General features: G+C 40.3%; 118 protein-coding genes, 2 tRNA genes, 1 other RNA gene, 3 pseudogenes and 1 riboswitch (2 of these 125 cut by a window edge). Of the genes and pseudogenes, 98 read left to right on the top strand and 26 right to left on the bottom strand.

What is annotated here, in order from left to right; all coding sequences use genetic code 11:
• The 3 genes in view from EHW89_RS08455 to EHW89_RS08445 are tightly spaced (at most 11 nt apart) and all read right to left on the bottom strand, a layout consistent with a single transcriptional unit that may run on beyond the window.
• Positions 1–182, bottom strand: the 5' end (the start) of a protein-coding gene (locus EHW89_RS08455; RefSeq protein ID WP_126467825.1) for a class C sortase. The gene continues 664 nt to the left of window position 1, outside the view; only the first 182 of its 846 coding nucleotides appear in the window; the start codon lies at positions 180–182; the stop codon falls past the left edge of the window.
• Positions 179–1,033, bottom strand: coding sequence for a class C sortase (locus EHW89_RS08450; RefSeq protein ID WP_037617789.1), 855 nt, complete (start codon positions 1,031–1,033; stop codon positions 179–181). Before EHW89_RS08450 ends, EHW89_RS08455 begins: the two co-directional genes overlap by 4 nt.
• An 11-nt stretch (positions 1,034–1,044) precedes the next feature.
• On the bottom strand, positions 1,045–1,863 hold the full coding sequence (locus EHW89_RS08445; RefSeq protein ID WP_037617787.1) for a class C sortase: 819 nt from the start codon (positions 1,861–1,863) through the stop codon (positions 1,045–1,047).
• Positions 1,864–2,051: 188 nt separating this feature from the next.
• Between EHW89_RS08445 and EHW89_RS08440 the strand changes: the two genes are divergently transcribed.
• From EHW89_RS08440 to EHW89_RS08270, 35 genes are all read left to right on the top strand, one after another.
• Positions 2,052–2,489, top strand: a complete 438-nt coding sequence (locus tag EHW89_RS08440) for a CoA-binding protein (RefSeq protein WP_037617785.1) — start codon at positions 2,052–2,054, stop codon at positions 2,487–2,489.
• The gene (locus tag EHW89_RS08435; RefSeq protein ID WP_037617783.1) at positions 2,489–2,998 is read left to right on the top strand and encodes a kinase; all 510 of its coding nucleotides are present in this window, start codon (positions 2,489–2,491) and stop codon (positions 2,996–2,998) included. The genes EHW89_RS08440 and EHW89_RS08435 overlap by 1 nt, the downstream gene beginning before the upstream one ends.
• 184 nt (positions 2,999–3,182) lie before the next feature.
• Positions 3,183–3,491: a 30S ribosomal protein S10 gene (gene rpsJ, locus EHW89_RS08430; RefSeq protein ID WP_002894478.1), complete on the top strand. Its 309-nt coding sequence runs from the start codon at positions 3,183–3,185 to the stop codon at positions 3,489–3,491.
• A gap of 206 nt (positions 3,492–3,697) precedes the next feature.
• Positions 3,698–4,324 carry a 50S ribosomal protein L3 gene (rplC, locus tag EHW89_RS08425; protein ID WP_003026558.1) on the top strand — a complete coding sequence of 209 codons (627 nt, stop codon included), beginning with the start codon at positions 3,698–3,700 and terminating at the stop codon, positions 4,322–4,324.
• Positions 4,325–4,348: 24 nt separating this feature from the next.
• On the top strand, positions 4,349–4,972 hold the full coding sequence (rplD, locus tag EHW89_RS08420; RefSeq protein ID WP_037598474.1) for a 50S ribosomal protein L4: 624 nt from the start codon (positions 4,349–4,351) through the stop codon (positions 4,970–4,972).
• A complete protein-coding gene (locus tag EHW89_RS08415; RefSeq protein WP_126407967.1) occupies positions 4,972–5,268 on the top strand; it encodes a 50S ribosomal protein L23 in 297 nt (98 codons plus the stop codon). Before rplD ends, EHW89_RS08415 begins: the two co-directional genes overlap by 1 nt.
• Positions 5,269–5,285: 17 nt before the next feature.
• Positions 5,286–6,119 carry a 50S ribosomal protein L2 gene (gene rplB / locus EHW89_RS08410; RefSeq protein WP_003031126.1) on the top strand — a complete coding sequence of 278 codons (834 nt, stop codon included), beginning with the start codon at positions 5,286–5,288 and terminating at the stop codon, positions 6,117–6,119.
• 86 nt (positions 6,120–6,205) lie between these two features.
• Positions 6,206–6,484 carry a 30S ribosomal protein S19 gene (gene rpsS, locus EHW89_RS08405; protein ID WP_000533765.1) on the top strand — a complete coding sequence of 93 codons (279 nt, stop codon included), beginning with the start codon at positions 6,206–6,208 and terminating at the stop codon, positions 6,482–6,484.
• A gap of 14 nt (positions 6,485–6,498) precedes the next feature.
• Positions 6,499–6,843, top strand: coding sequence for a 50S ribosomal protein L22 (rplV, locus tag EHW89_RS08400; RefSeq protein WP_003026550.1), 345 nt, complete (start codon positions 6,499–6,501; stop codon positions 6,841–6,843).
• Between the two features lie 12 nt (positions 6,844–6,855).
• The gene (gene rpsC / locus EHW89_RS08395) at positions 6,856–7,509 is read left to right on the top strand and encodes a 30S ribosomal protein S3 (RefSeq protein WP_003029478.1); all 654 of its coding nucleotides are present in this window, start codon (positions 6,856–6,858) and stop codon (positions 7,507–7,509) included.
• 3 nt (positions 7,510–7,512) lie between these two features.
• Positions 7,513–7,926 (top strand): 50S ribosomal protein L16, encoded by a 414-nt coding sequence (gene rplP / locus EHW89_RS08390; RefSeq protein ID WP_003029477.1) that lies wholly within the window; start codon positions 7,513–7,515, stop codon positions 7,924–7,926.
• 9 nt (positions 7,927–7,935) lie between these two features.
• The gene (gene rpmC, locus EHW89_RS08385; protein WP_003029476.1) at positions 7,936–8,142 is read left to right on the top strand and encodes a 50S ribosomal protein L29; all 207 of its coding nucleotides are present in this window, start codon (positions 7,936–7,938) and stop codon (positions 8,140–8,142) included.
• A 27-nt stretch (positions 8,143–8,169) separates the two neighbouring features.
• Entirely contained in the window at positions 8,170–8,430 is a 261-nt protein-coding gene (gene rpsQ, locus EHW89_RS08380; RefSeq protein ID WP_003026542.1) for a 30S ribosomal protein S17, read from the top strand.
• 25 nt (positions 8,431–8,455) lie between these two features.
• Positions 8,456–8,824: a 50S ribosomal protein L14 gene (gene rplN / locus EHW89_RS08375; protein ID WP_003026541.1), complete on the top strand. Its 369-nt coding sequence runs from the start codon at positions 8,456–8,458 to the stop codon at positions 8,822–8,824.
• Between the two features lie 75 nt (positions 8,825–8,899).
• On the top strand, positions 8,900–9,205 hold the full coding sequence (rplX, locus tag EHW89_RS08370; RefSeq protein WP_003026539.1) for a 50S ribosomal protein L24: 306 nt from the start codon (positions 8,900–8,902) through the stop codon (positions 9,203–9,205).
• A 23-nt stretch (positions 9,206–9,228) separates the two neighbouring features.
• A complete protein-coding gene (gene rplE / locus EHW89_RS08365) occupies positions 9,229–9,771 on the top strand; it encodes a 50S ribosomal protein L5 (protein ID WP_003026536.1) in 543 nt (180 codons plus the stop codon).
• Positions 9,772–9,788: 17 nt separating this feature from the next.
• On the top strand, positions 9,789–9,974 hold the full coding sequence (locus EHW89_RS08360; protein WP_001085699.1) for a type Z 30S ribosomal protein S14: 186 nt from the start codon (positions 9,789–9,791) through the stop codon (positions 9,972–9,974).
• A 185-nt stretch (positions 9,975–10,159) separates the two neighbouring features.
• Positions 10,160–10,558, top strand: coding sequence for a 30S ribosomal protein S8 (gene rpsH / locus EHW89_RS08355; RefSeq protein WP_003026535.1), 399 nt, complete (start codon positions 10,160–10,162; stop codon positions 10,556–10,558).
• Between the two features lie 242 nt (positions 10,559–10,800).
• On the top strand, positions 10,801–11,337 hold the full coding sequence (gene rplF / locus EHW89_RS08350) for a 50S ribosomal protein L6 (protein WP_126467823.1): 537 nt from the start codon (positions 10,801–10,803) through the stop codon (positions 11,335–11,337).
• Between the two features lie 81 nt (positions 11,338–11,418).
• Positions 11,419–11,775, top strand: coding sequence for a 50S ribosomal protein L18 (gene rplR / locus EHW89_RS08345; RefSeq protein WP_003026531.1), 357 nt, complete (start codon positions 11,419–11,421; stop codon positions 11,773–11,775).
• Between the two features lie 18 nt (positions 11,776–11,793).
• Positions 11,794–12,288: a 30S ribosomal protein S5 gene (gene rpsE / locus EHW89_RS08340; RefSeq protein ID WP_003029472.1), complete on the top strand. Its 495-nt coding sequence runs from the start codon at positions 11,794–11,796 to the stop codon at positions 12,286–12,288.
• 14 nt (positions 12,289–12,302) lie between these two features.
• Entirely contained in the window at positions 12,303–12,485 is a 183-nt protein-coding gene (gene rpmD / locus EHW89_RS08335; RefSeq protein WP_003029471.1) for a 50S ribosomal protein L30, read from the top strand.
• A 160-nt stretch (positions 12,486–12,645) separates the two neighbouring features.
• Positions 12,646–13,086 (top strand): 50S ribosomal protein L15, encoded by a 441-nt coding sequence (gene rplO, locus EHW89_RS08330; protein ID WP_003026525.1) that lies wholly within the window; start codon positions 12,646–12,648, stop codon positions 13,084–13,086.
• 12 nt (positions 13,087–13,098) lie between these two features.
• Positions 13,099–14,406, top strand: a complete 1,308-nt coding sequence (gene secY / locus EHW89_RS08325) for a preprotein translocase subunit SecY (RefSeq protein ID WP_003031167.1) — start codon at positions 13,099–13,101, stop codon at positions 14,404–14,406.
• Positions 14,407–14,647: 241 nt separating this feature from the next.
• The gene (locus EHW89_RS08320; RefSeq protein WP_003031144.1) at positions 14,648–15,286 is read left to right on the top strand and encodes an adenylate kinase; all 639 of its coding nucleotides are present in this window, start codon (positions 14,648–14,650) and stop codon (positions 15,284–15,286) included.
• Positions 15,287–15,401: 115 nt separating this feature from the next.
• Positions 15,402–15,620 (top strand): translation initiation factor IF-1, encoded by a 219-nt coding sequence (gene infA, locus EHW89_RS08315; RefSeq protein ID WP_001029883.1) that lies wholly within the window; start codon positions 15,402–15,404, stop codon positions 15,618–15,620.
• A 24-nt stretch (positions 15,621–15,644) separates the two neighbouring features.
• A complete protein-coding gene (gene rpmJ / locus EHW89_RS08310) occupies positions 15,645–15,761 on the top strand; it encodes a 50S ribosomal protein L36 (protein WP_001808836.1) in 117 nt (38 codons plus the stop codon).
• A gap of 15 nt (positions 15,762–15,776) precedes the next feature.
• Entirely contained in the window at positions 15,777–16,142 is a 366-nt protein-coding gene (rpsM, locus tag EHW89_RS08305; protein ID WP_002262317.1) for a 30S ribosomal protein S13, read from the top strand.
• Between the two features lie 19 nt (positions 16,143–16,161).
• Entirely contained in the window at positions 16,162–16,545 is a 384-nt protein-coding gene (gene rpsK / locus EHW89_RS08300; protein ID WP_001118385.1) for a 30S ribosomal protein S11, read from the top strand.
• Between the two features lie 44 nt (positions 16,546–16,589).
• A complete protein-coding gene (locus EHW89_RS08295) occupies positions 16,590–17,528 on the top strand; it encodes a DNA-directed RNA polymerase subunit alpha (protein ID WP_003026514.1) in 939 nt (312 codons plus the stop codon).
• An 11-nt stretch (positions 17,529–17,539) separates the two neighbouring features.
• On the top strand, positions 17,540–17,926 hold the full coding sequence (gene rplQ, locus EHW89_RS08290) for a 50S ribosomal protein L17 (protein ID WP_003026513.1): 387 nt from the start codon (positions 17,540–17,542) through the stop codon (positions 17,924–17,926).
• Positions 17,927–18,352: 426 nt separating this feature from the next.
• Entirely contained in the window at positions 18,353–18,826 is a 474-nt protein-coding gene (locus EHW89_RS08285) for a sigma-70 RNA polymerase sigma factor region 4 domain-containing protein (protein WP_021002168.1), read from the top strand.
• Positions 18,827–19,058: 232 nt separating this feature from the next.
• The gene (rpsB, locus tag EHW89_RS08280; RefSeq protein WP_003026510.1) at positions 19,059–19,841 is read left to right on the top strand and encodes a 30S ribosomal protein S2; all 783 of its coding nucleotides are present in this window, start codon (positions 19,059–19,061) and stop codon (positions 19,839–19,841) included.
• 82 nt (positions 19,842–19,923) lie between these two features.
• Positions 19,924–20,967 (top strand): translation elongation factor Ts, encoded by a 1,044-nt coding sequence (gene tsf, locus EHW89_RS08275; protein WP_003026508.1) that lies wholly within the window; start codon positions 19,924–19,926, stop codon positions 20,965–20,967.
• A 372-nt stretch (positions 20,968–21,339) separates the two neighbouring features.
• Positions 21,340–27,825: a Cna B-type domain-containing protein gene (locus tag EHW89_RS08270; protein WP_126467821.1), complete on the top strand. Its 6,486-nt coding sequence runs from the start codon at positions 21,340–21,342 to the stop codon at positions 27,823–27,825.
• 245 nt (positions 27,826–28,070) lie between these two features.
• Here EHW89_RS08270 and EHW89_RS08265 read toward each other — a convergent pair whose 3' ends face one another.
• Positions 28,071–28,421, bottom strand: coding sequence for a hypothetical protein (locus EHW89_RS08265; RefSeq protein ID WP_106383868.1), 351 nt, complete (start codon positions 28,419–28,421; stop codon positions 28,071–28,073).
• 259 nt (positions 28,422–28,680) lie between these two features.
• Here EHW89_RS08265 and EHW89_RS08260 point away from each other — a divergent pair, with 259 nt between their 5' ends.
• Genes EHW89_RS08260 through EHW89_RS08250 form a run of 3 tightly spaced genes read left to right on the top strand, consistent with a single transcriptional unit; the run spans position 28,681 to position 32,058 of the window.
• The gene (locus tag EHW89_RS08260) at positions 28,681–29,142 is read left to right on the top strand and encodes a CtsR family transcriptional regulator (protein ID WP_049533054.1); all 462 of its coding nucleotides are present in this window, start codon (positions 28,681–28,683) and stop codon (positions 29,140–29,142) included.
• Between the two features lie 3 nt (positions 29,143–29,145).
• Positions 29,146–31,575, top strand: coding sequence for an ATP-dependent Clp protease ATP-binding subunit (locus EHW89_RS08255; RefSeq protein ID WP_126467819.1), 2,430 nt, complete (start codon positions 29,146–29,148; stop codon positions 31,573–31,575).
• A 42-nt stretch (positions 31,576–31,617) separates the two neighbouring features.
• Positions 31,618–32,058, top strand: coding sequence for a GNAT family N-acetyltransferase (locus tag EHW89_RS08250; RefSeq protein ID WP_126467817.1), 441 nt, complete (start codon positions 31,618–31,620; stop codon positions 32,056–32,058).
• A 70-nt stretch (positions 32,059–32,128) separates the two neighbouring features.
• Here EHW89_RS08250 and dusB read toward each other — a convergent pair whose 3' ends face one another.
• The 4 genes from dusB to EHW89_RS08230 all read right to left on the bottom strand — a co-directional run bounded on the left by dusB (position 32,129) and on the right by EHW89_RS08230 (position 36,287).
• Positions 32,129–33,100: a tRNA dihydrouridine synthase DusB gene (gene dusB / locus EHW89_RS08245; protein ID WP_162614551.1), complete on the bottom strand. Its 972-nt coding sequence runs from the start codon at positions 33,098–33,100 to the stop codon at positions 32,129–32,131.
• Positions 33,087–33,959, bottom strand: a complete 873-nt coding sequence (gene hslO, locus EHW89_RS08240; RefSeq protein ID WP_319592679.1) for an Hsp33 family molecular chaperone HslO — start codon at positions 33,957–33,959, stop codon at positions 33,087–33,089. Before hslO ends, dusB begins: the two co-directional genes overlap by 14 nt.
• A gap of 220 nt (positions 33,960–34,179) precedes the next feature.
• Positions 34,180–35,451, bottom strand: a complete 1,272-nt coding sequence (locus tag EHW89_RS08235; protein ID WP_126467815.1) for a toxic anion resistance protein — start codon at positions 35,449–35,451, stop codon at positions 34,180–34,182.
• A gap of 17 nt (positions 35,452–35,468) precedes the next feature.
• Complete coding sequence (locus EHW89_RS08230) at positions 35,469–36,287, bottom strand: coiled-coil domain-containing protein (protein WP_126467813.1); 819 nt, start codon at positions 36,285–36,287, stop codon at positions 35,469–35,471.
• 242 nt (positions 36,288–36,529) lie between these two features.
• On the opposite strand from EHW89_RS08230, the gene EHW89_RS08225 reads away from it, so the two are divergent.
• The 5 genes and pseudogenes from EHW89_RS08225 (at position 36,530) to EHW89_RS08205 (ending at position 40,225) form a co-directional block, all read left to right on the top strand.
• Positions 36,530–37,570 (top strand): zinc-dependent alcohol dehydrogenase family protein, encoded by a 1,041-nt coding sequence (locus EHW89_RS08225; protein ID WP_126467811.1) that lies wholly within the window; start codon positions 36,530–36,532, stop codon positions 37,568–37,570.
• 15 nt (positions 37,571–37,585) lie between these two features.
• Complete coding sequence (nmlR, locus tag EHW89_RS08220) at positions 37,586–37,978, top strand: stress response transcriptional regulator NmlR (RefSeq protein ID WP_126467809.1); 393 nt, start codon at positions 37,586–37,588, stop codon at positions 37,976–37,978.
• Positions 37,978–38,295, top strand: a complete 318-nt coding sequence (locus EHW89_RS08215) for a carboxymuconolactone decarboxylase family protein (protein ID WP_003036518.1) — start codon at positions 37,978–37,980, stop codon at positions 38,293–38,295. The genes nmlR and EHW89_RS08215 overlap by 1 nt, the downstream gene beginning before the upstream one ends.
• A gap of 204 nt (positions 38,296–38,499) precedes the next feature.
• Positions 38,500–39,545: pseudogene (locus tag EHW89_RS08210) on the top strand (zinc-binding dehydrogenase).
• A 122-nt stretch (positions 39,546–39,667) separates the two neighbouring features.
• Positions 39,668–40,225, top strand: coding sequence for a GNAT family N-acetyltransferase (locus EHW89_RS08205; protein WP_024052334.1), 558 nt, complete (start codon positions 39,668–39,670; stop codon positions 40,223–40,225).
• Between the two features lie 94 nt (positions 40,226–40,319).
• Here the strand turns inward: EHW89_RS08205 and gshAB are convergent, their stop codons facing one another.
• Entirely contained in the window at positions 40,320–42,572 is a 2,253-nt protein-coding gene (gene gshAB / locus EHW89_RS08200) for a bifunctional glutamate--cysteine ligase GshA/glutathione synthetase GshB (protein ID WP_126467807.1), read from the bottom strand.
• A 289-nt stretch (positions 42,573–42,861) separates the two neighbouring features.
• On the opposite strand from gshAB, the gene EHW89_RS08195 reads away from it, so the two are divergent.
• The 15 genes and pseudogenes from EHW89_RS08195 to rsmA all read left to right on the top strand — a co-directional run bounded on the left by EHW89_RS08195 (position 42,862) and on the right by rsmA (position 55,946).
• Complete coding sequence (locus EHW89_RS08195; RefSeq protein WP_003026488.1) at positions 42,862–44,154, top strand: adenylosuccinate synthase; 1,293 nt, start codon at positions 42,862–42,864, stop codon at positions 44,152–44,154.
• A gap of 254 nt (positions 44,155–44,408) precedes the next feature.
• A pseudogene (locus EHW89_RS08185) lies at positions 44,409–45,309 on the top strand (restriction endonuclease).
• Between the two features lie 11 nt (positions 45,310–45,320).
• A complete protein-coding gene (gene tadA / locus EHW89_RS08180) occupies positions 45,321–45,788 on the top strand; it encodes a tRNA adenosine(34) deaminase TadA (RefSeq protein WP_126467803.1) in 468 nt (155 codons plus the stop codon).
• Between the two features lie 147 nt (positions 45,789–45,935).
• An RNA gene (gene ffs / locus EHW89_RS08175) (signal recognition particle sRNA small type) lies at positions 45,936–46,034 on the top strand.
• A 335-nt stretch (positions 46,035–46,369) separates the two neighbouring features.
• Entirely contained in the window at positions 46,370–47,719 is a 1,350-nt protein-coding gene (locus EHW89_RS08170; RefSeq protein ID WP_003026484.1) for a glucose-6-phosphate isomerase, read from the top strand.
• Between the two features lie 152 nt (positions 47,720–47,871).
• Positions 47,872–49,383 carry a glycerol kinase GlpK gene (glpK, locus tag EHW89_RS08165; RefSeq protein ID WP_126467801.1) on the top strand — a complete coding sequence of 504 codons (1,512 nt, stop codon included), beginning with the start codon at positions 47,872–47,874 and terminating at the stop codon, positions 49,381–49,383.
• A 253-nt stretch (positions 49,384–49,636) separates the two neighbouring features.
• A complete protein-coding gene (gene rnpA / locus EHW89_RS08160) occupies positions 49,637–49,996 on the top strand; it encodes a ribonuclease P protein component (RefSeq protein ID WP_003026482.1) in 360 nt (119 codons plus the stop codon).
• The gene (locus EHW89_RS08155; RefSeq protein WP_119055669.1) at positions 49,980–50,795 is read left to right on the top strand and encodes a YidC/Oxa1 family membrane protein insertase; all 816 of its coding nucleotides are present in this window, start codon (positions 49,980–49,982) and stop codon (positions 50,793–50,795) included. The genes rnpA and EHW89_RS08155 overlap by 17 nt, the downstream gene beginning before the upstream one ends.
• Before the next feature lie 12 nt (positions 50,796–50,807).
• On the top strand, positions 50,808–51,845 hold the full coding sequence (gene jag, locus EHW89_RS08150) for an RNA-binding cell elongation regulator Jag/EloR (protein ID WP_003026480.1): 1,038 nt from the start codon (positions 50,808–50,810) through the stop codon (positions 51,843–51,845).
• A gap of 92 nt (positions 51,846–51,937) precedes the next feature.
• Complete coding sequence (locus tag EHW89_RS08145) at positions 51,938–52,579, top strand: hypothetical protein (protein WP_049517043.1); 642 nt, start codon at positions 51,938–51,940, stop codon at positions 52,577–52,579.
• A 146-nt stretch (positions 52,580–52,725) separates the two neighbouring features.
• On the top strand, positions 52,726–52,860 hold the full coding sequence (gene rpmH / locus EHW89_RS08140) for a 50S ribosomal protein L34 (protein WP_003026476.1): 135 nt from the start codon (positions 52,726–52,728) through the stop codon (positions 52,858–52,860).
• A gap of 128 nt (positions 52,861–52,988) precedes the next feature.
• Positions 52,989–53,768 (top strand): TatD family hydrolase, encoded by a 780-nt coding sequence (locus EHW89_RS08135; RefSeq protein ID WP_022526008.1) that lies wholly within the window; start codon positions 52,989–52,991, stop codon positions 53,766–53,768.
• The gene (rnmV, locus tag EHW89_RS08130; RefSeq protein ID WP_126467799.1) at positions 53,768–54,346 is read left to right on the top strand and encodes a ribonuclease M5; all 579 of its coding nucleotides are present in this window, start codon (positions 53,768–53,770) and stop codon (positions 54,344–54,346) included. The genes EHW89_RS08135 and rnmV overlap by 1 nt, the downstream gene beginning before the upstream one ends.
• A complete protein-coding gene (locus EHW89_RS08125; protein WP_126467797.1) occupies positions 54,336–55,052 on the top strand; it encodes a dimethyladenosine transferase in 717 nt (238 codons plus the stop codon). Before rnmV ends, EHW89_RS08125 begins: the two co-directional genes overlap by 11 nt.
• Before the next feature lie 18 nt (positions 55,053–55,070).
• Positions 55,071–55,946, top strand: coding sequence for a 16S rRNA (adenine(1518)-N(6)/adenine(1519)-N(6))-dimethyltransferase RsmA (gene rsmA, locus EHW89_RS08120; protein ID WP_126467795.1), 876 nt, complete (start codon positions 55,071–55,073; stop codon positions 55,944–55,946).
• Between the two features lie 59 nt (positions 55,947–56,005).
• Here the strand turns inward: rsmA and EHW89_RS08115 are convergent.
• Positions 56,006–56,094 (bottom strand) — tRNA-Ser (locus EHW89_RS08115).
• Positions 56,095–56,219: 125 nt separating this feature from the next.
• Positions 56,220–56,302: transfer RNA gene (locus tag EHW89_RS08110), tRNA-Leu, on the bottom strand.
• Positions 56,303–56,415: 113 nt separating this feature from the next.
• Between EHW89_RS08110 and rsgA the strand changes: the two genes are divergently transcribed.
• From rsgA to gap, 11 genes are all read left to right on the top strand, one after another.
• The gene (gene rsgA, locus EHW89_RS08105; protein ID WP_126467793.1) at positions 56,416–57,294 is read left to right on the top strand and encodes a ribosome small subunit-dependent GTPase A; all 879 of its coding nucleotides are present in this window, start codon (positions 56,416–56,418) and stop codon (positions 57,292–57,294) included.
• A gap of 12 nt (positions 57,295–57,306) precedes the next feature.
• Complete coding sequence (gene rpe / locus EHW89_RS08100; RefSeq protein WP_003026463.1) at positions 57,307–57,966, top strand: ribulose-phosphate 3-epimerase; 660 nt, start codon at positions 57,307–57,309, stop codon at positions 57,964–57,966.
• Positions 57,959–58,591 carry a thiamine diphosphokinase gene (locus EHW89_RS08095; RefSeq protein WP_126467790.1) on the top strand — a complete coding sequence of 211 codons (633 nt, stop codon included), beginning with the start codon at positions 57,959–57,961 and terminating at the stop codon, positions 58,589–58,591. The genes rpe and EHW89_RS08095 overlap by 8 nt, the downstream gene beginning before the upstream one ends.
• Before the next feature lies 1 nt (position 58,592).
• A complete protein-coding gene (locus tag EHW89_RS08090) occupies positions 58,593–59,849 on the top strand; it encodes a DNA recombination protein RmuC (RefSeq protein WP_126467788.1) in 1,257 nt (418 codons plus the stop codon).
• Positions 59,839–60,783: a 3'-5' exoribonuclease YhaM family protein gene (locus EHW89_RS08085; RefSeq protein ID WP_126467786.1), complete on the top strand. Its 945-nt coding sequence runs from the start codon at positions 59,839–59,841 to the stop codon at positions 60,781–60,783. The genes EHW89_RS08090 and EHW89_RS08085 overlap by 11 nt, the downstream gene beginning before the upstream one ends.
• A 91-nt stretch (positions 60,784–60,874) precedes the next feature.
• Positions 60,875–61,693, top strand: coding sequence for a pur operon repressor (purR, locus tag EHW89_RS08080; protein ID WP_003026455.1), 819 nt, complete (start codon positions 60,875–60,877; stop codon positions 61,691–61,693).
• Between the two features lie 13 nt (positions 61,694–61,706).
• A complete protein-coding gene (locus EHW89_RS08075; RefSeq protein ID WP_126467784.1) occupies positions 61,707–62,285 on the top strand; it encodes a hypothetical protein in 579 nt (192 codons plus the stop codon).
• Positions 62,286–62,486: 201 nt separating this feature from the next.
• Complete coding sequence (gene rpsL, locus EHW89_RS08065; protein WP_003026451.1) at positions 62,487–62,900, top strand: 30S ribosomal protein S12; 414 nt, start codon at positions 62,487–62,489, stop codon at positions 62,898–62,900.
• A 19-nt stretch (positions 62,901–62,919) separates the two neighbouring features.
• A complete protein-coding gene (rpsG, locus tag EHW89_RS08060) occupies positions 62,920–63,390 on the top strand; it encodes a 30S ribosomal protein S7 (RefSeq protein ID WP_003026449.1) in 471 nt (156 codons plus the stop codon).
• Between the two features lie 159 nt (positions 63,391–63,549).
• On the top strand, positions 63,550–65,631 hold the full coding sequence (gene fusA, locus EHW89_RS08055; RefSeq protein WP_126467782.1) for an elongation factor G: 2,082 nt from the start codon (positions 63,550–63,552) through the stop codon (positions 65,629–65,631).
• Between the two features lie 514 nt (positions 65,632–66,145).
• Positions 66,146–67,153, top strand: coding sequence for a type I glyceraldehyde-3-phosphate dehydrogenase (gap, locus tag EHW89_RS08050; RefSeq protein WP_003026445.1), 1,008 nt, complete (start codon positions 66,146–66,148; stop codon positions 67,151–67,153).
• A gap of 222 nt (positions 67,154–67,375) precedes the next feature.
• Here the strand turns inward: gap and rnjA are convergent, their stop codons facing one another.
• Together rnjA and EHW89_RS08040 are read right to left on the bottom strand one after the other, a co-directional pair.
• Positions 67,376–69,058 (bottom strand): ribonuclease J1, encoded by a 1,683-nt coding sequence (gene rnjA / locus EHW89_RS08045; RefSeq protein WP_126467780.1) that lies wholly within the window; start codon positions 69,056–69,058, stop codon positions 67,376–67,378.
• A gap of 3 nt (positions 69,059–69,061) precedes the next feature.
• On the bottom strand, positions 69,062–69,292 hold the full coding sequence (locus tag EHW89_RS08040; RefSeq protein ID WP_106384694.1) for a DNA-directed RNA polymerase subunit epsilon: 231 nt from the start codon (positions 69,290–69,292) through the stop codon (positions 69,062–69,064).
• A gap of 277 nt (positions 69,293–69,569) precedes the next feature.
• Here EHW89_RS08040 and tsaB point away from each other — a divergent pair, with 277 nt between their 5' ends.
• From tsaB to EHW89_RS08015, 5 genes are read left to right on the top strand one after another with little or no spacing between them, the layout of a single operon-like run.
• Positions 69,570–70,253, top strand: coding sequence for a tRNA (adenosine(37)-N6)-threonylcarbamoyltransferase complex dimerization subunit type 1 TsaB (gene tsaB, locus EHW89_RS08035; protein WP_049506824.1), 684 nt, complete (start codon positions 69,570–69,572; stop codon positions 70,251–70,253).
• Positions 70,250–70,690, top strand: coding sequence for a ribosomal protein S18-alanine N-acetyltransferase (gene rimI, locus EHW89_RS08030; protein ID WP_003026437.1), 441 nt, complete (start codon positions 70,250–70,252; stop codon positions 70,688–70,690). The genes tsaB and rimI overlap by 4 nt, the downstream gene beginning before the upstream one ends.
• The gene (gene tsaD, locus EHW89_RS08025; RefSeq protein ID WP_117645105.1) at positions 70,683–71,696 is read left to right on the top strand and encodes a tRNA (adenosine(37)-N6)-threonylcarbamoyltransferase complex transferase subunit TsaD; all 1,014 of its coding nucleotides are present in this window, start codon (positions 70,683–70,685) and stop codon (positions 71,694–71,696) included. Before rimI ends, tsaD begins: the two co-directional genes overlap by 8 nt.
• A 2-nt stretch (positions 71,697–71,698) precedes the next feature.
• Positions 71,699–72,394, top strand: coding sequence for an AzlC family ABC transporter permease (locus EHW89_RS08020; protein ID WP_126467778.1), 696 nt, complete (start codon positions 71,699–71,701; stop codon positions 72,392–72,394).
• Complete coding sequence (locus tag EHW89_RS08015; RefSeq protein ID WP_126467776.1) at positions 72,384–72,707, top strand: AzlD domain-containing protein; 324 nt, start codon at positions 72,384–72,386, stop codon at positions 72,705–72,707. Before EHW89_RS08020 ends, EHW89_RS08015 begins: the two co-directional genes overlap by 11 nt.
• 556 nt (positions 72,708–73,263) lie before the next feature.
• On the opposite strand, the gene galU is transcribed toward EHW89_RS08015, so the two are convergent.
• Together galU and EHW89_RS08005 are read right to left on the bottom strand one after the other, a co-directional pair.
• The gene (gene galU, locus EHW89_RS08010) at positions 73,264–74,163 is read right to left on the bottom strand and encodes a UTP--glucose-1-phosphate uridylyltransferase GalU (protein ID WP_126467774.1); all 900 of its coding nucleotides are present in this window, start codon (positions 74,161–74,163) and stop codon (positions 73,264–73,266) included.
• A gap of 27 nt (positions 74,164–74,190) precedes the next feature.
• Entirely contained in the window at positions 74,191–75,207 is a 1,017-nt protein-coding gene (locus EHW89_RS08005; RefSeq protein ID WP_106384686.1) for an NAD(P)H-dependent glycerol-3-phosphate dehydrogenase, read from the bottom strand.
• A gap of 239 nt (positions 75,208–75,446) precedes the next feature.
• Here EHW89_RS08005 and EHW89_RS07995 point away from each other — a divergent pair, with 239 nt between their 5' ends.
• Positions 75,447–76,136, top strand: coding sequence for a gamma-glutamyl-gamma-aminobutyrate hydrolase family protein (locus EHW89_RS07995; protein ID WP_126467770.1), 690 nt, complete (start codon positions 75,447–75,449; stop codon positions 76,134–76,136).
• A gap of 322 nt (positions 76,137–76,458) precedes the next feature.
• Here EHW89_RS07995 and EHW89_RS07990 read toward each other — a convergent pair.
• From EHW89_RS07990 to rnhC, 4 genes and pseudogenes are all read right to left on the bottom strand, one after another.
• Positions 76,459–76,875: pseudogene (locus EHW89_RS07990) on the bottom strand (transposase); the annotation flags it as partial.
• A gap of 51 nt (positions 76,876–76,926) precedes the next feature.
• Positions 76,927–79,281 (bottom strand): SF1B family DNA helicase RecD2, encoded by a 2,355-nt coding sequence (gene recD2 / locus EHW89_RS07985; protein ID WP_126468099.1) that lies wholly within the window; start codon positions 79,279–79,281, stop codon positions 76,927–76,929.
• A 383-nt stretch (positions 79,282–79,664) separates the two neighbouring features.
• Complete coding sequence (gene lepB, locus EHW89_RS07975) at positions 79,665–80,279, bottom strand: signal peptidase I (RefSeq protein WP_021002137.1); 615 nt, start codon at positions 80,277–80,279, stop codon at positions 79,665–79,667.
• A gap of 3 nt (positions 80,280–80,282) precedes the next feature.
• Entirely contained in the window at positions 80,283–81,173 is an 891-nt protein-coding gene (rnhC, locus tag EHW89_RS07970; protein WP_126467768.1) for a ribonuclease HIII, read from the bottom strand.
• A gap of 85 nt (positions 81,174–81,258) precedes the next feature.
• Here rnhC and EHW89_RS07965 point away from each other — a divergent pair, with 85 nt between their 5' ends.
• From EHW89_RS07965 to trxA, 5 genes are all read left to right on the top strand, one after another.
• Positions 81,259–81,564, top strand: a complete 306-nt coding sequence (locus EHW89_RS07965; protein ID WP_126467766.1) for a hypothetical protein — start codon at positions 81,259–81,261, stop codon at positions 81,562–81,564.
• Entirely contained in the window at positions 81,561–82,109 is a 549-nt protein-coding gene (locus EHW89_RS07960; protein WP_126467763.1) for a CvpA family protein, read from the top strand. The genes EHW89_RS07965 and EHW89_RS07960 overlap by 4 nt, the downstream gene beginning before the upstream one ends.
• 60 nt (positions 82,110–82,169) lie before the next feature.
• Positions 82,170–84,500: an endonuclease MutS2 gene (locus EHW89_RS07955; RefSeq protein WP_126467762.1), complete on the top strand. Its 2,331-nt coding sequence runs from the start codon at positions 82,170–82,172 to the stop codon at positions 84,498–84,500.
• A gap of 62 nt (positions 84,501–84,562) precedes the next feature.
• On the top strand, positions 84,563–85,981 hold the full coding sequence (locus tag EHW89_RS07950) for a C69 family dipeptidase (RefSeq protein WP_003026411.1): 1,419 nt from the start codon (positions 84,563–84,565) through the stop codon (positions 85,979–85,981).
• A gap of 207 nt (positions 85,982–86,188) precedes the next feature.
• On the top strand, positions 86,189–86,503 hold the full coding sequence (gene trxA / locus EHW89_RS07945; RefSeq protein ID WP_049516905.1) for a thioredoxin: 315 nt from the start codon (positions 86,189–86,191) through the stop codon (positions 86,501–86,503).
• Positions 86,504–87,233: 730 nt separating this feature from the next.
• Here trxA and sstT read toward each other — a convergent pair.
• Entirely contained in the window at positions 87,234–88,448 is a 1,215-nt protein-coding gene (gene sstT / locus EHW89_RS07940) for a serine/threonine transporter SstT (RefSeq protein ID WP_126468097.1), read from the bottom strand.
• Positions 88,449–88,605: 157 nt separating this feature from the next.
• Between sstT and EHW89_RS07935 the strand changes: the two genes are divergently transcribed.
• Together EHW89_RS07935 and EHW89_RS07930 are read left to right on the top strand one after the other, a co-directional pair.
• Positions 88,606–89,463, top strand: a complete 858-nt coding sequence (locus tag EHW89_RS07935) for a mechanosensitive ion channel family protein (RefSeq protein WP_126467760.1) — start codon at positions 88,606–88,608, stop codon at positions 89,461–89,463.
• A 17-nt stretch (positions 89,464–89,480) separates the two neighbouring features.
• A complete protein-coding gene (locus EHW89_RS07930; protein ID WP_126467758.1) occupies positions 89,481–90,068 on the top strand; it encodes a DUF4352 domain-containing protein in 588 nt (195 codons plus the stop codon).
• An 87-nt stretch (positions 90,069–90,155) separates the two neighbouring features.
• Here the strand turns inward: EHW89_RS07930 and gdhA are convergent, their stop codons facing one another.
• On the bottom strand, positions 90,156–91,502 hold the full coding sequence (gene gdhA / locus EHW89_RS07925) for an NADP-specific glutamate dehydrogenase (RefSeq protein WP_126467756.1): 1,347 nt from the start codon (positions 91,500–91,502) through the stop codon (positions 90,156–90,158).
• 339 nt (positions 91,503–91,841) lie between these two features.
• Here gdhA and EHW89_RS07920 point away from each other — a divergent pair, with 339 nt between their 5' ends.
• From EHW89_RS07920 to EHW89_RS07910, 3 genes are all read left to right on the top strand, one after another.
• Positions 91,842–92,777 carry a dihydroorotate oxidase gene (locus tag EHW89_RS07920; protein WP_126467754.1) on the top strand — a complete coding sequence of 312 codons (936 nt, stop codon included), beginning with the start codon at positions 91,842–91,844 and terminating at the stop codon, positions 92,775–92,777.
• A 116-nt stretch (positions 92,778–92,893) separates the two neighbouring features.
• Positions 92,894–93,829 (top strand): peptide-methionine (R)-S-oxide reductase MsrB, encoded by a 936-nt coding sequence (msrB, locus tag EHW89_RS07915; RefSeq protein WP_126467752.1) that lies wholly within the window; start codon positions 92,894–92,896, stop codon positions 93,827–93,829.
• 227 nt (positions 93,830–94,056) lie between these two features.
• Positions 94,057–94,159, top strand: a riboswitch (purine riboswitch).
• A gap of 123 nt (positions 94,160–94,282) precedes the next feature.
• Positions 94,283–95,548 carry a TRZ/ATZ family protein gene (locus EHW89_RS07910; protein WP_126467750.1) on the top strand — a complete coding sequence of 422 codons (1,266 nt, stop codon included), beginning with the start codon at positions 94,283–94,285 and terminating at the stop codon, positions 95,546–95,548.
• A gap of 186 nt (positions 95,549–95,734) precedes the next feature.
• Here the strand turns inward: EHW89_RS07910 and EHW89_RS07905 are convergent, their stop codons facing one another.
• A complete protein-coding gene (locus EHW89_RS07905; RefSeq protein WP_126467748.1) occupies positions 95,735–96,913 on the bottom strand; it encodes an ROK family transcriptional regulator in 1,179 nt (392 codons plus the stop codon).
• Positions 96,914–97,085: 172 nt separating this feature from the next.
• Between EHW89_RS07905 and EHW89_RS07900 the strand changes: the two genes are divergently transcribed.
• The 6 genes from EHW89_RS07900 to EHW89_RS07875 all read left to right on the top strand — a co-directional run bounded on the left by EHW89_RS07900 (position 97,086) and on the right by EHW89_RS07875 (position 103,609).
• Positions 97,086–98,351, top strand: coding sequence for a PTS sugar transporter subunit IIC (locus EHW89_RS07900; RefSeq protein ID WP_126467746.1), 1,266 nt, complete (start codon positions 97,086–97,088; stop codon positions 98,349–98,351).
• A 12-nt stretch (positions 98,352–98,363) separates the two neighbouring features.
• Positions 98,364–99,260, top strand: coding sequence for a DUF7916 family protein (locus EHW89_RS07895; RefSeq protein ID WP_126467744.1), 897 nt, complete (start codon positions 98,364–98,366; stop codon positions 99,258–99,260).
• Between the two features lie 34 nt (positions 99,261–99,294).
• Entirely contained in the window at positions 99,295–99,615 is a 321-nt protein-coding gene (locus tag EHW89_RS07890; protein WP_117644738.1) for a PTS sugar transporter subunit IIB, read from the top strand.
• Between the two features lie 9 nt (positions 99,616–99,624).
• Positions 99,625–99,948 (top strand): PTS lactose/cellobiose transporter subunit IIA, encoded by a 324-nt coding sequence (locus tag EHW89_RS07885; protein ID WP_126467742.1) that lies wholly within the window; start codon positions 99,625–99,627, stop codon positions 99,946–99,948.
• Positions 99,949–100,267: 319 nt separating this feature from the next.
• The gene (locus tag EHW89_RS07880; RefSeq protein ID WP_126467740.1) at positions 100,268–102,190 is read left to right on the top strand and encodes a beta-glucoside-specific PTS transporter subunit IIABC; all 1,923 of its coding nucleotides are present in this window, start codon (positions 100,268–100,270) and stop codon (positions 102,188–102,190) included.
• Positions 102,191–102,349: 159 nt separating this feature from the next.
• The gene (locus EHW89_RS07875; RefSeq protein ID WP_126467738.1) at positions 102,350–103,609 is read left to right on the top strand and encodes a CapA family protein; all 1,260 of its coding nucleotides are present in this window, start codon (positions 102,350–102,352) and stop codon (positions 103,607–103,609) included.
• A gap of 95 nt (positions 103,610–103,704) precedes the next feature.
• On the opposite strand, the gene EHW89_RS07870 is transcribed toward EHW89_RS07875, so the two are convergent.
• The 3 genes from EHW89_RS07870 to EHW89_RS07860 form a co-directional block, all read right to left on the bottom strand.
• Complete coding sequence (locus EHW89_RS07870; RefSeq protein WP_022526481.1) at positions 103,705–104,541, bottom strand: C39 family peptidase; 837 nt, start codon at positions 104,539–104,541, stop codon at positions 103,705–103,707.
• Positions 104,542–104,633: 92 nt separating this feature from the next.
• Positions 104,634–105,179 (bottom strand): HXXEE domain-containing protein, encoded by a 546-nt coding sequence (locus EHW89_RS07865; protein ID WP_126467736.1) that lies wholly within the window; start codon positions 105,177–105,179, stop codon positions 104,634–104,636.
• A gap of 14 nt (positions 105,180–105,193) precedes the next feature.
• On the bottom strand, positions 105,194–106,063 hold the full coding sequence (locus tag EHW89_RS07860; RefSeq protein ID WP_126467733.1) for an AraC family transcriptional regulator: 870 nt from the start codon (positions 106,061–106,063) through the stop codon (positions 105,194–105,196).
• Positions 106,064–106,174: 111 nt separating this feature from the next.
• Here EHW89_RS07860 and EHW89_RS07855 point away from each other — a divergent pair, with 111 nt between their 5' ends.
• Both EHW89_RS07855 and EHW89_RS07850 read left to right on the top strand, forming a co-directional pair.
• Positions 106,175–107,614 carry a glycoside hydrolase family 1 protein gene (locus EHW89_RS07855; RefSeq protein WP_126467732.1) on the top strand — a complete coding sequence of 480 codons (1,440 nt, stop codon included), beginning with the start codon at positions 106,175–106,177 and terminating at the stop codon, positions 107,612–107,614.
• Complete coding sequence (locus EHW89_RS07850; RefSeq protein WP_117644744.1) at positions 107,604–107,990, top strand: VOC family protein; 387 nt, start codon at positions 107,604–107,606, stop codon at positions 107,988–107,990. Before EHW89_RS07855 ends, EHW89_RS07850 begins: the two co-directional genes overlap by 11 nt.
• Positions 107,991–108,487: 497 nt before the next feature.
• On the opposite strand, the gene EHW89_RS07845 is transcribed toward EHW89_RS07850, so the two are convergent.
• The gene (locus EHW89_RS07845) at positions 108,488–109,633 is read right to left on the bottom strand and encodes a cobalamin-independent methionine synthase II family protein (RefSeq protein WP_126467730.1); all 1,146 of its coding nucleotides are present in this window, start codon (positions 109,631–109,633) and stop codon (positions 108,488–108,490) included.
• Between the two features lie 355 nt (positions 109,634–109,988).
• On the opposite strand from EHW89_RS07845, the gene EHW89_RS07840 reads away from it, so the two are divergent.
• The 5 genes from EHW89_RS07840 to ldcB form a co-directional block, all read left to right on the top strand.
• Positions 109,989–110,837: a Cof-type HAD-IIB family hydrolase gene (locus EHW89_RS07840; protein WP_126467728.1), complete on the top strand. Its 849-nt coding sequence runs from the start codon at positions 109,989–109,991 to the stop codon at positions 110,835–110,837.
• Positions 110,819–111,451, top strand: coding sequence for an SGNH/GDSL hydrolase family protein (locus EHW89_RS07835; protein WP_126467726.1), 633 nt, complete (start codon positions 110,819–110,821; stop codon positions 111,449–111,451). Before EHW89_RS07840 ends, EHW89_RS07835 begins: the two co-directional genes overlap by 19 nt.
• Positions 111,452–111,598: 147 nt before the next feature.
• Positions 111,599–112,471, top strand: coding sequence for a helix-turn-helix domain-containing protein (locus EHW89_RS07830; RefSeq protein ID WP_126467724.1), 873 nt, complete (start codon positions 111,599–111,601; stop codon positions 112,469–112,471).
• Between the two features lie 403 nt (positions 112,472–112,874).
• Positions 112,875–113,414 carry an SH3 domain-containing protein gene (locus EHW89_RS07825; protein ID WP_126467722.1) on the top strand — a complete coding sequence of 180 codons (540 nt, stop codon included), beginning with the start codon at positions 112,875–112,877 and terminating at the stop codon, positions 113,412–113,414.
• 258 nt (positions 113,415–113,672) lie between these two features.
• A protein-coding gene (gene ldcB, locus EHW89_RS07820) for an LD-carboxypeptidase LdcB/DacB (protein ID WP_126467720.1) crosses the window boundary here: on the top strand, positions 113,673–115,076 show its 5' portion. Its footprint extends 2,196 nt past the window's final position; 1,404 of the gene's 3,600 nt are visible here — the first part of the coding sequence; its start codon is at positions 113,673–113,675; its stop codon lies off the right edge, out of view.

Genomic DNA, 115,076 nt, shown 5'->3' with positions numbered 1-115,076 from the left:
ACGGTGGTTTGTTCCACAGCTGCTCGTTGTTTTTGGAATGTTTTTTCGCTAGTCTGCTGATAGGTGCGCTGAGCATTGGATTGCCAAATGTCTTCTTTAATCATGGATAAAAAAGGAAAGAGGAAGAGCGCAATTCCAATTAACAGGAGACTCAGCCCAAGTAATTGTTTTTTCTTTTTCATGAAAGTGATGTTTCTTTTCCTTTCTTTCTTAACATTTTAAAGAGTAGATAGCCTAAGAGTAGGAGGATGAGTCCGGCAGCAAGAAGGATAAAGCATTTATATTGGGCAAAAAAGTCGATCTTTGTTTTTTTCTTCTTTTCAGCTTCGCGGAAAGGAATGCGCTTGCCTTGAACGAGTAGGCGATGAGAATTAATCATATAAGGCGTGCAAGTCAAAAGAGTGGCACGATCCTCGCCTTCTTTAACCAGTATTGGTTTGAAATCAGTGGGCTCAACAGTTAAAATCTTATCTACCTGATAAGCCAAGGTTTCCTTGATATTGGTGATGTAAAAGACATCTCCGACCTTTACCTTATCCAAGTCGGTGAAAAGTCTGGCTGTGGGAAGTCCTCTGTGGGCGGTGATGACCGTATGGGTGCTAACTCCACCGACGGGTAGGCTGGTTCCTTCTAAGTGTCCTGCCCCGTTTTGCAAGACATTCTCAGATGACCCTGCCCGAATGGGAATTTTTTGATTGATAGAAGGAATCGTGACATAGCCAATTTTTTCTTGCAGTTGCAACATGCGAGCATATTCGGCTACGCCTTCCTCTTTTTTTCTACTTGAGAAAGGGTCTCCTATTTTTTCTGGGGACAAGGTGCTGTTATAGGCTTTGGCGAGTTCAATACGATTTTCAACATCTTGGTCAGCTAATTTACCTTTCTCGTCATCAAATTGCTTTGTCTCTTGCATAGTCACATATTGGTAATAAATCTGACTGACAAAGGGATAACAGATCATCAAACAACCCAGAATGGTAAGTATTTTATAGGTTAGTTGTAGCCATTTTTTGTTTTTCTTTTTTTTTGTCATGATAGATCTTTCTATGCTTTTTTCGATTTCCACTTATTCCAAGCCAAAATAATGAAAATGAGAAATAGAATTGCGAAAACGACTAGATAAAGCGGTGGAATAGAAATATGACTAATCGGATTTTTTACTTTTTCTTCACTTGGTTTGTAAGGGATCCGGTGGCCCCGCACAAGTAAACGGTGCGAATTGATCATATAAGGAGTACAAGTCAGCAAAGTCACGTAGTCTTTGTCAGGTACAATATTTAGAGAGTCAAACTGGGTCGGCTCGATCACCGTTATGGAATCAACCTCGTAGGCAAGTGTTTCAGCGATATTTTGAATGAAAAATTTATCGCCCACCTTCATTTTATCCAAGTCGGTAAAAAGGCGATTGTTGGGCAAACCCGTGTGGGCAGTTAGAACAGTGTGAGTGTTCTGACCGCCAATCGGCAAACTGGTTCCTTCAAGGTGTCCCACCCCTTTTTGTAAAACTTCTTCGCTTGAACCGGCATAAATTGGCAGGTCAACATCAATTTTAGGAATGGAGATTCTACCTATTTTTTCATGAACAGTCAGCATTCGAGCATATTCTGCCTGCCCCTTAGCGTTTTCTTCTTTGGTATAGGGATCTGTTATTGCCAAATTTTGCAAAGAGCGGTTGTAAGCAGTAGCTAGTTTTATTCGTTCCGCCACGTCTTCAGAAGTTAATTTTTGTGCAGATGAGTCAAAGTCCTTAACCTCTTGTTTGGTTTGGTAATTGTAATAAATTTGGCTAATAACAGGGTAGCTGATAATGAGGATACCGGCTATAATCGTTAAGTTTGTTAATAAATTAAAAAATTTTTTCATCATATTCCTTTGTTGTTAGCAATTATTTTTGTCGCTGGTAAGACTATTATATTTTTATCTATCTAATCATTATATCATAATTGGCAGCTATATTTGCTGATTCGTTCCTAAAAAAATCCTAGCCCCAATTTCTGCCTCCTTTTTCAAAAAATGCTATACTGGTCATAAGGAAATAAGTGAGGTATTTTATGTACGAATTTCAAAATCCTAGTGATTACATGATTCAGACCTATTTGGAGACGAGCAAAGTGATTGCAGTTGTCGGACTTTCTGACCGCGAGGAAACGACTAGCAATCGTATTTCAAAGATCATGCAGGGACTGGGTTATCAGATCATTCCGGTCAATCCTAAGTTAGCGGGTCAAAAGATTTTGGGCGAGACGGCTTATGCGCGTTTGCAGGATATTCCTATTTCCGTGGATATTGTCAATGTCTTTCGGCGAAGCGAATTTTTGCCGGATGTGGCGCGTGATTTTATTGAGACGGATGCCAATATTTTTTGGGCGCAGCTGGGACTTCAAAGTCAAGAAGCGGAAGAAATTTTGCGGGCGGCAGGTCGCAATCATATCGTCATGAACCGTTGTATCAAGCGCGAGTACAATCGTTTGGTGAAGGAGATTGACTAATGGCGCAACTAGTCATCATTCGGGGTAATTCCGGCTCTGGGAAAACCAGCCTAGCTAAAAAATTACAAAATCATTTTGGTCGTGGGACGCTTGTGATTTCACAAGACCTTGTCCGGCGTGAGATGCTCAAGGAAAAGGTGGAACCAGATAACTTATCTATTTTTCTAACAGAAACGATTGCTCATTATGGTCATGAGCATGATTTGCTGGTAATTGTTGAAGGTTTTTATGAAACGGATATTTATGGTGACATGCTGGAGCGCTTGCGGCAGCTTTTTGATAACAAGGTTTTCGCTTATTACTACGATTTGACTTTTAAAGAAACAGTTCGTCGACATGCGACACGTTCAAAAGTAGCTGAATTTAGTCCTGCTGATATGAAGTGTTGGTGGCTTGACAAAGACGTTCTCGGTTGGCAAGAGGAAATCCTTTTTACAGGTGATGTGACTGAGAACTATTTTGTCTCAGACTCTTTTTCTTTAAATTACCAATTTTTTAAGAAAAATTAAAAAATCTTCCCAAATCCCTTGCAATGTTGCCGCGCGTGTGGTATCATACTATGGTGCTGTGTAAAACAGTCTTTAGCTTTGATGCAAGAGGTTGCGACACGCTCGGTTGCATTGCCACGCAACCACCTGTCGGTTTTCTTGTGGAGCTAGCCTATTATCTTAAATAGACGAAAAGGAGAAAAAGATGGCAAACAAAAAAATCCGTATCCGTTTGAAAGCGTACGAACACCGTACACTTGATACAGCGGCTGCAAAAATCGTAGAAACTGCTACTCGTACAGGTGCAGAAGTTGCAGGACCAATCCCACTTCCAACTGAGCGTAGCCTCTACACAATCATTCGTGCGACTCACAAATACAAAGATTCTCGCGAACAATTTGAAATGCGTACACACAAACGTTTGATTGATATCATCAACCCAACTCAAAAAACAGTTGATGCTTTGATGAAGTTGGATCTTCCAAGTGGTGTGAACGTGGAAATCAAACTTTAATCAGATGCAAGATAAAAGTATTCGGATTTAACTGAATACGGGCTAAGAACTCTGCAAAAAAGATAAACTTCCTAGTGTTCGTCGAACACTGCGTCAGTTTCCTATTTTTGCCAGACTCTCTTAACGCCCTTAATATCTTAATCTTGAGCATAAAAAACGCTCGTTAAAAACTTTTTGAAAAAATATAGAAAAGGAAACATTTTCTCATGACAAAAGGAATCTTAGGGAAAAAAGTGGGAATGACTCAAATCTTCACTGAAGCTGGCGAATTGATCCCTGTAACTGTTGTTGAAGCAACACCAAACGTGGTTCTTCAAGTAAAAACAGTTGAAACAGATGGTTATAACGCTGTTCAAGTCGGTTTTGACGATCTTCGTGATGTATTGAGCAACAAACCTGCTAAAGGACATGTAGCGAAAGCTAACACGGCTCCTAAGCGCTTCATTCGTGAATTCAAAAACATTGAAGGCTTAGAGGTCGGTGCAGAAATCACAGTGGATACATTCGAAGCTGGCGATGTTGTTGATGTAACAGGAACTTCAAAAGGTAAAGGTTTCCAAGGTGTTATCAAACGCCACGGTCAATCACGTGGTCCAATGGCTCACGGTTCTCGTTATCACCGTCGTCCTGGTTCTATGGGACCAGTTGCGCCTAACCGTGTTTTCAAAAACAAACACTTGGCAGGACGCATGGGTGGCAACCGTGTAACGATTCAAAATCTTGAAATCGCACAAGTTGTTCCAGAGAAAAACGTTATCCTCATCAAAGGTAACGTGCCTGGTGCTAAGAAATCTCTTATCACTATCAAGTCAGCAGTTAAAGCTGGTAAATAATAAAGAAAGGGGAAATCAGTCACAATGGCAAACGTAAAATTATTTGACCAAACTGGTAAAGAAGCTGGTGAAGTAGTTCTTAACGATGCAGTATTTGGTATTGAGCCAAATGAATCAGTTGTCTTTGACGTTGTTATCAGTCAACGTGCAAGCCTTCGTCAAGGAACTCACGCTGTTAAAAACCGCTCTGCAGTATCAGGTGGCGGACGCAAACCATGGCGTCAAAAAGGAACTGGACGTGCGCGTCAAGGTTCTATCCGCTCTCCACAATGGCGTGGTGGTGGTACCGTATTTGGTCCAACTCCTCGTTCATACGCCTACAAACTTCCACAAAAAGTTCGTAGATTGGCACTTAAATCAGTTTATTCTGAAAAAGTTGCTGAGGACAAATTCGTAGCTGTAGACAGCCTTTCATTTACAGCTCCAAAGACTGCTGAGTTTGCGAAAGTACTTGCTGCACTTAGCATTGATTCAAAAGTACTTGTAATTCTTGAAGAAGGAAACGAATTTGCTGCACTTTCAGCACGTAACCTTCCAAATGTGAAAGTTGCAACAGCAACAACTGCAAGTGTTCTTGATATCGTAAATAGCGACAAACTTCTTGTTACTAAAGAAGCTATCTCTACAATCGAGGAGGTTCTTGCATAATGAATTTGTATGACGTAATCAAAAAGCCTATCATCACAGAAAGCACAATGGCTCTTCTTGAAGAAGGCAAATACGTATTTGAAGTGGACACTCGCGCTCATAAACTTTTGATCAAACAAGCGGTTGAAGCTGCTTTTGACGGAGTGAAGGTTGCAAATGTGAACACAATCAATGTAAAACCAAAATCAAAACGTGTAGGGCGTTATACTGGTTTTACAAATAAAACTAAAAAAGCTATCATCACTCTTACAGCTGATTCTAAAGCAATCGAGTTGTTCGGTGCTGAAGCAGAATAATCTAAGGAGGAAATATCGTGGGAATCAGAGTTTATAAACCAACTACAAATGGTCGCCGTAATATGACTTCTTTGGATTTCGCTGAAATCACAACGAGCACTCCAGAAAAAACTTTGCTTGTTTCTTTGAACAACAAAGCTGGTCGTAACAACAACGGTCGTATCACTGTTCGTCACCAAGGTGGTGGACACAAACGCCATTACCGTTTGATTGACTTCAAACGTAACAAAGACGGTGTTGAAGCAGTTGTTAAAACAATTGAATACGATCCAAATCGTTCAGCAAACATCGCTCTTGTACATTACACTGACGGTGTGAAAGCTTATATCATCGCTCCTAAAGGTCTTGAAGTCGGTCAACGCCTCGTTTCTGGACCAGAAGCGGATATTAAAGTCGGAAATGCTCTTCCACTTGCTAATATCCCGGTTGGTACATTGATTCATAATATTGAATTGAAACCAGGACATGGTGGTGAATTAGTACGTGCTGCTGGAGCTTCTGCTCAAGTGCTCGGTCAAGAAGGCAAATATGTTCTTGTTCGTTTGCAATCAGGCGAAGTTCGCATGATTCTTGGAACTTGCCGTGCAACTGTCGGTGTTGTTGGAAATGAACAACATGGATTGGTTAACCTTGGTAAGGCTGGACGTAGCCGTTGGAAAGGCATCCGCCCAACAGTCCGCGGTTCTGTAATGAACCCGAACGATCACCCACACGGTGGTGGTGAAGGTAAAGCACCAGTTGGTCGTAAAGCACCATCTACTCCATGGGGCAAACCTGCTCTTGGACTTAAAACTCGTAACAAGAAAGCGAAATCCGACAAACTTATCGTTCGTCGTCGCAACGAGAAATAATCTAAAACAATCTATCCGCCAACTCGGTAGCGCTGATTGTCAGTGCAAGCCGTTGTGGTACATATTTTAAAGGAGAAAACATAAAAATGGGACGCAGTCTTAAAAAAGGACCTTTCGTCGATGAGCATTTGATGAAAAAAGTTGAAGCTCAAGCCAACGACGAAAAGAAAAAAGTCATCAAAACTTGGTCACGTCGTTCAACGATTTTCCCAAGTTTCATCGGATATACAATTGCAGTTTATGATGGACGTAAACATGTTCCTGTTTACATCCAAGAAGACATGGTAGGGCACAAGCTTGGTGAATTTGCACCAACTCGTACTTACAAAGGTCACGCTGCTGACGACAAGAAAACACGTAGATAAGAGAGGAGAAAAACATGGCAGAAATTACTTCAGCTAAAGCAATGGCTCGTACTGTGCGCGTTTCACCTCGTAAATCTCGTCTAGTTCTTGACAATATCCGCGGGAAAGACGTCGCTGACGCAATCGCAATCTTGAAATTCACACCAAACAAAGCTGCTGGCATTATCGAAAAAGTGTTGAACTCAGCAATCGCTAATGCAGAAAACAACTTTGGTTTGGAAAAAGCAAACTTGGTAGTATCTGAAGCTTACGCAAACGAAGGACCAACAATGAAACGTTTCCGTCCACGTGCAAAAGGTTCAGCTTCACCAATCAACAAACGCACTAGCCACATCACAGTGGTCGTTGCAGAAAAATAAGGAGGTAAAATCGTGGGTCAAAAAGTACATCCAATAGGTATGCGTGTCGGTATCATCCGTGACTGGGATGCCAAATGGTATGCTGAAAAAGAATACGCGGATTACCTTCATGAAGATCTTGCAATCCGTAAATTCGTTCAAAAAGAATTAGCTGACGCAGCTGTTTCAACTATTGAAATCGAACGCGCAGTAAATAAAGTAAACGTTTCTCTTCACACTGCTAAACCAGGTATGGTTATCGGTAAAGGTGGAGCAAACGTTGATGCACTTCGTGCAAAGCTTAACAAATTGACTAGTAAACAAGTCCACATCAACATCATTGAAATCAAATCACCAGATTTGGATGCTCATCTTGTTGGTGAAGGAATTGCTCGCCAATTAGAACAACGTGTTGCTTTCCGTCGTGCTCAAAAACAAGCAATCCAACGTACCATGCGTGCGGGAGCTAAAGGAATTAAAACTCAAGTATCTGGCCGCTTGAATGGTGCTGATATCGCTCGTAGTGAAGGGTATTCTGAAGGAACTGTTCCGCTTCATACGCTTCGTGCAGATATTGATTACGCTTGGGAAGAAGCAGATACTACTTACGGTAAACTTGGTGTTAAAGTCTGGATTTACCGCGGAGAAGTTCTTCCAGCTCGTAAAAACACTAAAGGAGGTAAATAACCAATGTTAGTACCTAAACGTGTTAAACACCGTCGCGAATTTCGTGGTAAAATGCGCGGTGAAGCTAAAGGTGGTAAGGAAGTGGCGTTTGGAGAATATGGTCTTCAAGCAACTACTAGCCATTGGATCACAAACCGCCAAATCGAAGCTGCTCGTATCGCTATGACGCGTTACATGAAACGTGGTGGTAAAGTTTGGATTAAAATCTTCCCACACAAATCATACACTGCCAAAGCTATCGGGGTTCGTATGGGATCTGGGAAAGGTGCTCCAGAAGGTTGGGTTGCGCCAGTTAAACGTGGTAAAGTGATGTTTGAAATCGCTGGTGTGCCTGAGGAAGTTGCTCGTGAAGCGCTTCGCCTTGCAAGCCACAAATTACCAGTTAAAACAAAATTCGTGAAACGTGAAGCTGAATAAGGAGAAGGCATGAAACTTAATGAAGTAAAAGAATTTGTTAAAGAACTTCGTGGTCTTTCTCAAGAAGAACTCGCGAAGCGTGAAAGAGAATTGAAGAAAGAATTGTTTGATCTTCGTTTCCAAGCAGCAACAGGTCAATTAGAACAAACTGCACGCTTGAAAGAAGTGAAAAAGCAAATCGCTCGTATCAAAACTGTTCAATCAGAAATGAAATAATAGACTTGGGAAAGGAGAAATTCTAAAATGGAACGTAATCAACGTAAAACGCTTGTTGGACGCGTCGTTTCTGACAAGATGGATAAAACAATCACAGTTGTAGTTGAAACAAAACGTAACCACCCAGTCTATGGTAAGCGTATTAACTACTCTAAAAAATACAAAGCGCATGATGAAAATAACATCGCTAAAGAAGGCGATATTGTTCGTATCATGGAAACTCGTCCGCTTTCAGCTACAAAACGCTTCCGTCTTGTAGAAGTTGTAGAAGAAGCAGTTATCATCTAATCAAACCAGAAAGGAGAAAACTTAAATGATTCAAACAGAAACTCGTTTGAAAGTTGCTGACAACAGCGGTGCCCGCGAAATCTTGACAATCAAAGTTCTTGGTGGTTCAAAGCGTAAATTCGCTAGCATTGGTGATGTCATCGTTGCATCTGTAAAACAAGCTACTCCTGGTGGTGCGGTTAAAAAAGGTGACGTTGTAAAAGCGGTTATCGTTCGTACTAAATCAGGTGCTCGTCGCAAAGATGGTTCATACATCAAATTTGACGAAAATGCTGCAGTGATTATCCGTGATGATAAAACTCCTCGCGGAACACGTATCTTTGGTCCAGTTGCACGTGAATTGCGTGAAGGTGGATTCATGAAGATCGTTTCACTTGCTCCAGAAGTACTTTAGTCAAAAACAAACTAAGTCCCCTATCTTCGACAGATAGGGTGCCCTTCAGGGCGTAAGAAATCAAAGGAGAAACCAATGTTTGTAAAAACTGGCGACAAAGTTCGCGTGATTGCTGGTAAAGACAAAGGTGTTGAAGCCAAAGTCGTTGCCGCACTTCCAAAAGTAAATAAAGTTGTTGTTGAAGGTGTGAACATCATCAAGAAACACCAAAAACCGAATAACGAAAATCCTCAAGGTGCTATCGTGGAAAAAGAAGCACCAATCCATGTGTCTAATGTTCAAGTGTTGGACAAAAATGGTGTTGCAGGACGTGTTGGCTACAAGTTTGTAGACGGCAAAAAAGTTCGGTACAATAAAAAATCAGGCGAAGTGCTTGACTAATCACGAAGGAAAGGAGAAGTATAATGGCTAATCGTTTAAAAGAAAAATATCTTAATGAAGTAGTTCCTGCTTTGACTGAAAAGTTTAACTACTCATCTGTTATGGCTGTGCCAAAAGTGGATAAAATCGTTTTGAACATGGGTGTTGGAGATGCTGTATCAAATGCTAAAAATCTTGAAAAAGCTGCTGAAGAGCTTGCTCTTATCTCAGGTCAAAAACCACTTATCACTAAAGCTAAAAAATCTATCGCCGGCTTCCGTCTTCGTGAAGGTGTAGCGATTGGTGCTAAGGTAACTCTTCGCGGTGAACGCATGTATGAATTCTTGGATAAATTGGTTACTGTATCACTTCCACGTGTTCGTGACTTCCACGGTGTTCCAACAAAATCATTTGATGGACGCGGAAACTACACACTTGGTGTGAAAGAACAATTGATTTTCCCAGAAATCAACTTTGATGATGTCGACAAGACTCGCGGTCTTGACATTGTTATTGTAACAACTGCTAACACGGATGAAGAATCACGTGAATTGCTTACAGGCCTTGGAATGCCTTTTGCAAAATAATCTAGGAGGTAAATAAATTGGCTAAAAAATCAATGATTGCTAAGAACAAACGCCCTGCGAAGTTCTCTACGCAAGCTTACACTCGTTGCGAACGTTGTGGTCGTCCACATTCAGTTTACCGCAAGTTTAAACTTTGCCGTGTTTGCTTCCGCGAGTTAGCATACAAAGGACAAATTCCAGGCGTTACCAAAGCTTCTTGGTAATTATAGCTTCCATTTTCGCCGTGAGTCGTCGTTATTCGCTCTTGCCTAACCCAAGTTATGCTTGCGAGCGAATGCCTAGGCTCACTTAGAAAATGAAATTTATAAATAAAATAATATTCTGAGCCTAGCTCAATCATTAACTAGCAAGTGAATTATCAAACTACTAGTAAGAGGAGAAAAACAAAATGGTTATGACTGACCCAATTGCAGACTTTTTGACACGTATTCGTAATGCGAATCAAGCAAAACATGAAGTGCTAGAAGTACCTGCATCAAATATCAAAAAAGGGATTGCTGAAATTCTTAAACGCGAAGGTTTTGTGAAGAACGTTGAGTACATTGAAGATGATAAACAAGGTGTTATTCGTGTATTCCTTAAATACGGTCAAAACGGTGAAAAAGTTATCACTGGTTTGAAACGTGTTTCAACACCAGGACTTCGTGTTTACAAAAAATGTGAAGATCTTCCAAAAGTCTTGAATGGACTTGGAATTGCGATTATCTCAACATCTGAAGGCTTGTTGACTGACAAAGAAGCACGCCAAAAGAATGTTGGTGGGGAAGTAATCGCCTACGTTTGGTAATTGCATGATACAAAGAGCGTGACGGACAAAGTGAAAATAGGAAATCTAGCGATGAATGCTCACATTCAAGATAGATTTATCTTTTCCACACAGGCCGTAGCTCGTGTTCAGATTGGCAAAACTGATTTGAATGATATATTTGAATAAAACGTTAGAACTATCATACAAACTGCTATGATAGTTGCCCCGTGAAAACTGGCCGTCCTCGGACGACCTGACAATTTAACAGGAGAAAAAATAACATGTCACGTATTGGTAATAAAGTTATCGTATTGCCTGCTGGTGTCGAATTGACAAACAAAGACAATGTCGTAACTGTAAAAGGACCTAAAGGAGAACTCACTCGTACGTTCTCTAAAGATATTGATATTCGTGTGGAAGGAACTGAAGTAACTCTTCACCGTCCAAACGATACAAAAGAAATGAAAACAATCCACGGAACAACTCGTGCTCTTTTGAACAACATGGTTCATGGTGTATCAGAAGGATTCAAGAAAGAACTTGAAATGCGTGGGGTTGGATACCGTGCTCAACTTCAAGGAAAAAAATTGGTACTTTCAGTTGGTAAATCTCATCCAGATGAAGTGGAAGCTCCTAAAGGTATTACTTTTGAACTTCCAAATCCAACGACTATTGTTGTGAACGGAATCTCAAAAGAAGTAGTTGGACAAACTGCTGCTTATATCCGTAGCTTGCGTGCTCCTGAACCATATAAAGGGAAAGGTATCCGCTACGTTGGTGAATTCGTCCGCCGTAAAGAAGGTAAAACTGGTAAATAATATTATAAGGTTGTTTTTTAACCAAAATATTTATTTCCAACTTTGTGCTTAGGCACGAAATAAAATTAAGAGGTGAAAATTGTGATTTCGAAACCAGATAAAAATAAAGTCCGCCAAAAACGCCACCGTCGCGTTCGCGGAAAACTCTCTGGAACTGCTGATCGCCCACGTTTGAACGTATTCCGTTCTAATACAGGCATCTACGCTCAAGTAATTGATGACGTAGCGGGTGTAACGCTCGCAAGCGCTTCAACTCTTGACAAAGAAGTTTCAAAAGGAACTAAAACTGAACAAGCCGTTGTTGTCGGCAAACTTGTTGCTGAACGTGCAGTTGCTAAAGGTATTACTGAAGTGGTGTTTGACCGCGGTGGATATCTATATCACGGACGTGTAAAAGCTTTGGCTGATGCAGCTCGTGAAAACGGATTGAAATTCTAATAGGGAGGACACTAAAAAATGGCATTTAAAGACAATGCAGTTGAACTTGAAGAACGCGTAGTTGCGATTAACCGTGTTACAAAAGTTGTTAAAGGTGGACGTCGTCTTCGTTTTGCGGCTCTTGTAGTTGTTGGTGACCGTAATGGTCGTGTTGGTTTTGGTACTGGTAAAGCTCAAGAAGTACCAGAAGCAATTCGCAAAGCCGTTGAAGATGCAAAGAAAAACCTAATTGAAGTACCAATGGTTGGCACAACAATTCCTCACGAAGTAACATCTGAATTTGGTGGAGCTCGTGTCTTGTTGAAACCAGCTGTAGAAGGTGCTGGAGTGGCTGCTGGTGGTGCTGTTCGTGCCGTCATCGAATTGGCAGGTGTAGCAGATGTAACATCTAAATCACTTGGTTCTAACACTCCAATCAACATCGTTCGCGCAACTGTTGAAGGTTTGAAACAATTAAAACGCGCTGAAGAAGTTGCTGCCCTTCGTGGTATTTCAGTTTCTGACTTAGCATAAGAAAGGAGATTCACATGGCTCAAATTAAAATTACTTTGACAAAGTCTCCAATCGGACGCATTCCGTCACAACGTAAAACTGTTGTAGCACTTGGACTTGGCAAATTAAATAGCTCAGTTATCAAAGAAGATAATGCTGCTGTTCGTGGTATGATTACAGCAGTATCACACTTGGTAACTGTTGAAGAAGTTAAGTAAGTAATCATTTTGCTAACAAAACTTTAAATTGAAATAAACTAGGGGATGAGAGGATTTTCTCAGCCCCTTAAACTAAATATATGTATAGGCGAGTTTATCCTGAGGACACCTTTTTCTCAGTATAAGCGCTAGCATTTTACAAAAGAGGAGAAAAAATATAATGAAACTTCATGAATTACAACCTGCTACAGGTTCTCGTAAAGTCCGTAACCGTGTTGGTCGTGGTACTTCATCTGGTAATGGTAAAACAGCTGGACGTGGTCAAAAAGGTCAAAAAGCTCGTAGTGGTGGTAAAGTTCGTCTTGGTTTTGAAGGTGGACAAACACCATTGTTCCGTCGCATGCCAAAACGTGGTTTCTTGAACATCAATCGTAAAGAATATGCAATTGTAAATCTTGATCAATTGAATGTTTTTGAAGACGGGGCAGAAGTAACTCCAGTTGTCCTTATCGAAGCAGGGATTGTAAAAGCTGAAAAATCTGGTGTTAAGATTCTTGGTAACGGCGAATTGACAAAGAAATTGACTGTGAAAGCAGCTAAATTCTCTAAATCAGCCGAAGAAGCTATCACTGCTAAAGGTGGTTCAGTGGAAGTCATCTAAGCGAGGTGACCTATGTTTTTTAAACTATTAAAAGATGCATTAAAAATCAAACAGGTTCGTTCAAAAATTCTCTTTACAATTTTTATTGTATTAGTATTTCGAATTGGTACGACGATTACTGTTCCAGGTGTTAATGCAAAAAGCTTGGAAGCTCTTAACGGGCTTTCATTTCTAAACATGCTCAGCCTTGTGTCAGGTAATGCTTTGCGAAATTTCTCAGTATTTGCATTGGGAGTTAGTCCGTATATTACCGCCTCTATTGTTGTTCAATTGCTACAAATGGATATTTTACCTAAGTTTGTAGAATGGGGCAAGCAAGGTGAAGTTGGACGAAGAAAGTTAAATCAAGCAACGCGCTATATTGCCTTAGTCTTGGCGTTTGTTCAATCTATCGGTATTACAGCAGGTTTCCATACCTTGTCTAGTGCTAAGTTGGTGGCAACGCCTAACTGGCAAACTTATTTGCTGATTGGTTTCCTTTTGACAACAGGTTCTATGATTGTGACTTGGTTAGGGGAACAAATCACAGATAAAGGCTATGGTAATGGTGTTTCTATGATTATCTTTGCAGGTATCGTAGCAGCAATTCCAGGAATGATTAAGAGTATATATGTAGACTACTTTGTCAATGTACCAAGCAGCCGTATTACTTCATCTATCATTTTTGTGACTATTCTAATTATAGCTGTTTTGCTCATTGTTTACTTTACAACCTTCGTTCAACAAGCAGAATACAAAATTCCAATCCAGTATACAAAGATTGCGCAAGGTGCGCCTTCTAGCTCATACCTTCCTTTGAAGGTCAATCCGGCAGGTGTTATTCCGGTTATCTTTGCAAGTTCGATTACTGCCGCACCTGCAGCTATTTTCCAATTTTTGACAGCTACAGGTCACAATACACAGTGGGTTCGAGTGGCTCAGTCCTTGTTTGCAACAACAACCGCAAGCGGAATTGTGATGTACGCACTCTTGATTATTTTGTTTACATTTTTCTATACATTTGTACAAATCAATCCAGAGAAAACTGCAGAGAATTTGCAAAAGAGCGGTGCCTATATTCATGGTGTCCGTCCGGGCAAAGGTACAGAAGAATACATGTCCAAGCTGCTTCGTCGCTTGGCAACAGTTGGTTCACTTTTCTTAGGCTTTATTTCGATTTTACCGATTTTAGCAAAAGATTTATTTGGATTGACAGATGCTGTTGCTTTGGGTGGTACTAGTTTGTTGATTATTATTGCAACTGGTATTGAAGGGATGAAACAACTTGAAGGTTATCTTCTAAAGAGAAAATATACTGGCTTTATGAATACAACAGAATAGAAACAGAGTAAAGAAAGATATTCTATACTTTAAAAGCAATTTGCGTTAAAGTACGAACGCAGTGGTTGATGATGAAAATGAGTTTTTGTTTTCATCCTGAATCAACTATGTTGCGGGGTGGGAGAGCAAATCGAAAATCATAGATTTTCTGAAGTCTGTCCCACTCTTTCTATTTTGTTTTTAAACAAGTTTATTAAGAATTTGTAATAGATTTATTTAAAAACAAAAAAGGAGAAGGATCATGAATCTTTTGATTATGGGCTTGCCAGGTGCAGGCAAGGGGACTCAAGCGGCCAAAATCGTTGAGGAATTTGGTGTTGCGCATATCTCAACAGGGGATATGTTCCGTGCAGCCATGGCCAACCAAACTGAAATGGGGGTACTTGCGAAATCATATATTGACAAAGGTGAATTAGTGCCAGATGAAGTGACTAATGGGATTGTCAAAGAACGTTTAGCACAAGATGATATTAAAGAAAAAGGCTTTTTATTAGATGGCTACCCACGCACCATTGATCAAGCTCATGCACTGGATCAGATACTTGCTGAACTTGGGCTTACTTTAGACGGGGTTGTTAATATCGAAGTGGATCCTAACAGCTTGCTAGAGCGCTTGAGCGGACGGATTATTCACAAAAAAACGGGAGAAACCTTCCATAAAGTCTTCAATCCACCAGCAGATTATAATGAAGAGGATTATTATCAACGTGAGGATGACAAGCCAGAAACCGTGAAACGCCGTTTAGATGTCAATATCGCTCAAGGAGCACCAATTATTGAGCATTATCGTTCTCAAAATTTGGTTTATGATATTCAAGGAAATCAAGAGATTGATGATGTATTTAAAGATATTGAAAAAGTCTTATTAAAGTTAAAATAAAAGCGTTTTTTACACTTGCAATATTTGACAAGTAGTGATACAATGAATTAGTCTGACTTATAATTGTTACCTCTGTGTTCAGAGGAATGAATCGAAATTTAGGGGGTGCTTTTGCGTGGCAAAAGACGATGTGATTGAAGTTGAAGGCAAAGTAGTTGATACAATGCCGAATGCAATGTTTACGGTTGAACTTGAAAATGGACATCAGATTTTAGCAACAGTTTCTGGTAAAATTCGTAAAAACTATATTCGTATTTTAGCGGGAGACCGTGTTACTGTCGAGATGAGTCCTTATGATTTGACACGTGGACGGATCACCTACCGCTTTAAATAATCGAAATACTTGGAGGGATAAGAAATGAAAGTAAGACCATCGGTCAAACCAATTTGCGAATACTGCAAAGTTATTCGTCGTAATGGTCGTGTTATGGTGATTTGCCCAGCAAATCCAAAACACAAACAACGTCAAGGATAATAGAAAGGAGAAAAAATGGCTCGTATTGCTGGAGTTGATATTCCAAATGACAAACGTGTAGTTGTTTCACTGACTTATGTATACGGTATTGGTCTTCCAACATCTAAGAAAATTTTAGCAGCTGCTGGAGTTTCAGAGGATATTCGTGTGAAAGATTTAACATCTGATCAAGAAGACGCTATCCGTCGTGAAGTGGATGCTATCAAAGTTGAAGGTGACCTTCGTCGTGAAGTAAACTTAAACATCAAACGTTTGATGGAAATTGGTTCATATCGTGGAATCCGTCATCGTCGTGGACTTCCTGTACGTGGACAAAACACTAAGAACAACGCTCGCACTCGTAAAGGTAAAGCAGTTGCGATTGCTGGTAAGAAAAAATAATATAAGGAGGTAAAAAGTCTTGGCTAAACCAACACGTAAACGTCGTGTGAAGAAAAATATCGAATCTGGTATTGCTCATATTCACGCTACATTTAACAACACTATTGTTATGATTACTGATGTGCATGGTAACGCAATTGCTTGGTCATCTGCCGGAGCTCTTGGATTTAAAGGTTCTCGTAAATCTACACCATTTGCTGCCCAAATGGCATCTGAAGCTGCTGCAAAGTCTGCACAAGAACACGGTCTTAAATCAGTTGAAGTTACTGTTAAAGGTCCAGGTTCTGGTCGTGAGTCAGCTATTCGTGCTCTTGCTGCCGCTGGTCTTGAAGTAACAGCTATTCGTGATGTGACTCCTGTGCCACACAATGGTGCTCGTCCTCCAAAACGTCGCCGTGTATAATCATAAACCATTACACTGCTTTTCGTTTAAGAGGGAGTAACTAAATGATTGAGTTTGAAAAACCAAATATAACAAAAATTGATGAAAATAAAGACTATGGCATATTTGTAGTAGAACCACTAGAACGTGGTTATGGTACAACGCTTGGGAACTCACTTCGCCGTGTACTTCTTGCATCTCTACCAGGTGCTGCTGTGACATCTATCAATATCGAAGGTGTTCTACACGAGTTTGATACAGTTCCAGGTGTCCGTGAAGACGTCATGCAAATCATTCTGAACGTCAAAGGGATTGCTGTAAAATCTTACGTCGAAGACGAAAAGACAATTGAACTGGATGTTGAAGGTCCTGCAGAAATCACTGCCGGTGATATTTTGACGGATAGTGATATTGAAATTGTAAATCCTGATCATTATCTCTTTACAATTGGTGAAGGTGCTAGCTTAAAAGCTATTATGACCGTAAATACAGGTCGTGGTTATGTACCGGCTGATGAAAACAAAAAAGATGATGCACCAGTAGGGACGCTTGCGGTAGATTCAATCTATACGCCGGTGAAAAAAGTTAATTATCAAGTTGAACCAGCTCGCGTTGGTAGCAATGATGGTTTTGATAAATTAACTCTTGAAATCATGACAGACGGGACGATTATTCCAGAAGATGCCCTAGGGCTTTCTGCGCGCATTTTAACGGAACATTTAGACCTGTTTACTAACTTAACTGAAGTAGCAAAATCTACTGATGTGATGAAAGAAACAGAAAAAGTTTCAGATGATCGTGTGTTGGATCGTACAATTGAAGAATTAGATTTGTCAGTTCGTTCGTACAACTGTTTGAAACGTGCTGGTATCAATACTGTATTTGATTTGACAGAAAAAACCGAACCTGAAATGATGAAAGTAAGAAATCTAGGACGTAAGAGTCTTGAAGAAGTGAAAGTAAAACTTGCTGATCTTGGTCTTGGATTAAAAAACGATAAATAAAGGAGGAAAACATGGCTTACCGTAAACTAGGACGCACTAGCTCACAACGTAAAGCAATGCTTCGCGACTTGACCACTGACTTGATTATCAACGAATCAATCGTGACAACAGAAGCTCGTGCTAAAGAAATCCGTAAAACAGTTGAAAAAATGATTACTTTGGGTAAACGTGGTGATTTGCATGCTCGTCGTCAAGCAGCAGCTTTTGTTCGTAACGAAATTGCATCAGAAAACTATGATGAAGAAACAGAAAAGTATACTTCAACTACTGCTCTTCAAAAATTATTCTCTGATTTAGCTCCTCGTTATGCAGAACGTAACGGTGGATATACTCGTATCCTTAAAACTGAACCACGTCGTGGTGATGCTGCTCCAATGGCAATCATTGAATTAGTATAATTTTTATCAATTTTGTTGAGTGTTATGATGATGGAGTAATATTACTCTTAGTCTAGCTCTGGTCTACCGCTAGGATTTTTCCTAGCGGGAACACTCATCTTATGATAAGAAACGTAGACGCTTGTTTACGAAATTGCTTTTACAAAAAAACAATTTCGTAAGCAGGCGTTTTTTAGAATTTCATAATCGGTGCTTCACTACAGAATTTATAGAATTATAATACTGAATTTATCATGAAAACTCCCAAACAGACATCTGTTAATTTTAACTTTATCCGCTGAAAAGAATGTAAAAGTACCTGAAGAGATAGATAGGTGTATTAAGAAGCACGAAATAGAAACCAAAAAGAGTAGAATAGCTACCAGAAAACCAAAGGGTTCTCCTTCATGTTATCCTTAAAAGGTAAGTAAAAGGAAGGAGAAGGAAATGGAGTTCAAGGAGTTATATAGCAAGGTAAGAGGAATTGTGCTGAAGTGTCGGAGGGAATATTATGTCCACCTGTGGGAATTAAGCGATTGGGAACAAGAGGGGATGTTGGTGCTCTATCAGTTGGTGAGTCGCTATCCGCAGCTAGTAGAAGAAGATCATCAGCTCTATGTTTACTATAAGACCAAGTTCCGCAATCATATCCTGGACATCCTCCGTAAACAGGAAAGTCAAAAACGCAAACTCGACCGTCAAGCCTATGAGGAAGTGAGTGAGATTGGTCACAAGCTCAGCCTAAAAGAACTATATCTGGATGAATTGGTGATTCTCCGAGACCAGCTAAAGAGTTACCAAGCTCAACTGAGCCCAGAGAAACAGGAGCAGTATGAGCGCTTACTAGCTGACGAACGGTTCAAAGGCCGCCAAGCTATGATTCGAGAATTAAGAGCCTACTTAAAAGACTATAGCGATTAAGACAAGTCAGAACTTTCCCTTTTTAAAGGTTCTAAATTTCGAATGATTTTCTTCGTGCATTTGGCATGAAAAAGCAGAAACCCTCTTGTAAAATGGAAGAAATTTTGATATGATAGTAGATGTCGTGTAATCGGCAAATACTCATTTCAGATGAATTGTGAAGCCGTTGCCTACGGGTGGTTTTGCGAGTTGAAATCTGGGAGAGGAAAAAACAAAAAAGGAGACATTACTCATGGCAGTAATTTCAATGAAACAACTTCTTGAGGCTGGTGTACACTTTGGTCACCAAACTCGTCGCTGGAACCCTAAGATGGCGAAGTATATCTTCACAGAACGTAACGGTATCCACGTTATCGACTTGCAACAAACTGTAAAATTTGCAGATCAAGCATACGACTTTATGCGTGATGCGGCTGCTAACGATGCAGTTATCTTGTTTGTTGGTACGAAAAAACAAGCTGCTGATGCTGTAAAAGAAGAAGCAGAACGTGCTGGTCAATACTACATCAACCACCGTTGGTTGGGTGGAACGCTTACAAACTGGGAAACGATTCAAAAACGTGTTGCTCGTTTGAAAGAAATCAAACGTATGGAAGAAGACGGAATTTTTGATGTTCTTCCTAAAAAAGAAGTCGCTCTTCTTAACAAACAACGCGCTCGTCTTGAAAAATTCTTGGGTGGTATCGAAGAAATGCCACGTATTCCAGATGTGATGTATGTTGTGGATCCACATAAAGAACAAATCGCTGTGAAAGAAGCTAAGAAATTAGGTATTCCAGTTGTAGCGATGGTGGATACAAATACAGATCCAGATGACATTGATGTCATCATTCCAGCTAACGACGATGCTATTCGTGCTGTTAAGTTAATCACTGCGAAAATGGCTGATGCAATTATCGAAGGCCGCCAAGGTGAAGATAACGTTGAATCAGTAGAAGCAGAATTAGCTGCAACTGATTCACAAGCAGATTCTATCGAAGAAATCGTTGAAGTTGTCGAAGGCTCAAACGAATAATCAAGTAACGAACTTATGGGGCGGGGCCTAGCCCTCCCCTTTTTATTAAATAAAACCGTAATATCTTAATTGGAGGATCAAAATGGCAGAAATTACAGCTAAGCTTGTAAAAGAATTGCGTGAAAAATCTGGTGCTGGTGTCATGGACGCTAAAAAAGCACTTGTAGAAGTAGATGGCGATATCGAAAAAGCAATTGAATTGCTTCGTGAAAAAGGTATGGCAAAAGCTGCTAAAAAAGCAGACCGTGTTGCTGCTGAAGGATTGACTGGTGTCTATGTAAACGGCAATGTTGCCGCTATCGTTGAAGTGAACTCAGAAACAGACTTTGTAGCAAAAAATGCTCAATTCGTTGAATTGGTAAACGAAACAGCTAAAGTAATCGCAGAAGGCAAACCAGCTAACAACGAAGAAGCTCTTGCTTTGACAATGCCTTCAGGTGAAACACTTGAAGCTGCTTATGTTAGTGCAACTGCTACCATCGGAGAAAAAATCTCATTCCGTCGTTTTGCAGTTGTTGAAAAAGCAGATGATCAAGTATTTGGAGCTTACCAACACAATGGTGGACGTATCGGTGTTATCACAGTTCTTTCAGGCAGTGACGAAGATCTTGCAAAACACGTGGCAATGCACGTTGCCGCTATGAAACCTTCTGTTCTTTCATACAAAGAATTGAGTGAAGAATTTATCCATGATGAATTGGCTCAAATGAACCACAAAATTGATCAAGACAACGAAAGTCGTGCAATGGTTGGTAAACCAGCGCTTCCACACTACAAATTTGGTTCTAAACTTCAATTGACGGATGAAGTGATTGCACAAGCTGAAGAAGACATCAAAGCTGGTCTTGCAGCTGAAGGTAAACCAGAAAAAATCTGGGATAAAATTATTCCTGGTAAAATGGATCGCTTCATGCTGGACAATACAAAAGTTGACCAAGCTTACACATTACTTGCGCAAGTCTATATCATGGACGACAGCAAGACTGTTGAAGCATTTCTTGAAAGCCAAGGTGTGACAATTGCAAGCTTCACTCGTTTTGAAGTAGGTGACGGTATTGAAAAAGCTGCCAACGATTTTGAATCAGAAGTAGCTGCAACTATGGCTGCTGCACTTGGACAAAACTAAGAATAAAAAAACAAACATATAAAATAACATGAGATAGGATTCCTGCTTTTCCCTGTTTTGTGGTATTTATAAGAAGTCTCATATGAATCTTTCCAAAGCTTTGTTGCTTTTAATGGTGATTCGTATGAGGCTTTTTCTAAATTTGGAATATGTGATAGATTCCTCATTGTCCAGAGCCTTTCGTTTTAATAAAATACTAAGAGTTCTGGGATTAGGGAACCTATTTTAGAAAACTGAAGTTTACATTGTGTCAAAAAAACACTTACGAATATACGGACTTTCTATTTATTTGAGGTATAATAGTAATTGTAGTATAATATTGATATTTATGCTCTAAGCTTATAAAAAAATTAGAAGAAGGAGAAATTTGTAATGAAGGCAAAGAGATGGATAGGCTTCTTTTTATCTTTACTAACGATTTTTACTGTTTTAGGATTTTGGAACGTCCAGCGGGTTTCTGCTGCTGATGTTACGAGTAAAGTCAAAATAGACAACTTGAAGATTACTATAGCATCCACAGGAAGCGAGACTGAAGGAATTCATGGTTCAAATGATACTTCGATGAACTTGAAATATTCAGGTGAATTCTCATTTCCCAATGTGGCAGCTAATGAAATCAAGAATGGTGATTACTTTATCGTAAAGGCTCCAGATAACTTGAGTTTGAAAGATGGTAGTCTGGATTTGATTGATTCGACATCACATACCCAAATGGGGACTGTCCAGGTGAATAATGCTAACCATCAGCTGGTATTTACTTTCAACGAAAAGGTGGAGGGCAAGCAAAATATCCGTGGGAACTTTGTTGCAGAAGCAACTGAAACGCTCAAAAAAGAGGGAAAAACGGTTACCTATGTTTTACCAGATGGTAAAAAACAGACCATCACGTATAAAGTGAATAAATATGAAAAGACTGACGTGATTGGAGAAACTATTACAAAGTACGGTTATAACGATAACAATAAGGCGATAGCACATTTTCAAATGAAAATTAATCGCGCTAAGAAAGATATGACTGGACATGTGGTGAAGATTACAGATGACGTCTCAAAGGAAGCCTTCGCTAGCTACATAGAAGGTACTTTCTCTATGCATGAAGTGGAATTTGAGACGACGAATACGAATTCGTCTGCTCTTAAACATATAGGTGATAAATACGAAATCACAACCGATCCGAAGGTATACAAGGCTGACTCAGATAAAAAGGCTTTGTTGACCTTTGTCAATGGGAAACGAGGATTTGAGTTGCTCATGCCGACCAATATGGGAACAAAGAGCTTTTTCTTAACGTATGATACGTCCTCACCAGCAGATACTTCAACGATAAGTAACTCAGCGCAGTACCTGATTGATAACCAACCACAACTTATTTGGGAAAAATACGGAGGTAGTACCGGAACTAAAACAGAAGCAACGTTTAATTTAAAGACGGTTAAATCTGTTGGTGCATCAGTCACAGCTGATATTGCTGGTAAAATTAAAATCACAAAATTCGACAAAGCTGATGCGGCTGTTAAGTTGGCAGGCGTTGTCTTTGAAATCATACGAAAAAGTGACGGGGTTAAAGTTCAGGAAGTAACAACTGATGCGGACGGGATTGCCGTTTCAAATCATCTTAATGATGGTAAGTATATTGTTAAAGAAAAGACTCCGAAATCAGGCTATCAGGTAAATAGTCAAGAATTTGAAGTGGAGATGAAAGGTGGAAAAGGTGTTCCCCTCAACATCTCTAATAAACGTGTGACAGTTGACTTTGAAGCCACTAAGACTTGGGTAGGTGGAAAGAAAACTGACTACAAAGAAGTCAAACTTGGCTTGTATGTCCATAAGAAAGGACAAACTGTTGCAGATTCAAAACCTGTCTCAGGGAACTATACTCCTGAAGTAACTGAGTCCAATGGTGTTTATACTTACGAGTGGAAAAATCAACTACCTAAGTACGATGTCGATGGAACAACAGAATTAGTTTATTCTGTTCGCGAACTTCAAGACCAGACAGACCTTCCTTTGCAAGAAGGAGAGAAAGTCAAAGTTGGAGAGAATAACTATGTCGTATCTTACAATGCAGACAAGACTCAAGTAACCAATACTTATGAAGTTCCAAAAACAAACGTGACGGCTAAGAAAGTCTGGGTTGGCGGTCAGGAACGTGTTCGTCCAACTACCTACTTCAAACTTTACCGCACACTAGAAGGTGGAACTGAAGAAGCAGCACCTAATGCTGAACTTAAAAAAGTTCCTACAACAGATGGTACGGTTAAATGGACAGGTCTTCCGGCTACAGATCAAAACGCTAAGAAGTACACCTATAGCGTGAAAGAAGTTGATGACAAAGGTGAACTGATCACTAAAGTGGATGGTTATACTCCTAGCCAAATAGACCCTCTTACTATCAAAAATACCTATAGCGCTTCACCAGCTGAGGCTGTAATTGAAGCTAAGAAAAAATTGGAAGGTCGTCCAACAGAGCTTCAAGACGAAGAATTTGAATTTATCTTGAAAGATAATGATGGAAAAGAAGTTCAAAGAATCAAGAATAAAGGTACTAATGCTGATGGAACTGGTCGCGTAGTCTTCAATCCTATTAAATTTACAAAAGAAGGACATTATCAGTACACCATTGTGGAAGCAAAAGCAGGTGAAACTGAAAATGGTATCACCTATGATAATAGAACAGTTCCTGTAATTGTACACGTCTATGATAATGGAAGAGGTCAACTGGTTGCTTGGGTTGAGAAATTCGAAATTTCTCAAGTAGCACTTCCAGCAGCTGATTTTTCAACTTCAGCACCTGGTTCTAATCTTGTACCACCAATCTCTGGGGCCATCAACACCATTACAGATGCTGGAATTCAGACATTCACAAATACGTACAAAGCTACCAAGGTCAAAGTGCCTGTTGCTGCGACGAAATCATTCATCAACAAGAACACTGATAAGCCAATTCAGTTTCAAGGTGGGGAATTCGAATTTGCCTTGTTTGAGAAAAATGGTACAGATCCAATTCAAACAACAACAAATGATGCAACTGGAAACATTAAGTTTGAAGATTTAGAATTCAATAAAGCTGACACTTATCATTACACCATCGTTGAAAAGAATGCTGGGACAACTGATAAAGGAATCACTTATTCTAACAAGACTATCGAAGTAACGATCAAAGTTGTTGACAACGGTAAGGGAGCGCTTGAAGCAACTGTTACCTATGACAATAACGACAGCACTTTCGAAAACACCTATAAGGCTGAAAATGCCAAAGCTGTTCTTGAAGTAGATAAGAAACTAAGCAATCGCAATCTCGAAGCTAACATGTTCGAATTTACATTGACAGACCAAGTTGGTAACGTTGAAAAAGCGAAGAATGGTGCTGACGGAAAAGTTAAATTCTCAGAGTTGACATTTGATGAAGCAGGTACTTACACTTACACCATCAAGGAAGTAAAAGCTGGCACAACGGAGAATGGTATCACCTACGATGCTAAGACCGTCACAGCTAAAGTAACTGTAACCGATGATGGTCAAGGTAAATTGCATGCGGCTGTTGAATACAGCAGTGATGGTACAGCTAATAGCACAACCTTCAATAATGTCTACACCCCAGCAGGTGACACATCCGTTACTCTTGGTGCGAAAAAAGTTCTTGAAGGTAAAACTCTTGAAGCAGGTAAATACAGCTTTGTCTTGAAGAAAGCAGATGGAACTGTTGTCGAAACAGTAACCAACGCTGCAGATGGAACAGTGACCTTCTCACCAATCTCATATAATGAGAGCCAAGTAGGAACTCACAAGTACACTATCTCTGAAATTGCTGGAACTGAAACAGGAATCACTTACGATAAGACCGTTCAAGAAGTTGAAGTAACGGTTGAAAAAGTAAGCGCAACTGAATTGAAAGCAACTGCCTCAAAAGAAGCAAAAGATCTTGTATTTACAAATAAATACACCCCAGCAGGTGACACATCCATTACTCTCGGAGCTAAGAAAGTTCTTGAAGGTAAAACTCTTGAAGCAGGTAAATACAGCTTTGTCTTGAAGAAAGCAGACGGAACTGTTGTCGAAACAGTGACAAACGCTACAGATGGAACAGTGACCTTCTCACCAATCTCATATAATGAGAGCCAAGTGGGAACTCACAAGTATACCATCTCAGAAGTTGCTGGATCTGAAGCAGGAATCACTTATGATAAGACTGTTCGAGAAGTAGAAGTCAAGGTTGAAAAAATCAGTGCTACTGAATTAAAGGCAACGGTTTCGAAAGAAGCGAAAGATCTTGTCTTCACTAACAAATACACACCAGCACCAGCAACCAAAGTAAAAATTGCTGGTAAGAAAGTGCTAGAAGGTAAAACACTGGAAGCAGGTAAATACAGCTTTGTCTTGAAGAAAGCAGACGGAACTGTTGTCGAAACAGTGACAAACGCTGCAGATGGAACAGTGACCTTCTCACCAATCTCATATAATGAGAGCCAAGTGGGAACTCACAAGTATACCATCTCAGAAGTTGCTGGATCTGAAGCAGGAATCACTTATGATAAGACTGTTCGAGAAGTAGAAGTCAAGGTTGAAAAAATCAGTGCTACTGAATTAAAAGCAACGGTTTCGAAAGAAGCGAAAGATCTTGTCTTCACTAACAAATACACACCAGCACCAGCAACCAAAGTAAAAATTGCTGGTAAGAAAGTGCTAGAAGGTAAAACACTGGAAGCAGGTAAATACAGCTTTGTCTTGAAGAAAGCAGACGGAACTGTTGTCGAAACAGTGACAAACGCTGCAGATGGAACAGTGACCTTCTCACCAATCTCATATGATGAGAGCCAAGTGGGAACTCACAAGTATACCATCTCAGAAGTTGCTGGATCTGAAGCAGGAATCACTTATGATAAGACTGTTCGAGAAGTAGAAGTCAAGGTTGAAAAAATCAGTGCTACTGAATTAAAAGCAACGGTTTCGAAAGAAGCGAAAGATCTTGTCTTCACTAACAAATACACACCAGCTAAAATGCAAATTCCAGTGAAAAAAATCTGGGATGATGCCGATAACCAAGATGGCAAACGTCCAACTAAGATTACTGTTAAACTCTTGGCAGACGGTCAAGATACAGATAAAACTCTTGAGCTATCAGAAGCCAATGGCTGGGCAGGTAACTTCACGGATTTAGATGCAGATAAAGGCGGAGCTCCGATTGATTACAAAGTAGTTGAAGTGAGTTCAGTAGCTGGTTATACAACTGAAATCAGCGGAGATGCTAAAACAGGCTTTACTATTACCAATAAATACACACCAGAAACAATTGATATTAAAGCAACGAAGAACTGGGATGACGCTAATAACCAAGATGGTAAACGTCCGAAATATATTACGGTTAATCTCTTGGCAGATGGTGAAAAAGTAGCTTCCAAAGAAGTGAAAGCGGCAGCTGACGGAACGTGGTCTACAGTATTTACTAAACTTCCTAAATTCAAAGCAGGCAAGGTTATTAAATATAGCCTGACCGAAGAAGTAGTTTCTGAATATACTAGCGAAATCAATGATTTCAATATTACCAACAAATACACACCAAAAATGATTGATTATCAAGTGACGAAAACTTGGAATGATAACAACAACCAAGACGGCAAACGTCCAGATCATATCACGGTTCATTTGATGAAGACAGTTGGCGGTGTGACCACTGAAGTTGAGAAATATGATATCAAAGTCGCTGAAGCAGACCCAGCGAATGGCAATGTTTGGAAACATACCTTTACTAATCTTCCAAAATACGAAGCAGGTCAAGAAATTGTCTATTCTGTCAAGGAAGATGCTGTAGCAGGATATGAAACATCTATCAAGGGTCAAGAAATCACAAACACCCATGAACCAGAAACAATCGTTATTTCTGGTAAGAAAGTCTGGGAAGATGCTAACAACCAAGATGGCAAACGAACAGCTACAGTGAAGGTCCAAATTCTGAAAGGCAAAGAAATCGTTGATGAAATTGAAACTTCAGAAGAAAAAGGTTGGGCCTTTGAGTCAAAACCATTACCGAAGTATGAGAATGGTCAAGAAATCAAATATGATGTCAAAGAAGTTGCCGTAGAATCTTACGAAAAGCCAATAGTTGAAAAATCTCAAGATGGCAAATACACAATTACCAACAAGCGTACACCAGAAAAGGTAAACTTAACGGGTCAAAAGACTTGGAATGACGCCAATAACCAAGATAATATTCGTCCTACTGAAATCAAAGTACGTTTATTGGCAGATGGCAAAGATACTGGCAAAATGGCGACAGCGAGTGCAGCAACTGGATGGAAATACAGCTTTGAAGGTTTGGATCGTTACAAGGATGGCAAAGAAATTGTTTACTCTGTTAAGGAAGTAAAAGTGCCAGAAGGCTATACATCTGAACCAAATGGTATGAATCTGACTAATAACCACATTCCAGCTACTACTTCAGTCAGCGGTCAAAAGACTTGGGAAGACGAAAATGATAAAGATGGTCTTCGTCCAAAAGAGATTCAAGTGAAATTGCTTGCAAATGGTAAAGATACAGGCAAAGTAGCAACAGTAAGTGAAGCAACTGGTTGGAAGTATAGCTTTGAAAAACTTGCCAAATATGAAGCAGGTAAGGAAATCACTTATACGGTGGAAGAAGTTTCGGTACCAGAAGGTTACACAGCGAAGGTAGATGGTATGAATATCACGAATCGTCATACACCAGAGAAGCCACAAATTCCACAAACCCCACCAAGTACACCAGAGAAGTCGAAGAAGAAAATTCTCCCTTCAACAGGTAGTCAAAATTCATTCTTTGCATTACTTGCAGGTCTGTTCACCTTAAGTGGAGCTGCTTACTTGTTAAAGAAGAAGGCGTAATTCTATCATCAGATAGATCGAGTAAAGTCCACTAGATAAATCTAGTGGACTTTTAAGGGTTCTTTGTCAATTGAAGTAGGTGACGGTATTGAAAAAGCTGCCAATGATTTTGAATCAGAAGTAGCTGCAACTATGGCTGCTGCTCTTGGACAAAACTAAGGCAATCAATAGTTAGTGTTTAAATCATAAATAAAAAGGTTAGAGAGCTGATATAACTCTCTAGCCTTTTCTAATAGTGTCTGCGATTATTTTACAATTTTTTTCGTGAATCCCTTGTGAGAAATCACAGAGTCTACAAAGATTAAAACGATTAAAGAAATTAGTAGATAGGTAATTTCGGAGTAGGTGAAAGCAATTCGATAAGTTTGTGTAAAAAGAATAGCAAAAATACTGGTAACAACGATGGCTAAATCAATTGTCCATTTTGTTTTGGGTTTTATTGAAGACGGTTCAAATAAAAACGGGGCAAATAAACAAGCGACTAATGTGGCGACTTGAACATCTACATAGTCAGCAGAAATAATTGTAAAAAAGAATAAAGTTGAAACCAACCAAACCAGTACATGACGTGTATATTTGAACCAATCCATTTTCATTCATTTGGCCTCCTTTTATTATTATCGTCAAATTTTCATCTATATTATAACGCTTTAAAATTAAAAGGCAAGCGTTTACACTCGAATTATTCCTATTCTATAAGCTTTTTCACTTGCTTGAATAATCAGACTTTTCAGTTTTTCATTTAGGTCTTTTTCTTTCAAAAATAAGAGATTTTCGGTATAATATTAGTCAAAGATAGTCAATGTCAGTTGCTCATTTATGGAGCAAAAGAAAGAACTGGAAGAAAGGGTTGTCATGAGCCATAAGAATACGTCAGACAGTATTGAGGAATATATCAAAGCGCTTTTAGCTCAAGCTGGGATTGCAGAGTTGAAGCGCAGTGAAATTGCGGATGTTTTTCAGGTTGTTCCAAGTCAGATAAATTATGTTATCAAGACACGTTTTACGGAAAGTCGTGGCTATGTTGTTGAAAGCAAGCGTGGTGGAGGCGGCTACATTCGGATTGGTCGGATTGAGTTTTCCAATCATCATGAGCTGCTTTGTGATTTGCTGCATAGCGTTGGCGAGCAGATTAGTCAACAGGTCTTTACAGATATCATTCAGCTATTGTTTGATGAAAAAATCATGACGGAAAGAGAAGGGAATCTTCTTTTAGCGACGACAACAGACAGGGTATTGGGAGTAAATGCTGCACAGATTCGTGCGCGGATGTTAAAGAAAATTTTACAACAAGTTGATAGAAAAGGGAAAAATTAATATATGAAATATTCAAAAGCTTTGACAGAAAGTATTGAGTCGGCGCAGCTGCTAGCAAGCCATTTTGAAACAGATTATTTAGAGTCTTGGCATTTGTTGATTGCCATGGCGAATAATCCTTATAGTGTTGCGGGTTCTGTTTTAAATGATTATCCGCTTGAAATTGATGATTTTGAGAAAGCAGCCTTTCATATCACAGGAAAGATTTATCAACAAGAAGGAAGCTTTACCATTTGGCCATTTTCTCATCGTATGAAAGTGTTGTTTTTAACAGCTGAGCGAATTGCAGAGGCTGTGCATGCTAAGAATCTTGGGACAGAGCATGTGTTGTTAGCTATGCTATTTGACCGAGGAAGTTTGGCGGCACGTCTCCTTGAATTTACAGGATTTAGCTATGAGGATAAAGAAGGCGTTTTGCGCATGACTGATCTTCGGAAAAACTTAGAGCATAAGGCTAGCTGGGGTAAAGAAGATATAAAGGCTATTCGCCATTTAAATAAAAATACTGCTGCAGCGAAACAAACGATGGCCAATATGATGGGGATGCCTCCTTCTACCAGTGGCGGACTAGAAGATTATACCCGTGATTTAACCGAAATGGCTCGTGCTGGTCTTTTAGAACCGGTTGTCGGACGTGATAAAGAGATTTCTCGTATGCTTCAGATTTTAAGTCGCAAGACGAAAAATAATCCAGTGTTGGTTGGAGATGCAGGAGTTGGGAAAACAGCACTGGCCCTTGGTTTGGCGCAGCGTGTGGCTGCTGGTCAGGTTCCAAATGAGCTTGCAAAGATGAGAGTTCTGGAGCTGGATTTGATGAATGTGGTAGCTGGGACTCGTTTTCGCGGTGATTTTGAAGAGCGGATGAACAATATTATCAATGATATTGAAGCAGACGGGCATGTGATTCTCTTTATTGATGAGCTTCATACTATTATGGGTTCTGGCAGTGGGATTGATTCGACATTAGATGCAGCGAACATTCTCAAGCCAGCTTTGGCTAGAGGAACACTTAGAACGGTCGGCGCAACGACACAAGAAGAGTACCAGAAATATATTGAAAAAGATGCGGCTCTTTCACGGCGATTTGCCAAGGTTACTATTGAAGAGCCTACGGTAGCTGATAGTATTGCGATTTTACAGGGGCTCAAGAAAAGCTATGAAGAACACCACAAGGTGGTGATTACAGATTCAGCGATTGAGACGGCTGTTAAGTATGCTCATCGTTATCTAACAAGCAAACATCTTCCTGACTCGGCGATTGATTTGCTAGATGAAGCTGCTGCAACGGTACAAAATAAAGGTCCGCAAAATCATGTAAAAGCAGAATTGAGTGCAGCAGACGAGGCTTTAATGGCAGGCGATTGGAAAAAGGTTGGCACTTTGTTGGAGAAAGAAAGCCAGCCAATTGTCTACAAACTAAAGGTTAAAGATGAGGATATTTTGGTAACACTCAGCGGTTTATCGGGAATTCCTGTGCAAAAGTTAACGCAAACAGATGCGAAGAAATACCTCCATTTAGAAAAGGAGTTGCACAAACGGGTCATTGGGCAAAATGAAGCAATTTCTGCTATCAGTCGAGCGATTCGGCGCAATCAATCCGGCATCCGCACCAGCAAACGTCCCATCGGTTCCTTTATGTTCTTGGGTCCAACCGGGGTCGGAAAGACCGAACTGGCTAAGGCTTTGGCGGAAGTTCTCTTTGATGATGAAACAGCACTCATTCGTTTTGATATGAGTGAATACATGGAAAAATTTGCTGCCAGTCGCCTTAATGGAGCGCCTCCAGGTTATGTTGGTTATGAAGAAGGGGGCGAATTGACTGAAAAAGTTCGCAATCGTCCTTACTCTGTTCTCCTCTTTGACGAGGTGGAAAAAGCTCACCCTGATATTTTCAATGTGCTTCTCCAAGTCTTAGATGACGGGGTGCTGACCGACAGTAAGGGACGCAAGGTGGATTTTTCCAATACCATTATCATTATGACCAGCAATCTTGGTGCGACAAGTTTGCGGGATGATAAGACGGTTGGTTTTGGAGCGCGTGATGCCCGCTTTGATCATGAAAGCATGGAAAAACGGATGATGGAAGAGCTCAAGAAAAGTTATCGTCCGGAATTTATCAACCGGATTGATGAAAAGGTTGTTTTCCATAGTCTGACTAGCGAAGATATGCAGGAAGTGGTAAAAATTATGGTGAAACCACTCATTGTCAGTCTTGCTGAAAAAGGAATTGAGCTTAAATTCCAACCTAGTGCTTTGAAACTTCTGGCTAAAGAAGGTTATGACCCTGAAATGGGAGCAAGGCCATTGCGTCGAATTCTACAAACTCGGGTGGAAGACCATTTATCCGAATTACTTTTAGCAGGTGAGCTAAAAACGGGACAAAGCTTGAAAGTCGGTGTCAAAGCTGGGCAGCTGAAGTTTGAAGTGCTATGAGTTTTTCCTTGAAACGTTCAGGGATAGATAAGGACTTAAAAGATGAACATTCGTGAAATGATAGAAGCGGATTATGATCAGGTTTATCAACTGTGGTCGTCGTGTGCAGGCATGGGATTGAATGATTTAGATGATTCAAAAGAGGGAATTGCTCGGTTTTTGCAGAGAAATCCTCAAACTTGTCTGGTGGCAGTAGAAAATCAAACGATTATCGGAGTGATTTTAGTTGGTTCGGACGGACGAAGAGCCTATATCTACCATACAGCTGTTCATCCGAACTATCGCAGGAGAGGGATTGCAAGACAGATGGTTGAGATAGTTTTAACCGTCCTAGATGATTTAAAAATTCATAAGGTTGCCTTGGTTGTTTTCAAAAGAAACACAGAAGGAAATCAATTTTGGGAGAAATTAGGATTCTCTGTTCGAGAAGATCTCATTTACCGCAATCAAGCAAGGACTGAAATGGTTCGGCTGGATACCTAGTAGAAATGACTAATAAAAAACATCAACCATTTAGGAATAATTTCCCAGATGATTGGTGTTTTTTTAATGTTTAAACTTGTAGCAATTCTTCAATTTCTGCAAGACTGTTGGCTTGGGAAATAGCGCTGCGGAGTTTGGCAGCACCAGCTGTTCCGCGGAGGTAATGAGGTGCTAAGCCACGAAATTCTCTAATGGCGATATGCTCGCCCTTGAGGTCAATTAGACGTTTCAAATGATCGTAAGCGACTTGCATTTTATCCTCAAAGCTGAGATCAGGCAGGATTTCTCCTGTTTCAAAATAGTGGTTAATCTGATGAAAAAGATACGGATTGCCCATAGCAGCGCGCCCAATCATGACAGCATCTGCCCCCACTTCTTCTATACGCTGTTGAGCATCTTGGACAGTACGAATATCGCCATTGGCAATAAAAGGAATCTTGGTTAAGGCTTGCGCAACATTGTGGAGGGTTTCAAGATCAGCGTGACCAGTATACATCTGCTCGCGTGTACGTCCATGCATAGCCAGCGCTGCCGCACCAGCAGCTTCAGCTGCAAGAGCATTTTCCACAGCTAGTGAGGCATCTGCCCAACCAGTACGCATTTTCACGGTTAACGGAATATCTAGAACAGAACGAACTTTATTGATAATAGAATAGATTTTTTCTGGATCTTTGAGCCATTTTGCCCCAGCTTCGTTTTTAACAATTTTATTGACGGGACAGCCCATATTGATGTCCACAATATCTGTTTGGGTATTTTCTTGGATAAATTCGGCTGCGCGCGCCAAACTATCTTCGTCACTGCCAAACAACTGAATGGAAACGGGATGTTCTTCTTCGTCAATATGCAGCATGTGGAGTGTTTTTTCGTTGTTGTATTGAATGCCCTTGTCTGAAACCATTTCCATGACGACAAGTCCTGCGCCAAGCTCTTTTGCAATTGTCCGAAAAGCTGAATTGGTCACTCCTGCCATAGGAGCGAGAACCGTTCGATTGGGAATTTTTACATCGCCAATCAGAAAAGGGGTGTTAAGATTTGTCACGAATGAGTTCCTCCAAGTCTTTTTCGTCAAAATGATATGTACTTTGGCAGAATTGGCAAGTGATTTCAGCACCGTGGTCTTCATCTCGCATTTCTCCAAGATCTGACTTAGGTAGACTTGAGAGGGCATTTAAAAACCGCTCTTTGCTGCAATCGCATTGGAAGCGAAGTTCTTCTTCTGACAATCGTTTGTAAGGTTCGTTGCCGTAGATAGCTGAAAGCAAGGCTTCAATATGGTTTTCGGATTCTAAAAGTGTTGAAATAGCAGGCATTTCTTGGATTCGCTTTTCAAAGCGAGCGATTTCTTCTTCTTTGGCACCAGGAAGGACTTGCAAGAGGAAACCACCAGCAACCTTGACCTTGTCATTGGCATCTAGTAGAACATTTAACCCGACAGCTGACGGAGTTTGCTGGCTTTCTGTTAGATAGAATGCCAAATCTTCGCCAATCTCACCAGATACAAGTGGTGTCATAGAATGATAAGGATTTCCAGTTCCATAGTCTGTAATGACGAGGAATTCGCCATTTCCAACGAATGGTCCGACCAGCACTTCGCCAGTCGCGGTTTTTTTAATGTCTACGCCGGGATTTTGCACATAACCTTTGACCGTACCTTTTGTATCTGCAACGGTGATAATAGCACCGAGAGAGCTTGTTCCCAGCACTTTGACGGTGATTTTTGTATCTCCTTTTTCGTTTGCTGCAAGAATTTGACTGGCAATGAGCGTGCGACCTAGTGCTACAGTTGAGCTGGCCTGAGTATGATGTTTTTCTTGAGCTGTCCGAACGGTTTCAGTACTGTCTAGTACATAAGCTCGGAAAGCTCCGTTTTCTGAAATAGTTTTAATAATCTTGTCCATACCTTTTATTGTAACATAAAAAAAGAAAAGGGAGCGGGACAAAAATCGGTATTTCGTAAGAAATTGATTTTGTTGTCCCACCCCGCATAGTTGACGAGGTTGTTGTCATTCTTTGCATAGCAAGGAATGACAACAACCAAGCACCTATTTCGTTTCGGTGAAAAAATAGTATATTATAAGAATTTAGGAAACTTTTGTCCTAAACTCTTGTTCCAGTCCATTAGTTTTCGTTTGTAGTCCGTTCATCCACTTCTTTTTGAGTTTCTTTTCCCTGGTCTAGCAAAGCCTGGATAATCTTTTGGTCGCGTAGTTTAACAGAGTCGTTAATGGTTTCAGCGGATTGGATCACAGTCGCTTCAAGGAGAGCGCGTTTTTCCCGTCCTTTGTCAATGGCTTCGATAATACCTTGGTTTTGAGCAACTAAGCTTTCAGCCAACTTAGTAACAGATTCGACAGCAATTGTTGGATTTTGCGAGATTCTCTCCATTTGTGGAATGACTTCTTTGCTGGTTTCAGCCAGCATTTGAAGCGCTGCATTGTTGGCATTAGAAATGGCGTCCGCTACCTGACCAGATTTCATTGATTGTTGCAAAATGCCTAGTTGAGCAATAGAGAGCTTCATGGTTGGAATGGTATTGCGACGAAGCATGCCGAGCTTTTGGCGCATATCAGAAGATACCTTCACGAGATTACTCATTTGCGGGGTAGTGGCCCAAGCAACATATAGACGGCTGATGTATTCAGTGTGTTGCTGTTCCAATGTATTGACAACTTCAGTCAAGCGAGCCAATTCTTGTGATTTGGTTTGGTAATCTAGAGTGGCAGTATCTAATTGTGCCACTTCATTTTGAAGAGTCAAGGCACGCGCACCGGCTTCTCTTTGACTGGCTTCGATAAAGGAAATGACACCGACTAGGTTTTCAATGGATTTGGTATTATCTTCAATCAACATCTCAGCAGAAACGATATTGCGTGCGAGTACATCTTCTTGCTTGACGACAGTAGCAGCCATTCCGTCCATTTTTTGCTCGATATTTTGTGAATCAAAATAGAACTCTTGCAAGGTATTCTTACTTTGTTTAAAGAGTTTTTCTAAGAAATTTGGCTTTTTATCTAGTTCTGCAATTTGAGCATCCTTGTACTTAGCAACAAAACCATTTAACTCTTTATTAGTGTTTTTTAGCAATTCATCTACTTGTGGGATTTGAAGTTTCTTTTGTTCGGCTAAAATACGGTTGACAGTGTTATTAACATCTTCGACCGCGGCTTGTCCAAAATCTAAAAGAGCATTTTGGTCGGAAATAAAGTTATCTACCAACTGAGGGGCTTTTGCTATGATAGCATTTTGTTGTTCAGGAGTTAATTTCTCCAAAAAAGTTAACTGCCCATTTGCTTGAGTTCTGGTTGATTCAATGATTTCGGTGGTTTTATCCGTTTTCGTAATGGCATTGTTAGCGATTTTGTCAATGTCGAAGTTAAATTCTTGGCTCATAAGGTCTCCTTTTGATGTTATAGTTCTGTGTTCGTCTCTTTTTTAGTTAAAATCCGCAAGCTGATATCAAAGTCTCGCAGGTCAGCTTCGTTGAGCTGACGGAGTGTTTCATCCAAGTCTAAATCAAACTGCTCAATAGCCGCTTTGGCACTGGAGAGCCGTTCCTTGGCATTGTAAAAATCTTTCGGGGAAGCCTTGATTTTTAGGTAGCCTTCTAAAATATCCTCATAATGCTCCATTTGAGACTGATGGATCGCAGTTAATTCTTCCTTGTTGTTGCTTTCTGACTGAGAAATTTTCTTGAGAATAGCTTCATGGTCGGTTTGGATATTGTGAATGGTTTCGAGCAATTCTGGTGCTAATTCTTCAAGGTTTGACTTTGTACTCTCAGCATCTTGCGTGCGGAGGTTGTAAAGTTGAGCATGAATATCTGCTGTTACGTCTTGCACTTTCCGTTGAATCCGCTGGTAAATCTCAGGTGAGATATGTTTTCTCAAGGTATCAGTCCGACCTTGGATATAGCTTAATTGAGGCAAGAGCTGTTCAGCTAACTGTTGGTATTTTTCATAAGCCTTTTCTTCTAGATAAGCATCTAATTGTTTGATTCGGCTATCTGCGGCACCGATTTCCTCTTTCAAATCTTCAATTTGCTGACTGGCGCTAGGTCCTGTGATTTTTTTCGGCTGATGGGTTGCATAGTAGTAAATTCCGTAGCCTATACCGACAGCAAAGAGGATCGGGATGAGGTACTGCATAATAATACCGACTGCGATAAAAATAAGTAGTATACCAATCCATCTTCTAGAACGTACATTTCTATAATCTCTTCTGGACATAAATTATCTAATCCCGTTTCTTCTGAAATTTCTAAGTCTATTTTAGCATAAAAAAGCATCAAAGACGGAACTGAACGATATTTTTAATAAAAAGTTTGGCTGAAAATAATCATGGACTGCTCAGATTTTTCAAAAATATCTTGACTTAGAGTGCACTCCAAGGTATATAATAAAAGTGTAAATATTTTATCTTTTTAATGAATGTGGAGCATCATCTTTTTAATAGAGAAAGGAGCAATAAGATGAAAGCGGCAGTTTTTGTAGAACCAGGAAAAATGGAGGTAAGAGAGGTTGCGCGTCCGCAGTTGGAAAAGGAAACGGATGCGATTATCCGAATTGTCAGAGCATGTGTATGTGGTTCTGACTTGTGGTGGTTCCGTGGTATTTCTAAGCGTGAGCCAAACACATTAGCGGGTCACGAAGCGATTGGTGTGGTAGAAGAAGTTGGATCAGCTGTGACGGATATAAAAGCAGGTGATTTTGTCGTTGCACCCTTTACTCATGGCTGCGGGCATTGTGCGGCTTGTCGTGCCGGCTTTGATGGTAATTGCTTAAATATGGAAGGTGGAGGAAATGCTGGCTACCAAGGGGAGTACCTTCGCTTTACAAATGCCAATTGGGCTTTGGTTAAAATTCCAGGACAGCCAGAGGATTATTCTGATGATATGTTGAATTCACTCTTGACTTTGGCTGATGTAATGGCGACGGGTTATCATGCGGCAAAGACAGCTGAAGTAAAGGCAGGAGATATAGTCGTTGTTATGGGAGACGGAGCCGTTGGTTTGTGCGGTGTCATTGCTGCCAAGCTATTAGGGGCTAAACGGATTATTGCGATGAGCCGCCATGCAGATCGCCAGGCACTAGCACGTGAATTTGGTGCGACTGATATTGTTGCAGAGCGGGGTGATGAAGCTGTTGAGAAAGTCCTTCAATTGACCGATGGAGTAGGCGCAGATGCCGTCTTAGAATGTGTTGGAACAGAACAATCTGTGGATACGGCTACTAAAATTGCTCGTCCAGGTTCGGTTGTTGGTCGTGTCGGAGTACCGCAAAAAGCAGAAATGAACACCAATAATCTTTTCTGGAAGAATATTGGGCTGCGCGGAGGAATTGCGTCTGTTACGACTTATGACAAAGAAGTTTTGCTAGATGCCGTTTTAAAAGGTCGCATTGAACCGGGGAAAGTCTTTACCAAACGCTTTACTTTGGATACGATTCAAGAAGCCTATGAAGCAATGGACAAGCGTGAAGCAATTAAGTCGTTGGTTATCATCGGACAATAACAAAAGAGGTCTTGAATGAATATTAAGAAAGTGAGTGAATTGACAGGGATAACGGCTGATACGATTCGGTATTATGAGCGGATCGGTTTCATTCCTCCTGTTCCACGAAATCAAGCAGGCATTCGGGATTTTAGCCAGCATGATATTGATATTTTGGAATTTGTCCGTTGCTTTAAAAAGGCTGGAATGTCCGTAGAAAGTTTGATTGATTATATTGGTTTGCTAGATAAAGGAGAGGTTAGTATTTCAGCTCGCTTGGCTATTTTACAAGATGAGAAAGAAAAATTGGAAGAGCGTGTCAATCAGCTACAGCAAACCTTATATCGTTTGAATTACAAAATTGAAAATTATAAAAAGAAGATTGTTCCTATAGAAAAAGAGCTTTTTGAAGAAAAAGGAGACGAATAATGGCAAAAAAACAAACAGCGGGTCGCGACAATCTAGGAGAATTTGCTCCTAAATTTGCAGAGTTAAATGATGATGTCCTCTTTGGACAAGTTTGGTCAAGAGAGGAAGAGCTGTCGCCTAAACTTCGTTCCATTGTGACAGTATCGGTTCTGATGACTGCTGGCAATTTCGAGCAGTTGGAACATCATCTAGCTTTCGCCAAGTCAAATGGGGTAACCAAGGAAGAAATAGCCGAAATCATTACCCATGCAGCCTTTTATATGGGTTGGCCTAAGGCTTGGTCTGCATTTAACCGTGCAAAAGAGATTTGGAAATAAAATATGTGAAAAATAGAACCTCTTGGCTTATAGTGAACTCCAAGTAGTATACTGTTTTTGAGAATTATCTACCCATTTATACAAGCACAACCTGTGATTACTGAAATAATGTTAATGTGAATTGCATTTACAAGTATTATGTATTGTGATTGATGTAAAGCGATATATAATTCTTCTATTTTAATAAGGAAACGGAGAAATAAAATGAGAACAACTGTCTTTATGAAGCCTGGTCAAGTAGCTGTCAAAGAAGTAGATATGCCAAAGATTATGGAAAAAGATGATGTGATTTTGCGAGTGGTTCGCACCTGTGTCTGTGGTTCGGATTTGTGGAATTATCGGGGGATGATGCTAAAGAAGAAGGCTCCATGAACTCTGGGCACGAAGTAATCGGTATCGTAGAAGAAGCAGGCGAAGACATTACGACTTTTAAAAAAGGAAATTTTGTCATTGCGCCATTCATTCATGGCTGTGGGCATTGTGCGGCTTGTGAAGCTGGATTTGAAGGGGATTGTCAAGGACATGCAATGAGTGAAAACTTCTCTGCTGGCTACCAAGCAGAATATGTTCGTTATCAATATGCAAATTGGTCATTGATTAAGATTCCGGAACAACCAAGTGATTATACGGAAGGCATGATTGCCAACTTCATGGCGCTTGCGGATGTGATGCCAACAGGTTACCACGCTGCGCGTGTAGCACATGTGAAAACAGGTGATACAGTTGCTATTGTTGGTGACGAAGCTGTTGGACTTTGTGCTGTTATTGCTGCAAAATTACGTGGTGCAAAACGCATTATCATCATGAGCCGTCATGAAGATCGTCAGAAATTAGCTCTTGAATTCGGTGCAACAGATATTGTTGCAGAACGTGGTGAAGAAGGGATTGCTAAGGTCAAAGAATTAACCAACGGTGCTGGCTGCGATGCTATTTTGGAATGTGTCGGAACGCATTTATCAACTGAGACCGCGATTGGAATTTCTCGCCCAGGTGCTGTTGTTGGACGCGTCGGTGTGCCTCATACAGGAGACATCAATATCGGTGACCACTGGATGGTCAACTTGGCAATGGCTGGCGGACCGGCTTCTTGTACAACTTATGACAAAGAAATCTTGCTAAAAGCAGTTCTAGATGGTCGAATCAATCCTGGTAAAGTTTTCACTCAATCTTACAAATTGGAAGACATTGACCAAGCCTACAAAGACATGGCTGACAGAAAAACGATTAAAGCCATGATTGTGATGAATTAAGAATTCCGAAAGAGGTTGGTAGAATCCGACCTCTTTTATGATTGGGAATGTTAGTCCAATAGTTCTCAAATACCTTCATTTTTGATAAAATAAAAGAAAAGCAGTTAAAAAGGGAGAAAGTCATGTCTTTAACCAGTCAGATTATTACAGCTGAATTTCCAGATTTAGAAAAAGTAGAGCAATTGAATATAGAAGCCTTTCCTGAGGAGGAGCGTGCACCGCTATCAGAGCTGCTACGCTATGGAGATGGAGAATTTTCTCATTTCTTTGCCTTTTATGATGAGAATGAATTTGTCGGTTTTGCCTTTTCAGTCTACAATGACAAAGCCTTTTATGTTAGCTTTTTTGCGATCATGCCTCATTTACGCAGCCACGGTTATGGTGGCAAAATTATTGATAAGTTGGTGGATTTTTATCAAAGAACCATGGTTTTAGAGGTAGAACGCCTTGACGAGCCTTGTGATAATCTGGAACAGCGAAAAGCTCGTATGGATTTCTACCAGCGAAACGGCTTTCGCTCTTCGCATGCCTACTTAGAATACGACGGTTTAAGCTTTGAAATTCTTTATAAAGGACCGTTTTTTGATGAAGAAGCCTACCGTGATATTTTCAAAAAAATCCAAGAAGACGGTTATTTTGAATTTGAAATCAAGCATGGTCATGGAAGAGACTGGGAGTAGCTGAGAAATTCTAGCAGATATTTCTATTTTTCATTGAAAGTTATACATAAAAAAACGAGCTGTTTATTTTGCTCGTTTTTTTATGTAATGAAGTTTAATGGATTTCTGGGAAGAGTTTAGCCAATATTTTAGGTGTAATGCTTTGACCGGGACCTTCTGCACAATAAGTGTGCATATACATAGAAGGATTGAAATTGAGCTCAATGCAGGTACAGTTAGGATTGTTTTTGCTGGCTGGAAGTGTGCTATTCGGGATAATTAAATCCACGCCACAGACCCAAGCTCCCATAGCAGCTGCCATTTCTGCTGCTAGTTCCTTATAGGAGGTGTGCATGGTTTCAGTCACATCTACTGAGTCTCCACCAGTAGAAATATTAGAATTACGGCGAAGAAAAACTTGAATTCCTTGCGGTAGGACATCATCTGCTTTATAACCTTGCTGGGCTAGCATGAGTAGCTCAATCTCCCCAAGATCAATCATTTCCAGTGGAGAGCGATGGTCGCGACCTCGTAGGGGATTGGTATTTTTAAAAGCTACCAATTCTCGAATAGTATGCTGACCGTCTCCTATAACGTTGGCTGCTAAGCGCAGAAGCACTGCCTCACATTTTCCGTCTAGGACAAAGAAACGGTATTCGGTTCCTGCGATAAATTCCTCAACAAGGATAGAGCTGTCCTCTGAAAAGGCAATCTCCAATGCTTTTTGGTAACTGTCTCGATTGGCAGGTGCTTGAAAAATAGAAATTCCTAACCCGAAATTGGTGGATTTGGGTTTGACAACAATCGGCTTATTTTTGATAAAGGGATAGTAAGCTATTCCTTCTTCCAGAGTGGAAAATTCGGCTCCAGCAGGAACAGGAAAGCCAGCAGCAGATAAAATTTTCTTAGTTACTGTCTTATTTGCCATCGCAAGAGGCACGATATAGTTGTCCTTTGAGGTCATATTGCCATTTTTGACATACTCGATATGATCTTTATGTTGAAGCTTTAAAAACTGGTCACTTTCGTCCAAGATTTCTACTTGCACCCCTTTTTGAATAGCGTCAAAGAGGAGCATTTGAGTGGAGAGTTCCATATTTTCATAGCCTTTTAGCGCATAATGTGCATGCCAAGCGTAGTTGTGGTATTCTTTGGCTTTTTCTAAACCAAAGGCTTCTAAAGACTGGTTTCGAAGATAAGGCAAGAGCTGAGCGGAAAGGGTCAGACTGGGGTCCGCAACTGCAGTTTTTACATGATGAAACAGGTCTTGATAATAGGAGCTTAATCCGAATTGGTGAATGACAGCTTGCATAGCTTCAAGGAGCAAATCGCTGTCAGCTTCAACAGGCAAAGGAGTCAGAGGGTGGCTGAGAGCTATTTTTTCATTTAGAGCATGAGCTTGCTCTAGGATCTCATCAGGGTATGCTATATCATCTAGCCAGAGCAAGGCAAGCAAAAAGAGATGAACCGTGTCCATGGTCTCTTGGCTGATTCCTAGCACTTCAAAAGGATTGAGGTCAAAACAGCGGAATTCCAAATAGGTAATTCCTTTTTCTAGGTAATGCCGATTTTCTTTTTGCCCACGGAAGCGGACGGGTGTGTAGCATTCTTTCTCGGCAATTAAATCGCCTTGTGCTACGTATTTCTCTATATCGCTTACATAAGACTCTAGTGAAGCATAGGAAATGTGAATCTTTTTATCGTTTACATATCCTAAATCACTGTTGCGGATAGAGCGTACAGGCTGAGAAATCTTTCTCGTCAAAAACCCTTCTTCAGCAATTGGTGCTGCCCCGTATAAATAGGTCAGAAACCAGCGGAACCGTAAAAAGTTTCGAGCCAATTTGAGATAGAGGTCATTTTTAAAAAGCCGAATATTTGGGTAATCACTGACCTTGAAAAGGACTTGAATCAAGTCTGTTCCTAATTCCACATTGTAGTGAATGCCTGAGATGGCTTGTAGCGTTTTTCCATATTTTTTCGCCAACCCCTCTCGATAATAGCGCTCAAAATCGTTTTCTAAATGAGCGATTTGAATTTCTGCTGGCGATAATTTTGGGGGCATAGAGAGTGGCCAAATCACTTCGTTTTTGGGAATGGTGCGTCCAGCTACATCGGTAATAGCAGTGAGAAAACGCCTTGCTTCTTTTGTAGAAGTTGCAATCGGGGTGATGAGTTCTAATTGCTGCTCACTAAAATCGGTCTGAATCGTCGGGTGAAAATTGCGGTTGCCAAATGCTTGGGGATGAGGAGTTTGAGCTAATTTTCCGTCTTGATTGATGCGCAAGCCCTCCCTTTCCAATCCGAAAGTAGCTTGTAAAATAGGTGCATCTGTTGCTAATTTTTCGAATAAGTGATTGATGTTCATGGGAAATACCTGTTTATTTTCTAATACTTTTAGTCTATTATAAAAATGCTCAGAAAACAAATTTCTACTACGTTTTCCGAACCTTTTTTAAAAGAAAACGATTCTATTTTAGATAGGATAAGAATTTTCCAAAAGAGGGGGACTCAAACTTCGTCATTTGCAAACAACTGCGATAGTCTTATCTTGAAAAAAGAAGGAATTTTTCTTATAATAAAGTGTAAGACATAATTGCGGGTGAAACTCCTGCCATGTAGACAAGAAAGGACGAGCGCTTAGCTCAGACAAAATTATGACATCAGTTGTAGTTGTAGGAACCCAGTGGGGAGATGAAGGAAAAGGAAAGATTACAGATTTCCTTTCAGCTAATGCCGAAGTTATTGCACGTTATCAAGGCGGAGATAATGCCGGTCATACCATTGTAATTGACGGTAAAAAGTATAAATTGCACTTGATTCCATCCGGTATTTTCTTCCCAGAGAAAATCTCTGTTATCGGAAACGGAATGGTAGTCAATCCCAAGTCTCTTGTAAAGGAATTGGCTTATTTGCACGAGGAGGGTGTCACGACAGATAATCTTCGGATTTCAGATCGAGCCCATGTTATCCTTCCTTATCATATCGAGTTAGATCGCTTACAGGAAGAAGCCAAAGGTGATCACAAAATCGGGACGACTATTAAGGGAATTGGTCCTGCTTATATGGATAAAGCAGCTCGCGTGGGAATCCGCATTGCGGATTTGTTGGATAAAGATATTTTCAGAGAACGTTTGGAGCGCAACTTAGCTGAAAAAAATCGTCTCTTTGAAAAACTCTACGACAGCACAGCTATCCAATTTGACGATATTTTTGAAGAATACTACGCATACGGTCAGCAGATTAAACAATACGTGACCGATACGTCGGTTATCTTGAACGATGCTCTCGATCAAGGTAAACGTGTCCTTTTTGAAGGAGCGCAGGGAGTTATGCTAGATATTGACCAGGGCACTTATCCATTTGTTACCTCTTCTAATCCTGTTGCAGGTGGTGTGACGATTGGTTCCGGTGTGGGTCCAAGCAAAATTGACAAGGTTGTTGGGGTTTGTAAAGCCTATACCAGTCGTGTTGGTGACGGGCCATTCCCGACAGAACTGTTTGATGAAGTAGGCAACCGCATTCGTGAAGTCGGGCATGAATATGGAACGACTACAGGGCGTCCTCGTCGTGTTGGTTGGTTTGATTCAGTTGTTATGCGTCACAGTCGCCGTGTGTCTGGGATTACCAACCTTTCTCTCAATTCCATTGATGTTTTGACGGGACTGGATACGGTTAAAATCTGTGTAGCTTACGACCTAGACGGAGAACGTATTGACCATTACCCGGCTAGTTTAGAGCAACTCAAACGCTGCAAACCAATCTATGAAGAATTACCAGGTTGGTCAGAAGACATTACAGGTGTTCGCAGTTTAGAAGAGTTGCCAGAAAATGCCCGCAACTACGTCCGCCGTGTGAGTGAACTTGTCGGTGTCCGCATTTCCACTTTCTCTGTTGGACCAGGTCGCGAGCAAACCAATATCTTGGAAAGTGTTTGGTCAAGTTTGTAATAGAAGCAGACAAAGCGGGTTTCGACTCGCTTTTTATTGACGCAATAAAAAAGTTTAAATAATGATTCTCTCTTAAGTTAATTTTAAGCCAGCTGGGTTATACTAAAATCATCAGATGAAGACCTCCTAACTTTATTTGATAGAAATCCTAAACTTTTTCATAATAATCTCCTGAAAGCCATCGAAAGGTGGCTTTTTTTATATTTTCAGGTTTATAACATGATATAATAAATGGAGAGCAAAGGAGATAAATAATGAACTTTACAGATTTATCTAATAAAGAGCAGGAAAAAATAATGATAAGTGAAATTATCAGGAATTTAAAAAAGCTAGGTGGCTATGCAACCAAACGAGAGTTGCTAGATGCTATTAAAAAGGGAGAAAATACGATAGAGGAGAAATTTTTTTGAGGAAGAAAAAGTGTCTTAAAAAAGTGGAAAAATTTATAAACCTAGTGATTACACTTTTAATTTTTCAGCCAAAAGTTTACTTACCACGGGCTATCTTTCTAAACCCAAGCAATCGACTTTTGAATTGACAGAATTAGGTAGAAAAGTGAAACTGGATGAGCATTTTGCTAGCGATATTCAACAGAAAGCCATTCAATTTTGGAAAAATGAGAAGAAGTCAAAACAATTCTTCAAGTTATCCTTTGAAAAGGAACTTAAACATTCACTAGATGACTCAAAAGAAAATTGGAGAGTTGAGTTGACAAGGGCTTTAAAATCTATGTCACCACAAAAATTTGAAACTTTTGCTCGTGGTCTAGTCAAGGAGATGGGTGTCAAACTAGATGAAAAAATTGGGGTTAGTTATACTAATGATGGTGGTTTAGATGGTTTTGGCTATATTACTAGTACAGATGACTTCAGAACCAATCGCGTAGCTATCCAAGCAAAGCGTTGGGAAAACAATGTTCCTTCTCCGGAGATTGATAAATTCCGCGGTGCAATGGATAAATACAATGCAGAATATGGTATTTTTATTACAACTTCTGATTTTTCAAGAAGTGCCATTGAAGCAGCTCGTCAAGGAACTAGAGTCATTACTTTAATTAATGGAGAAGATATTGCGGATCTAGTTGCCAAATATAAACTTCATGTCAGAGAAGTCACGACTTATGAATTAGGAGATTTTTATCATACAGAGGATTAGATGGTTAAAAGATGAACTATACAGTTGAAGAAAAAGAATTTTTTATGCGGGAGGCTTTGAAAGAAGCAAAAATTGCACTTGACCATGATGAAATCCCGATTGGTTGTGTCATTGTCAAGAACGGGGAAATTATCGGTCGTGGGCACAATGCGCGTGAGGAGCTGCAGCGAGCTGTCATGCACGCAGAAATAATGGCGATTGAAGAAGCCAACGCTTATGAAAAAAACTGGCGCTTGCTAGATACGACTCTATTTGTCACTATTGAGCCTTGTGTCATGTGTAGCGGTGCTATTGGTTTGGCTCGCATTCCGCAGGTTATCTACGGTGCAAAGAATCAAAAATTTGGTGCTGCCGGTAGCCTCTACGATATTCTAACAGATGAACGACTCAATCATCGAGTTGATCTTGAAAGTGGGATTTTGGAAGTAGAATGTGCTCAGATGATGCAAGACTTTTTTAGGAAGAGGAGACAAAAATGAGGCATTTTGTTAAGAAGGCTATGGTTTTATCCAGATAGTAGCAGAGTTAATGTTATTATTGTTAGATTAGCAATTTTTTGCTCTGAATATCTATTCTTTTTTGAGAAAAAGAAAATCTTAATTGGCATAGAAACGAGTTTATGGTATAATACTTATCGGAGCAACAATTCTGCGTGAAGCGGGTCAGGGGAGGAATCCAGCAGCCCTAAGCGAGTGTGAATTGTGTGCTCTTTTTTGCTTTGCAAAAACGAACATAAAAAGCGAAATGAAATATAGAAATAGTTTAGCAGGAGTGGGAATTATGCTCTTCAATAGTTATTCTAGAGTGCGGATTATAGTTTGCTGTTAGATAAAATTTGTTCATACTTAAAATTGAAAGCGTTTTTTTAACTTTTTCGGACTTATTATTTCCAGAATTTTCGCTATTTACGCAAACGATTGCTTTAAAGGTTGGTATGAGATTGCGATTTTTGAAAGTTAATTATAAAAAAACAATTTGGAAACGTTTTATTCAAGAAAATTGCTTGATAAAAAAGTAGTAAAGCGGTATCATAGTAGAGAAGAAAAATTGGAGGACTATAATGACACATATTCAGTTTAATTACTCAAACGTGCTTGGAAAATTTGTTGCACCGCATGAAGTAGATTACATGCAAACACAAGTTTCTGCGGCAGATGAACTGTTGCGCAAAGGAACTGGTGCAGGAAGTGACTTCCGTGGCTGGCTTGACCTTCCAGAAAACTATGACAAAGAAGAATTCGCTCGCATTTTGAAAGCGGCAGAACAAATCAAATCAGACAGCGATGTTTTGGTCGTGATTGGGATTGGTGGGTCATACCTTGGAGCAAAAGCAGCGATTGATTTCTTGAGCAATCATTTTGCAAACTTGCAAACCAAAGAAGAACGCAAAGCTCCACAAATCCTTTATGCTGGAAATTCTATTTCATCTACTTACCTTGCAGACTTGGTAGAATACGTTTCAGATAAAGATTTCTCAGTTAATGTGATTTCTAAATCAGGGACAACGACAGAACCTGCTATTGCTTTCCGCGTCTTCAAAGAACTTTTGATTAAAAAATATGGTGAAGCTGAAGCTAACAAACGTATCTATGCGACAACTGACCGCCAAAAAGGTGCAGTTAAGGTGGAAGCAGATGCCAATGGTTGGGAAACATTTGTGGTGCCAGATGACATTGGCGGACGTTTCTCTGTATTGACAGCAGTAGGACTTCTACCAATTGCAGCATCAGGCGCAGACATCAAAGCCCTTATGGAAGGTGCTAATGCTGCTCGTAAGGACTACACTTCAGATAAGATTGCAGAAAACGAAGCTTATCAGTACGCAGCTCTTCGTAACATCCTTTATCGCAAAGGCTATGCGACTGAAATTTTGGTTAACTACGAACCATCTCTGCAATACTTCTCAGAATGGTGGAAACAATTAGCTGGTGAGTCAGAAGGAAAAGACCAAAAAGGTATTTATCCAACATCTGCTAATTTCTCAACAGACCTTCACTCTCTTGGACAATTTATCCAAGAAGGTGCGCGTATTATGTTTGAAACAGTTGTCCGTGTGGACAAACCACGCAAAAACGTAACGATTCCTGAATTGGCAGAAGACTTAGACGGACTTGGCTATCTTCAAGGAAAAGATGTTGACTTTGTTAACAAGAAAGCGACAGACGGTGTACTTCTGGCTCATACTGACGGTGACGTGCCAAATATGTATGTAACACTTCCTGAGCAAGATGCCTTTACTCTTGGCTATACTATTTACTTCTTTGAGTTGGCTATTGCTATTTCTGGCTACTTGAATGCTATTAACCCATTTGACCAACCAGGTGTAGAAGCTTACAAGAAAAATATGTTTGCTCTTCTTGGAAAACCAGGATTTGAAGAATTGAGCAAAGAATTGAACGCTCGTTTGTAATTTGTATACAATGGAACGACTTCTGAAAAGGAGTCGTTTTTTATACGCCAAGCATATAATTGAGTGAAATTTTCACAAAAACAGAAGAAAAAGATAGAAAGAAAGCGCTTTATTGTGTATAATAAAAGCAGATTATACAACGGAGGCGTTTTATGTCACAAGAAACCTATATTATGGCGATTGACCAAGGGACAACCAGCTCGCGGGCGATTATTTTCAATAAAAAGGGTGAGAAGGTTGCCACGAGTCAAAAAGAGTTTACTCAGATTTTTCCACAGGCGGGCTGGGTTGAGCACAATGCAAATGAGATTTGGAATTCTGTGCAGTCGGTCATTGCAAATGCTTTTATTGAAAGTGGCATCAAGCCCACAGAGATTGAAGCAATCGGCATTACCAATCAACGGGAGACAACAGTTGTATGGGATAAAGAAACGGGCTTGCCCATTTACAATGCCATTGTTTGGCAGTCTCGGCAAACAGCTCCTTTAGCAGAAAAGCTCAAGCAAGATGGATATGTAGATTTCTTTCATCAAAAAACAGGTTTGATCATAGATGCTTATTTCTCTGCGACCAAGGTACGCTGGATTTTAGATCAGGTAGAGGGAGCGCAGGAACGTGCAGAGCGAGGAGAATTGCTCTTTGGTACGATTGATACCTGGTTAGTCTGGAAATTAACGGATGGTGCAGCTCATGTGACTGATTATTCCAATGCAGCGCGGACCATGTTATACAACATCAAGGATTTGAAGTGGGACGACGAGATTTTATCCTTGCTCAACATTCCTAAGGCTATGCTACCAGAAGTTCGCTCAAACTCAGAAATGTATGGCAAAACAGCACCTTATCATTTCTATGGCGGAGAAGTTCCGATTGCAGGAATGGCAGGCGATCAGCAAGCTGCTCTCTTTGGGCAATTAGCATTTGAGCCGGGAATGGTGAAGAATACTTATGGGACAGGCTCTTTCATCATTATGAATACTGGTCAGGAGTGCAATTTATCCAAAAATAATCTTTTGACGACCATTGGTTATGGGATAAATGGCAAAGTGACTTATGCTTTGGAAGGTTCGATTTTTATTGCGGGTAGTGCCATTCAGTGGCTTCGTGACGGTCTTCGTATGATTGCTAGCTCACCTGAGTCTGAGAGATATGCAAAAAAATCCACCAATGAAAATGAAGTATATGTTGTTCCAGCTTTTACAGGGCTTGGAGCGCCTTATTGGGATCCAGAAGCAAGAGGCTCTATTTTTGGATTGACGCGTGGAACGAGTAAAGAAGACTTTATCAAAGCAACTCTGCAATCCATTGCTTATCAAGTGCGCGATATCATTGACACCATGCAAATGGACACAGATACAGCTATCCAAGTCCTGAAGGTAGATGGAGGTGCTGCCATGAATGATTTCCTCATGCAGTTTCAAGCAGATATTCTGGGAATTGAATTAGCGCGTGCGGCAAATTTGGAAACGACAGCTCTTGGAGCAGCTTTTCTGGCAGGTCTTGCGGTTGGCTATTGGAAAGATATGGAAGAACTCAAAACATTAAATGCGGTTGGGGAAACATTCCAGCCAACTATGTCAGGGCTAGAGCGCCAAAAATTGTATAAAGGCTGGAAAGCAGCAGTTGCCGCAACACAGTTTTTCGCAAAAGAATCTAACAAATAGTTGAAAAATATAACTATGAATTACAAGTGTCGGTAATCATTTAGTATAAGATACGAGAAGAGGGATTAGGAGCCAATCTTAGTCGCTCTTCTTTACTTTACTAACTCTTTTAGCATTAAATTTTCAGACTAAGAGTGAATTACATGCGTTTTGTATCAGTTGGATAGAGTAAAATGGTGAATATGCCTGCTCTTATTGGTTTTTTTGAAAATTATGGTATAATAGATATAATTTTGGTAGATGGAGTTGAGTTTTGAAGAAAAGCTATCGCGTCAAGAGCGAGAAAGATTTTAATGCGATTTTCAAAAGTGGGCAAAGTTTTGCCAACAGAAAATTCGTCATTTATACATTAGAAAAGAAGCAAAAACACTTTCGAGTAGGAATATCTGTCAGTAAAAAACTGGGAAATGCAGTAATGCGCAACAAGATTAAGCGCCGTATTCGACACGTTTTGATAGCTCATCAAGCAGAGCTAGCGACCCTTGATTTTGTCGTCATTGCACGGAAAGGTGTAGAATTTCTGACCTATCAAGAATTGGAACAAAATTTACTTCATGTACTAAAAATAGCAAAAATTTATCAGGAAGGTTTGAGTTGTGAAAAAGAAAAGTAAGTTGGCGGGGCTTTTAGTTCTGGCTTTGCTCATTTTAACTGCATGTGGAACGAGTGAGGTCACAGCGAGTTCGCCAGATTTATGGGAAAGATTTGTGTATTTCTTCGCCGTAACGATTCGGTTTCTCTCCTTTAACGGAAGTACGGGGATTGGGATTATCCTCTTCACTTTAATTATTCGAACGGTTCTTCTGCCAGTTTTCCAATTGCAGATCAATGCTTCTCGGAAAATGCAGGAAGCCCAGCCGTTAGTGAAAGAATTGCAGGCAAAATATCCGGGACGCGACATGGAAAGTCGCAGTCGTTTAGCTGAAGAAACTCAAAAGCTGTATAAGGAATTAGGAGTAAAACCGTCGGCATCATTTTGGCCTTTGCTCATTCAAATGCCTGTGTTGATTGCCTTGTATCATGCTTTGACGCGTGTTGAATTTCTCAAAGTAGGGCATTTTCTCTGGCTGAATCTGGGTGCGACAGACCCTTATTATATTTTGCCGGTTTTAGCAGCTGTTTTCACCTTTTTGAGTACTTGGTTGAGCAATAAAGGAATGGCGGAACGCAATGGCTTGATGACAGGAATGATGTTTATCATGCCGCTGTTTGTTTTCTTCTTTGCCATGAGTGTAGCAAGTGGGGTTGCTTTATATTGGAGCACATCGTATGCGTATCAGGTGTTCCAAACGCTTTTACTAAGCAATCCGTATAAAATCATTGCAGAAAGAGAAGCGAAAGCGACTGCTGAGCGGGAACGTGAAGAAAAGAAAAAACGTGCTTATCGTAAAGCACAAAAAAAGAGAAAGTAAGGAGGCACTTGTATGGTATTATTTACAGGAGCGAGTGTTGAAGAAGCCATTCAAAATGGCTTGCGCGAGTTAGATATTCCACGGATGAAAGCACATATCAAAGTGATTTCTCGTGAGAAAAAAGGATTTTTAGGATTATTTGGCAAGAAATTAGCCCAAGTTGATGTGGAACCTATTAACGAAACAACTGTAGTAAAAGCTAACCAAAAAGCTGTCAAAGGTGTTCCGGAAGCAATCAACGCTCAAAATGAGCCCGTTAAAAGCGTGAGTGAAGCAACTGTTGACTTAGGACATGTTGTTGCAGCCATTAAAAAAATCGAAGGAGAAGGCAAAGAAATCTCAGATGATGTCAAAGCTGAAATTTTGAAGCACGAAAAAGAAGCCAGCACGATTCTTGAAGAAACAGGCACAATTGACTTATTGAAAGATAGTGACATCGTAAATTTTCAAAAATCGGTCGCTCAAGAAGAAAAGACAACTGACAAGATTATTTCTTTTGACCAGGCTGTAGAAAAGCGCTCGGAAGTCCAACCGATAGCTGAAGAGCCGGCTGATTTTGAAGATTTGGGCATTCAAGTGGAAGAAAATTATGATGTTGAAGAAGTTGTTGCGAGTGTGACGGGCTATGTGCAAAACATCGTGGACGAAATGGATGTTGAAGCTAGCATTGCAAGTGCTCATAATCGTCGGACAATCAATATGCAGATTGATACCAATGAGCCTGGTCGCATTATTGGCTATCACGGAAAAGTGCTGAAAGCTCTTCAATTGTTGGCACAGAATTATCTTTATAATCGCTATTCTAAGAGTTTTTACATTTCTATCAATGTCAATGATTATGTAGAACATCGAGCAGAAGTTCTACAAAGCTACGCTCAGAAGCTAGCTGATCGTGTGTTGGAATACCAACATAGTCAAAAAACCGACCCTATGTCTAACAATGAGCGGAAAATTATTCACCGAATTATTTCTAAAATGGACGGGCTTACCAGCTATTCAGAGGGTGACGAACCAAACCGTTATGTTGTTGTGGATATTGACAGTGAATAATAAACTAAGGACTGAGAAGAATTTCTTTTCAGTCTTTCTTTCCGTTTAGTCCACTAATTGACGTGCTTGAGATTGAGAAGAAAGGAGCTTACATGTCTATTTTTCCAGCTATTGAAACTTACTTAGCATTACAAGGACATAAATATATTTCTCCTGATAAAGCGGGAGAATTGAGAGAAATGATGCTTGATTTCAAACAGAAAGGTCAGGCAGCACGCGCGGAATTTTCGGACTTGGTTAAGCAATTTCAAAGATTTTATCCAAAATTAACTCTGGAGCGTACCAGCAACTGGATGAATCAAGCTCAAATTTTGCGTCCCCATTTTTGGAACTACTTGCGCGGTTGTGGCGATGTCACAGAACCAATGTTTGCCCTTCGCTTATATGGGAATCCGAAAGACTTTGGGGTGTCGCTAGAAGTTAGTTTTATTGAGCGTAAGAAAGATGAGACCAGTCTGACCAAGCAAAATCGGGTCTTGCAGGTGCCAATCGCAGTTCCAGTTTATTATTTGGCTCAAATAAATGGAGTCAGTCAACGATTTACTGGAACAGAAGAAAATCGGAAGTATTTGAGCCAACAAGTAAAAACAGGGCAAGTCCGTAAAGTCTTAGTAAAATACGATGTGGATTTAGCCCAAGCTACTTCAATCAGGCAAGTGTTGGATAAGCTTCAGGCTACTATGACAACTCTCATTCCGTTCTATGAGGCAACCAGAGAATTGTACGAGGTTTAGACAAACTTTCTTGAGGCTTTAGCAAAAACAATTTCGCGCTGCTATTGACAAAAGGCGTAGAATCATATAGAATAATAAAGTATGTTTAGTAACTGATCACAATAGCCGGCTAAACGAATACAAGAATCTAAGAGGAGGTATTCAAAGTGAAACGTACTTATCAACCAAGTAAAATCCGTCGTGCGCGCAAACATGGTTTCCGTCATCGTATGGCAACTAAAAATGGTCGTCGCGTACTTGCAAGCCGTCGTCGTAAAGGACGCAAAGTTTTGGCTGCATAATCCAAACGAATACAAAATGAAGAACCAACGGAAACTCGAGACCGCTGGTTTTTTGTTTGAGAACAAAGGGACAATCTGCATTTGCTCAGAGATTTTGATATAATAGAAACTGATATAAAGAGGAATGAATGATGAAAATTTTTGATACGCATACACACCTCAACGTGGACAATTTCGCAGGAAAAGAATCTGAAGAAATTGCTTTTGCACGCGAGTTAGGTGTCACAAAGATGAATATTGTGGGATTTGATGCAGAAACCATTGAAAAGTCGCTTGCGCTGTCTCGTCAATATGATGAGCTTTACAGTACGATTGGCTGGCATCCGACAGAGGCCGGTTCTTACACGCAGGAAGTGGAGGACATGCTTGTCAGTCATTTGCATGATCCCAAAGTTATTGCCCTTGGTGAAATTGGATTGGATTATCATTGGATGACAGCACCGAAAGAGACGCAAGAGCAAGTTTTTCGACGGCAGATTCAATTGTCAAAAGATCTTGACTTGCCTTTTGTAGTGCACACTCGTGATGCCTTGGACGACACATATGAGATTATTAAAAGTGAAGGTGTAGGTTCATGTGGCGGCATTATGCACTCTTATTCAGGTTCTTTGGAAATGGCAGAGCGTTTTATCCAACTTGGTATGATGATTTCATTTTCGGGTGTGGTCACGTTTAAGAAGGCTGTAGATGTGCAGGAAGCTGCGCAAAATCTCCCTTTGGACAAAATCCTAGTTGAAACGGACGCACCTTACTTAGCTCCTGTTCCAAAACGTGGTCGTGAAAATCGGACGGCTTATACTCGCTATGTTGTAGATAAGATTGCAGAGCTTCGTGGCTTGATGTCAGAAGAAGTTGCGCAAGCGACCTATGAAAATGCGCTGCGAATATTTAATTTGAAAGAAGATTGATGAAAGAAAAAATTTCTCAAGTCATCGTTGTAGAAGGTCGAGATGATACAGCTAACCTCAAACAATACTTTGACGTAGAAACTTATGAAACGAGAGGGTCTGCGATTTGTCAAGAAGATATAAAGCGCATCAAACGCCTTCATAATCTGCATGGAGTGATTGTTTTTACTGACCCAGATGTCAATGGTGAGCGGATTCGTAGAATGATTATGACAGAGATTCCTAGCGTTCAGCATGCTTTTTTAAAGCGCAATGAGGCAGCTCCTAAGTCTAAAAGTAAAGGAAAATCATTAGGTATTGAGCATGCTTCTTATGAAGATTTGAGGACAGCTCTTTCGCAGGTGACTAAGAATTTTGGGAAAACGACTGATTTTGACATTACGCGCTCAGATTTGATTCGCTTAGGATTTCTAGCTGGAAATGATAGCCGCAAACGTCGTGAGTTTTTAGGTGAAGAACTCCGTATTGGCTATTCAAATGGGAAACAATTGCTTAAACGCTTGGAATTATTTGGGATTGGATTGACAGATGTTGAAAATGTAATGAAAGAGTACGAAAGGAAGCGAGATGGCAAATAGAAGTTATATTTATTTTAAAAACGGAGATGAGGTACGTGTTTTAGCGGAGGGAATTTATACGATTCCTTATTTCTGGCAACTATTTTGGGGTGAAGAAGAGCTGCAAGCGGCTATTGATTTGTGGCAAAAAGCAGAAGAGCTTGAAAAAGAAGATAAAGAGAAGACAGAAGAATTTTATCGGACACAGGATACGGGGATTGCTCTTTCTGATGAAAACTTTCATCAGAATGCTCGTCGCAATCGCTCCTTTTTAGAGCAGCATGCTCCACAGACTTTGCAATTGTACGATGACTTTGTGTGTTACATTACTGCAAATATCAAAGAGGGCGATACGCTAGGATTTGACGTTTTAGAAATTATTTCTATGGACGAGTTGCCTATTGCTTCTGACAAACTTTTAAAAAATGTCCGAGCTATTCAGCAAAATCGACCAGAAGATTTAGATTTTTCTTTAGCGAACGAGGATTTGCTTGGGATAGCTATGGGTTTCCCAGATGATTATGCTTCAGACATGCTGCCAGTAGATAATATTCTAAATTCGGTTGCTTACCAAGATGAGTTGAAGAAGCGGCAAAATCAAGAAAGCAAGCAGGCAGATAATGTGATTGAATCCGATTCAAAAGGTAACAAACGCCGGATTCATCCAGCATTTTGGATTTTGCTTGTGCTAGGAATTATGCGGATTTTATATATTTTATTCAGCTAACAGATAGAAAAGAGATTTATGAGAATTGCGGATTATAGTGTGACGCGAGCTATTTTAGAGCGTCATGGCTTTACTTTTAAAAAATCATTCGGTCAGAACTTTCTGACGGATACCAATATTTTACAAAAAATTGTGGACACAGCTGAGATTGATGAGAATGTTAATGTTATCGAAATCGGACCAGGCATCGGAGCTCTAACTGAGTTTTTGGCAGAAAATGCAGCCGAAGTTATGACTTTTGAAATTGATGAGCGCTTGGTGCCGATTTTGGCAGATACTTTGCGGGATTTTGACAATGTGCGCGTGGTCAATGAAGATATTCTTAAGTCAGACTTGCAAGCCCGAATCAAGGAATTTGCTAATCCAAATCTTCCTATCAAAGTGGTGGCCAACCTGCCCTACTATATTACCACTCCTATCCTCATGCACTTGATTGAGAGTGGCATTCCTTTTAGTGAATTTGTCGTGATGATGCAGCGAGAAGTGGCTGATCGTATCTCGGCGCAACCCAATAGTAAATCTTATGGCAGTTTGTCAATAGCGGTGCAGTATTATATGACCGCCAAGGTCGCTTTTATCGTACCACGAACAGTCTTTGTTCCTGCTCCAAATGTGGATTCGGCTATCCTCAAGATGGTCCGCAGAGACCAGCCAGCAGTTGAGGTCAAAGATGAGTCATTATTCTTCAAAGTCTCAAAAGCTAGCTTTACTCACCGCCGGAAAACCCTCTGGAATAATCTGACCAGTTATTTTGGGAAGTCTAATGAAGTCAAAACAAAGCTAGAGTCCGCTTTGGACAATGCTGAGTTATCTCCAAGTGTACGAGGAGAAGCGCTTGATTTGCAAGAATTTGCACGTTTAGCAGACAGCTTATATGACGAAGGGTTCAGATAAGTTGAATAATATTGTAAACAAAAAGCCTCACTAAGTTCGTCTTAGTGAGGTTCTTTATAAGGAAAGGACGGGATTTGAACCCGCGCATGAATAAAATCCATTTGCCGGATTTCGAGTCCGGTGCCGTACCAAGCTGGGCCACCTTTCCAAAATTTAGAATAAGCAATTTTTGAATGGGCTCGATAGAAGCATTCAAAATAGGCTATTTCGTTTTAGGCGAGAAGACAAAGCGCAGCATAAGCTGCAATACCAAAACACCTAACAAAATAAAAATGCGGAAAAAGGGATTTGAACCCTCACGTCCGAATGGACACATGCGCCTGAAGCATGCGCGTCTGCCGTTCCGCCATTTCCGCTCGGTATCTATTATACCACATTAGAAACGTTTTTCATCATTTTTTTTTGCACTGAAAAGCAAAATACTGGTTTTTTTGTTATAATGAACTTATTAAGCGTTAAAGGAGTCCATTTGAAAGGAACAATTGTGAAAGCCTTGGCTGGCTTCTATTATGTAGAGTCAGAAGGCAAGGTGTATCAGACCAGAGCCAGAGGGAATTTTCGTAAGAAAGGTCAAACTCCCTATGTGGGAGATGAGGTCGAATTTTCTGCTGAGAAAGATTCTGAAGGATACATTTTAAAAATAGCAGAGCGAAAAAACAGTCTAGTGAGGCCGCCCATCGTTAATATCGATCAGGCTGTCGTGATAATGAGTGCCAAAGAGCCAGATTTTAATCCCAATCTTTTGGATCGGTTCTTAGTTCTTTTGGAGCAGAAAGCCATTCATCCGATTATTTATATCAGTAAATTGGATTTGTTGGAGGACGACAAAGAGCTAGATGCTTTTCTTGATGTTTACCAAGCGATTGGTTATGATACTGCCAAAACAGTCGCAGAACTGTTGCCATTTTTGACAAGTAAAAAGACGGTTTTCATGGGGCAGACAGGAGTTGGCAAATCCACTTTGCTCAATAAAATCGCACCAGATTTGCAATTAGAAACAGGTGAGATTTCAGAGAGTCTAGGTCGCGGTCGTCATACGACACGAGCTGTCAGTTTTTACACTCTTAATGGAGGAAAACTTGCGGATACTCCGGGATTTTCTTCCTTGGATTACGAAGTGGACAATGCGGAGGATTTAAACCGAGCATTTCCTGAAATTGCCGAAGTCAGTCGTGGCTGCAAATTCCGAACGTGTACTCATACGCATGAACCGAGCTGTGCAGTGAAACCTGCTGTTGAAAATGGAACAATTGCAGCCTTTCGATTTGAAGATTACCTGCAATTTTTGAGTGAAATTGAACATCGTCGTGAAACCTATAAAAAAGTAGTTAAAAAGCAGCCTAAATGAGGAGGAAGCCAAATGAAATCATATAAAATTGCACCGTCTATTTTAAGTGCAGACTATGCAAACTTTGAATCAGAATTGAAAAAATTAGAAGCCACAGGGGCAGATTACGCTCATATTGATATTATGGACGGACATTTTGTACCCAATATCAGCTTCGGTGCGGGTGTGGTAGCGAGCATGCGACCACATAGTAAGTTGGTGTTTGATTGTCATCTCATGGTCTCCAATCCAGAACACCATATTGAAGATTTTGCTCGTGCGGGTGCAGATATTATCAGCATCCACGCTGAAGCAACACCACATATTCACGGAGCTTTGCAAAAGATTCGGGCAGCTGGTGTCAAGGCAAGTGTTGTTATCAATCCGGGAACGCCTGTTGAAGCGGTGAAAAACGTACTTAATCTAGTTGACCAAGTCTTAGTAATGACTGTCAATCCGGGCTTCGGTGGACAAGCTTTTCTACCAGAAACAATGGATAAAGTACGCGAATTAGTCGTTTTGAGAGAAGTGAACCAACTAGACTTTGATATTGAAGTAGACGGTGGTATTGATGATGAAACCATTGGCATTGCCAAAGAAGCTGGTGCCAATGTCTTTGTGGCAGGTAGTTACGTTTTCAAAGGTGATGTCGCTCATCAGGTTCAAACCTTGAAAGAAGCATTGCATGATTAAAATTGCTCTCTTTGCTGGTGGGACGATAGATAATTTTCAAATGGATTTTGACCTCTTTATCGGGGTAGATAGGGGAAGCTTGTTTCTCATTGAACAAGGCATTTGCCCAGATTTAGCGGTCGGTGATTTTGATTCTGTTTCGGAGGAAGAGTTGGCTTTGATTTGTTCTCAATCGAAAGAGGTACTTCAAGCACAACCTGAAAAAGATGATACGGATTTAGAGTTGGCTGTCAAAGCTGTTTTTGCACGTTCTCCACAGGCGCAAGTGACGATTTTTGGTGCTTTTGGCGGGCGCTTGGATCATACTTTGGCAAATATTTTCTTGCCGAGTAATCCAGAAATTACTCCTTATATGCAGCAAATTCGACTGCACAATGCACAAAATCAGCTCTGCTATTGTCCTCAAGGGCGGCACGAGGTAAAGCCAGTAGCTGGTATGAACTATTTAGCTTTTATGCCTGCGGACAATAGTCGGTTGAGCATTGAAGGCGCCAAATATCCTTTAAACGAATCCAATTATTTTTTCAAAAAAGTGTATGCTTCTAACGAATTTATAGATGAGCCCGTTTTTTTAGAGTGCCAATCAGGTTATGTTATTATCATTTATAGCAAAGACAGGAGTTAGTATGGAGTTTGTAATCATCTTCTTATTGCTGGGAAATCTTATTGTGACCTTTCTTTTGTGGCAAAAGAATCAGCAACAGACAGATCAAGCGAAGAAGATTTTTGAAGATCAAGCCGATCAGTTATCTGATCAGTTGGATTATCGTTTTGAACAGGAGCGGCAGCAGAGCCTTTTAGCACAGCAACAGCTGGAATTAACTCTGGGAGATCGTTTGGGAGAGGTGCGCACGGATTTACATCGAAATTTAACAGAAATGCGGTTAGAGATAAGCGAGAATCTAACCAAAAATCGTGATAAGACAGACGAACGAATGCGTCAGATTCAGGAGTCAAATGACCGTCGTTTAGAACAAATGCGCCAAACAGTAGAAGAAAAATTAGAGAAAACGCTGCAGACGCGGTTGCAAACCTCCTTTGAAACGGTTTCTAAACAGTTGGAGTCAGTCAATCGTGGTCTAGGCGAGATGCAACATGTAGCGCGTGATGTGGGCACTCTAAATAAAGTGCTCTCCAATACCAAAACGCGTGGAATTTTAGGTGAATTGCAACTCGGTCAGATTATTGAAGATATTATGACACCGAGCCAGTACGAACGCGAATTTGCGACAGTTGCAGGCTCTAGTGAACGCGTAGAGTACGCGATTAAATTACCGGGGCAAGTAGAAAAAGAATACATTTATTTGCCAATTGATTCCAAGTTTCCGCTTGCTGACTACTATCGCTTAGAGGATGCTTATGAGTCAGGAAACAAAGAAGAGATTGATTTGTACCGCAAGTCTTTGTTGGCTAGTGTCAAACGTTTTGCCAAGGACATCAATAAGAAATATTTAGCGCCTCCTGCAACAACAAACTTTGGCGTGATGTTTTTACCAACGGAAGGGCTTTATTCAGAAGTCGTTCGCAATCCGGAATTCTTTGACAGTTTGCGTCGAGACGAGCAGATTGTGGTCGCAGGACCATCTACGTTGTCTGCCCTACTCAATTCGCTTTCGGTCGGTTTTAAAACGCTCAACATTCAAAGAAGTGCAGATGACATCAGCAAGGTTTTGGGCAATGTCAAATCAGAATTTAATAAATTTGGTGGCATTTTGCTCAAGGCGCAAAAACATTTGCAACACGCTTCTGGCAATATTGATGAATTGCTGACGCGCAGAACCAATGCTATCGAGCGAACTTTGCGCCATATTGAAATTTCGGACAAGTCGGACTTAAATGGTCTGCTAGATTTCCAAGATGAAGAGGAAGAATATGAAGATTAACCAAATGAAAAAAGACGAGCTGTTTGAGGGATTTTATCTCATCAAATCCGCTGAACTACGTCAGACAAGGGCTGGAAAAAATTATTTGGCATTTACCTTTCAAGATGATACGGGAACGATTGAAGGAAAATTATGGGATGCTCAACCTCACAATGTAGAAGAATTTATTGCTGGAAAAGTCGTGCACATGCAAGGGCGCAGAGAAGTGTATAACAACACCCCTCAAGTCAATCAAATTACCTTGCGATTGCCTAAAGTTGGCGAGCCAAACAATCCAGCTGATTTTAAGGAAAAACCACCAGTTGATGTCCAAGAACTACGTGAATATCTGGCACAAATGATCTTCAAAATTGAAAATCCAGTTTGGCAGCGTGTGGTGCGGGCTTTGTATGCTAAATACGATAAAGAATTTTACTCCTATCCAGCAGCGAAAACCAATCACCACGCTTTTGAGGCAGGACTTGCTTTTCATACAGCTACAATGGTGCGGCTGGCAAATGCCATTGGTGAGATTTACTCGCAATTAAATAAGAGCTTGCTCTATGCAGGAATTATGCTCCATGATTTAGCAAAGGTGCTGGAATTGACAGGTCCAGAGCAAACAGAATACACCGTTCGAGGCAATCTCATCGGACACATCGCTTTGATTGATGAAGAAATAACAAAGGTGTTGGCAGAATTAAAAATTGACGACACTAAAGAAGATGTCATTGTTCTCCGTCATGTTTTGCTAAGTCATCACGGTTTGTTGGAATACGGTAGTCCAGTGCGTCCGAAAATCATGGAAGCTGAAATTATCCACATGATTGATAATTTAGATGCGGAAATGATGATGATGACTTCGGCTCTAGCCTTGGTTGGCGAGGGTGAGATGACCAATCGAATCTTTGCTATGGACAACCGCTCTTTCTATAAGCCTAATTTTGATAAGTAAAAAACGAAAAACGAATGTTATTGCAAAAATAATGTTCGTTTTTTGGACTGATTATGATATAATGAAGAAAATAAAATAAATTGGTGAAAAAATGAAATTAAGAAGAAGTGAACGCATGGTAGTCATTTCTAACTACCTAATCAATCATCCGTACGAATTAACAAGTCTCAATACATTTGCTGAAAAGTATGAGTCCGCAAAATCTTCCATTTCCGAAGATATTGTCATTATCAAACGTGCTTTTGAAGAAATGGAAATCGGGCATATCGAAACCATTACAGGAGCAGGAGGAGGCGTTATTTTTACTCCTTCTATCTCGGATAAAGAAGCTAGAGCAATGGTGGAAGACCTCCGTACGAAATTGTCTGAAAGCAATCGAATTTTACCCGGTGGCTACATTTACTTATCGGATTTGCTGAGTACGCCTTCTATTTTAAACAACATTGGACGCATTATTGCCAAGACGTTTCGAAATCAAAAAATTGATGCCGTAATGACTGTTGCCACAAAAGGAGTGCCGTTGGCAAATGCAGTGGCAAATGTGTTAAATGTTCCATTTGTCATTGTGCGCCGCGACTTGAAAATCACAGAGGGTTCAACGGTTAGTGTCAATTATGTGTCTGGTTCAAGTGGTGACCGTATTGAAAAAATGTTTTTGTCGAAACGCAGCCTGAAAGCTGGAAGCCGTGTGTTAATCGTAGATGATTTCTTAAAAGGTGGCGGAACAGTCAATGGCATGATTAGTCTTTTACGAGAATTTGATTCGGAATTGGCTGGTGTAGCGGTCTTCGCGGAAAATGCACAGACAGAACGTGAACATTTGGATTACAAATCATTGTTGAAAGTGACAGCTATTGATGTGAAGTCCAACAAAATCAGCGTAGAAGTTGGGAATATTTTTGACAAATAGATGAGGTGAAAATTTGAAAAATATATTGGATAAATTGGATCAAAGCTCCTTGTGGCTGAGAGTTTCGATTGTTACAGTTTTGGCACTCATTCTTGCTGCGGGATTATTTTTCGTTAAAAAGCAAGATGACGCGGCGCGTGCAGCCGCTCCGACTGTAAGACGAACAGTTTCAACGTCAAAAACCTCAGAGTCGAAAGCAGAAAAGGACAAAAAAGAACAAGCGAAAATTGTGCAAGAAGCAGAAGAGGCTGTTAAAAAACTGGAAGCGGAGCAGACAACAGCTAATGTAACAGCTGCTCAGGAAAAAGTAGATAAGGTAAAAGACGAAACACAAAAGACTCAATTTCAACAGCGGATTAAGGCAGTCAGTGATGCGATTGCGGCGCGTGCAGCTAGCGAAGCAGCTGCTACAGAAAGTCAAAATGCTGTGACGCCTCAAACAGATGCAGGGCAAACGTACCAACAAACTTATCAACAAACTTATCAACAAACTTATCCTCAAACCTATCAAGCGCCAGCAACTTCAGCTACCACAGGACAGGCTGAGACCAATTCAGCTCAAACTCCAGCCGCAAATACTACGGGGCAGTAACTGGGATTTCAATAGGAAAACTATAAAAAATATATTGACAAAGAAAGTGCCGTCGTGTTATACTAATAGACGGTACTTTTTACTTTTGGTCTCTCAAAAGTGTACAGAGACGTGCTGACAAATGTTGCAAAAGTACACGCAGATGATAGCTGTCACCAAGTGTATCATCACCAAAATTAAAAAAATACAGGAGAAATGTAGATGCCTACAATTAACCAATTGGTTCGCAAACCGCGTAAATCAAAAGTAGAAAAATCTAAATCACCAGCTTTAAACGTTGGTTATAATAGTTTGAAGCGTGTCCCTACTCGTGAAAACTCACCACAAAAACGTGGTGTAGCAACTCGTGTTGGTACTATGACACCTAAAAAACCTAACTCAGCTCTTCGTAAATTTGCTCGTGTACGTTTGAGCAACTTGATCGAAGTGACTGCATATATCCCAGGTATCGGACATAACTTGCAAGAACACAGTGTTGTGCTTCTTCGTGGTGGACGTGTAAAAGACCTTCCAGGGGTACGTTACCATATCGTTCGTGGTGCACTTGATACTGCAGGTGTAACTGATCGTAAACAAGGCCGTTCTAAATACGGTACGAAAAAACCAAAAGCATAAGGAAAGGGGATAAAGATCAATGAGTCGTAAAAACCGTGCGCCTAAGCGCGAAGTATTGCCAGATCCGCTCTACAATTCAAAATTAGTGACACGTCTTATCAACCGCGTTATGCTTGATGGGAAACGTGGTACAGCAGCTTCAATCGTATATGGTGCTTTTGAACAAATCAAAGAAGCTACTGGAAATGATGCACTTGAAGTATTTGAAACAGCTATGGAAAATATCATGCCTGTACTTGAAGTACGTGCTCGCCGTGTTGGTGGTTCTAACTACCAAGTCCCAGTTGAAGTTCGTCCAGAACGTCGTACAACTCTTGGACTTCGTTGGTTGGTAACTATTTCACGTTCACGTGGAGAACACACTATGCAAGATCGCCTTGCAAAAGAAATCATGGATGCAGCTAACAATACTGGTGCAGCTGTTAAAAAACGTGAAGATACTCACCGTATGGCTGAAGCTAACCGTGCTTTTGCTCACTTCCGCTGGTAAGATTGCTTCTCTTTTTAGAGAATTGCAAAAGCTCTTTCCAAGGCTTAGTACTCTTACTAATTAGCATGAGTAATCAACAAGCGGGTAGGATTTGCCTACTCGCTTTTCTTAAAATATGTTATAATAAACTGTAAATAAAATAATAGGAGAAACAACCAAATGGCTCGCGAATTTTCACTTGAAAAAACTCGTAACATCGGTATCATGGCTCACGTCGATGCTGGTAAAACAACAACGACTGAACGTATTCTTTACTATACCGGTAAAATCCATAAAATTGGTGAAACACACGAAGGTGCTTCACAAATGGACTGGATGGAACAAGAACAAGAACGTGGTATTACCATTACATCTGCTGCAACAACAGCACAATGGAAAGATTACCGTGTCAACATTATCGACACACCAGGACACGTGGACTTCACAATTGAAGTACAACGTTCCCTTCGTGTATTGGATGGTGCCGTAACTGTCCTTGACTCACAATCAGGTGTTGAACCTCAAACGGAAACAGTTTGGCGTCAAGCAACTGAATATGGTGTTCCACGTATCGTATTTGCTAACAAAATGGATAAAATTGGTGCTGACTTCCTTTATTCAGTAAGCACTCTTCACGATCGTCTTCAAGCAAATGCTCATCCAATTCAATTACCAATTGGTGCAGAGGACGACTTCCGTGGAATCATTGACTTGGTTCGCATGAAAGCTGAAATCTATACAAATGACCTTGGAACAGATATTCTTGAAGAAGATATTCCAGCAGATTACCTTGAACAAGCTCAAGAATGGCGTGAAAAATTGGTCGAAGCAGTTGCTGAAACTGATGAAGATTTGATGATGAAATACCTTGAAGGTGAAGAGATTACTGAAGCAGAATTGAAAGCTGCAATCCGTAAAGCAACGATCAATGTTGAATTCTTCCCAGTTCTTGCTGGTTCTGCCTTCAAGAACAAAGGTGTTCAAATGATGCTTGATGCAGTTATTGACTATCTTCCAAGCCCACTTGATATTCCAGCTATTAAAGGTGTAAACCCAGATACAGACGAAGAAGAAACTCGTCCAGCTTCTGATGAAGAACCATTTGCAGCACTTGCTTTCAAGATTATGACGGACCCATTTGTAGGTCGTTTGACATTCTTCCGTGTTTACTCAGGTGTCTTGAACAGCGGTTCATACGTATTGAATACTTCTAAAGGGAAACGTGAACGTATCGGACGTATCCTGCAAATGCACGCTAACCACCGGAATGAAATCGAAACAGTTTACTCTGGTGACATTGCTGCGGCTGTTGGTTTGAAAGATACTACAACTGGTGACTCATTGACAGATGAAAAGGCAAAAATTATCCTTGAATCTATCGAAGTTCCAGAACCAGTTATCCAATTGATGGTTGAACCTAAGTCAAAAGCTGACCAAGATAAGATGGGTATTGCCCTTCAAAAATTGGCTGAAGAAGATCCAACTTTCCGCGTTGAAACTAACGTTGAAACTGGTGAAACAGTTATCTCTGGTATGGGTGAACTTCACTTGGATGTCCTTGTAGACCGTATGCGTCGTGAATTCAAAGTTGAAGCAAACGTAGGTGCTCCTCAAGTATCTTATCGTGAAACTTTCCGTGCACAAACATCAGCACGTGGATTCTTCAAACGTCAATCAGGTGGTAAAGGTCAATTCGGTGATGTTTGGATTGAATTTACTCCAAATGAAGAAGGAAAAGGATTCGAGTTTGAAAATGCTATCGTTGGTGGTGTCGTTCCACGTGAATTCATCCCAGCTGTAGAAAAAGGTTTGATTGAGTCAATGGCAAACGGTGTTCTTGCTGGTTACCCAATCGTTGACGTGAAGGCAAAACTGTATGATGGTTCATACCACGATGTCGACTCATCAGAAACAGCCTTCAAAGTTGCTGCCTCTCTTGCTCTTAAAGAAGCTGCTAAGACTGCGCAACCAACCATTCTTGAACCAATGATGCTTGTTACAATTACTGTACCAGAAGAAAACCTCGGTGACGTTATGGGACACGTAACAGCTCGTCGTGGACGTGTTGATGGTATGGAAGCTCATGGTAACAGCCAAATCGTTCGTGCCTATGTTCCACTTGCTGAAATGTTCGGTTATGCAACAGTTCTTCGTTCAGCATCACAAGGACGCGGTACTTTCATGATGGTATTTGACCACTACGAAGATGTACCGAAGTCAGTACAAGAAGAAATCATTAAGAAAAATAAAGGTGAGGCTTAATCAAGTCAAGCCCATGCGTCCGCAGTTGCGGGCGTTTTTTATAAAAAAGGAAGCTGGGACAATGTACTCAGCTTCCTTTGTTTATATAGTCAGAATTATAAGATGCAGTGGTTTGGAGAAGCTCTATTCACTTTAGTCAATGTAGAGTTTCCCATGCACAATTAATTAGGCACTTTAGTGCCAATTAATCACTGCTGAGTGGACTCTAATACGTTGATAAATCAACTTTTACAGCTCTACTCAACCGTACAGAGGTGGGACGATGAAATCAAGTTTTTACGAAACTACTGATTTCTGTCCCACTCTCTTTTTGCATATCTCCCACTTAGCTTCCGAAAATGAAAGAGAAATGAAAATCTTTGAAAGAAATGATATTCCTTGTTAATAATGCTGAAATCAGTTGCAATTTTAAGGGATAAAGTATATAATAGATATGTTGAAAGGTGATTTGTAGCAACTCAAGTTACTCTTTTCACATAAAAATTTTTTGATTTTCATAAGGAGGAAATCACGAATGGTAGTTAAAGTTGGTATTAACGGTTTCGGTCGTATCGGTCGTCTTGCATTCCGTCGTATCCAAAACGTAGAAGGTGTTGAAGTTACTCGTATCAACGACCTTACAGATCCAGTTATGCTTGCACATTTGTTGAAATATGACACAACTCAAGGTCGTTTCGACGGTACTGTGGAAGTTAAAGAAGGTGGATTCGAAGTTAACGGTAAATTCGTTAAAGTTTCTGCTGAACGTGACCCAGAACAAATCGACTGGGCTACTGATGGTGTAGAAATCGTTTTGGAAGCAACTGGCTTCTTTGCTAAGAAAGATGCAGCTGAAAAACACCTTAAAGGTGGAGCTAAGAAAGTTGTTATCACTGCTCCTGGCGGAAACGATGTTAAAACAATCGTATTTAACACTAACCACGATGTTCTTGATGGTACTGAAACAGTTATCTCAGGTGCTTCATGTACTACAAACTGCTTGGCTCCAATGGCTAAAGCACTTCAAGACAACTTCGGTATCGTTGAAGGTTTGATGACAACAATTCACGCTTACACTGGTGACCAAATGATCCTTGACGGTCCTCATCGTAAAGGTGACCTTCGCCGTGCTCGTGCTGGTGCTGCAAACATCGTTCCTAACTCAACTGGTGCTGCTAAAGCTATCGGTCTTGTTATTCCAGAATTGAACGGTAAACTTGATGGTTCAGCTCAACGTGTTCCAACTCCAACTGGATCAGTTACTGAATTGGTTGCTGTTCTTGAAAAGAATGTAACTGTTGATGAAGTAAATGCAGCTATGAAAGCAGCAGCTAACGAATCATACGGTTACACAGAAGATCCAATCGTATCTTCAGATATCGTAGGTATGTCATTTGGTTCATTGTTTGATGCAACTCAAACTAAAGTTCTTGATGTTGACGGAAAACAATTGGTGAAAGTTGTATCTTGGTACGATAACGAAATGTCATACACTGCACAACTTGTACGTACTCTTGAATACTTTGCAAAAATTGCTAAATAATTCATCAGTATAGAGAAGAGAGGTTCGCCTCTCTTTTTTGTTGTCATTCGCTCCTCGGCTCAGACTTGTGGAAGTTGGGAGTTGAATATGTACAAAAATTAAATTAGAATGTTGATAAAACTCCAGAGTTTCCACTCGTTTGGTCGTTATGACCAAGCTACAATAAAAACAACTTGACTTTACCCAAATCAAGTTGTTTTTTACTATGTAAGGATTGTATTGCTAGACTTCTTCATCTGGTGTTAAAATCATTGGGATGATAATGGGCTCACGCTCTGTATTTTCGTATAAAAATGGTCGGAGAGCATTTACGATGGCACCATTGACTGACTGAATACTAGCATCTTTATTTTTTAATGCAATACGAATCGCATTGAAAAGGATACGCTGGCTGTGACGAATGAGATCGCCTGATTCACGCATATAGATAAAACCGCGACTAAGGATATCGGGACCAGCCAAAATCATTTTTGATTTAAAGTCAACGGTAGCTACTGCAAGGACAACGCCATCTTCGGAAAGATCCCGTCTGTCACGGAGGACTGCGGCACCGATTTCTCCGATACGATTACCATCAACATAAATATCTTGGGCATTAAAACTTCCTGCAATGCGAGCAGAATTAGCAGTTAGGGCTAAAACGTCTCCATTGCTCATGATAAAGATATTCTTTTTAGGGATACCTGTATCCATTGCAAGCCCGGCATGGACTTTTTGCATGCGGTATTCACCATGAACTGGCATAAAATACTTAGGTTTTATCAAACGAAGCATCAATTTTTGCTCTTGTTGTCCACCGTGTCCAGATGTATGGATGTTATTGATTTTCCCGTGGATAACATCAACGCCAGCCTCTGAAATGGTGTTAATGAGTTTATTGACACTAGTAGTATTTCCAGGGATAGGACTAGAAGAGAAAATCACTGTATCACCTGGTTGAAGCTGCACTTGACGATGTGTTCCATTCGCAATGCGTGAAAGAGCTGCCATTGGCTCTCCTTGACTTCCTGTACACATGATTAGAATTTCATTTGCGGGATAGTCTTTGATTTCGTTTGGTTCGATGAAGGTTCCTTTAGGTGTTTTGATGTAACCTAGCTCAATTCCATTGGTAATGGCTTTTTCCATTGAGCGTCCAAAAACAGCAATTTTTCGGCCAGTTTTAACCGCAGCATCCGCAGCTTGTTGAAGACGGAAGATATTTGAGGCAAAGGAGGCAAAAATAATCCGCCCGTGAATGCCTTCAATGATTTTCATGATAGATTGACCAACGACTTTTTCGGAATTTGTGAAAGTTGGAATTTCTGCATTGGTGGAATCAGAAAGAAGTGCTAGAACGCCATCTTCCCCAAGAGCTGCCATTCGATGTAAATCTGCTGGCTCGCCAACGGGGGTAAAGTCAAACTTGAAGTCACCCGTACAAACAATTTTCCCTTGAGGTGTGTGGATGACAATTCCCAAAGGCTCTGGGATAGAGTGAGTTGTGCGGAAGAAGGTTGCTTTTAAATTTTTAAATTGAAGTTCGGTATTTTGATTAATTTCGTAGAGTTTAGCGTCACGTAAAAGTCCGTGCTCTTCCAATTTACCACGAATCAGTGCAAGGGCAAGTGGTCCAGCATAAATGGGAACATTTGCTTGCTTGAGAAGGAAGGGAATCCCTCCGATGTGGTCTTCGTGACCGTGAGTAATCAACACTCCTTTGATACGGTCAATATTTTCTACGATATAAGAATAATCAGGAATGACATAATCAATCCCTAAGAGGTCGTCTTCAGGAAATTTAATCCCTGCATCAACGATGATAATCTCATCTTGGTATTCAATCCCATAGGTATTTTTTCCGATTTCTCCTAAACCACCAATGGCAAATACACCGACTTCTTCGGGTTTTAAAGTATATGACATGGTTTAGAGCTCCGTAATTGTAAAGTTGCCTGATTTTTTTTCGTATTCTAAATGTTTGTCAGACAAAAGTGTAATCAATTCAACATTATAAGGTGTTTTTTCTTCGACGAGTTTCCGGGCTTTGATGCGTCCTTCTAGTTCGTCTTTGGCGTCAATATCCAAGTAAAGAGAATGCGTGTTTTCCCGACGTGGATTGCGTTCTTTTGTTTCTTGATAAAAAACTTTGTAAATCATTTCAATTCCTTTCTCATTCATAATCAATCTACCAGAAAATAGCCACCTTATTTTCAAGGGCGGTCTCCATCTATTTGATTTTCTGGGTAATAAATTGATTTTGATACGTTACAATTATAATCATTATATCATAAAAAGGTTATTTAGTAAAAGAAAGAAGTGAGAAAAACTAGGAAAACGATTTTCAAAAGGTCTTGTTTTTTTGGAAATCATATTGAGGAAATCCGTATTTTTTGTAGTATAATAGAAAGTAGATTATCACAAAGGAAAGATAAGAATGAAAGTTTTAGCTTTTGACACATCCAGCAAAGCCCTAGCAATTGCGATTTTAGAAGATGAGAGTTTGCTTGCTGAGATGACGATAAATATTAAGAAAAATCATAGCGTTACATTGATGCCGGCTATTGATTTTTTAATGGAAAGTTTGGATTTAAAACCAACTGACTTAGAACGCATTGTGGTTGCAGAAGGTCCGGGTAGTTATACAGGTTTGCGAATTGCTGTGGCAACAGCCAAAACGTTAGCACATACGCTTAAAATAGATTTGGTAGGAGTTTCTAGCTTGCGAATTCTGGTGCCAGAGGACATTGACGGCTTGGTCATTCCTCTCATGGATGCTAGACGCAATCATGTCTATGCTGGTTTTTATGAAAATGGCAGAGCAGTTCAGCCAGAAGCTCATTTATCTTTTGAAGAAGTGTTAGAAAAAGCCAAGTCTGCTTCTCAGGTAACTTTTGTAGGAGAAGTGGAAAATTTTGCGGAGCAGATTCAATCCGCTTTGCCAGCAGCTCTTATCAAAGCAACCCTGCCAAGCGCTGTGCTCCTTGCTAAAATCGGTCTGCAACTATCGGATCGTTCTGTTCATGATTTTGTGCCGAATTACCTCAAGCGAGTGGAAGCAGAAGAGAATTGGCTCAAAAACCATCAAGAAACGAGCGATTCTTACATCAAGCGCTTATGATTGAGATTAAAAAAGATGAAAAAAAGCAGGTTGCTGATTTGGCAGAGCAGATTTACCAAGTATTAAAAGATGTGTATGCTGTCAGTCCTTGGAATATAGAGCAGATTGAGAAAGATTTACAAAATCCTTTGTCGGTTTATGTTTTAGCTTTGGAAGCTCAAAATTTAATTGGCTTTCTGGCTTTTCAAGGGTCGGATTTTGAAGCGGAAGTTTTACAAATTGCGGTTAAGAAAGCCTATCAAGGACAAAAAATTGCGACCGCTTTGTTTGAACATCTGCCAATTGACAAAGAGATTTTTCTCGAAGTGAGAGAATCCAACAAAGCAGCTCTGCTATTTTACCAAAAAGAGAAATTTATAAAAATCGCTCGGCGTAAGAATTACTATCATGAGCCAGTGGAAGATGCGATTGTAATGAAAAGAGAAAACAATGAATGACAGATATATTTTAGCTTTTGAGACCTCCTGCGATGAGACTAGCGTGGCAGTTTTAAAGAATGACGCTGAACTCTTATCCAATGTTATTGCCAGCCAGATTGAGAGCCATAAACGTTTTGGTGGCGTGGTACCGGAAGTGGCTAGCCGTCACCATGTGGAAGTTATCACAGCTTGCATTGAGGAGGCTCTTGCGGAGGCTGGTATTACAGAAAAAGAAGTGACTGCAGTAGCAGTAACTTATGGACCAGGGCTGGTAGGCGCCCTCTTAGTCGGGTTGGCAGCTGCCAAGTCTTTTGCGTGGGCACATCATTTACCGCTTATTCCTGTCAATCATATGGCAGGTCATCTGATGGCGGCTCAGAGTGTTGAGAAATTAGAATACCCTCTTTTAGCATTATTAGTCAGTGGAGGACATACGGAATTGGTTTATGTTAGCGAAGCTGGTGATTATCAGATTGTCGGAGAAACACGCGATGATGCAGTTGGAGAAGCTTATGATAAAGTTGGTCGTGTGATGGGATTGACTTATCCAGCTGGGCGTGAGATAGATGAATTGGCCCATAAAGGACAAGATATTTATGATTTTCCGAGAGCGATGATTAAAGAGGATAATTTAGAATTTTCTTTCTCTGGGTTGAAGTCTGCCTTTATCAACCTCTGTCACAATGCGGAGCAAAGGGGTGAAAGTTTGTCGAAAGAAAATTTGGCTGCTAGTTTTCAAGCTGCTGTTTTAGATATTCTCATGGCAAAAACAAAAAAAGCTTTGGAGAAATATCCTGTTAAGACCTTAGTCGTTGCGGGCGGTGTTGCTGCTAATCAAGGTTTACGTGAACGTTTAGTAGCTGAAATGACAGATATCAAGGTAGTCATACCGCCTTTGCGTCTCTGTGGGGACAATGCAGGAATGATTGCTTATGCGAGCGTCAGTGAGTGGAATAAAGGGAATCTTGCAACATTGAGCTTGAATGCTAAGCCAAGTCTGGCATTTGACACAATGGAAGAATAAATATGATTGGAAAAAGTTTTAAGGATGGGGCTAAGGCAGCGATGCCAACGGCTCTTGGGTATATTAGTATTGGACTAGCTTGTGGAATTATTGGCGCTTCTTATGTCAGTCCTCTTGAAATGGCACTCATGAGCAGTTTAGTCTATGCAGGAAGTGCTCAGTTTGCTATGCTAGCACTTCTTGCGATTCACGCACCGGTAACAGCTATTGCTCTGACAGTTTTTTTAATCAATTTGCGGTTGTTTTTGCTGAGCCTTCATACATCAACCTTTTTTCGGCATGCAAGTCTCTTGCAAAACATCGGTATCGGAATACTCTTGACAGATGAGACCTATGGCGTTTTATTAAGTGAGCGTGTCCATACAAAGGATATTTCGCTTCAGTGGATGTACGGCAATAACATTACGAGCTACCTTGCTTGGATTGTCGGATCTGTGGTCGGAACGACATTAGGAAGTCTTTTGCCAAATCCAGAAATGTTTGGCTTGGATTTTGCGCTGGTGGGCATGTTTATTGGGATTTTTTCTTCCCAATTTTTAGTGATGCTCCATAAAACAAAACTTCAAAAACTTTTGGTGATTTTAGTTGTGGTCACTTTGTCATTCTTTGCTCTGATAATGGTAATCTCTTCTTCATTAGCTGTGTTATTTTCAACCTTATTAAGCTGTGCTGTGGGGGTAATACTAGATGATAAATAATTATATATTTGTCGCCATTCTTCTCTCAGCCTTGGTGACGTGGCTAGCACGGGTGACTCCTTTTATCTTGGTAAAATATCGCGGCTTACCTAAAGTTGTAGAACGATTTTTACAGTATTTACCAGTCTCTATTATTTCTGCATTGATTTTATCCAGTATTACCAAGGGAGAAGTAGGACACTTGCCAACCTTCAAGTGGCTAGATTTAGTAGCCGTTTTTCCGACAATATACATTGCTTTTCGCTATCGCAACTTAGTGATGGCTGTAGTTTTTAGTGTGATATTGGTAGCTATTCTGCGATTTATCTTTTAACTTTAAAGAAATAACTCTGTCTTAGGAAATCACTAGGGCGGAGTTTTAGTTAAAATAACCGTTTAAGATCTAAAACAGACTATTCAGGATTTTAATGAGCTTTTTATTTAGATTGAGCAGGATGAGAGCTTGTTATAAAGTAGATTTGCGGTTACTATTTTCATTTCCAAAGGGGCTTTTAGCAGTATTGAGACTTACTTCGCAAACTCTATCTATAACCTCAAGTCAGTTCTTTGAGCAATTATCTACTTCGTTAAGAATTTTGGATATCAAAAAATAAGGCAGGGACAAAAGTCCGACCTCAAGTATAAAAAGCGAACAAAACTAGTTTTCTGGTAATCAGAATTCTGCTTTGTTCGCTTTTCGCATTTAATTATAGATTTGAAGGGCTTAATAATTAAGATTTTTAAAAATTGAAATCTTTTTATCCCAAACTTTTTACAAGCTATTGTTTTCCCAACAAATGTAGTGATTGGAAAAGCACTTTTGACTTTAATCAATTAGAGTTCCGTGGAACAATTGATTAGGAATAGGTGCCACCCATCACAGCTATCTGTTAGTTTTCTTTTTTGTCTAATTTCTTGCCTAACTCAATAACGTATTGTTTCATATCGTCTTTGATTTGAGGATGTTTGAGGGCATAGTCAATAGATGTTTTCATAAAGCCAAATTTGTCGCCGACATCATAACGGTCACCTGTGAACTCACGAGCGAATACTCTTTGTGTTTTGTTGAGAGTATCAATAGCATCTGTCAGCTGGATTTCATTTCCGGCACCTGGCTTTTGTGTTTCCAAGATGGAGAAGATTTCAGGTGTTAGTAGGTAGCGTCCGATAATGGCGAGATCACTTGGTGCGTCTTCTGGTTTTGGCTTTTCAACAAAAGTTTCAACGCTGTAGAGTCCATTTACTCCTTCACCTTGTGGATCAATAACACCGTAAGAAGAAACTTCGTCGTGTGGCACTTTCATGACAGCAATAGTTGAAGCGTGTGTTTCTTCGTAATCGTTCATCAATTGCTTGGTAAGTGGTACTGCTTTGTCATTTGTAATGTCCATTAGGTCATCACCTAGCATGACAACGAAAGGTTCATTCCCAACGAAAGCTTTGGCTTGTAAAACAGCGTCTCCAAGCCCACGTGGATGGCTTTGACGAATGAAATGAAGACCGATACCAGTCGTTTCATCTACGAGTTTTAAAAGATCAGATTTACCTTTTTCTTTGAGGTTGTACTCCAATTCAAAATTTGAATCAAAGTGGTCTTCAATGGAGCGTTTGGATTTACCTGTTACAACCAGAATGTCTTTGATACCGGATTTTAACGCTTCTTCAACAATAAATTGAATAGTTGGTTTGTCAACAATAGGCAGCATTTCTTTGGCGAGCGCTTTGGTTGCTGGCAAGAAACGAGTTCCGAGTCCAGCAGCAGGGATAACAGCTTTTCTTACTTGAGTCATATGACCCTCCTTTTTTGTAGTAGCTAATTACGACCATTCGTTCTCAGCTTTGAATTCATTATTCATTATATCATAAATGGCGTCTTTTATGTTAAGGCTTTCATAAATCACATGATAGATCGCTTGAGTAATTGGCATATAGACACCCAGTTCTTGTGCGAGTTCGTAAGCAGCTTTGGTGGTGGAAATGCCTTCAATAACCATGCCCATGTTGGCTTCGATATCTTCTAACTTTTCACCGCGACCAAGAGCGTCACCAGCGCGCCAATTGCGTGAGTGAACGGAGGTTCCTGTGACAATTAAATCTCCCACTCCGGATAAACCGCTATATGTTAAAGGACTGGCACCGAGTTTGACACCGAGACGGGTGATTTCTGCTAAGCCACGCGTGATAATAGCGGCTTTTGCATTGTCACCATAGCCAAGACCGTGAAGAGCCCCTGCTCCGACCGCAATGATGTTTTTGAGTGCACCCGCTGTTTCCACACCGATGACATCTGTATTGGTGTAGAGACGGAAGTAGTGATTGCTGAAAAGGTTTTGGACGTATTTAGCTGTTTCTAAGTCTTTTGAAGCTGCTGTGATGAGAGTAATGTCGCGAACGATAGTCTCCTCAGCGTGGCTGGGACCAGAGACAACGACGATTTCGCTACGGAATTGTTCAGGCAATTCTTCCTCTAAAATCATGGAAAGTCGTTTGTGAGTGTCGGGCTCCAGACCTTTTGAAGCATGCATCACTTTAACTGGATGATCCAGCACCTCGGCTACTTGTTTGGCTACAAGACGTGTGACCTTGGTTGGAACGACGAAAAGGATAGCATCCACGCCATCAAGGGTTTCTTTTAAGTCGTAATACGCTGTGATCTTTTCATCAAGAACAATATCTTTAAAATACCGTTTGTTAGTGTGGTGCTCGTTGATTTCAGTAATTTGTTCGGCAATATTGCCCCAAATACGAACTTCATGTCCGTTGTCATTTAATACTTGTGCCAAGGCAGTACCCCATGAACCAGGGCCTAAAACAGCAACTGTTTGTTTTTCCATGTTCTTCTCCTTATAGAGTTTTCTAATTTCATTTTACCATAGAAAGCGATAAATTTCTTGTTTAGTAGTAGCTTGTTTTTATAAGTTATTATTTTATAAGAATAAAGGCTGATTAAAGTGCATAAAAAGAGTGTAATGAGGCAGGAGTTGTGGCCAGTATAAAAACTATTTATCACGACCTTTAAAAAAATCAATTGGACGGGTGGTAAGATTGTGTATATCAATGAGGAGGGAATCGTATGAGCAGACCGATTGTTGGAGTGACCGCTAATCTTTGTCCTGTTGATAAGGAAGGTAAAAATATTCACCCGTCCGTTTCTAGTAAATTTGCTGAGAGTATCAAAATCGCTGGTGGATTGCCTATGATTATCCCTGTTGGTGATAAAAGCTTGGTGAAGGATTATGTTGAGAGTATTGATAAGCTGATTTTGTCTGGGGGACAACATGTGCACCCCACTTTTTACGGAGAAAAGCGGACGATTGAGAGTGATGATTACAATATGGTGCGAGACGAATTTGAGCTGGCTCTGTTAGCAGAAACTATTCGACAAGAAAAACCAATTATGGCAATTTGCCGAGGCTTGCAGTTGGTCAATGTTGCTTTTGATGGAACGCTCAATCAGCATATTGACAACCATTGGCAGGGCTTACCTTTTGGAACTTCTCATTCTATTCAAACTGAGAAAGGCAGCATTGTTGAAGAATTGTTCGGTCGTGCTAGTCAGATTAACTCTGTCCACCGACAAAGTATTAAAGATTTGGCACCGAATTTTCGCGCAACAGCTTTTGATCCTAGGGATAAAACCATTGAAGCGATTGAGTCGCTAGATGATAGTCGGATCATTGGGCTTCAATGGCACCCAGAGTTTTTAGTCAATGAAGAAAAAGGGAATCTAGAACTTTTTCAGTATCTTTTGCAGAAATTGTAAATTTAAAATGCAGCTTAAGCTTCATTTAAGAAAATCATTTTATAATAGCATCATCAAATGAAGACCTCCTAACTTTGTTTGATAGAAATCCTAAACTTTTTCATAATAATCTCCCTATAAGGGCCACCAAAGAGGTGGTCTTTTTTCTACCATTTGTCAAGCAATTCAATGTTTTTCAGTCAAAGAATTGATGATTGATTTGATTTTAATAGTTTATCCTAGCCCTTTTCGGTTTTTTTGATTAGAAAAAGAGTACACAAAATCAACACCATACCTAGCGAAATTTTTTGTAAGGTGTTACAATGATAATGCATAGACGGCTTTAATGATTTTGGGTTAAAGTGTAATCGTAAAGTTTGTTATGCGTAATGAGGTAATACATTGTCCTTATGAGGCGATGCATTGAGGCAATCGTATGAGGCTTAGTTGAAGTCGTCTGCGATTGTCTTTTTCGTTTCTCATAAAAGTCTGCAATGTGGCAAGGATTGGTATGACTGGCCGAAGCAATGTTGTGAATGGTCTTGAAGAGAATTTTTCTGGCATGAGGATTGCCCCGTTTGGTGATGTGTTCTTAAGCCAGAAAGTTTCCAGATTCGTAGTGTCTGAGATCAATTCCAATAAAGGCGTTGATTTGATTGGCAGACTGAAAACGGCGAATATCTCCTAATTCGCCTATGATAGAGGTGGCTGTTGTTTCAGCGATACCAGGGATGGAGAGAAGAATCTCATCCTCTCTCAATCTTAGCTTTTCATTACCCCACTACAGTTGACAAAGAGCCACTTTTTTCTATCATTCTCCAAAAACACTTTGAATATCCTCATCCGTTATTCCAATCATAGGGTTGATTTTCAAGAAATTTTCCTCAGTCAAGATATATTTTTCCACAGTTGTTTCCAAATTATTCACAGAAGTGTGTATAACTTTTTCATCAGTTAGGAGGTCTGAAAAGCGTTGGATTAGATAGGTATTGCGAGCTGTGCCAGTGTTTTTGACAGCAAAGTCAAAGGCAGACTTTTCCCCAAGAAGAATCAATTTGCTCTTGGCACGGGTGATAGCAGTATAGATAAGATTGCGTTGCAGCATACGGTGGCTGCTGGATGTAATCGGTAAAATGACTACAGGAAATTCACTACCCTGAGATTTGTGGATACTCATAGCGTATGCCAGACGAATTTTATACCATTCACTGCGTTGATAAACAATCTCATTGCCGTCAAAGTTGATAGTCAATTCGTCCTGTTTAGAGTCCGTATATTTTGCTGGCAGCAAATCGGTGATATAACCCAAGTCACCGTTGAACACATTGCTTTCCGCATCATTGACCAGATGAATCACCTTGTCGCCTTGTCGGTATTGGCAATCCGTTGCTTCAAAGACGAGTTGTTCTTTTTCAGCAGGGTTGATTAGATTTTGCATGAGTTGATTGATGTGGTCAATCCCAGCCTGTCCGCGGTACATAGGCGCAAGTACCTGCACATCTTGAGCTGGAATGCCACTGCGGATAGCAGCTTCTACAATACGTTCAATCATCTGCGGAATATGTTCACTACGCGCTTCAAAATAAGAACGGTCAGCCTTTTTTTCTATAAAATCAGTTGGCAGGATGCCTTTTTGAATCTGACTGGCTAAGGTAACGATAGTGGAATCTTTGCTTTGTCGATAAATTTTTTCTAATTTGGTCTGTGGAAGAAGAGGGATTTTCAGTAAATCTGCCAGCACTTGTCCGGGGCTGACAGAAGGCAGCTGATCAGCATCTCCGACAATGAGAAGTTTGCTGTTGGAAGAGATATTGCTGAGGAGTTGATTGGCTAACCAAGTATCTACCATTGAAAATTCGTCGACAATAATAAAGTCTGCGTCCAAATAATCATCTAAATGGCTAGTGTCATCGTCTCCTGTCATGCCTAAATGCCGATGAATCGTAGCGCTTGGAAGCCCTGTTAATTCATTCATGCGTCTGGCAGCACGCCCAGTCGGAGCTGCTAGAAGGATAGGCAAATCGTGAGATTTACGCAAATCCAACCCATTCAGCAGAGCGTAAACAGCAATGATTCCATTGATGACGGTCGTTTTTCCCGTTCCGGGACCACCCGTTAGGATAAAAATTTTGTGATTGATAGCGTCACAAATCGCTTGTTTTTGAATCACATCATAGGAAATGGCAAACTCAATTTCGATTTGGGTAATAGCAGCTTCGATTTTTTTCGGTTCAAATTTGTTTTGCTTCCCTTTTTCTAAAATGCGTAGGAGACTGCTGCGAATCCTTTCTTCGGCAAAAAAGAGACTGTTTTCAAAAATCTTTGTATCAACATTTTGAACTTTATCTTCTTCAATCAAATGTGCCAGCTCATCCGCAACAGAACTTGAGTCTAACTCAATCTGACGAGAACTTTCGAGGAGCTCAATCGTGCCCTCTAGCAATTCCTTAGCTTCAAGATAGGTGTCGCCTTTTTCCATGGACTGGATTAGAAGTGTGTGGAGTAATCCTGCACGGAAGCGCTCTGGAGCAGTACTTTCAATTCCTAAGCTTTGCGCCAGTTGGTCGGCAATTTTAAATCCTATTCCTTGAATATCTTCCACTAACTGATAAGGATAGTGTTCGACAATTTCGAGAGTCTCTTCTTTGTAAAAATCTTGAATCTGAAAGGCAAGCTTGTTCGGGATACCGTATTCAGATAGCTTGGCAAGGATTCTCTCGGTGCCGTAATTTTGTCTTAGTTTTGTGAGAAAGGCTTCACGGTTTTTAGCAGAAAGACCTGCAATATCCTTTAATTTTTCTGGCTCTGCTAAGACTTTATCAATCGCGTTGTCGCCATAGAGATCCACGATTTTTTGCGCTGTTTTTACACCAATCCCTTTAAAATGGTCGCTTGAAAAATATTTGACTAAGCCTTTGCTGGTTGGCTTTGCACGCTCATAGCGTGTTATTTTGAGTTGTTCACCATATTTAGGGTGTTGCACGAGATTTCCCCAAAAAGTGTAGTCTTCGCCCTCCATAATATCCGCCATGGTGCCCGTGATAATAATCTCAAAATCATCAAAATCTGCATCGGTGTCGTCAATATCTAACAGCAGAATCCGAAAGAAACTGCTGGGATTTTCAAAAATAATGCGTTCAATGGTGCCTGAAAAGTAAAATTCCATCATCTTCCTGTATCAATGTTAAAAGAATGGGAGTGGGGCAGAACTAAAAATTGAAAATTTTTAGTTCGTAGTCCCACCCCCGCAAGGGTGCTTAAACAGCTATCAAGCTCTTTAAGGTTGCAGATGAAGAAAACGAAGTTTTCGTCAAAGGTGCTCTTCTGAGCTTGAAAAGCGAACAGCTTTGATACTTGCTTCGCAAGTTTTATCTGCCACCTCAAAGCAGTGCTTTGAGCAATCACGGTGGCTTGCCATGCAAGGCTGATTTCCCGCCTTCAACAATTCACTAAATTGTTGAAGCTGCGTTATTCGTTTATTCCTAAATCTGATAGAAGCTGGAATACTTTTTGCCCAGCTCCAACGAATCAAAATAGACTTGTTTGGGATTAGAAAGTGCCGATTCTATTCAAAGGCCAGAAACGGAGTTTTGCTTCGCCCTGCAATTGATTGGCTTTAAATGTTCCCACCTGACGGCTGTCTTTTGAGACAAGACGGTCATCTCCTAAAAGCAGGTATTCGTCTTTTGGAACTTCAATGGTAAAGCTAGTGTTCCCATTTGCATCCTGCGTAAAGGCTTGAGCTTTATCTGCTAAAGACTGAAAGAAACTGTTATAGGAATAGGTTGCCTGCAATTTATCATCTTTAAACTTCGCGAGGTAATTTTTAAGATAAGGTTCGTTGGCCTTTTTGCCATTTACATATAGTTGGTCGTTTTCGTAGCGGATAGTGTCTCCAGGAAGACCGATCACCCGCTTGACAATTTGCTTGGTTTTTCCATCTTCGTCTTTTTCACTTGCAACGACAATATCAAAGCGATTGACAGGCAAGTGTTTGACAACAAATAGATATTCTCCATTAGCTAAGGTTGGATCCATTGAATGCCCGTCTACCTTGACAGGAACCCAAAGAAAGGCGCGTGATAAGAAAAGAACGGCCATGAAGAGGATAAACAATCCCCATTCTTTCATAAATTTTGAAAAAGTAGTTGATTTTGTTTGCATAACTTACCTTTCTAGAAGTTTCTTCGCTTTTTCAGTATTTTTAAAATGCAGTTTTGCACTCGCTTCTAAGCCTTTTATGCCGTAGGCTTGAAGAAGCTGACTTGCGATTTTATCGGACTTTGCTCCTGCTCCACTGGGCAATTCATAGCCGAGCTCTTGACTTAAATTTTCAAGATTTTCTAAAAAGAGGTCACGGGCAATCATGGAGCTGACTGCTACGGCTAAGTATTTTCCTTCCGCTTTTTCCTCTAAAGTGAGAGGATTTGAGAAATGATTGCGTTCCTGTTTGACGTATTTCTGATAATTTTTGTCACTTGTGAAGGCATCAATAACAATTTTTTCAGGCCGCACTCCCGTTTGCAAGAGTAGATAAATGGCTTGATTGTGAAGAGCAACCTTGACAGACACCGCATTGTAGCCAGAAGCAATGACTTCGTTGTATTTTTGGGGGGACAATAGCAGAGCTTGGTGCTGAATCTTTTCCTTTAACAAAGGAACAATTTGCCTGATTTTCTGGTCTGTCAGGCTTTTAGAGTCATCAACTCCCAGCTTTCGTAGAAACCTATGCTGTTCTGGTGTGACAAAAGATGCCACAACAGCAAGTCCGCCGAAATAAGAACCGTTGCCGACTTCATCTGTCCCGATAAGAGGACAATTTTGCTGAGGAACTGTCGTTTCTTCTCTGGAAGACTGATAGCCAAAAAATTGTGCTGCCTGCTCTGCGTTTTCTCCTTGGAAGAGGACTTTTCCTGAAGTGTAGATGGAGGCAGTTGCCTTATCAAGCTTAAAAAGATAACGAATATAAGGATTTTTACTAGAAACAAGCTGTGCCTGGTATTGGGCAACAAAATCTTGAATTTGTTTCTCACTGGGTTGTAAAGTAATACTTTCCATATTGTTATTGTACCATAAAAGTTATAAATTTCTTTAAAAACTGACAAAATCGCTTCCTTTTGGTATAATATTTTGAGGTGATTTTATGGCAAACTTAAATCGATACAAATTTATTTTCGGAAAGAAAAGCGTAACCTTAACAACAGAACACGATAATTTATTCATGGAAGAAGTTGAAAAGGTTGCAACAGAAAAATATCACGCAATTAAAGAGAAGATGCCTGCGGCAGATGATGAAACATTAGCTATTTTGCTGGCAGTCAATAGTTTAGCGACGCAATTGTCACGTGAGATTGAGTTCGATGACAAGGAGCAAGAGCTGGAAGAACTTCGTAAAAAAGTGTTAGAAGCCAACAAGCAAAAGGTTAGTGAGCAAGAGGGGATCCTATGATTTCATTAGTAATTTTGCTGATTTTGGCTTGGAGTTTTTACATTGGCTATTCGCGTGGGATTGTTTTGCAGGCTTATTATACTGTTTCGGCGGTTATTTCAGCAATTATTGCAGGGCAACTGTACCAATCTCTGGGTGAACAAATCAATCTTTTAGTTCCCTACGCCAGTGCACAGGAAGGAACATTTACCTATTTCTTTCCCAGCGGCCAATTGTTCCAGTTGGATAAGGTTTTTTATGCCGGTCTGGCTTATTTAGCAGTTTATACGATTGTTTATAGCATAGCCCGTTTTATTGGGATTTTTATTCACTTGGTGCCAAACAAGAAAGCCAATGAGCGTTGGTACAATGTTGCTAGTGGTGCTTTAGCTGTTTGCGTCACTTTATTTGGAATTCAAATGCTGCTGACCGTTTTAGCAACGATTCCCTTACCACTTGTTCAAAATCATCTCAATGCCAGTGGTTTAGCTCGATTTATCATCAGTCACACACCAATTACTTCAGGAATGTTGAAACAACTCTGGGTGACCAAAATCATCGGATAAATACAAAGACTCAGTTGGTGGTGCTAGCTGAGTTTCTTTTTCATCAGGAAAGATAAGAATATGAATAGAAAAATTTTAGAAACGTTAGAATTTGGGAAAATCAAGGCGCTCTTTGAACCCTATCTTCTGACAGAACAAGGGTACTTGGAATTGCAGCAGCTGTTCCCGTCCAATAAACAAGAAAGGCTGGAGACAGCATTCTTAGAAATGACGGACATGCAGCAGATTTTTGTACAGCATCCACATTTCAGTCTGGCTACGACCCAAGACATTACGGGCTTGACCAAGCGCTTGGAGCTGGAAGGCGACTTAAACATTGAAGAATTTCTTGCTCTGAAGCGGGTTCTGGCTGTCACGCAAGAATTGACTGATTTTTATGAGGATTTGGAAAATGTTGAGTTGCAAAGATTGAATCGGCTTTTTGAAAATTTGGTTTCTTTTCCGAGCTTGCAAGGAGCGTTGCAGGCTATCAATGAGGGAGGATTTGTTGAAAGTTTTGCTAGTGATAATTTGGCTCGCATTCGCCGAAAAATTCAAGAAAATGAAGTTCAAGTGAGAGATATTTTGCAAGATATTCTCAAAACCAAGGGCGATATGCTAGCAGATCAAGTAGTAGCCAGTCGAAACGGTCGCAATGTTTTGCCGGTCAAAAATACATTCCGCCATCGTATCTCAGGCGTGGTGCATGATATTTCTGCTAGTGGCAACACGGTGTATATCGAGCCACGGGCGGTGGTCAATCTCAATGAAGAAATCACCAATGCGCGGGCAGACGAGCGCTATGAAATTTTGCGGATTTTGCAAGAATTATCAGAACGCATTCGCCCGCATGCTGCTGAAATTGCCAATAATGCTTGGATTATCGGACATCTGGACTTTGTTCGAGCTAAGGTGCGCTTTATGCAGGAGAGAGGAGCGGTAGTACCGAAGCTGTCTGACCGTCAGGATATTCGACTGCTCCATGTTGCTCATCCTCTGATAGAAAATGCAGTAGCTAATGACCTGTACTTTGCGGCAGATTTGACTGAGATTGTCATTACGGGTCCGAATACAGGCGGAAAGACCATTATGCTCAAAACCCTAGGCTTGGCTCAGCTTATGGCACAGTCTGGCCTGCCTATTTTGGCAGATGAAGGGAGTCGAGTGGGGATTTTTGACCAAATCTTTGCGGACATTGGAGACGAACAGTCTATTGAGCAGAGCTTATCGACTTTCTCTAGCCACATGACCAATATTGTTACCATTTTAGAGCAGTCAGATGAAAATTCTTTGGTGCTTTTGGACGAGCTGGGAGCTGGAACCGATCCGCAGGAAGGAGCAGCTCTTGCAATGGCTATCCTTGAGGACTTGCGGCTGCGGCAGGTCAAGACAATGGCAACGACTCATTACCCAGAGCTTAAGGCTTATGGGATTGAAATGGCTGGCGTACAAAATGCTAGCATGGAGTTTGATACGGCAAGTCTAAGACCAACTTATCGCTTTATGCAGGGAGTGCCGGGTCGCTCCAATGCTTTTGAGATTGCAAGGCGTTTAGGTCTGTCTGATAGAGTGGTCAAGGATGCTCAAGAATTGACTGACACGGACAGCGATGTCAATCGCGTTATTGAGCGCTTGGAAGAGCAGACCTTGGAAAGCCGCAAGCGGTTGGATAATATCCGAGAGGTGGAGCAAGAAAATCTCAAATTTAACCGCGCCCTTAAAAAGCTCTATAATGAGTTTAATCGAGAAAAAGAAACTGAGCTAAATAAGGCAAGGCTGGAAGCGCAGGAAATCATTGATGTGGCGCTGACCGAGAGTGATACGATTCTCAAAAATCTACATACTAAGGCTAGTCTTAAACCGCACGAAATTATTGAAGCCAAAAGTCAACTGAAAAAATTGGCTCCTGAAACGGTGGATTTGTCGAAAAACAAGGTGCTGAAGCAAGCCAAAAAAGCACGGAAACCAAAAGTGGGAGACGATATTCTGGTGATTAGCTACGGTCAGAGAGGCACGCTTGTCAATCAGCTCAAAGACGGTCGCTGGGAAGCACAAGTTGGGCTCATCAAAATGACCTTGGAGGAAGCAGAGTTTAACCTGCTCAAAGCTGAAAAAGAACAGCCTAAGAAAAAGCAGGTCAATGTGGTGAAACGGACGACAACAAGCGGACCAAGAGCCAGATTGGACTTGCGAGGCAAGCGCTACGAAGAAGCCATGCAAGAGCTGGATGCCTTTATTGACCAAGCCTTGCTCAACAATATGGCGCAGGTAGACATTATCCACGGGATCGGGACGGGCGTCATTCGCGAAGGCGTCACCAAATATCTCCGTCGCAATAAGCATGTCAAGAGTTTTGGCTATGCACCGCAAAATGCTGGGGGTAGCGGAGCAACTATTGTGGTGTTTAAGTAATGCAGAGTTGGTGAACAAAACTGTTCATGATAAAGAAGAAAGATTGAAAAGAGGAAATATTTATGAGACAAAAAGGAATACAAGATTCTTGTACAACGATTCTGGTTGGGAAAAAAGCGAGTTATGACGGTTCAACTATGATTGCACGTACAGAAGATTCACAAAATGGTGTATTTACGCCCAAGAAATTTATTGTTGTTAACCCAGAAGATCAGCCGCGGCATTACAAGTCTGTACTATCAAGCTTTGAGATAGATTTGCCGGACAATCCAGTTCGCTACACCAGTGTACCGGACGCTCTTGCAAAAGACGGGATTTGGGGTGAAGCTGGTATCAATGTTTACAATGTAGCCATGAGCGAGACAGAGACGATTACCACGAATAGCCGAGTGCTGGGAGCAGATCCTTTGGTGGTGACTGGTATCGGAGAAGAAGACATGCTGACCTTGGTGTTGCCTTATATCAAAACGGCGCGTGAGGGTGTGTTGCGTTTAGGGAAGATTCTTGAAGAATACGGCACCTATGAGTCAAACGGGATTGCCTTTTCTGACGTGAATGAAATCTGGTGGTTGGAGACAATCGGTGGACATCATTGGCTAGCTCGCCGGGTGCCCGATGACGCCTATGTAACCAATCCGAATCAGCTGGGAATGGATTATTTTGAGTTTGACAATCCCGAATATTTCCTCTGTGATCCTGATTTGAAAGACTTTATTCGTCGCAATAATTTGAATCTCAACTATGACGGGGAATCTTTCAATCCGCGCTATGCTTTTGGTAGCCAGCGTGACAAAGACCGCCATTACAATACACCGCGTGCTTGGGATATTCAGCGTTTTCTCAATCCAGAAATTGAGCAAGACCCGCGCTCCTTTTTCCTTCCTTGGTGTCAAAAACCCTACCGTAAAATCACGATTGAAGATGTCAAGTATGTCCTTAGCAGCCACTACCAAGACTCTCCTTATGACCCTTATGGCTTAGAAGGCAGTCATCACAGTCAGCGGACCTTCCGCACGATTGGGATTAACCGCACAAGTCAAACATCTATCTTGCAGTTGAGACCCAATAAACCACAGGAAACGACGGGCATCCAATGGTTGTCCTATGGCTCTATGCCTTACAATACAGCCGTGCCTTTCTTTACCCAAGTCTCTACAACACCAGCCTACTTTGCCAACACGACGGACAAGGTTTCGACGGATTCCTTCTACTGGACCAATCGCTTAATTGCAGCTTTGGCTGACGCGCATTTTTCTAGTCATCTGGGAGATTTGGATGATTACCAAGAAACGACCATGGCTTTGGGACATGAAATGTTAGGGCGCGTGGATTGTGCCTTAGAAAAGGGAGAAATAGTTGACTTCGAAGCAGAAAATCAAGCCCTAAGCGATAAAATTCAAGAAGCAACGGACCAACTTCTGAATAAAATCCTGCTAGACGCCAGCAATCTGATGACCAATCATTTTTCTTTGAGCGACTAACTCCGTAGCACATTCTGCCCCTACAAATGCTTCGTCTCAAGTAATTGCTAACGAATAGAAGTTCGTTTTTGGAAAATTATTGAATACTAATTTGCGGAGGAGTCCTCGCTCCGTAGCAAATATTTTGCAAATGCTCCCTTTTAGTGTAGAATGATGTCAAGAAATGAAATAGAGCGATGACATTGGTCATCGTCAGAGGAGAATAATATGGTAGCAGCAGTTACAGATGCAAACTTTGCAGAAAAAACAAAAGACGGACTTGTCCTCATTGACTTTTGGGCAGCATGGTGTGGTCCTTGCCGCATGCAGGCACCGATTTTGGAAAAATTAGCCGAAGAAGTACATGAAGACGAATTGAAGATCTTCAAAATGGACGTGGATGCAAATCCAGCCACACCAGCTGAATTTGGGATTATGTCAATCCCGACCCTCATCTTCAAAAAAGACGGGCAAGTGGTGAAGCAAGTTGTCGGTGTTCATACCAAAGAACAATTAAAAGCTATTGTAGCCGAATTAAGCTAAAAAAGAAAAGGCTTGAACGAAAGTTTCAGGTCTTTTTTCTTTTTAAGATTAGAAGAGTACTTTTGACGAAAATTCGTTTTCATCAGTCACTACCTTTTTGCTAATAGATCAATACACTAATCGGTGCTATAATGAAAATGAAGAAAGATTGTTTCAATCAGAAAGGACGATTAAATCCTGGGAACATTTGGAATAGTAGCTGTATTCGTCATTGTTGTACTTTTATTCATTTGTATCTACCTTCTTTTCAAAGTTATCTTCAAAAAATAAAGTTAGAAGTTAAGCATGAGAAAACTACAAACGAGACAATTTCATTTCGTCCGCGCGGCTGACAAGGCAAACTGATTGTCGTTCACTCCGTCCGCCCGGCGGACGAGATAAACTTCTTTTGATTCATGCTGTCAGCCGGGCGGACGGAGTGAACCAAAAGTAAGGGAGACTTTCCGCCGGGCAGACGAAGCAAACAAAAAGTAGTTGAGGTCATCCGCCGCGCTGACGGAAAAAGGAGAAGTCATTGAAACAGTCGCTTTAAGTGACAAGTAAAAAAGGAAAGAAGGAATTTATGAAGTAAGAAAAGCTCATTGGACTTAAACTTAGTAATCTTCCTTTCCGTGCTCAATAACAGCCGCAAGCACTATGCGGATATCCTTGCCCGTCGCAAGGGCAAAGAGCCTAAAGCAGAATTGGGTTAATTAAAAAATGAGGTTGGGACTTTTCCAACCTCATTGTATTACGCTTTTTTCCTTTTTCCCCAAACACTTTTTTCTGCAACTGCAGTAAAGAGCGCATCCGTTGAGGAATTGAGCGCCGTTTCACAGGAATCTTGGATAACTCCAATGATGAATCCTACCCCAACGACTTGCATGGCAACATCATTTGAAATACCGAAGAGACTACAAGCAACAGGAATGAGCAAAAGAGAGCCACCTGCCACCCCGGAAGCGCCACAAGCAGAGATAGCGGCGACAATACTGAGGATTAATGCTGTCGCAAAGTCAATCGAAATGCCTAATGTATTGACTGCAGCAAGGGTGAGCACATTGATGGTAATAGCTGCTCCAGCCATGTTAATAGTGGCACCAAGAGGGATAGAAACGGAATAAGTATCTTTGTTGAGTTCTAGTTCTTCACAAAGTTTCATGTTGACAGGAATATTAGCAGCTGAACTACGTGTGAAGAAAGCTGTCACACCACTGACTTTTAAACACCGCAAAACAAGTGGGTAGGGATTTTTTCTCATCAGAACAAAGGCAATGAAAGGGTTGACGACCAGAGCTACAAAAAGCATGATAGCGATTAAAACTGCTAATAAGCTGCCATAGTTAGCCAACACCGCCAACCCTTTGTCAGAAATCGTCTTAAAGACCAAACCAAGAATTCCAAAAGGAGCCAGATTGATAATCCATTCAACGACCTTAGAGGTTACACTTGCCATAGTTTGCAAAAGCTCTTTACTGCTTTTGCTGGCTTCACGCATGGCAAGTCCAAATACCACAGCCCAAGATAATATTCCAATATAGTTTGCGGTGATGAGAGCATTGACTGGATTGTCCACTACTTTGAGCAATAAATTACTGAGGACTTGCCCAATCCCATCTGGTGGTGTAATCTTGGTCTTTGACGCTGTGAGTGTGATGTGTAAAGGAAAAAGGTAGTTAGCTAGCACTGCGACTAAAGCTGCTGAGAATGTTCCCAAAAGATACAAGATAATGATAGTTTTCATGTTGGTTTCTTGCCCTTTTCGATGTTGTGATAGAGCATTGGTCACCAAAGCAAAAACCAACAGTGGAGCAATGCCCTTTAAGCCACCAACAAATATATCTCCCAATAAGCCAATTGCTGACAGCTTAGGACAGGTCAAGCCGAGGACAGTCCCTAATGCAATCCCGATAGCAATACGCTTAATCAAACTAGATTTTTTCCAAGCCAAAACTATTCTTTTCATATCATATAATCCCTTCATGATCATAATGTCTCCCATTATAGTATAAATATTCTGAAAAATCAATCTGTTTTAGATAGAATACACTGGGGGGAGTTCGCATTCTCCTGATTCAATTAGGCTCGGATATGGTATAATAGAAATAAGCAGGAGGTGACCTATGTTATTTGCGAACAAGAATGTATTCTCTCGCTACTTTGAAAAATTCAACTGGTCTAATTTGTTAGATGACGTCTTTAGCAAGCTCGTCTCACTCGTGCTATTGCTAGCTCTCTTTTACCTCGCTAAAAAGCTGGTACATGTACTCGTAAGAAAGATTATCTCACCCTCTTTGAAACTCTCCAGTCAAGACGAAGGGCGACAAAAGACCCTCACTCGTTTGATTGAAAATTTGCTGAATTACACCCTTTACTTTTTCTTGATCTATTGGATATTGGCGATTTTAGGCTTGCCGGTGTCTAGTTTACTAGCAGGAGCTGGGATTGCTGGGGTGGCAATCGGGATGGGAGCGCAAGGTTTCTTGTCCGATTTAGTCAATGGTTTCTTTATTTTGTTGGAGCGGCAGTTGGATGTCGGAGACAGCGTTCGTCTGACTAATGGCTCGATTAAAATCGCAGGAACAGTTGTGAGTGTCGGAATTCGGACGACACAAGTGCGCGATGCAGATGGCACTTTGCATTACGTTCCTAATCGCAACATTACTGTCGTCAGCAATCTCTCTCGCGGTAATATGCGTGCGCTCATTGATATTCCCCTATATGCTCAGACGGATCTGACCAAAGTCACTCAGATTATCCAGCAGGTCAATGAGGAATATGCGGGCAAGCAAACAGAAATTTTGCAGGAACCAATTATTCTAGGTCCTCAACTCGCAGACAATGGACAATTTTATTTCCGTGTCAGTATCACCGTCCAAAGCGGTAGCCAAAGCACCGTTTACCATCAATTTTACAGGCTGTATCATGACGCTTTATTAAAGGAAGGAATTGATTTGCCAACGATTTATGCACCAGCGTAAGCAGAAAGGAGATTATTATGGAAGAACAAGTACCGCATGAAATAAAAACCCCTGCCGGTCACGTCTATCGCTTGAAACAGCCCCTGTATAAGCAGCCTTTGTTTTGGACGACCATCATTAGCTGTGTCATGCTTGTATTCATGACCCTCGTGGTGGCTGGTTTAAGTATTTTTAACTTTGCCTTTCTAGGGCATAGTGCTCGAACTGCAGTTTATCAAGATAGTTATAAACATCACCGTCTGGGAGACAGCGTGCGTTTTGAAAATGGAATGAAAATCACTGTTCAATATATTCATGTGGACTCCAAAGAGCGGATGAAAGGGCAAGCAACAGGAGCAACGATTACCGCCAAGGTCATTATCGAAAATACTTCTAGCGAATCTCTCCCTCTCAATGTCTATGACTTTGATTTACAAGACGAAATGGGAGAATCCTATGTCTTGGATGACGCTACTTTTGACACTGCCAACATAAAAGAGGAGCTTGCGGTGGGCGAAAAGGTGGAATGGAAGCTGATGTATGACGGTGAGGACGGCTCGCAGCAGCCCTATACTCTCGCTTATGACAATGTCAGGTGGGGAGAAGCCAAAAGCGTGAAGTTTTAGAAATAGCGATTGATTGCTTATTTCAGCAGAAGAACAGTAAAAGGCTGTGGACAGGTTTGTCCACAGCCTTTTATCATGCATGTTCGTTTAAACAATTCCTTGGGCAATCATCGCATTGGCAATATTTTCAAAAGCAGCAATGTTTGCTCCGGCTAGATAATCGTTACCAAGATCGTAGTTTTCAGCGGTTGTCTTAGCGGTGTTGAAAATATTTGTCATGATGTTTTGGAGACGACTATCAACTTCCTCACGCGTCCATGAAAGACGGAGGCTATTTTGGCTCATTTCGAGTGCAGATACAGCAACTCCACCGGCGTTGGCAGCCTTAGCAGGGCCATAAAGGAGATTATGTTCTTTGTAAACGGCAATAGCCTCCAAATTGCTTGGCATATTGGCACCTTCTGATACACAGAATACGCCTTGCGCTACCAAGCGTTTCGCTGCTTCACCGTCGATTTCATTTTGAGTGGCACATGGCAGGGCAATGTCGAATGTACCGTCGTAAGTCCAGACAGAGCCTTCGTGATAAGTGGCACTTGCTCTTTCAGCAGCGTATTCTGTCAGACGAGCACGACGTTTTTCTTTCACATCTACCAGAAGATCAAAGTCAATTCCGTCCTTGTCAATGATATAACCATTTGAATCAGACACAGAAATGACTTTAGCACCGAGGGCGGTTGCTTTTTGCACAGCATACTGAGCTACATTTCCGGCACCAGATACGACAACAGTCTTTCCGTCAAAACTTTCACCGTTTGCTTTGAGCATTTCTTGCGTATAGTAAACAAGACCGTAACCAGTTGCTTCTGGGCGGATTAGAGAACCTCCAAATCCAAGTGGTTTACCAGTCAAGACACCAGCATCAAATTGGCGTAGGCGTTTGTATTGTCCGTAAAGATAGCCAATCTCGCGTCCACCGACACCAATGTCACCAGCAGGAACATCCAGAGAAGGACCGATGTATTTTTGCAATTCTGTCATGAAGCTTTGGCAGAAACGCATGACTTCAGCGTCTGTCTTGCCTTTTGGATCAAAGTCAGAACCACCTTTACCACCGCCGATTGGTAGTCCAGTCAAAACATTTTTAAAGATTTGTTCAAATCCGAGAAATTTCAAAATCCCTTGATTAACCGTTGGGTGGAAACGAAGACCGCCCTTATATGGTCCAACTGCGGAATTAAATTGCACACGGTAACCGCGATTGACTTGAACTTTGCCGTCGCAATCAACCCAAGGAACACGGAAACTAATCACACGTTCTGGCTCGGTAATGCGTGCCAAAATGTTTTCTTCAATGTATTCAGGATGTTTTTCAAAAACGGGCTCAAGCGTGTTTAAAAATTCTTCCACCGCTTGCAGAAATTCTGCTTCGTGAGCATTGCGAGCTTTCACCAATTCAAAAGTGTTTTGGATATATTCTTTAGCAGTTGTCATAGACTTCTCCTTAAATAAGATACGAGGACGGTTAAAAGTCGTACAAAAATAGGAGGCTGACGCCGTGTTCGATGAACACTAGGGAGCCTATCTTTTTTGCTAGACTTTCGTCCGAGTTCAGTGTATGTTATATTTTGTTACGTGTGTCATTATAGCAGAAAATTTTTGTGCTGTAAAGAAAAAAGTTGAATTTTCTGAAAATTCCGACATAAAATTTACAACAAAATCCTGCTCAGCAAAAATTCATTTGCTTATCCCGAACATTTTTTCCTTCTATTCCGTTAAAAGAGTCAGATTTTTGCTTTTAATGGTACAATAGAAAAATGAAAGGAGTATTTCATGTCATCAACTCAAACACAAATCGCTGGTTTTTCTTTTGACAACTGCCTGATGAATGCGGCTGGAGTGGCCTGCATGACGATTGAAGAGTTAGAAGAAGTTAAAGACTCAGCTGCGGGAACCTTTGTCACCAAAACAGCTACTTTGCAAGCGCGAGCAGGAAATCCCGAACCGCGCTACCAAGATGTGCCGCTTGGCTCGATCAATTCAATGGGGCTGCCCAATCATGGACTGGACTATTATTTGGATTACTTGTTAGAATTACAACAGACAGAACCAAACCGAATCTTCTTTTTGTCGCTGGTAGGTCTGTCGCTAGAAGAAACCCATGCCCTTTTGAAAAAGGTGCAAGCTAGTGACTTTAAAGGCTTGACCGAGCTCAATCTATCTTGTCCCAATGTTCCCGGCAAACCACAAATCGCTTATGATTTTGAGACGACGGAAAAGATCTTGAGTGAAGTGTTTGACTATTTCACCAAGCCATTGGGCATTAAATTACCACCATATTTTGATATGGCACATTTTGATCAAGCGGCAGCTATTTTTAACAAATTTCCTCTTTCTTTTGTCAACTGTGTCAATTCAATTGGTAACGGGCTGTATATTAACGATGAAACAGTTGTCATTCGTCCGAAAAATGGCTTTGGCGGAATTGGTGGTGAGTACATTAAACCAACTGCACTTGCTAATGTTCATGCTTTTTATCAACGACTTAATCCTTCGATTCAAATCATCGGTACGGGCGGTGTATTGACAGGGCGGGACGCTTTTGAGCACATTCTTTGCGGAGCCAGTATGGTGCAAGTTGGAACAACGCTGCATAAAGAAGGTGTAGGGGCTTTTGAGCGCATTACAAATGAGCTGAAAGCGATTATGGCAGAAAAAGGCTATGAAAGCATAGAAGATTTTCGTGGGAAGTTGAACTATCTGGATTAAGCCAGAGTAGTGTTTGACAGTTCATTGCCATATCATTCTCAAGAAAGTTCTAATCAAATCCTTATAATATTTTAGAGATTTATGAGAAAATAAGAACAAAGAAATGAGGTGTTTTTATGGCTGAAATTTATCTAGCAGGTGGCTGCTTTTGGGGCTTGGAAGAATACTTTTCCCGTATCACAGGTGTAACTGATACAACTGTCGGTTATGCCAATGGGCAGGTAGAATCCACTAATTATCAGCTGATTCATCAAACCGATCATGCTGAAACCGTTCAGGTGACTTATGATGAAAATCTGGTTAGCTTGCGAGAAATTCTGCTCTACTATTTCCGTGTGATTGATCCGCTGTCTATCAATAAGCAAGGAAACGATATTGGTCGTCAATACCGCACAGGGATTTATTATACAAAAGATATTGATGTATCAGTCATCAACGAAGTCGTGAAAGAGCAAGAGCGTCAATTCGGTCAGAAGATTGCAGTGGAAGTAGAACCGCTGCGCCATTATGTATTGGCAGAGGATTATCATCAAGATTACCTCAAGAAAAATCCTGGTGGTTATTGCCATATCAATGTTAATGACGCCTATCAGCCTTTAGTGGATCCGGGACAGTATGAGAAACCGAGTGAAAATGCTTTAAAGGAAAACTTGTCCGAGGAAGCCTATCAGGTCACTCAACATGCTGCAACCGAACGACCATTTCATAACGAATATTTTGCAACGTTTGAAGAAGGCATTTATGTGGATGTGACAACGGGAGAACCGCTTTTCTTTGCCAGTGATAAGTTTGATGCTGGTTGTGGCTGGCCGAGTTTTACAAGACCGATTGCCAAAGATGTGATCAAGTATTATCAAGATAAAAGTCACGGTATGGAGCGGATTGAGGTGCGGTCGCGTTCAGGAAATGCACACTTAGGTCATGTTTTCACAGATGGTCCACAGGATCAAGGTGGACTTCGCTACTGTATCAATTCCGCGGCATTGCGCTTTATTAAAAAAGAAGACATGGAAGCTGCAGGATATGGCTATTTACTTTCCTATATGAAGTAAAGTCGGTAGAATAAACAAGAAACGAAGTTAGACAATCCTAGTTGCTTCGCAATCACCTCTATAAGCGCGGGGCTGGACAATAATCGCCAGTTTGAAAACTGATTATGTACGAAACAAACGTTGTAGTGATTGATTGCTCAAAGTATTGCAGATAGGATTTGCGGAGTAAATTTCAATGTTTTTCCTATTTTTAAAAGCTTGCTATTTGGTGCGGATTTTGCTACAATAACTAAAAAATTCAATGAAAACATATAATCTCCATAATAGGGTTGGAGAGTTTCTACCGTCTTACCGTAAATAAGCGTGGCTTTGTCCTTAGTTATGTTGTCAGATACAAATAGAGCATAGGGTAATGTGAAATGATTGTCCCACACGACTTTTGTTTTTGCGATTTCTACGCTGACAAATGCACAGTAATTGAATGCCTTGTGACTCTTATTTAAAGGAGAAGCGATGAAAGCATTTAAACAGGTGAATTTGGTGACATGTGATGCAGATTTTCATGTCTATCGAAATGGGCTACTAGTGGTAAACGAGGACAAGATTGTTTATTGTGGGAATGAGGACGCCACTTGGGAAGCGCGGGCAGATGAGACAGTAGATTGTGAGGGAGCTTGGCTTATGCCGGGTCTAGTCAATTGCCATACCCACTCTGCTATGACCACCCTTCGTGGCATTCGAGATGACAGCAATCTCCATGAATGGCTAGAAGATTATATCTGGCCGGCAGAAAGCGAGTTTACACCAGAGGTGACAACAAAAGCTGTCAAGCTGGCTCTTACAGAAATGCTTCAGACTGGGACAACGACCTTTAATGATATGTACAATCCCAACGGTGTTGAAATTGGGCAGATTTATGAGGTCGTAGCACGTTCTAAAATGCGTTGTTATTTTTCACCGACTTTGTTTAGCTCCGATATGGAGACGACGGAAGAAACCTTAGCGCGTACTCGGACTATTATTGAGGAAATTCTGTCCTACAACGATGACCGCTTTAAAGTAATGGTAGCACCACATGCGCCATATAGTTGCAGTAAGGATTTGCTAAAGGGAAGCTTGGAGCTGGCGCGTGAATTACAGCTGAAATTGCATATCCACGTGGCAGAAACACAAGCAGAAAATGGCATGATTTTAGAGCGTTATGGAAAACGTCCACTTGCTTTCTTGAAAGAATTAGGCTATCTGGAACATGAGGGGATTTTTGCCCACGGTGTGGAATTAAATGAGCGAGAAATTGAAGAACTAACAGCCTCTAAGATTCATATCGCCCACAATCCCATCAGCAATCTCAAATTAGCATCTGGCATCGCTCCCGTAACAGACTTGATTCAAGCTGGCGTGACAGTCGGACTTGCAACGGACTCGGTCGCTTCCAACAATAATTTGGATATGTTTGAAGAAAGTCGTACTGCTGCTCTTTTACAAAAAATGCGCACAGGTGACGCCACTCAATTTACCATTGAGCAGGCTTTGAAAACAATGACAATTGAAGGCGCCAAAGCACTCGGCATGGATGATCAGATTGGCAGCCTAGAAGTTGGCAAGCAAGCGGATTTTTTAATCATTCAGCCAAAAGGTAAAGTACACTTGTATCCAGAAGAAAAGATGCTTTCCCATCTCATCTATGCTGTCAAGGGAAATGATGTTAAAGATGTCTATATAGCAGGTGAGCAAGTTGTAAAAGACGGACAAGTCCTGACGATGGATGTAGTTATGTAAAAATGAAAGTTCTAAAGGAATCTTTGAAGAACCTCTTTGACACAATAGAGGTTCTTTCTTTATAAATATTTCAGACAAATTAGTAAGTCCATCTTGTATTGTATAGTAAAAATTAGAGGTTCGTGACAATTGTTCTAACCTCTAATTTTTGTAATAAGTATAACAAGCTTATGAGCCATAATGAAGCTAAATGGATAAAAACTCCTTTTGCAGACAAAGCGCAACTCCTGCTACTGCACCAGTAAAGTCATTATAAGGCTCAATGATGAGTTCAGGTAAGTCTTTGAAGAGTAGTTTTGGTTGTTGTGAGATTTCTTGATAGAAAGCTGCAATGACTTTGTCATCAGTCAAGATGGGACTGTGCAGATAAATTTTCTTTGCATCAATCATCATGCTAAGGTTTAGCAGGGATTGTGCTAAATACTTAAATGCCAAATGCAGGAGATTGAGAATAGCTTGGTCTCCTAAGTTATATGCTGTGAGGATAGTTTGAATCGTGATCTCTTCTTTATCTGTGACAAGTGATTTTAAATGTGTCAACTCGGCAGTTTCAAAGATGATTTTTGCTTTTTTTATCAGCCAGCTTTCACTAGCATAAGTCTGCAAACAGCCTCTGCGTCCACAACCACAGACTTCTCCGTCAGGACAAACGACGGTATGACCAATTTCGCCGATGACAATATTGCTTTTGCCGTAGATTTTGCCATTGTACATATAAGAGCAGTGCATACCCCGTGCAAAATGAAAATAGATAAAATTCTCATCCAGTTGGTAAGCAGAAAAAAGGCGCTTTGCTAGTGCCATGCAATTGACATTATTAGAAAAGTAAATTGGAAAAGAGAACTCGTTTTTAATCTTCGCTAGATCAAATTGTTTCCATGTTTGATTGTTTGTTGTAATCAAGTCATTGTGCAAATAGCGTCCAGGGATAGCTACTCCCACGGCTTGAATTGTATAGGAATTGTTCCGAAAAATGAATTGTTCAAGTAAATGACAAAATAAATCAGCGCCTTCTGCTAGAATTTTTTCCGAGGTGACGGTTGCTTTATTTTTATCAATCACATTTCCTGTATTATCACTCAACACAAAAGAAAAGTATTTTTCAGACAGTTCACAGCCGATGAAATAAGAGTGCTTTTTTTTTATACCCAAGAGGATTTTCTTGCGTCCGACTTTTGCGTGTTCTTCATCTTCCCCTAGCTCATACAGCAGTTTTTCTTGGATCAAACTTCCTGTAATCGCACTAACTGTAGCAGGAGTAATGCCCGTCTCTTTTGAAATATCAATGCGAGAAATTGGCCCCTTGGCGTAAATTTTATCTAAAATAATTGTTCGTAACTCAGCTTGTTTTTTTGTTTGATTCATTATCTACCATCCTTCCCTACATCTATTATATATTGATTATAAAAAATTATCAAATAGAAGTGAAAGCGCTTGACTTTTTGGAATAATTGTTTTAAAATATAATTAAAAAGCGAGATAAAGTTGATTTTATCTGCTATTTAATAATATATTATAATCAAAGGAGATTGTAAAGATGGACAAATTTTTACAAGCAAAACTAATGCCTATTGCTATTAAGTTGGGGAACAATAAAGGCTTAGTAGCAATTCGGGACGGCATTACGCTTGCAGTGCCATTACTGTTGATTGGTTCTTTGTTTATGGTCATTGCTAGTTTTCCTGTTCCAGGATGGGAAGCTTATTTGACAAAAATTGGGGTTTCTGCCTATCTATGGAAAGGCGTGGATAGTAGTTTTGGTCTGATTGGTTTGGTAGCCAGTTTTGGGATTGCCTACTATATGAGCCGCCAATACAAAGTGGATGGGATTCCTTCTGGGATTATCTCGCTTGCTGCCTTTATCACAGTGACACCATTCCTTACTACTAAAACAGGAAACGGTGTTCCCACAGCATTTTTAGCTTCACAAGGCCTTTTTGTAGCAATCATTCTTGGTTTAGTGAATGGTTATATCTATCAATGGTTCATCAATCATAATGTCCAAATTAAAATGCCTGATGGTGTTCCACCGGCAGTTTCAAAAAGTTTCAGCGCCATTATTCCAGGAGCAGTGATTATCACAGGTTGGTTGCTGATTTATGCCCTCTTGGCTAGCCTAAAACTGCCAAACCTGCATGCTGTGGCGCAGACTGTCTTAGGAAAACCGCTAGGTTTGCTTGGCAATAATTTATTTGGATTGATTATTCTAGTTGCTTTAAATAGTTCATTCTGGTTTGTTGGACTTCACGGAGGAAATGTTGTCAATGCGGTTATGAAACCATTGTGGCTTTCTAATCTGGATGCAAACAAAGTTGCTTATCAAGCAGGAGAAAAATTACCACATATCTTCACTAGCGTCTTTATGGATAACTTTGTCTTTATTGGTGGCGGAGGTGCTACCATTGGACTTGTATTGGCACTTGGTTATTTAGCGAAAAAGAAAAAATCAAGCAAACAAATCAAAGCACTGGCACCTATTACGGTAGTTCCAGGCTTGTTCAATATCAATGAGCCAACCATGTTTGGTGTGCCAATTGTCTTAAATATCTTGCTTCTGTTTCCATTCATTTTGGCACCGATTGCGAATCTTATCGTTGCGTGGTCATCCATGGCAAGTGGTCTGGTACCGTTAACATATACTGACCCAGGTTGGACAACTCCTCCGATTATTAGTGGCTTGCTGGCAACGGGAAGTTTTAAAGCGTCTATTTTACAAGCTGTTCTTATTGTGATGGATATTTTAATCTATATTCCATTTGTGATTGCTATTGAAAAACGCTTTAAGGCAGAAGAAAATCAGTAAGGAGACGAGAAGATGAAACGATTAATTAGTGCAAATTCTTCGGAAATTCTAAGCATGACCGCTCAAGAACTCAAACAAAGCATTCAAGCGAGTGAAGGGCGTGTTGTGTTATCTGAAAATGTTGTCATTCGTGAAACCTTTGTCGGAGACATTACCAATGCTGAAATTGCAAAAGCTTTCGGTGCAGATATGATTTTACTGAATTGTTTAGATGTTTTTCAGCCAGAAATATTTGGTTTGGATTGTGAAAAAGAGAAAATTGTTCACGAATTGCATCGTTTGGTAGGCGCTCCAATCGGTGTGAATTTGGAGCCTATTGATCTACAAGCGGATATGTTGGAAGAAGTGCAAGTGATTGCTGCTGGTCGGCAAGCTAGTCAGGCTTCTTTTGAACAAATTGAAAAATTAGGCTTTGATTTTGTCTGCTTAACAGGTAATCCAGGAACAGGAGTTAGCAATAAAGAAATTATTGATGCAGTAAAATTAGCTAAGCAGCATTTTTCAGGTTTGATTATAGCTGGAAAAATGCACGGTGCAGGAGTGTCTGAGCCGATTGCAGATCTTCAGACAGCTGAGAAATTATTAGAAGCGGGTGCAGATGTGATTTTGGTGCCAGCTGTTGGAACGGTTCCTGCTTTCAACGATGAAGAAATGAGAGCTGTCGTAGATTTAGTACATAGTAAAAGAGGTTTAGTCTTAAGCGCTATTGGCACTAGCCAAGAGACATCAGATGTGGATACGATTAAACAAATCGCACTTCGCAATAAAATTTGTGGTGTGGATATTCAACATATTGGAGATGCTGGCTATGGTGGTTTGGCAGTAGTGGATAATATTTATGCACTGAGCAATACAATTCGTGGCATTCGGCATACTGTGTCACGTTTAGCAAGATCCGTTAATCGGTAGACAGTAATCATTTGATGAAATAGAAGGGGTAAACATGGCTAAAACGACCATTATGCTAGCATGTGCTGCGGGCATGAGTACCAGCTTGCTTGTCACAAAAATGCAAGCTGCAGCAGATGAAAAAGGATTAGATGCAGAGATTTTTGCAGTCCCAGCTCAGGAAGTGGACGACATCATTTTGGAGAAAAAAGTAGATGTTTTGCTATTAGGTCCACAGGTGCGCTATCTTTTAGATCAATTCACAGAAAAGTTAGCTCAAAAGAATATCCCAATTGGAGTTATCCCAATGGTGGATTATGGCATGATGAATGGTTCAAAAGTATTGGCATTAGCTGAGGAACTGATCGGAGGCTAGAAGATTGATATGGAAAATTCAAATTTAGAAAGTATCATGTCCCTCATTATGTATGGTGGCGAGGCGAAGAGTAATGCTTTTGAAGCGATTCAAAAAGCTAAAAAAGGCTGTTTTGAAGAAGCGCGTGAAAAGTTAAAAGCAGCAGATGAGGCATTAGTTTTAGCACACAAGTCACAGACAGTGATGCTGACACAGGAAGCTCAAGGTGAAAAAATTGAGCTCAGTCTTTTGATGGTGCATGCTCAAGATCACCTGATGACGAGCTTAACGTTTATTGATTTAGCAAAAGAAGTTGTTACAGTATATGAACAACTAAATCAAATGGTTAAATAATCTAATAACATTCTCTTTAAGAACTTTGATAGGTTGAACGACTTGTCAAATTTTTTTTAAATAATTAACAGACGATTATTTTATTTATCACCTGATAATTATTTAAAAAACTTTTAGAAACCGCTTGCATTTTTAGAAACTTGTGTTATACTTAATTCATGGATTGTTACTGGTCATGCAGGCAAAACCTAGACAAATACGAGATATAAGGTAGGGAAACTGCTTTCTATTTGGTATGTGTTTAGGTTTTTTTGTTACCGTTGTTCTATATTTATATGTGCAACAACACAGCTGACCTAAAAAATAAAGGAGGTCCATTATGGCAAAAGATTATACCGACTTGGCTCAGGATATTGTTGCTCACGTTGGTGGTAAGGAAAATATCATCAAGTTAGTGCACTGTGTGACGCGTTTGCGTTTTTCTCTGAAAGATGAGAGCAAGGCAGATACGGAATACTTGAAAAATAGAGACGGTATTGTAACGGTTGTAAAAGCTGGTGGACAATACCAAGTGGTGATTGGGAACCACGTGCCAGATGTGTATGCGGCGGTCATTAAGGAAGCAGGTATTTCTGGTGAGGATAGTATTGATGTGGATGAAGGAGATGTTCCGCAAGGCAATCTCTTTGACCGATTTATCGCCTTGATCTCAGGACTTTTCCAACCAATGCTGGGGGCTCTTTCTGCAGCTGGTATGATCAAAGGTGTAGTTGCCATTATGGCTGCTTGTGGTGTTAAGTCGACAGACGGTGCTTATGTCATCTTAAATGCCGCTGGTGACGGATTCTTCCAATTCTTACCATTGATTCTGGCTTTGACTGCTGCTAAGCGGTTTAAAATGGAAAAATTCACAGCGCTTGCGATTGGCTTTGCCTTGGTCTATCCAAATATCGCAGCCAGCTTTACAGGTGCCAAACCACTCTATACGCTATTTGCAGGAACTTTTATTGAGTCAAAAATCTACGCAACTTTCTTAGGTTTGCCAATTATCTTCCCTGCTTCTAGCTATCTATCAACTGTATTGCCAATCATTCTAGCAATTTGGGTCGGCTCAAAAATTGAAAAATTCTTTAAACAAATCATTCCAGATGTTGTCAAGGTCTTTATTGTTCCATTCTTTGTAATTTTAATTACTGTACCGTTATCATTTCTTGTCATTGGACCAGTCATGACATGGGCTTCTGATATAGTCGGTGCTATTTTCACAGGTATTTATAGCTTCAGCCCAATTATTTATGGAATTATTCTGGGTGCTTTGTGGCAAGTGCTGGTTATGTTCGGTCTCCACTGGGGATTGGTGCCGCTTGCAATTTTGGAATTACAAAAAGGACCAGGTGTCATTCTTGTAGCTTCTATTGCTATTTGCTTTGCGCAAGCAGGAGCATTGCTCAATATCTTCTTGCGTACAAAAGAAGAAAAAGTCAAACAGTTGGCTATTCCAGCTTTTATCTCGGCTTTGTTTGGGGTAACAGAACCAGCTATTTACGGGATTACCTTGCCAATGCGAACACCATTTATTATGACTTGTATTGCTGGTGCAGTTCAAGGGGCTTATCTCGCTTTCTTTAATGCCAAAATGCAAGTAATGGGAGGAATGGGACTCTTTGCGATTCCGTCTTTCATTGATCCAAAAGATTCACTATTGCTCATTCACTTCCTTGTAGCAATTGCAATCAGTTTTGTTCTTGGATTTGTATTGACCCAATTTACAAAGATTCCAACTCTCTATGGTGGAGCACAAGAAGTCGCTGCTGAAGAAATCAGTCTGCCAGTTGAAGAGATTGCTCCTGAGCAAGTCATCACAGCTCCGCTTAGCGGGAAAGTGGTCGCACTCGAAGATACGCCTGATGCTGTTTTTGCAAGTGGTGCAATGGGTCAAGGTATAGCAATTGAGCCTAGCGTTGGCGAAGTTGTCGCTCCTGCTGACGGTGTGATTCGTCTGCTTTTCCCAACCAACCATGCGATTGGCTTAGCGACTGATGATGGCGCTGAAATCTTGATTCACGTAGGTATGGACACCGTTGCTCTTGAAGGAGAAGGCTTTATGGCACATGTTACTCAAGGCTCAAAGGTCAAGGCGGGTCAATTATTGCTAAGCTTTGATATAGATACTATCAAAAAAGCAGGTTATCCTGTTACAACTCCAATCATTGTAACCAATACAGCTGATTATAAGACAGTTGAAGCATTAGCTGGCGGCGATGTGAAACTAGGCGATGATTTGCTGAAAGTAAGTAAATAATCTAAGAAAAGGACAAGCAAAATTTGTAGAGTTCCAAAACAGTTGGTCGAAAAAATCAACTAGAGCTACTACAAGCATGCTTTGTCCTTTTTATTATTTATCATTTCCTGCGTCATGTTTGCTTCTTTGTGCTACAATGTAGATAGAGGAGAATGGAACATGAAAAGATCAGAACGAAAAATACAGTCAGCAACTAATTGGCAGTTTATTTTAGGCTTGCTTTGCGTAGTGTTTTTAGTAGCAAGTGGGATTTTATTAGCTGAGAAAATAAACGATAGCGTTAAGACAAAGCCGACAAAAACAAGTATTGTACAAAAGAAAAAAACGTCCTCTTCCCCAAACGGTGTACAGACGGCTCGTATCATGGCAAATGGAGATTTGCTGTATCATGACCTTCTATATATGAGTGCCTTACAGTCAGATGGGACGTATGATTTCACAGAGAATTATCAATATGTCAAACCTTGGTTGAAAAAGGCGGACTTGGTATTAGGAGACTTTGAGGGGACGATTCGACCAAATTATCCTTTGGCAGGCTACCCGCTGTTCAATGCGCCAGAGTCGGTGGTATCCGCTATCAAAGATGCTGGTTATCAAGTTGTGGATTTGGCACACAATCATATTTTGGATTCTCAATTGGAAGGTGTTTTTTCAACGGCAAAAGCATTTGAGCAGCACGGAATTACACCGATTGGGGTTTATACTCATAAAAATCGGGATAAATCATCACTTGTCATTAAAAAAGTAAATGGGATTAAAATTGCACTTCTAGCTTATTCTTATGGATTTAATGGCTTGGAAGAAAACCTCTCTCAGGCAGACTACAATCATTATTTGTCAGATTTAAATGAAGAAAAGATGAAAAAAGACATTGAGCGAGCCGAAAAAGAGGCTGATATAACCGTTGTCATGCCTCAGATGGGGGTTGAATATCAATTGGAACCGACACAGGAGCAAAAAACTCTTTATCATAAGATGATTGAGTGGGGAGCAGATATTATTTTCGGCGGACATCCGCATGTCGTTGAACCATCAGAGGTCGTCACACAAAATGGACAAAAGAAATTCATTATCTATTCTATGGGAAATTTTATCTCCAATCAGCGAATCGAGACAATGGACGGTGTGGAAAATAAGAAATGGACAGAACGCGGCGTGCTCATGGACGTGACGGTTGAAAAATCAAAGAAAGAGACGATTATCAAGGAGGTACAGGCACATCCGAGTTGGGTGAGTCGTGTGGCGAAAGGGACGTATTCACCGGAAGGCTATCCTCTCTACACCTACCAGACCTATATTTTAGAAGATTTCATTGAAGGTGGAAAATACCGTAATCAATTAGACCAAGCCACCAAAGAACGAATTGACACAGCTTATCAGGAAATGAATGAGCATGTAAATTTGAAATGGGACGAATGAGTTTATTTCTTTAGAGAAAAAAGACCAGAGATTCTTGCATGAAGAATTTCTGGCTTTTTGCTTTCGATATAATTCAGTAATAGGATAGAAGAGTTTTACCATGCATAATTTGGCTCAGTACAACTTACCATTGCATGTAGCAATTCTTCTGGACTAACAATTTTCAACCCAGCATAAACAGGATCTTGAACCATATAAGAAGGATCTATGTAATATATATAGGCAACATCTGAACCATCTGCTGTCAAGCCATATCCTACACCAATAACATTATGCTCTCCACTTCTACCTGGATACATTTTTGAATTATCAATAGTATAATACATTGGATAGCCGTCATTGATATTTTGAATTAGACGCTTTTTGAATCGTTTCATATCTTCTGAATCAGAATTAGGATTCGCTACAGTTGCTAAACGATAACCTGCTTGATTTCCTGACGGTACATCGTAGCCAAACAAATGGCGATTTAAAACTTTTATGGCATTGCTATTATGAGTTCCAAAAGTTTCATCTGTTCCCATTTCGTTGGCTAACTGGGCTTGGTCAACCTGAAGACCTCTACTTGCAAGTATCATGGATACTGTGGCTGGAGCACAGTAATTCCACCGTCGTTGGACAATTGTAGAGATGTTTAGTTGAACTTTTTTTCCTCCTGCATGACTGTCTTTGTCTGTGTTATCTATAGATTCAGAGGGGACCTTTTCATTTGCAGTTGAAGCATTGCTTTCTTCAGGAGTTGCGGTTTGAGAAGAACTTGTCTGACTTGAACTAGAAGCACTTTGTTGAGAAGTAGAAAAATGAGAGCTTTGCGTTTGCTTGATTTTAACAGTATCTAATGACTTCGCTGGTGCTGTTTTTCCGTGAGTACATGCAGTGATAAGAATGAAAACTAATAAGAAAACGATTGACGAATGTATGTCTTTTTTCATAATTTTATCTCCTCTTATTCCTCAAAATCATCATGTTGCATTTTTAACTTTAATTCCATGAATCCGTTTACATTTTTGGTGTACCATTTATGTTACAGTTTTTCAATCTTTTCTGGGTTGTAAAAAATCTTATTTACCCACTTGGAAAACTGTTTACCTAACCAGAGTGCAAAAAAGAGATTGCTGATAATGATGAGAACGCCAATGAGACTGAAAACAAGAAGTTCAATTGTGTTGATATGAAGTAAAGTGGTGGTTTTCCAAATGATAATACTGCTAACTGGTAAGCATAGGATAGAGGTCGCAAGAGCTGGGATATAGCGCCTAAGCCAGATAGCTTGCAGGATATGAACCACCAGATGAAGAGCAAAAGCCACAAATCCTCCTAGCCAGATGAGATAAAGTAGGCGGGTGTGGTAAAAAAGAGCAAAGAAAGAAATGAGGGATACCACGACAAATTCCTCTACTACAGCTAGTGTGAAACCTTCTGTGGATAAGCTTTTGTGGGTATTTAAAATGAAGGCAGCTTTTTTCTCCAGTAGTTTTTCATTTTGCTCTATCCACGGCATGAAACCAATGATTTCTTCTAAATCATGAAAAATGAAAAGCAGTGGAAATAACCAGATAATATCTTTCATGGAATCCCTCCTTGTTATTTTTTACGATATTGACTAGGAGTTAGTTGGTAATACTTTTTAAACTGCCGATTGAAGTTAGAGAGGTTGTTAAAGCCAGATTGGGCAGCAATTTCTAAGACGGGTAAGGTAGAATGCTGCAAGAGTTCAGCCGCTTTTCGCAAGCGAAATTGAATCACATATTCTATACAAGACACCCCCAAATGTTTTTTAAAGAAATTCATGAAATGCGTATCGCTGTAACCACAAATTTTGGCAAGTTGGTCAATAGTGAGCTCTTCTTGATAATGAGCGCTGATATAGTCAATAATGGTACGGATTTTTTCTTCCTTGCGATAGCCTTCTAAGGTTTGCTCTTTTGAAATGACATAACCATTTTCAAATAAAAGATAAAAGAGTTGATTGAGCTGGGCTTTGAGTTGAAATTCAAAATATTTTGTGCGGTAATAGCCTATTTTCATAGCATCAAGTAAACATTGCCGAATGTCTGCATAGGCTGGCTGATTGGGCTTGATAACACGAACAAAATCCAGTTGACCATTATAAAGCGGTTGCAGATAGTCAATGCTAGCTTGGTCCATAGCAGAATAACCCATTAAGTCCAAATGAAAGTTAATCGCATCCATATAGTGGCGGCGATTTTCAATCGGGTGAATGGAGTGAAGAGCGTTGGGACGAATCAGGATAATATCACCTGCTTCACTATTAAAGTAATCATAATCAATGTGAAACTGCGCAGTTCCCTCATGAACATAAACCAGTTCAACATCCGTATGCCAATGAAAGAGAATGTCCGGCTGACCGTTTTTTGTAATGGTTCGTGTGAGAGAATAAGGAGTGCCTTGATTTTTGTAAACGATATCTTTGTGTAATGTTCTCAGATCCATAAGTGTTGCTTCTTTCGTAGAATAATATCAATTTATAAGAGAATTGTGTTAGAAAATACTCTTGTCTAAGATTATAATATAATTAAGTAAAAAATAAAAGAGGTAAAAGTCATGAGTAAATTTCCAGCAGACTTTCTTTGGGGCGGTGCAACAGCTGCCAATCAATACGAAGGAGCTTACAATGTGGACGGGAAAGGTCTTTCGGTTCAAGATGTGACACCAAAAGGCGGCATGCCAGCTAAAGCAGGTGATCTCAATCCTTTGATTACAGATGAGCCAACAGCAGACAATCTCAAATTAGAAGGGATTGACTTTTATCATCGTTACAAAGAAGATATTGCCCTTTTTGCAGAAATGGGCTTCAAGGTTTATCGTACTTCCATTGCTTGGTCACGGATTTTCCCAAATGGTGATGAAGCGGAGCCAAATGAAGCAGGTCTAAAGTTTTATGATGATCTCTTTGATGAATTGGCAAAATATGGTATTGAGCCTTTAGTGACTTTGTCGCACTATGAAACACCGCTACACTTGGCACGCAAGTACAATGGTTGGGCAAATCGTGATTTGATTGGTTTTTATGAGCGCTATGTACGCACTGTCTTTACTCGCTACAAAGACAAGGTGAACTATTGGTTGACCTTTAATGAAATCAACTCCGTTCTTCATGCGCCATTTATGAGCGGAGGGATTGCAACACCCGTAGAAGAATTGTCCAAGCAAGACCTTTATCAAGCAGTTCATCACGAACTAGTAGCATCAGCTCTTGCAACGAAGATTGGGCATGAAATCAATCCAGACTTTAAGATTGGTTGTATGGTACTAGCCATGCCAGCTTATCCGATGACGCCAAAACCAGAGGACATACTGGCTGCCCGTGAGTTTGAAAATCAAAACTATCTCTTTTCAGATATTCATGCGCGTGGAAAATACCCAGCATATATGAACCGTTTCTTCAAGGAAAATGGAATTGAGATTCAATTTGCGCCGGGTGATAAGAAATTGATGGCAGAACATACCGTGGACTTCATCTCCTTCTCTTATTATATGAGTGTGGTTCAAGCTCATGATCCAGAAAGTTATTCTTCTGGTCGTGGAAATGTTCTAGGTGGTCTGCAAAATCCTTATCTGGCAAGTTCTGAATGGGGTTGGCAAGTTGACCCAATTGGTCTGCGTCTGGTCCTCAATGCTTTCTATGACCGCTACCAGTTGCCACTCTTTATCGTAGAAAATGGTCTCGGTGCTAAAGATGTCTTGGTGGATGGCCCTAATGGTCCAACTGTTGAAGATGATTATCGTATTGATTATCTTAAACAACATTTGCAACAGGTCGGCGAAGCGATTGAAGATGGTGTTGAGCTCTGGGGCTATACCACTTGGGGCTGTATTGACCTCGTGTCTGCTTCAACAGCTCAGATGAGCAAGCGTTACGGATTTATCTATGTTGACCGAAACGACGATGGAACAGGGACTTTGGCTCGCTACAAGAAGAAATCATTTGACTGGTACAAAGAAGTTATTGCAACGAATGGAGGAAAACTCTATGAAGATTGAGCATGCAGCCCTTTATGTTCAAGATTTAGAAGGAGCGAAATGCTTCTTTGAAACCTATTTTGAAGCAAAAAGTAACCAGCTCTACCATAATCAGAAAACGGGTTTTCAATCTTACTTCCTCAGCTTTAACGAAGGGGCGAGATTGGAAATCATGACCCGAAAGGAAGGTTTAGCAGAGAACAACCAAGAACTTCTCTTTTTGGGCTATCATCATTTAGCTTTCAGTCTAGGAAGCAAGGAAAAGGTAGATGAATTGACAGCTAGGCTTCAAGCAGATGGTTATCAACTTTTAAGCGGTCCACGCCTGACAGGTGATGGTTACTATGAAAGCTGCATTCTGGGTTTAGAAGGCAATCAGATTGAATTGACAGTGTAATTTGATAAATTTGCTCCTTATAAATAGAGAGTGGGACAGACATCAATCATTTGAAGAATGTGATTTTTCAGCAAGTCCTAGTTTCTAGTTGCTGACCTAAAACAGTTCACTGGACTGTTTTACTCCCACCTCCGCACAAGTTGGTTAGGATAGCCACTATCGCCGATACAGTCAGAGATAAGGTTATCCAACTAACCACTGCGTTTTGCAAGCTAAACGATAAAATACATGAGGCTGGGAATTTTTGTTTCAACCTCCTTTTTTGTGTTAAACAAATGAACTGAAAGTTGTAACATAGATATCAGGAGGAAAATGTCCAAGTGCCGCTCTCTGTTGTTTTTACCTTAAAAATTTGCCAAATAGAGAAATCATTTTGACTTTACTCTTTTTCAGTCGTATTTATTGCCAAAGGTCAAAAAAGACAAACCTCAAAAAGAAGTTTGTCTCGCGTTTTATAAGGATTCACTAAACAGTCATAAGATGTCGTCACGTACAACTTAATCCCAAAACTCTTTAGCGATTTCTTGGCCTTGTTTGATTTTAGCCCATTGCTGCGGGATAGCCAACTCATTGCCAGAATCACAAGAGGCAAAACCGCATTGATGTGACAGCAGCAAACGTTCCTTAGGCAAAATGGTGCTGGCTTGTTCTAATAACTTGAGAACACGTTCTTCATCATCAAGATCAGTTGTCTTACTGGAAAGGAGTCCAAGAACAACCTCAGCATCTTTATCTTTAAGAGAAGCAAGAGCCTTCAAATCACCTGAGACGTCACTGTCCCATTCTAAGAAGAAGCGGTCATAGTGTTGATCACGCAAGAATTTTTCCGCAATGGCTTCATAAGTTCCGCCTGAAGCAGACCGGCTTTCATAATTTCCACGGCAGTTGTGTGTCCAAACTTTCAGTCCTAATTGATGTCCATAATCAGCCACTTCGTTATTGATTGCAATGAATTCATCAGCTAAATCAGCCAGCGCAGCATTGCCATCGGCAAAAAATGAAGCAGGATTTGATTCGTCAAAAAGTTCCCAAAGGCAGTCGTCAAACTGGATAATTTCACCGCCAGCTTCTTTATATTCCGCCAAGAATTCTTTGTAAGCCTTGATGAGACCGACCTTTAATTCTTCATTTGTTTTGTAAACTTGATCATCGCCAGCCAGCCCATCAAAGATAGCCAGTTCTGTGTAAGCATGAGCAGGTCCCCAAATGGTTAATTTGGTTTGCGTGTCACCAGCTTCTTCCTTGAGCAATTTGTAAATGTCTAAGAAATGATGATTCTTCCCTGAAAGAGGTTCAGTGATACGGATACCAATGTCTTTGCGGGTCTCATATTGTCCGCCGTCATGGTCTTGGAAAGTATAACCGTGATCTGCAATATAACGTTCAATACCTTTAAGACCCCAAACAAAGTCTAAGTGCCACATTGATTTTGAGTATTCACCGTCTGTCAGAATATCAATACCGTTTGCCTTTTCATCAGCAATCACTTTTTTGATTTCTGCTGTCTCTGTCTCATGATAACCAGGAAAATTATCGTAAAATGGATAGTGAATATCATCACGATGTTCGATTTTATTTTTGTAGGCAAGTAGGTTGGCTGGGCGAAGTAAGGAGCCAACGAGCTGGAATTTTGATTGTGTCATGTCAAAAGCCTCTTTCTAAATTTCTTACTTTTTATTGTACACAAGCTAAGCACTTTTGAAAAATAGTTAATTTAGAGGAAGGGACATAGTTTAAAACTATATCTGAAAAGACCAGTCCTTGCTTGAATACAATTGTTTCCTCTTCACCCCTCTTTTTGATAAAATAGAAGAAAAAGGTTTATTTACTATTTTTTAAATGTGCTATAATCTTCTTGAAATAAGGTGTAAATGTAGCCAATAATGTTCTGAATTATCCAAGCAGAATTACAAAAATGGCAAAAGGATAGTCATACATTATGAAATAAATGAACGATGAGATTTAAATTTGAAATGAATAATTGTTAGAGGTGATAACATGCCAATTAAGATGATTGTGACTGATATGGATGGCACGCTCTTAGATGAAAAAGGAGAATTCGATCGCGATCGGTTGAAAAATATATTGGATGAGCTAGATAAACGGGGAATGCGGTTTGTGGTGGCAACGGGCAATGAAATTCACCGAATGCGCTTGTTATTTGGTGATTTGCTGGAGCGCGTGACCTTGATTGCTGCAAATGGTGCGCGGATTTTTGATAAAAACGAGATACTGCTGGGCACATGTTGGTCTCCAGACCTAGTGGCACAAATCTTGTCTTACTTTGAAGGGAGAGAACGTGATGTGCACCTCGTTGTCACAGCTGAAAATGGCGCTTTTGTCAAAACGGGAACGATTTTCCCTATGATTGAAAAAGTCATGACAGCAGAAATGGCACAAGAATTTTACCGAAAGATAAACTTTGTCGAAACATTACGTCCAGACGATTTTCCGCAAGTTCTGAAAATGAGTATGGTGGTAAACGAGCAAGTAGCAGTTCAGGCTACTCGACAGCTCAATCAGGATTTTGCAGACACATTAAATGCGGTCACAAGCGGCTATGGAGCGATTGACATTTTGCAAAAAGGGATCCATAAAGCTTGGGGGTTAGAGCAATTGATGCAAAAATGGGAAATTCAAGAGCAGGAAATCATGGCCTTTGGAGATAGTGAAAATGACATTGAAATGCTGCAATTAGCTGGGGTTTCCTATGCCATGGAGAATGCGGATCCTAAAACCAAGGCAGTTGCCAATCACCTTGCACCAGCAAATACAGAGGCGGGCGTCCTGACAGTATTAGAGAACTATTTGAGCAAAGGAGAGAGTCAATGGCTGTCCAACTATTAGAAGAATGGTTGTTAAATGAGCAAGAGCAGATCAGACAAAAGTACCACGATTTGAATCGTATATCCGTCAAAGATCCCGATGTACTTTTTCTGGGAGATTCTATCGTAGAATATTTTCCCTTACACGAGTTGTTAAAAACGTCAAAAACACTAATAAACCGTGGAATTCGAGGGTATAGATCCGATTTGTTGCTAGAGCATTTAGAATCTCTTTTATTTGGGGAGGCAGTTGATAAGGTCTTTCTCCTCATCGGCACCAATGATATTGGCAAGGAAATCCTCCAGCAAGAAACGGTAAAAAATGTGGAAAGCATCATCCAAACGATTACTAGGAATTATCCTCTTGCAGAAGTTTGCCTTTTATCTGTCCTACCAGTCAATGAAACCGCTACTTACAAAAAACGCGTTCATCGCAGAAACAATCAAAAAATTCAAGTTCTCAATCATGCTTATCAAGAGTTAGCTTCTGCTTATATGAATGTGACCTTTGTAAATGTCTATGACGACCTACTAGACGAAACAGGACAATTAAAAGAAGCATTTACCACTGACGGGCTGCATTTGACGGTCGCAGGCTATCAAGTGCTGGCAGGGCGAATAGCTATGCAGTTGTAATTTTTGGGTCAACTATAGATTAGCAATTTTGAACTCGTTTTAATGGGGATAATATCAAAAAATTATTATTGTCATAAAAATTTAATTTTATATACTTTAACTCATATGATATAATGAAAAATAATTATAAAATGTTGAAGGAATAGTATGAGTACATTATTAGCTACAAGATTAAAAAGTAAGCGATTGGAATTAGGGTTATCCCAAAAAGAATTATCAGAAGGGGTATGTGAGCAAGGTCAGATTAGTAGAATGGAAAAAGGCAAGTATATGCCTGGTTCGGATCTTTTATATTCATTATCCAAAAAAATGAATGTACCAATGAACTATTTTTTTGATGATAGTGTACTTGGTGAGACATCTAAGTTGGTACAATTCAAAGAGCTGGTAGAATCCTTTCTAGTAAAGCGTGAGTATGATTCATTAAAATATTTATACAGTTTAGAAATTGATAAACAACATAGATTGCCACTATCAGACCAAAATTATCTTGAATGGATAGGGGCAATTGTTTCATTTCATTGTGATAATAAAAGAGAAGAGGCTATTAAAAAATTAGAACAAATGCTTGTGCGATTAAGTAAAGATGAGTTAATGTACCTTCGTATCTCTAATACCTTGCTTAATTTCTTTTTAGAAGAAAAAAATAATAATGAATTTGAAAAATGTTATCAAGCAGTACTACCTAAACTTCAAAGTATTGATTTTACTCATATAATAGAGCTGAAAATTTATATTAAAATTAGATATAATTTTTGCCGATATCTTTGGAAAAGCTCCCAGATTGAGAAGGGGATAGAGGAAACGCTTGATGTTATTGAAAAATGTAATAAATACAGTTGTAGTTATTTATTAGCAGATTTATACTGTATATTAGCGAATATTAGCGAGGATTTTTCTAGTCAAAGTATTGTAAAACAATATTTTACAATTTCGCAAGTATTATATAAACTAAGCGGTAATGAAAAAATGGCATTAACGCTTGAAAAGTATCTTCGTGATAATTTTCAAAAAGTGTAAGTTAGAGATAAAATATAGAAAACACGAATAATCTTATGTCCAGTTGCTTATGGGGATAATTTTATTCGTGTTTTATTTTTGAAACTGCTACATTAAAACTAGAGGAATATATCTGAACACGCTAAATGATTATAGTTATAATTACAAAAAAAATAACTATTTTTATAAAAATCTATTGAGATAGTTTATTCAAAGGTATATAATGTGTACCTAGAAAGGAGATTAAACTCTGTGAAAAACATAAAAAATGTTATCAAAATTTTGTTGTTTTTATCATGAATATGAGAACAAGGTAATTATTACAAACAAATTACAAATATTTCTAAAATATGTTGATTTTTACAAAACAAAGTTATATAATGACTTTGGAATTTAAAGATTCCTGAAAAAGAAAGGAAATACAATGAAAAAATCATATAAATTAGCAAGTGTAACCATGTTGTGCTCTATGCTCTTACTTGGTGCTTGTCATAAAAACGAAGTCAAAAGTGGGACAAATGGACATTCAGTAAAAACAACGAAAACAACAAAAAGTAGTAGCTCTAAAAAGACAAAAGCTTCTCAAAATAACAAAACGTCTACTAATGATAATAAAACAACTGATAAAGAGCAAGACAATTCGGTTACAAATGCTCAATCATCAGAGATTAGTAATTCAAATAGCCAAAATAGTGCAAGTAGTCAGCAATCTTCGACTCCTTCAATTGTTCAATCTCAAGGAGGAGGTGCTCAAGTGACCTCTGGAACTCTTGAACTGTACCAAGACACGCCAGTTTATGCTTCACCAGATAAATCAAGCGAAGTTGCTTATACTTATCCTAAAGGAAATGTTGATTGGGATCAGTATGTTTTTGAAAACGGTGAAAATTGGTATAGTTTTGTAGTTTCTAATGGAACAGAGTCTAAGCGTTACTACATAGCCTATTCAGATGTAAAACATTAAAGATATTGTTAACCTTTTTTCTTGGACAAGAGAAATATTACAAATAAATTACAAACATTTATAAAATGTGTTAATTTTTACAAAACAAAGTTGTATAATGATTTTGGAATTTAAGGATTCCTGCAGGCATAGCTGATCCTATTACAGGAAATGTCTCTAATACAGATCGTATTTTGATTGGGCAAGATGAAAATGCCAATGCACATACCTTTTATAGAAATTAAGATGATAAACATAAATTAGAAAGTAGGACAAGTGATGAAAAAAAGAATGTTTGGTCACGAAGAACAACGTTTTTCCATTCGTAAATATTCGTGCGGTGCGGCTTCTGTTTTGATTGGATGTGTCCTCTTTATGGGCGGTCAAACCGTGTCAGCTGATGAACAAGCCACGACTGGGACAATACCTGAAGCGGCTCAAGTTGGCACAGCAAATAAGACTCAAAATACAACGGAATCAACTGATGTATCTTCTCGACCAGCAGCGACTCAGACAACAACTGCGCCAGCTAGCTCATCAGCAGATAAAGCTGTTTCTGTAGCTACAGAGACGACACCTTCTCAACCAACGACTGTTGATGCAGCGACACAGACAGAAGACGAAACAACAAATTCATCTGTTGATGCAACAACAGACACAGCTACCCCTTCAACAACTGCAAAAATTGAAAAGAGTCCTGTCGAAAAAGAAGCAGGGAAAGAAGAAATTGATGTTGCGAAATTGATGGATAAAACGCAACCAGCACAACAAGCTCGTCTGGCAGAATCCAAAGTAGCGCAAAGTGTACCTTCTTTACCAAGTCAGGGCTATTACACTTATACGAAACGTACGGAAGTGAAGAATGAACCAAAAGCAAGTGCAGCATTGCAATTTTATGTGAATGCGGGGGATCGCGTTTTTTACGACCAAGTTTTGATTGCAGATGGATACCAATGGCTAAGTTACCGCTCTTATAGTGGAGCTCGTCGCTATGCGGCTATTAACAAGCTGGTTCAATCTGAACCTCAACAACCAGTGAAACCAACACTTTCTTCAACAGGAACTCTCCCTTCTAGAGGAAGATATGCTTTCTCTAGAACGACAGAGGTTAAGAATGAAGCCAAATGGTCAGCTCCGACACAATTTACTTTTAATAGAGGCGATAGCGTTAACTATGATAAAGTGCTGGAAAATGATGGTTATCAATGGATTAGCTATATTTCTTATAGTGGAATGCGTCGTTATGCAGCTGTTACAAAGTTAGCTCAGCCAGCACCTCAAAGACCAGCTCAAAGTCAAGTGACAGGTACGATTCACATTGAAAATAAGACCTCGCAAGGCTTTGATGTGGTGGTGACGAATGTCAACTCGACCAAGGGTGTGAAGACGGTGAAGTTGCCTATTTGGTCTAGCCAAGGCGGTCAAGATGACATCATCTGGTACGATGCCACTAAGCAAAATGACGGCACTTATAAATTGAGTGTGGACATTCGTCGTCATAAGAATAACTACGGTGACTATAATGTGCACATGTATTACGTTCAGTCAGACGGCAGCTTGCAAGGTGTGACGGGTACCACGACTAAGGTGGAAGAACCTAAATATAGTGTGACCGGCACGATTCACATTGAAAATAAGACTTCGCAAGGTTTTGATGTGGTAGTGACAGATGTTAGCTCCACC

Origin of the sequence: Streptococcus periodonticum (genome assembly GCF_003963555.1) — a bacterium.
Classification (GTDB): domain Bacteria; phylum Bacillota; class Bacilli; order Lactobacillales; family Streptococcaceae; genus Streptococcus; species Streptococcus anginosus.
Note: the sequence above shows the minus strand (reverse complement) of the source record. Positions and strands in the feature narration are given on the sequence as shown.

Excerpts from the sequence above, each read along its gene's own strand:
- EHW89_RS08450 (WP_037617789.1), bottom strand. The coding sequence starts at position 1,033 with ATGACAAAAAAAAAGAAAAACAAAAAATGGCTACAACTAACCTATAAA.
- EHW89_RS08445 (WP_037617787.1), bottom strand. The coding sequence starts at position 1,863 with ATGAAAAAATTTTTTAATTTATTAACAAACTTAACGATTATAGCCGGT.
- EHW89_RS08440 (WP_037617785.1), top strand. The coding sequence starts at position 2,052 with ATGTACGAATTTCAAAATCCTAGTGATTACATGATTCAGACCTATTTG.
- EHW89_RS08435 (WP_037617783.1), top strand. The coding sequence starts at position 2,489 with ATGGCGCAACTAGTCATCATTCGGGGTAATTCCGGCTCTGGGAAAACC.
- rpsJ (WP_002894478.1), top strand. The coding sequence starts at position 3,183 with ATGGCAAACAAAAAAATCCGTATCCGTTTGAAAGCGTACGAACACCGT.
- rplC (WP_003026558.1), top strand. The coding sequence starts at position 3,698 with ATGACAAAAGGAATCTTAGGGAAAAAAGTGGGAATGACTCAAATCTTC.
- rplD (WP_037598474.1), top strand. The coding sequence starts at position 4,349 with ATGGCAAACGTAAAATTATTTGACCAAACTGGTAAAGAAGCTGGTGAA.
- EHW89_RS08415 (WP_126407967.1), top strand. The coding sequence starts at position 4,972 with ATGAATTTGTATGACGTAATCAAAAAGCCTATCATCACAGAAAGCACA.
- rpsS (WP_000533765.1), top strand. The coding sequence starts at position 6,206 with ATGGGACGCAGTCTTAAAAAAGGACCTTTCGTCGATGAGCATTTGATG.
- rplV (WP_003026550.1), top strand. The coding sequence starts at position 6,499 with ATGGCAGAAATTACTTCAGCTAAAGCAATGGCTCGTACTGTGCGCGTT.
- rplP (WP_003029477.1), top strand. The coding sequence starts at position 7,513 with ATGTTAGTACCTAAACGTGTTAAACACCGTCGCGAATTTCGTGGTAAA.
- rpmC (WP_003029476.1), top strand. The coding sequence starts at position 7,936 with ATGAAACTTAATGAAGTAAAAGAATTTGTTAAAGAACTTCGTGGTCTT.
- rpsQ (WP_003026542.1), top strand. The coding sequence starts at position 8,170 with ATGGAACGTAATCAACGTAAAACGCTTGTTGGACGCGTCGTTTCTGAC.
- rplN (WP_003026541.1), top strand. The coding sequence starts at position 8,456 with ATGATTCAAACAGAAACTCGTTTGAAAGTTGCTGACAACAGCGGTGCC.
- rplX (WP_003026539.1), top strand. The coding sequence starts at position 8,900 with ATGTTTGTAAAAACTGGCGACAAAGTTCGCGTGATTGCTGGTAAAGAC.
- rplE (WP_003026536.1), top strand. The coding sequence starts at position 9,229 with ATGGCTAATCGTTTAAAAGAAAAATATCTTAATGAAGTAGTTCCTGCT.
- rpsH (WP_003026535.1), top strand. The coding sequence starts at position 10,160 with ATGGTTATGACTGACCCAATTGCAGACTTTTTGACACGTATTCGTAAT.
- rplF (WP_126467823.1), top strand. The coding sequence starts at position 10,801 with ATGTCACGTATTGGTAATAAAGTTATCGTATTGCCTGCTGGTGTCGAA.
- rpsE (WP_003029472.1), top strand. The coding sequence starts at position 11,794 with ATGGCATTTAAAGACAATGCAGTTGAACTTGAAGAACGCGTAGTTGCG.
- rpmD (WP_003029471.1), top strand. The coding sequence starts at position 12,303 with ATGGCTCAAATTAAAATTACTTTGACAAAGTCTCCAATCGGACGCATT.
- rplO (WP_003026525.1), top strand. The coding sequence starts at position 12,646 with ATGAAACTTCATGAATTACAACCTGCTACAGGTTCTCGTAAAGTCCGT.
- secY (WP_003031167.1), top strand. The coding sequence starts at position 13,099 with ATGTTTTTTAAACTATTAAAAGATGCATTAAAAATCAAACAGGTTCGT.
- EHW89_RS08320 (WP_003031144.1), top strand. The coding sequence starts at position 14,648 with ATGAATCTTTTGATTATGGGCTTGCCAGGTGCAGGCAAGGGGACTCAA.
- rpmJ (WP_001808836.1), top strand. The coding sequence starts at position 15,645 with ATGAAAGTAAGACCATCGGTCAAACCAATTTGCGAATACTGCAAAGTT.
- rpsM (WP_002262317.1), top strand. The coding sequence starts at position 15,777 with ATGGCTCGTATTGCTGGAGTTGATATTCCAAATGACAAACGTGTAGTT.
- EHW89_RS08295 (WP_003026514.1), top strand. The coding sequence starts at position 16,590 with ATGATTGAGTTTGAAAAACCAAATATAACAAAAATTGATGAAAATAAA.
- rplQ (WP_003026513.1), top strand. The coding sequence starts at position 17,540 with ATGGCTTACCGTAAACTAGGACGCACTAGCTCACAACGTAAAGCAATG.
- EHW89_RS08285 (WP_021002168.1), top strand. The coding sequence starts at position 18,353 with ATGGAGTTCAAGGAGTTATATAGCAAGGTAAGAGGAATTGTGCTGAAG.
- rpsB (WP_003026510.1), top strand. The coding sequence starts at position 19,059 with ATGGCAGTAATTTCAATGAAACAACTTCTTGAGGCTGGTGTACACTTT.
- tsf (WP_003026508.1), top strand. The coding sequence starts at position 19,924 with ATGGCAGAAATTACAGCTAAGCTTGTAAAAGAATTGCGTGAAAAATCT.
- EHW89_RS08270 (WP_126467821.1), top strand. The coding sequence starts at position 21,340 with ATGAAGGCAAAGAGATGGATAGGCTTCTTTTTATCTTTACTAACGATT.
- EHW89_RS08265 (WP_106383868.1), bottom strand. The coding sequence starts at position 28,421 with ATGAAAATGGATTGGTTCAAATATACACGTCATGTACTGGTTTGGTTG.
- EHW89_RS08260 (WP_049533054.1), top strand. The coding sequence starts at position 28,681 with ATGAGCCATAAGAATACGTCAGACAGTATTGAGGAATATATCAAAGCG.
- EHW89_RS08255 (WP_126467819.1), top strand. The coding sequence starts at position 29,146 with ATGAAATATTCAAAAGCTTTGACAGAAAGTATTGAGTCGGCGCAGCTG.
- EHW89_RS08250 (WP_126467817.1), top strand. The coding sequence starts at position 31,618 with ATGAACATTCGTGAAATGATAGAAGCGGATTATGATCAGGTTTATCAA.
- hslO (WP_319592679.1), bottom strand. The coding sequence starts at position 33,959 with ATGGACAAGATTATTAAAACTATTTCAGAAAACGGAGCTTTCCGAGCT.
- EHW89_RS08235 (WP_126467815.1), bottom strand. The coding sequence starts at position 35,451 with ATGAGCCAAGAATTTAACTTCGACATTGACAAAATCGCTAACAATGCC.
- EHW89_RS08230 (WP_126467813.1), bottom strand. The coding sequence starts at position 36,287 with ATGTCCAGAAGAGATTATAGAAATGTACGTTCTAGAAGATGGATTGGT.
- EHW89_RS08225 (WP_126467811.1), top strand. The coding sequence starts at position 36,530 with ATGAAAGCGGCAGTTTTTGTAGAACCAGGAAAAATGGAGGTAAGAGAG.
- nmlR (WP_126467809.1), top strand. The coding sequence starts at position 37,586 with ATGAATATTAAGAAAGTGAGTGAATTGACAGGGATAACGGCTGATACG.
- EHW89_RS08215 (WP_003036518.1), top strand. The coding sequence starts at position 37,978 with ATGGCAAAAAAACAAACAGCGGGTCGCGACAATCTAGGAGAATTTGCT.
- EHW89_RS08205 (WP_024052334.1), top strand. The coding sequence starts at position 39,668 with ATGTCTTTAACCAGTCAGATTATTACAGCTGAATTTCCAGATTTAGAA.
- gshAB (WP_126467807.1), bottom strand. The coding sequence starts at position 42,572 with ATGAACATCAATCACTTATTCGAAAAATTAGCAACAGATGCACCTATT.
- EHW89_RS08195 (WP_003026488.1), top strand. The coding sequence starts at position 42,862 with ATGACATCAGTTGTAGTTGTAGGAACCCAGTGGGGAGATGAAGGAAAA.
- tadA (WP_126467803.1), top strand. The coding sequence starts at position 45,321 with ATGAACTATACAGTTGAAGAAAAAGAATTTTTTATGCGGGAGGCTTTG.
- EHW89_RS08170 (WP_003026484.1), top strand. The coding sequence starts at position 46,370 with ATGACACATATTCAGTTTAATTACTCAAACGTGCTTGGAAAATTTGTT.
- glpK (WP_126467801.1), top strand. The coding sequence starts at position 47,872 with ATGTCACAAGAAACCTATATTATGGCGATTGACCAAGGGACAACCAGC.
- jag (WP_003026480.1), top strand. The coding sequence starts at position 50,808 with ATGGTATTATTTACAGGAGCGAGTGTTGAAGAAGCCATTCAAAATGGC.
- EHW89_RS08145 (WP_049517043.1), top strand. The coding sequence starts at position 51,938 with ATGTCTATTTTTCCAGCTATTGAAACTTACTTAGCATTACAAGGACAT.
- EHW89_RS08135 (WP_022526008.1), top strand. The coding sequence starts at position 52,989 with ATGATGAAAATTTTTGATACGCATACACACCTCAACGTGGACAATTTC.
- rnmV (WP_126467799.1), top strand. The coding sequence starts at position 53,768 with ATGAAAGAAAAAATTTCTCAAGTCATCGTTGTAGAAGGTCGAGATGAT.
- EHW89_RS08125 (WP_126467797.1), top strand. The coding sequence starts at position 54,336 with ATGGCAAATAGAAGTTATATTTATTTTAAAAACGGAGATGAGGTACGT.
- rsmA (WP_126467795.1), top strand. The coding sequence starts at position 55,071 with ATGAGAATTGCGGATTATAGTGTGACGCGAGCTATTTTAGAGCGTCAT.
- rpe (WP_003026463.1), top strand. The coding sequence starts at position 57,307 with ATGAAATCATATAAAATTGCACCGTCTATTTTAAGTGCAGACTATGCA.
- EHW89_RS08095 (WP_126467790.1), top strand. The coding sequence starts at position 57,959 with ATGATTAAAATTGCTCTCTTTGCTGGTGGGACGATAGATAATTTTCAA.
- EHW89_RS08090 (WP_126467788.1), top strand. The coding sequence starts at position 58,593 with ATGGAGTTTGTAATCATCTTCTTATTGCTGGGAAATCTTATTGTGACC.
- EHW89_RS08085 (WP_126467786.1), top strand. The coding sequence starts at position 59,839 with ATGAAGATTAACCAAATGAAAAAAGACGAGCTGTTTGAGGGATTTTAT.
- purR (WP_003026455.1), top strand. The coding sequence starts at position 60,875 with ATGAAATTAAGAAGAAGTGAACGCATGGTAGTCATTTCTAACTACCTA.
- rpsL (WP_003026451.1), top strand. The coding sequence starts at position 62,487 with ATGCCTACAATTAACCAATTGGTTCGCAAACCGCGTAAATCAAAAGTA.
- rpsG (WP_003026449.1), top strand. The coding sequence starts at position 62,920 with ATGAGTCGTAAAAACCGTGCGCCTAAGCGCGAAGTATTGCCAGATCCG.
- fusA (WP_126467782.1), top strand. The coding sequence starts at position 63,550 with ATGGCTCGCGAATTTTCACTTGAAAAAACTCGTAACATCGGTATCATG.
- gap (WP_003026445.1), top strand. The coding sequence starts at position 66,146 with ATGGTAGTTAAAGTTGGTATTAACGGTTTCGGTCGTATCGGTCGTCTT.
- rnjA (WP_126467780.1), bottom strand. The coding sequence starts at position 69,058 with ATGTCATATACTTTAAAACCCGAAGAAGTCGGTGTATTTGCCATTGGT.
- EHW89_RS08040 (WP_106384694.1), bottom strand. The coding sequence starts at position 69,292 with ATGATTTACAAAGTTTTTTATCAAGAAACAAAAGAACGCAATCCACGT.
- tsaB (WP_049506824.1), top strand. The coding sequence starts at position 69,570 with ATGAAAGTTTTAGCTTTTGACACATCCAGCAAAGCCCTAGCAATTGCG.
- rimI (WP_003026437.1), top strand. The coding sequence starts at position 70,250 with ATGATTGAGATTAAAAAAGATGAAAAAAAGCAGGTTGCTGATTTGGCA.
- tsaD (WP_117645105.1), top strand. The coding sequence starts at position 70,683 with ATGAATGACAGATATATTTTAGCTTTTGAGACCTCCTGCGATGAGACT.
- EHW89_RS08020 (WP_126467778.1), top strand. The coding sequence starts at position 71,699 with ATGATTGGAAAAAGTTTTAAGGATGGGGCTAAGGCAGCGATGCCAACG.
- EHW89_RS08015 (WP_126467776.1), top strand. The coding sequence starts at position 72,384 with ATGATAAATAATTATATATTTGTCGCCATTCTTCTCTCAGCCTTGGTG.
- galU (WP_126467774.1), bottom strand. The coding sequence starts at position 74,163 with ATGACTCAAGTAAGAAAAGCTGTTATCCCTGCTGCTGGACTCGGAACT.
- EHW89_RS08005 (WP_106384686.1), bottom strand. The coding sequence starts at position 75,207 with ATGGAAAAACAAACAGTTGCTGTTTTAGGCCCTGGTTCATGGGGTACT.
- EHW89_RS07995 (WP_126467770.1), top strand. The coding sequence starts at position 75,447 with ATGAGCAGACCGATTGTTGGAGTGACCGCTAATCTTTGTCCTGTTGAT.
- recD2 (WP_126468099.1), bottom strand. The coding sequence starts at position 79,281 with ATGGAATTTTACTTTTCAGGCACCATTGAACGCATTATTTTTGAAAAT.
- lepB (WP_021002137.1), bottom strand. The coding sequence starts at position 80,279 with ATGCAAACAAAATCAACTACTTTTTCAAAATTTATGAAAGAATGGGGA.
- rnhC (WP_126467768.1), bottom strand. The coding sequence starts at position 81,173 with ATGGAAAGTATTACTTTACAACCCAGTGAGAAACAAATTCAAGATTTT.
- EHW89_RS07965 (WP_126467766.1), top strand. The coding sequence starts at position 81,259 with ATGGCAAACTTAAATCGATACAAATTTATTTTCGGAAAGAAAAGCGTA.
- EHW89_RS07960 (WP_126467763.1), top strand. The coding sequence starts at position 81,561 with ATGATTTCATTAGTAATTTTGCTGATTTTGGCTTGGAGTTTTTACATT.
- EHW89_RS07955 (WP_126467762.1), top strand. The coding sequence starts at position 82,170 with ATGAATAGAAAAATTTTAGAAACGTTAGAATTTGGGAAAATCAAGGCG.
- EHW89_RS07950 (WP_003026411.1), top strand. The coding sequence starts at position 84,563 with ATGAGACAAAAAGGAATACAAGATTCTTGTACAACGATTCTGGTTGGG.
- trxA (WP_049516905.1), top strand. The coding sequence starts at position 86,189 with ATGGTAGCAGCAGTTACAGATGCAAACTTTGCAGAAAAAACAAAAGAC.
- sstT (WP_126468097.1), bottom strand. The coding sequence starts at position 88,448 with ATGAAAAGAATAGTTTTGGCTTGGAAAAAATCTAGTTTGATTAAGCGT.
- EHW89_RS07935 (WP_126467760.1), top strand. The coding sequence starts at position 88,606 with ATGTTATTTGCGAACAAGAATGTATTCTCTCGCTACTTTGAAAAATTC.
- EHW89_RS07930 (WP_126467758.1), top strand. The coding sequence starts at position 89,481 with ATGGAAGAACAAGTACCGCATGAAATAAAAACCCCTGCCGGTCACGTC.
- gdhA (WP_126467756.1), bottom strand. The coding sequence starts at position 91,502 with ATGACAACTGCTAAAGAATATATCCAAAACACTTTTGAATTGGTGAAA.
- EHW89_RS07920 (WP_126467754.1), top strand. The coding sequence starts at position 91,842 with ATGTCATCAACTCAAACACAAATCGCTGGTTTTTCTTTTGACAACTGC.
- msrB (WP_126467752.1), top strand. The coding sequence starts at position 92,894 with ATGGCTGAAATTTATCTAGCAGGTGGCTGCTTTTGGGGCTTGGAAGAA.
- EHW89_RS07910 (WP_126467750.1), top strand. The coding sequence starts at position 94,283 with ATGAAAGCATTTAAACAGGTGAATTTGGTGACATGTGATGCAGATTTT.
- EHW89_RS07905 (WP_126467748.1), bottom strand. The coding sequence starts at position 96,913 with ATGAATCAAACAAAAAAACAAGCTGAGTTACGAACAATTATTTTAGAT.
- EHW89_RS07900 (WP_126467746.1), top strand. The coding sequence starts at position 97,086 with ATGGACAAATTTTTACAAGCAAAACTAATGCCTATTGCTATTAAGTTG.
- EHW89_RS07895 (WP_126467744.1), top strand. The coding sequence starts at position 98,364 with ATGAAACGATTAATTAGTGCAAATTCTTCGGAAATTCTAAGCATGACC.
- EHW89_RS07890 (WP_117644738.1), top strand. The coding sequence starts at position 99,295 with ATGGCTAAAACGACCATTATGCTAGCATGTGCTGCGGGCATGAGTACC.
- EHW89_RS07885 (WP_126467742.1), top strand. The coding sequence starts at position 99,625 with ATGGAAAATTCAAATTTAGAAAGTATCATGTCCCTCATTATGTATGGT.
- EHW89_RS07880 (WP_126467740.1), top strand. The coding sequence starts at position 100,268 with ATGGCAAAAGATTATACCGACTTGGCTCAGGATATTGTTGCTCACGTT.
- EHW89_RS07875 (WP_126467738.1), top strand. The coding sequence starts at position 102,350 with ATGAAAAGATCAGAACGAAAAATACAGTCAGCAACTAATTGGCAGTTT.
- EHW89_RS07870 (WP_022526481.1), bottom strand. The coding sequence starts at position 104,541 with ATGAAAAAAGACATACATTCGTCAATCGTTTTCTTATTAGTTTTCATT.
- EHW89_RS07865 (WP_126467736.1), bottom strand. The coding sequence starts at position 105,179 with ATGAAAGATATTATCTGGTTATTTCCACTGCTTTTCATTTTTCATGAT.
- EHW89_RS07860 (WP_126467733.1), bottom strand. The coding sequence starts at position 106,063 with ATGGATCTGAGAACATTACACAAAGATATCGTTTACAAAAATCAAGGC.
- EHW89_RS07855 (WP_126467732.1), top strand. The coding sequence starts at position 106,175 with ATGAGTAAATTTCCAGCAGACTTTCTTTGGGGCGGTGCAACAGCTGCC.
- EHW89_RS07850 (WP_117644744.1), top strand. The coding sequence starts at position 107,604 with ATGAAGATTGAGCATGCAGCCCTTTATGTTCAAGATTTAGAAGGAGCG.
- EHW89_RS07845 (WP_126467730.1), bottom strand. The coding sequence starts at position 109,633 with ATGACACAATCAAAATTCCAGCTCGTTGGCTCCTTACTTCGCCCAGCC.
- EHW89_RS07840 (WP_126467728.1), top strand. The coding sequence starts at position 109,989 with ATGCCAATTAAGATGATTGTGACTGATATGGATGGCACGCTCTTAGAT.
- EHW89_RS07835 (WP_126467726.1), top strand. The coding sequence starts at position 110,819 with ATGGCTGTCCAACTATTAGAAGAATGGTTGTTAAATGAGCAAGAGCAG.
- EHW89_RS07830 (WP_126467724.1), top strand. The coding sequence starts at position 111,599 with ATGAGTACATTATTAGCTACAAGATTAAAAAGTAAGCGATTGGAATTA.
- EHW89_RS07825 (WP_126467722.1), top strand. The coding sequence starts at position 112,875 with ATGAAAAAATCATATAAATTAGCAAGTGTAACCATGTTGTGCTCTATG.